We start from the raw sequence: 115,343 nt of genomic DNA, 5'->3' as shown, positions 1-115,343 counted from the left end.
TGCAATGAAACCGAAACCCGGCATCTGTTTATGCTGGCCGGGTTGCCGTTTTCCCCCTCGGCTCAGGCCAGTTGCGAGAAAATCAGCACCGACAGCCAACGCATTCTCGATCAACTCAACCCGCTTCCGGCGGTGATCGTCAATGCGCGGTCCAACATTCTGGGATTTAACCGCGCCTGGAGCCAATTGCTGGATATCGACCTGCATCAGCTGGCACCGGAAGATCGTAACTGCATCTGGCTGGCGCTGACGCACCCGAACTGGCGGGAGAGAATGGTCGATCAGCAGGATTTGCTGCCTAATCTGGTGGCGATGTTTCGCGCCCAGATGACCGAGCATGCCGGGGAACCGCTGTGGGAAGCACAGCTACAGCGCTATCTGAACGCGTCGGACGAATTTCGCCAGTTGTGGTATCAGCGTTACGAGGTGCAAGGCGTGGATGACAAAATCAAACGATTTCGCCATCCCACGTTGGGTGTTTTCACCCTGCGACAGATCAACTGGTGGAGCGCTTCGCGCAGCGGTGACCGGCTGCTGGTCTACATGCCTGCCAGCGAGCAGGATAGCGCGCAACTGGCACAGCTGGCGCAACTGCCGCCACCTGGCGATGCACCGCACTCCCCATAAACGCCTACCGGTTCACTCGCTCGCATTAAGGCTGAGCGCTGGCAGCCGGTTTCAGTCGCAATTGTCGGGTGCCGGTACCCGGTAATAACGGCGTCTGTGCGTCGCTTATCCAGCGGTGATACCCATCGAGCCACCAGCGACTGAGCGGATTACCACTCTGCCCCCCTGGCAGGCTCAGCGTCGCACCAGCGTCATCACCCGGCGATATCACCAGCCGCTCTGACGCGCCGAAGGCCGGGCGGTTGACATGCGGTACGTTGTTGTCTCCGGACAGCGGATATACCGGCGCTTGCAGCAAACGGCCCAGCAACGGCAGTGACGAGGCCAGCGGGTGAGCGATGTGGCTCTGATTCTCATCCCCCCAGCGACGGTGGCCCTCGCCGTTATCCCGCCATACTGTTTCCAGTTGCTGTAACGAGAACTGGCACCAGTTTTTCGCCGGTTTCGGTACCCACAACATGGCCTCATCACGCATCAGCTGTTGTACCGTCATATCCCAACGCGGGTTAGCCGCCCGGTAACTGGCCTTCGGCCACGCTTGCGACAGTTGTTGATCGAATGTGCCGAACAGCTGTTGGTAAAGCGCCTCACGCCAGCGATTCAGCAACAGGTACGCCACCGAATCGGCCGCTGCCTGCCCATTCCATTGTTGTAATAGCGTTTTGACCGCGGTGTAATCGGCCATCGAGTCAGGCGCAGAGGCATTCATGCACTCCATCAACCGGTCACGCCAACTGGCCGCCAGCAGTGCGCGGTTATCGAGTTGGATCCGGTGCATCGCGGCGATATCTGGCTGGCTGACCTCCCCCAACGCCTGATGAATCGCCGATGCGCGAACACCGGGGTCCGCCCCGCCATCCCCGAGCCGCTCCCCCTGATCATCAAACAGCATACGGTTGTTGGCAGCAACGATGACGCCTTGCGGCGGGTCGATGACTTCAGGATAGGATTCGGCGGGTAACCCACGCTCGCGCCAGCGCGCCTGCGCCAGATCCGCCAGAGGAAAACTGTTCTGTCTGCCGGCTACCAGTCGGTCCGGCAGTACGCCAGCCAGCGTCCAGCCGATATGGCCTCGGTTATCCGCCACCAACAGGTTTTGTACCGGCAGACCGGCGCGCTGCCCGGCAGCCAGCGCGTCTGGCACAGAGTGTGTTTCCGCCAGCGACATCAGCGACAGATCCAGCGCGCCCGGCAACTGGAGTACCCAGTGCATCGCCATGCGTCCTTGCCCGGTGTCGACCACCGGCCCCCAGTCGCTGGTTTGCACGGTCATCGTTTGCGGCTCGCCGTGGCTGACCGTCAGCGTTTCCTGCACCGCGCGTTGATGACCTGCCTGAGGGTCCAGTTTCACCCAGTCAAAAGTATCGACATAACTGTTGGTAAAACCCCAGGCAATCACCCCATTACTGCCACTGACGATGGCAGGCGCACCGGGCAGAGAAAGCCCGGTCAGGCGCAGTGTGCCCGCCTCCGTCGGGTATATAAGCTGTGCGCGATACCATGTCGTCGGCAGGCTCAAGCCAAGATGCATGTCGTTAGCCAGTATCGCCTTCCCGGCGGTGCTCACCAGCCAGCCATTACTGCCTTTGGCTTGTTCCTGGCCGCCAACTGACGCACCAGTCTTGCCACCAGACTGCCCCCACCACGATGGCGGCGTAGCCGGTTCTTCCGAAAAAGGCGGCAGTTGGCCTGCCAACGGCGCATCCCATACGCTGGCATCCGGCAACAAAAAGTCGGCCTGTTCCGGCGTACTCTGGCTGGCAATCCAGCCACGGGCGTACTCCCGGCCAAACTGGTTATCCTGCAAATCAAAATACATGGAGGCGATCACCAGCAAGGTGTCTTCCGGCAACCAGACTTGTGGCTTAACGCGTAGCAACCCATATTCAAACGGACGCGTTTTCAGGCTATTCAGCCCGGCATTAACGCCATCGGCATAACTTCGCAAGATCTGCTGCTGCTCAGCGGGCAATGCCTGCCAGTTTCGGGCCACTTGCTGGCGCAACAAGAACAAGCGATGCTGCCGGTCCAACGGTAACGCCGCCGCCCCAACCAGCGCCGCCAGTTCTCCTGCGGCATTGCGTCTTAGCAAGTCCATCTGGAAGAAGCGGTCTTGCGCATGGACAAACCCCAGCGCAAAGGCGGCAGACTGACGATCGTTAGCCCGGATGACCGGCACACCGGCATCGTCCCGGTCGATCGTCACAGCGGTGTGTAACCCAGGGACACGTAACTCGCCGTCTATCGGGGGCAGGCTCTGGCGCAGTAACCACCATACGGTGGCAGCCAGCGCTATCACCAGCACGCCCCCCAGCGACAGCACGCCAACCGTTATCCTTCGCCAGTGTTTGATACGCACAATGTATTCTCCCGCATTATTCAGGTGAGCGTTAATGACCATAGCGTGGGGCCAAAAACTGTTGCATTATCATTTGTATCATCCTGTATCCGCCAGGCTGATTTTCTGGAGGTGATATGTTCCCACTGCTAACCGAGCGTTTGAGTCTGCGCCCGTTCATGCCCTCTGACGCCGTCGCGCTATTTGACGCCATCCGTGAATCGATAGAATCCGTAGGACGCTGGCTACCGTGGTGCGTGCCCGATTACGATCTGCCAATGGCACAAAGCTGGATAACCTTCTGCGAACAACTACGTCGTGAAGGCACCGCCTTTGATCTGGTGATCACCGACCGTACTACTGGCGATCTGTTGGGTTCCATCGCTATCAACAATATCAGCAAAGCCTACCGACTCGGCAATATTGGTTATTGGGTTCGCCAGTCTGCACAGGGCCAGGGAGTCGTTCCTGAAGCGCTACGAGAAGTGGTGCCATTTGGTTTCGGCACGCTGGGGCTGACACGGCTGGAAATCATCGCCGCCGAAGAAAACCACGCCAGCCGTCAGGTCGCAAAGAAAATCGGCGCTCATTTCGAAGGGTTGCTGCGCAACCGGATTATTATCCATGACCAGCCGGTCACCGCCGCACTCTACTCGCTCATCCCCGGGGATGTGCTGGCTCATTGATGTTTGTCGGTGTTGAAACCAATGGCAGCGTTGAGGTGCTACTGACGCAGAGCCACAATGAGCATCGAAGGCCATCATAGACGTATTTAATTACCGCCATAGTACGTCAGGTTGCGGGGGCATATTAGCTGCCTTATTAAACAATAAGGCAGCTGTGTAAAGTGCAGAATTAAGCCAGTAGAGAACGATAACGTGCGACCTGTGCAACTGCTGTTTTCATTTCGTATTCCTTGCTATTTAAAAAAATGTTTCATCGATGTCGATTTGGGATAATGTTTCATTAATTTCCGCTAACTCAGACTGGTTCAACTGAACATCGACGGCTTTGAAATTTTCTTCTAATCGATGCAGTTTTGTGGTGCCGGGAAGAGGAACAAGGTAAGGCTTTTGCGCCAGTTGCCAGGCGAGAACCACCTGTGCAGAAGTGACATTTTTCCGCTCCGCCATTTTCGCAATTAAATCTAATAAGGCCTGATTACGCGCAATCACGTCGGGTTTAAATCGCCCCATCAGGCCTCTAAAATCACCGTCCTGATAGGTTGTCTCTTTGGTGATTTTTCCACTGAGAAATCCGTTACCTAAAGGGCTGTATGCCATAAATCCAATATCCAGTTCTTCGCAAACCTGAAACAACACATTCTCGGGCTTACGCCACATCATTGAATATTGGTCTTCGATGGCCGTAACAGGACAGACAGCATGAGCGCGTCGGATATATTCGACGGGTGAGTTTGATAACCCCCAATAGTTAATTTTCCCTTCGGTGATTAATTCCTCCATGACGCCAGCCACCACTTCTGGCTCTACATTCGGATCAATACGATGTTGGTAGAGCAAATCGATACAATCTACCTGCAACCGTTTTAAAGAGCCGTCTACTTGTTTTCTAATCGATTCCGGACGGCTATCGACGATTGGCGTGAGCTGACCCTGAATATTCTCCAGCCCCGTCACCCCAAATTTCGTCGCGATGATGACAGCCTCTTTATTATCCTTCAGCGCCTCACCTAATAACGCTTCATTTTCAAATCCATAAATAGGTGCTGTATCAAAAAGATTGCAGCCTAATTCGATAGCTTTATGTATTAACGTCGTCATGTCCTCGCGCGCGGCGATTTGTCCATAACCATGACTCATCCCCATACAGCCCAGCCCCATCTCTGAAACAACCAGACCTTGCGAGCCTAACCTTCTCATTTTCATGTTGGATTCTTTACCTTCTTTATGAATTAACGCACTGATTTTCTGATAAGTCGATGGAGTGTGCGTCGTCAGACACTGACGCAAACCGGCTTTCTGGCAATCCGGGAAATACGGGTGACTTGGCCTGAAATAACGCGCCGTCATATTCGGTTGGCGCAGAAAGGCCTACGCGTGCACTGGTACAATAGAGCGTGTCGAGTGCTCTCCCCCCCAGTACCGGACAGGTCATCTGGATGCCTGGAGAGGGCAAAATGCGGTCTGGTTCTCCTGCGGGACTGTAACGCACAACCCGGCTACCGCCCCACTCGGCGTTCCATAGATAGCCCTGCGCATCAATGCAGGAGCCATCCGGCGCACCGTCTGCGTCAATCTCGGCAAAAAGTCGCTGATTGCTGAGCGAAGGGTAATCACAGCAGAAAATCCGCCCTTGTAAGGAATCGCTGTAATACATGGTTCGGCCATCGGGGCTGAAGCAAATGCTGTTAGGAATGGCGACAGCGGGCAAGTCCAGCGTCTCCGTTTCCAGCGTGCTGGCGTTCAGCCGGTGAAATTTACCGATGGGCTGCACAGGACTGCCTTCGTGCATCGTGCCAAAGACAAAGTTTCCGGCACGATCGCAGCGGCCATCGTTAATACGCGTTCCCGGTGCGCCGGGTGACGCAGCAAGCTCGGTAAAGAGGTGGCTTCGCAGGTTGTAATAGCCCAGGCGGGATGCAAGCCCCATTAGCAATATGTCTGTGTTATCCGTCAGTGCAAACGAGCCGAGCCGTTCCGGTAAGGGCCAGCGACTGATTACACTGCTATTTTCCCGGATGGAGAGCAGCTCGCTACCCTCAATATCTGTCCAGTACAGGCTGCTCGTCTTTTCGCACCACACCGGGCACTCTCCCAGTTCATTTCTGACATGCGTCGCAGCAGTAAACATCATCATCTCCCTCAATCTGGCGGTATTTCCCCACCTTTTATGCGTTACGTTCTAAAACCTCGGCGAGTGGCTTCGCCCTGTCAGTTCAGAAAGAGCGATACCAACCGATCGCCGAACAACGAGATAGCAAGCCCGCTCAGCATGATCAGTAATCCACCCAGTTTGCTGACCGACACTGGCCTTCGAATGGCACCCAGCAGGCCAAAGTGGTCAATCACCTGTGATGAAAGTAATTGCCCGGCAATGGCAAGCCCGAGCAGGGCTGAAAAACCAATTTTCGGGGTGAGCACGACATAGCTGAACAGCGCGCAAGCGCCAATCAGGCCACCAGTCAGACTCCATAACGGTTGCGACGGGATGACGGCAAGCGAGGTGAAGAATCCCCCTCGCAGCAGCGAGTAAACCCCGAGGCTGAACGCCCCGGCAGCGAAGGAAAACAGCGCGGCGGTAACCGGGTCACCCCCCAGCCCTCTGGCAAGCTGGCTGTTGAGGGTCGTCTGTAGCGTAATCCCCAGGCCTGCGGCAAAAGCAATCAAGTAATAAACCGCGCTCATGCGTTTCATCCCTGTCAGTGTGCCCGCTGCAGCGCCAGGAATGTTTCAGCAAACATATCAGGCTGATAACCGGCCGCCGCAAACAGGTGTTGACGGGATTCATCAATCGCCGCTCGAAGCTGTTCGCTATCAACACCCAGCACCTTGCCGCCCTGCTTGACGATACGTCCGCCGATCATCACCGTATCGATATTGCTGCGCTCCGCCGCATGAACGACGGTACCCAGCGCATTGCTGGATGGATAAAGGTTGAGGTCATCGGTTCGGATCAGTATCAGGTCCGCCTGTTTTCCGGGGGTCAGGCTGCCGATTTTTTCCTGCAACCCTGCACAGGCGGCACCGTCAAGCGTGGCGGCTTTTAGCAGGGTATGAGCCTGAAGCGTAACCGGCGTATGCGCGGCACCACAGTGCTGGTGCTGGTGCATGCCCATAACACGCTGGAGATAAAACGCCACGCGCATCTCCATAAACATATCGCCACTGTAAGAGGTCTCGTTATCGACGCTGAGACCGGGGTTGATACCGTGGCGCAGGGCTGACTGCATGGCAAACATACCGTCTTCAATGCCGTAGTGGGCATCTGACCGTGGGCATACGTTTACCCGCACGCCCGCCTCGCGCAGGATTTCCCACCCGGCGTCTGGCAGTGAGGTGCAGTGGTTAAAGATATTATCCGGGCCGAGCAACCCCTTTTGGTGTAGTCCTTCCAGCTCCGCCGCCATCTCACCACCGAAGAATTCAGTAATAATCGGCAGGCCCAACCTGCGAGCTTCGGCCCACATTTCTGGCTCCAACTGGGCCATCACCGCAAGAGAAACCAGGCTGTCAGGGTTATTCCTGAAATATTTTTCCTGCAGGCGTTGCCAGTTACCGGGCCAGTGCGCTCGGTCCCACTCTCCGCTAACGGGTGCCCCCGACGCATGAACAGCACGAATGCCAGCATCAAGCAACGCTTCAACAGCGGCATCAGCGTGTGCACCGGAGCGGCTGTTGTGCGAGTTATCAATCACCGTGGTGATACCAGCATCGATGCAACCCAGAGCGGTAATCAGGTTGCCGATGTACATGTCAGCGGGGCGATAGTATTTGGCAAAGGAAAAGTGCGTGGCATTGCAATAATCCTCAAGCGTGGCGGCATTGGGATTGATTCGGCGCAGTTGACCTTCCCAGGAGTGGCGATGGGTATCGACCATGCCCGGCATCGCAATCATGTTGGTTGCATCAATAATGGCCGCATCGCGGCCATCCAGGTTTTCACCTACAGCCTTGATGGTGGAGCCCTCGATGAGAATATCTCCGCGCACCTTATTCCCCCTCTCGCTATCCATGCTCAGGATAGTGGCACCGCGGATCAGCGTCCGGGCGAGAGGTTCTGTCGTGTGATGTACGATATTCCTGTTGTAATCCGTCATTGATATTTCACCTTCACATAAGGAGTGGCGTAAAGGTACGGAAAGTCATTAGAGCGAAAAAGCCAGCCAAACTGTTTTTATTATTCATGAATAACGAATAATCTTGATGAACGGGAATGTCATTACAGTGAGGTCGATAGAAAATGGATCGCATCCAGGCCATGCAGATTTTTATACGCGTTGCGGAAGCCGGAAGTTTCATCCACGCCGCACAAACACTGTCTTTGCCGGCCTCAACGGTGACAAGCACGATTAAAAACCTCGAGAAACACCTACAGGTGCGGTTGCTGAACAGAACAACGCGGCGGGTCAACCTGACGCCAGAAGGTGCGCAGTATCTGGCGAGTTGCCGTGAAATACTTGCGCTAATTGCGCATACAGAGTCCAGCCTGACGGACGCCATACAACGGCCGCAAGGGCGTCTGCGGGTGGATATGCCCGCAGGGATTGCTCACGAGGTGATTACGCCAAATCTGGAAGATTTTCGCCGACGTTACCCGGATATCTATCTGATGATAGGCGTCAGCGATCGTCAGGTAGACCTCATTCAGGAGGGTGTGGATTGTGTGATACGCACCGGCGATCTGAGTGATTCAACACTGATAGCCCGTCCGCTTGGGAAGTTAACCTGGGTAACCTGTGCATCACCGGCGTATCTGCACGCAAAGGGAACGCCACTCACCCCTGATGATCTGTCCCACCATCAGGCTATTCATTACTTCTCGGGAAACGCCAGGCGCGCGAATGAAATGCGCTTTGTTCGCGGTCATGAAAGCAAAACTGTTCAGGTTAACGGCGTGGTGGCAGTGAATGAAACCGGCCTTTATATACAGATGTGCCTTGACGGACATGGGCTGGCACAGCTAGCGAAAAGCGTGGTATCCCGCTATCTGCAGGACAACAGGCTGATTGAAGTGCTGGAGGATTGGCGACCAGCTGGCGTGCCGGTGACGTTGCTTTATCCACATCACCGTTTCGTTTCGCCAGCACTACGCGCATTCACTGACTGGGTTGCTGAACTGTTCCGCAACGAGATGCCTGCACATCACTCCGAGCCCTGACAATCCGCCTTGTGCGGTGAGTTCGACGAGGCGATGCCACGCACTCCTTAGACCTGAAGACACTACGATGAAACAGAAAAATGTGTTCTCTGCCTCAGGGGATTGCTAGCTCAGCATTAATCATCATCACCATTTGGTTAATACTTTGAGCAGGGTAGTAGTTAGATAAGCGATCAAGGAGAGCGTTATCTAAACTCCAGGTATTAGCATACGCCAGATCAACAAATGCAGGTGAGCCATCTTTGAAATATCTGAATTCAATAGCGGATTCTTTAAGAATGGCTTCTCCGTTATATTTTATCCTCATAGGCTCCTGTTCGGATTTTGGTAATTTAGACCACGCTAAGAATTTAATAAAAGGTTGCATTTTCTCATTATAATTTTCTTTAGTAATCCATCCTGTCTTACCAATCCAATGCCATTCCTGCCCATTTTCTTTTACAAATCCAACACTTTTATCATATCCGACAGCAAATATCGCTCCATAGTTGGTACCAAACCCCTGAAACTTATGCTTATCTTCATTATAATCTCGATTATAGATCTGTGAAGAATATAATTTATTAGGCTTAACCAGAGTATTACACCCTGAAATGCACAATGTGAAAATCAAAATAAAACCATATCTAATCTGCATTCTTAATCTCATTTTTCATCGCATCAAAAAACCATCTTGGGTGCAGATTAATATCGACATTTTGAAAAATTTCTTTAATAAATTTAATTATCTGCTGAGCTTTCTGGATTATCACAATCTGATTTTAGTCGTCATTTTATAGTGGCCGGATTATTTCTGCATACTTTCATGGTCGATGAATTCCCTACCACTCAAAAAAAGCGGATGGCACACCACCCGCTTTTTTATTGCTTTATTCAGGATTACTCATTCAGACTTACTCGTCCTCATCCCCACCTTTACGGCTACTCAGCCCATATTCCCGCAATTTGTTGGCGATAGCGGTGTGAGAGACGCCAAGCCGTTTGGCCAGCTTACGGGTACTCGGGTAGGTCTGGTAAAGGCGGGTTAATACCGAGCGTTCAAACCGCTTGCTGATATCATCGAGCGAGCCTTCCAGTAAATCGTCATTGTGGGCAATTTCCGGCTGAAAGGCCGGTAAATCGATATCGTGCAGGCGCAGTTCGCCACCGTCCATTTGCGCCAGTGCGCGATAGATGGTGTTTTTCAACTGCCGCACGTTGCCCGGCCAGCCATACTGCGGCAGCAGGTTGCGCACTTCCTGAGCGATAGGCGGACGCGTCATGCCTTGCTCATCAGCAAAGCGGGCGACGAACAGCTCGACCAACGGCATGACATCCGCCGGGCACTCCCGCAGCGGCGGCAGTTGCAACGTCAGCACATTCAGACGGTAGTAGAGGTCTTCACGGAACAGGCCGCGCTGCACCAGGTCGAGCAGGTTTTTCTGTGTCGCGCAGATAACCCGCACATCCACATGCACTTCATGCTCTTCCCCTACCCGGCGAAACGTCCCGTCGTTGAGAAAACGCAGCAGTTTAGTCTGCATCTGCGGTGACATTTCACCCACTTCATCCAGCAGTACCGAACCGCCGTTCGCCTGCTCAAAGAAGCCTTTCTTGCCTTCCAGCGCGTTGGGGTACGCGCCCGGCGCATGGCCGTAAAGCTCGCTTTCCATCACGTCGTCTGGCAAGGCGGCGCAGTTGAGTGCCAAAAACGGTTTCTTACCGCGGCTACTGCGCAGATGGCAGGCACGGGCCAGCATATCTTTGCCGGTGCCGGTTTCGCCCACCAGTAACAACGGCGCATCCAGCATCGCCAGCTTACGTGCCTGTTCCACCACCTGCCGCATGCGTGGACTCACGGCCACGATATGGTCGAACTCGCGCTCGTCGTTAACGGGGGTATCCTGTAACTGACGACCCATACGTGCAGCAGATTTCAGCATCACCAGTGCGCCGACGACGGTCGGTTTCCCTTTATCGTCTTCCAGGTGAACCGGGGTGACTTCCTGTAGGAAATCCTGGCCGCGTAGCACCACACGGGTGGTTTCCGGCTGGCCGCCTTGCTCTTGCCAGCGGGTGATAGGGGAATCATTGAGCAACTGGTTGATGGTCAGCGTGCGGGCTTTTTCCTGCGTCAGCTCAAACAGGCTTAGGGCTGCCGCGTTGATAAGCTCCACTTTTCCTTTCAGGTCACACGATAAAACCGGCTCAGGCATCGACTCCAGCAAGGCATTCAGCGCCCGATGTTCCCGTTCGGATGGCATAAACGCCACGGTACGCACATCACTGACCCCCGCGATGCGGCGAATTTCCGTCATCAGTTCCCGAAAGGTGTCAAAACCGAGGGTGGTGAAATTGAGGTAGATACGACCCGCAGGATCAATTTCGATACCGCGCAGGTCGATATGCCGCAATACCAGCAGATCCAGCAATTCACGAGTCAGACCAATGCGGTCTTCACAAAATACTTCCAGACGCATCAATAAAACCTTCTTCTATCAGGTGCGGCAGGGACGAGAACTGCATCATACCCTTTCACCGCCACCGGATGAAGTGGGGTGTCAGCAAAAGTTGACACCCCGGCAAGTGAATTTCAGATTTACTTCGCCTTTTCCTCTTCAGGAAACGGTGTTGTCAGCATGGAAACCATAACCCGGATGCCATCGATATAGTTGCCGATGCGTATATTCTCATCAGCGCCATACGAACTGTTATCCGCATTCACCAGTGAGACCACCGCAAACGCGTTTTTCAGCGCGGCCAGTGCGCCGTTAATCGGCGGCGACACCCCCAGCATACGGTTTTTCTCCGGGTCGCCTTTTATCGGTGCCTTCACGCCGTCCATCGCCCATTTCGCCAGTGGCGATGCCATCTGGGTGCGCACCGCAAAGGAGCTGCCCGACGAGGTCATCATGCTCATGGAGATAAGCCGGGCATTATGATTACGTTCCTGCAACGAGGGCGAATCCGAACGAACGATGTAGAACCCTTTCGACATCACGTATTTTTTCAGCAGGTCATACAGGTAATCTGGCGATGTTTCAGGCACAGTGCGGATATTGATACTGGCGGTCGCGGTTGAGGGAATGGCGTACACCGCCTTACGGCCAGTATCGCCCGCCCTGAACCCAATCACATCCAGCGATGGGTATTGCACGGCTTCCACCGGGTTGGGTGCCATTTTTTCCAGTTGGGTTACCCCATAACGGCTTTCGATCGTGCCCGGCTGCGGGGCCTGTGCGGCCAGTTGCTTATGCTCCTCGTCGGTTAATTTGACCCGGTCATAGAAACCGGGCAAGGTCACCCGTCCATCAGCGTCTTTAAGCCCGGCCAGCAATGTCGCCATCTGTTGCACCGGGTTGATAATCACATTACCGAATGCACCGCTGTGCGCTGCCGGGTCAGGGCCGAAGACGGTCATATCAATCTGTATCGACCCGCGATAACCGAAGGTGATCACCGGTTTGTTATTGGTGTTCACCCCGCCATTGAAAATCACTACGCCGTCGTTTTTAATCCGGGCGGCATTCTGGTTGACCACCGCCGTCAGGTGCGGCGACCCGCGCTCCTCTTCAGAGTCGAGTAACACCTTGATGTTGACCGTCGGCGTGATACGGGCGCTTTTAATCGCGTCGACTGCTGTCAGGAACATCGAAATCACGCCTTTCCCATCCGACGCCGAGCGTCCAAAGACACGCCACTCCGGATCCAACCCCGGTTGCATCAGCCGATCATTGGGCTGCGGCATCCAGATTCCGCGAGCATCTTTCATTTTCAGCGTGGGTTTCCAGGGATCCGACGTCCAGTCAGAGGCACTGGCGGATTGGCCGTCAAAGTGCATCAGAAACAGCACTGTCGGGCGATTAGGCTGGATCGGACCCCACTCCGCATACAACATCGGGTGTGCGCCGTTAGCCAATTGCTGGGTGGTGAATCCGCGCTTTTGGAACGCCTTATCCAGCCAATTGAGGTTACGCTGAATATCAGCGGCGACATCGGTATCGTTACTGAGCGTCAGACCTTCAAGATATTCGGGGAAGCTGGCCTTAGCGAAATTCAGGCCTTCAGTGGGCGTCATGACCCACTGCTGTGCCTGAGCAGAGCCTGCCAGCGCCAACGCGCCGAGCACGCTGACCAACAGGCGTTTTTTGCCACGAAACATTATCAGTATCCTTCCAGCCAGAGGAAAAAAAAGAACATCCATCTTCTGGTTATCGGCAGCATCGAACGTCGTGTGAGCGATTTGCCTGCCGGGTTACCCGTCACCTACCTTTAAATCCGTCAGGTTGCCGCACAATGGCAACATGACGGATAACAAGTATAGATAAACATGTTCCGTGGCAACGCGGGTTACATCAAAACCCGGTTGTTTTTAGGCGGTATTTTTCATAACAGATGGGCAACGGCATCTCCCTCCCTCAGATATTTTCCAGCCGAACGCCACGGGTTCGCGGGCCAAATACCCCGACGGTGACCACCACGGTTAACATACTGATGATGATAAACGCCAGCACGCCACTGGTATCGTAGTGCTGTAAAATCAACCCGATGAGCAGACTACTGAACGCGGTAGACAGGCGGCTGAACGAGTAGCAAAAGCCGACGCCGCGAGCGCGAATCGCGGTGGGAAAGACCTCGGTCTGGTAGGCATGATAGCTGATGGTCAGCCAGGCGTTGGAGTAAGCGACCAGAAACCCGCAGACAATCAACCACAGCGGTTGGGTCTGAAAGGCAAACAGGGTACCGCATACCACCGTCATCAGTGACGACAACACAATGTGCCATTTATTTTCGAGTTTCCCGATGTACCAGCAGCACAGTAGTGACCCGAGCGGATAGGCCAGCGTAATAAAAAAGGCGTACAGCAGGCTGTGGGTGACGGTGGCTCCCTGCCCTGCCAGCAGCGTCGGCAGCCAGTTACCGAAACCGAAAAAACCGATGGCCTGAAACACATTCATCACCATCAGCATCAGGGTTCGGCGTCGGTAACGCGGCGACCAGATATCACGAAAGCGGCCGCGTGATGGGGAGATGATGACCGACTGCGGCGGCGTCAACGTTTCACCCGGCTGCACACCGCAGCGGTGTTCCATCGCCGTCATCACCTGTTCGGCTTCCCGATAACGCCCGCGTGACACCAGCCAGCGCGCCGACTCCATCAGATTGCGCCGCAACAACCACACCACCAGTGAACACAGCGCACCGATAATCACCACATAACGCCAGCCAGACAGCCCCCAGAACTGGTGCGGCACCAGCCACCACGACATCAGCGCCACCGCCGGTACCGAGAGGAACTGCATGAAGAAGGCCAGCGCGAACGCCCGGTTGCGCAGGTGGGTCGGCATCCATTCAGACAGATAGGTATCGATGGTGACCAATTCCACCCCCAGCCCAATCCCCACCAAAAAGCGACAGAGGATCACCCCTTGTGCCTGATGTTGGAACGCCATCAGCAACGAGAACGCGCCGTACCACGCCAGCGCAAACATGAATGTGCTGCGTCGCCCCAGTTTGTCGGCCTGTGGAGCCAGCACACTGGCCCCGACGAATAAGCCAAGGAAGGTGACGCAGGCGAAAGTCGCCTGATCCGATACGCCCAGCAATCCTGCCTGACCGGCATGAAAGATGTTCTCGTTCATCAGACCGGTGCTGATATACGCCGTCTGAAATAGGTCGTAGAGTTCAAAGAATCCGCCCAGCGACAGCAGGATGATGAAGCGCCATAACCCCCATGACGGGGGCAAGGCGTCAATGCGCGCCGCCAGTATATGGAACGGAAGTGGATGATTGACCGCATAAACCGTCGGCGCACTGCGTTCAGTAAAGCTGGAATCCATGGCTTGCCCCTGATTGATGATAAGTTATCGATAATCATGTTCCGGCAAACCATAGCGGTAATAATTATCAGTTATTACTGCTTATAAACGGAATTATTTTCAGAATATGAAGGACTATCCAGACGGTAACAGGCAGCGTCACCTATTTATGATAAAAAACGATAAGTTATCGCCATTATTACCCATAATGGCGATATATCTGGTTACATCATGCACAACCTGTGAAAGGGCATGGGTGTGTGGTAACAGGGGGTTATTCCCCCGATGACGACGGCGCTTTTACCCGCATCCGGCCAATCAGTTCACGCCGGAAATCGCCCAGTCGGGGCTTATCATCCAGCCACGGCAACGGGCGGCATAACTCCATGGCGCGGATCCCCAGACGTGCGGTCAGCAACCCGGCCCCCAGCCCTTGTGCAGCACGCGCCGACAGGCGAGCCGCCAGGTCCTGCGACATCCAGTCCATGCCGATTTCCCGCACCAGTTCACTGGCACCGGCAAACGCGACATTGAGCAGCACCAGTCGGAACAGGCGAATCCGGCTGAAATACCCCAGTTCGATGCCATACAACCGGGCGATGCGATTGACCAGCCGCAGGTTGCGCCAGGCAATGAACGCCATATCCACCAGCGCCAACGGGCTGACGGCAATCATCAGGGCGGATTCGGCGGCGGAACGGCTAATCTCACGACGCGCCTGCGCATCCAGCACCGGTTGTACCAGCCGCGCATATAACTCCGTCACTTCGCGGTCGTTGTGGGTATCCTGCAGCGACGCCTGCCAGCGTTGCAGCGCTGGGTGCCCGGCTTCAAGCCCGGCCTGACGGGCCAGATGTTCGCAAAACGCCCGCGCTTGCCCGGTGCCGTGACTGTTAAGCAACGCCCGCGCCCGGTCACGGGTTTCCGCCCGTTGGCGCAGCCGGTACAATCGACGCCACTCCACCGCCAGCGACCCGACACCCGCGCCCACAATCAGGATACCGGCGGCTACAGCGCCAAGCGCAATCCAGTCCTGGCCGACCCACGCCTGATACAGCGCACGTCCGCCCTGCGCCAGCGCGCTCAACCCGAACAGCGCCACACCAGCCCCCAGCATGCGTCGCCACAGACTACGACGTGGGCGCAACGCATCACTGACCACCTGCTCCGCCCCTTCGCCGTCATCGGTCTGCGTATCGTCAACGGCGACGGTCGGCGCGAAATGGCGGGCGTCGCCGTCGTCAAATGCAACCGAGGGACGCAACGATGCCGCCGCTGGCTCAATCGGCGTATCGTCAAAGGTGATGCGAGGCTTTAGCGGTTCACTCATCGCAATTTATCTCCCAGTAAAAACTCCATCACCGTATCCATACGAATATGCGGTAGCGGCAGGTCCATCTGCATCTCTTGTGGACGGAACGGCTCGAAGTGGAACCCCTGCTCACGCCAGAAGGACGGGTCCGGTAACCGTGCCGGAACGTCCCCCGGATACAGAGTGATAGGCTCACCGTCTGCCAGCCGGTTGCCGCGCAAAGCAGGCAACGATTGCCCCTGATGCGACACCACGCCGCTTTGCGTCGCCTGTATTGCGGCAATACCAGCACAGTCGATCTCGATGCCTTCAAACGCCACATTGCGCCAGGCTTCCTGCACCAGTTGCTGCAACAACGACACCAGATTGGCGTGCTGGTCGGCGGTAATATGGTCAGACTGACTGGCAGCGAACATCAGCCGGTCGATACACGGCGAAAATAACCGGCGCAACAACGTGCGCTTACCGTAATGAAAACTCTGCATCAACTGGGTCAGCGCCAGTCGCATGTCGTTAAACGACTGCACGCCCTGATTGAGCGATTGCAGGCAATCCACCAGTACAATTTGCCGGTCAAACCGGACAAAGTGCTGGCGATAGAACTCACGCACCACATGCTGGCAGTAGTATTCAAAGCGGCGGCGCAACATCCCGATCACCGTGTGTTCGCCCGCCTGCGCCAGCGCCGCGTCCAGTCGCTCATCGGGCTGGGGCCAGGGGAAAAACTGCAATACCGGTGCCCCTGCCAAATCGCCCGGTAACACAAAACGCCCCGGCTGAATGAAATGCAATCCTTCCTGCTTACAGCGCAACAGATAGTCGGTGTACGCCTGGGCGATCGCCGCCAGTTGGTTTTCATCGGCGGGGGCCAGTGGGTCAAGCCCTTCGCACAGCGCCAGAAAGGGCTGTGCCCAGCGTAATCTCTCCCCCTGCAATAGGGTGGACATCTGCCGGGACCAGTCGGCGTAGCTTTGCTCCAGCAGCGGCAAATCCAACAGCCATTCACCGGGGTAATCGACGATTTCCAGATACAGCGTGGCGGTATCACGAAAGTGACGCAACAGGCTGTCGCGGGAGCGGTAACGCAGCGCTAGCCGGATTTCACTCACCCCACGCGTCGGCGTCGGCCAGGCAGGCGGCACGCCGTATAACGACGCCATGCCTTCGTCATACGCAAACCGGGGAATAGCCAAATCCCGCTGCGGGATACGACGAGCCCCCAACAACCGGTTCTCGCGCACCACCGAAAACAGCGGCAACCGCGCACCATGCTGCGCGTTCAACAGCTGATTGACCAGTGAGGTAATAAACGCCGTTTTGCCGCTGCGGCTCAGGCCAGTAACGGCCAGCCGCAGGTGACGATCGGCGCTGCGGTTGACTAGCGCGCTGAACTCATTCTGTAACCGGCTAACATGATGGGAATAAGCCATGACACTCCTGTTGGTTGCCCTGCCGTATGATTGTCCTGCCATATCCGGCCACCGTCGCGTTGCCTGTCGATCACGACAAACCGCACAAACAGCACAAACACAAACAATAGTGCGACGGCACGAAAAACGATGAGCGGAATTCGATGCCTGCGCCGCGAATCCCACTCAGAAGATCAGGCCAGTTGATGACTGGCAGCGCGATCACAGTTGGCGAAACTTACTGCGCACGCCGTAGGTTTCCGATGTGATATAGCGCTCGATGTAGCGTAAGCGTTGTTCGCTGGCGCTCAATATCGCATCGGCTTGATCGAGCAACGTCTGCGGTGAAGCCTCATCACGTGTCGTCGTGTATGCCTCCGGCGGCGCGGGCTCCAGTACGAAACTGAGAACGATATAAGCGATGACCGTAATCAGAAACAGACCGAAAAAAATCGACAGCACGGCAATAAAACGCACCAGTTTTACCGGCACATCAAAGTAGCGCGCCAGCCCGGCGCACACGCCTTTAATCATGCCCTCTTCCGGCAGCAGGTAAAGTTTGCGCTCACGGGTGTTCATCAGGATTGCCTCCAGTTGGGATGCTCCGCATCCAGAATCTGTTCCAGCGCCTCAATGCGTTCGCGCATGCGCTGTGCGTCTTGCGTTAACCGGGTCAGCCGCTGCATTTCAGCCTGATCCCACTGAGGCGCACGGCGGCGCTGACTGTAATGCAGCCACAACCACAGCGGTGCGACAAACAGCAGAAACACCGTCAGGGGAATCATTGTCATTACCAGAGCACCCATTTTTTCTCCTTAATTATTATGGTGATGCAGCCTGGCTGCCGCCGAAACGGCAACCAGTAATCATTATTCCGCCGGTTTGACTTTCGCTTTCAGCGCAGCCAGTTGCGCATCGATCTCATCGCTGGTTTTCAGCTCGGCAAACTGTTGATCCAACGATTTTTGTTTACCCAGCCCCACGCTTTCTGCTTCCGCCTCCAGGGTATCGATACGTCGTTCAAACTGCTCAAAGCGCGCCATCGCTTCATCCAGTTTACCGCTATCCAACTGACGGCGAATATCACGGGATGAACTGGCGGCCTGATGACGTAATGTCAGCGCCTGTTGACGGGCACGGGTTTCGGTCAGTTTATTTTCCAGCTCGCCAATTTCACGTTTCAGGCGATCCAGCGTTTCTTCGACTGCGGCACCTTCTTGCTCCAGCACCGTCACCAGTTCCGTCAGCTTCTGTTTTTCTACCAGCGCCGCACGCGCCAGGTCTTCACGCTCGCGGCGCAGCGCCAGCTCAGCTTTTTCCTGCCATTCCTGCTGCTGGCTGCGCGCCTGTTCAATACGGCGAGCCAGTTGTTTCTTTTCCGCCAATGCCCGGGCGGAGGTGGAACGCACTTCAACCAGTGTATCTTCCATTTCCTGAATCATCAGCCGCACCAGCTTTTGCGGGTCTTCAGCCTTATCCAGCAAAGCATTGATATTGGCGTTCACGATGTCGGCAAAACGGGAAAAAATACCCATACTCTACTCCTCAATGATTTCCGGCGTCTGCGACGCCCGGTTCGTTATCTCCATCAGCCGTTGCCTGATGACATCCTGACATAATCAAATACCGTGCCAGCTTTTAAAATCACCGTAATTGCATGATAAATAATGTGTTAGTGATTTCGATATACAATAGACGCGTGCTTTGCTATGGTCAAATTGACCAACAAGTGGTGAAAAAAACAAGGCGACATCATGACGCATGGACAGGATTCGTTACTGGGCGAGGCCAACAGCTTTCTGGAGGTACTGGAGCAGGTATCTCAGCTGGCGCAGCTCAATAAGCCAGTGCTGGTGATTGGCGAACGCGGCACCGGTAAAGAACTGATTGCCAGCCGTCTGCATTACCTCTCCCCCCGTTGGCAGGGGCCGTTTATTTCACTTAACTGCGCCGCCCTGAACGACAACCTGCTGGATTCCGAACTCTTCGGTCATGAAGCTGGGGCATTTACCGGCGCACAAAAACGCCATCTGGGGCGTTTTGAGCGGGCCGACGGCGGCACCCTGTTTCTGGATGAACTGGCGACCGCGCCGATGCTGGTGCAGGAAAAATTATTACGGGTGATCGAATACGGTGTACTGGAGCGTGTGGGCGGCGGGCAACCGCTACAGGTGGATGTCCGACTGGTGTGCGCCACCAACGAAGACCTGCCCGCGCTGGCGGCACAGGGCAAGTTCCGCGCCGACCTGCTTGACCGGCTGGCGTTCGATGTGGTGCACCTGCCGCCACTGCGCCAACGTCAGCAAGACATCATGCTGCTGGCACAGCATTTCGCGGTACAGATGTGCCGGGAACTGGGCTTGCCACTGTTTCCCGGCTTCAGCCCGCAGGCAGAACGTACTCTGCTGGACTACAGCTGGCCGGGCAATATTCGCGAGCTAAAAAACGTAGTGGAACGCTCACTGTACCGGCATGGCGCCAACCCGGACGCGGTGGAACGCATTATCCTTAACCCGTTTACGCCGCTGACGACACCCGCACCGGCGCTCGACTCACCACACGCGGGGGCGACGGGCTTCCCCACCCTGCCGTTAAACCTGCGTGACTGGCAGCACCATCAGGAACGGCAACTGGTAGAGCGGGCGCTCGTTCAGGCGCAGTTTAATCAGCGTAAAGCCGCCGGGTTGCTGACACTCACTTACCATCAGTTTCGCGGCCTGCTGAAAAAGCACGAGATCGGTGCCAGTGACTAACTGTGGTCTGCAAAGCCCATAACCGCAATCACCGCCCCGGCGATAAAACCGGGGGCGGCACGCGTTACCACTCGTCAAAGGGGTCGACCAAATCCTGCCAGCTCTCCACGCCACCCAGCAGTTCCTGATCCGTGAGCAGGCAGGCATTCAGTTGGGCGGTAATCCACGCCTGATCCAGATGTTGACCAATAAAGACGATTTCCTGTCGCATATCGCCGAACGGCTCCTGCCATTTCTCCCGGATCGCCGCCAGGGTTTCTTCGTCCTGCGGCCAACGATCCGGCGCGACCGCTTTCCAGAACAGACCGGCCAGCCCGTAGCGCAAAATCCCCCCAGCCTGATGCCAGGACCCGGCCTCGAACGGACGGCTCGCCAGCCAGAAAAAGCCTTTGGAACGCAGCAAGCGGCCCGGCCCCCACTCCTCGCGGCTCAGAAAGTCATAGAAGCGCTGGGGGTGAAACGGCCTGCGGGCCTGATAGACAAAATTACCGATACCGTATTCTTCGGTTTCCGGTGTGTGGCTACCGCGTAACTCCTGTAGCCAGCCCGGCGTCATGGCCGCCGTTTGCATATTAAAACGCCCGGTATTTAACACCTCGTCCATCGGCACCTGCCCGTGTGCAATCGGCAGAATACGTGCAGAGGGATTGAGGGTGTGGAGAATAGCGATCACCTCATCACGCTGGCTGTCAGTCATTTCATCGGTTTTACTGACCAGCAGCACATCGCAAAACTCAATTTGTTCAATCAGCAGGTCGGTGACACTGCGAACATCGTCGTCCCCCAGACTCTGCCCTACCGATTGCAGGCTTTCTGCCGCCTGATATTGCGCCAGAAAGCTGGCACCATCCACCACGGTAACCATCGTATCCAGACGGGCGAAATCAGACAGACATTGCCCTTGTTCGTCTTCAAACGTAAACGTCTCTGCCACTGGCAACGGCTCGGAAATACCGCTGGACTCGATCAGCAGATAATCGTAGCGCCCGGTGCGAGCCAGCTCGCGTACCGCCACCAGCAAATCTTCCCGCAGGGTACAGCAGATGCAACCGTTACTCATCGACACCAGTTTTTCCTGACGGTGATCCAGCGTCACCTCCTGATTAACCAACTCGGCGTCGATATTCACTTCACTCATGTCATTGACGATCACCGCGACCCGGCGTCCCTGACGATTATTCAGAATATGGTTCAGCACCGTGGTTTTCCCGGCCCCCAAAAAGCCGGACAGTACGGTAACGGGTAAAGGTTGCATGCGCGTGCTCCTGCTTAAAAATGATTGCCCGGCGACCGACTTAGCGTGAGTCACCGCCTGGCTGCGCATACTACCACAAATAAGATATGTTATAACATAACAATTATAAGGACCGGGTTTATGTTTCCCGGGGTGTACAAATACCTGCCAGCCACTGCCGACAACCCCAGCAGTTTGTAGAAAAAACCGGCAGATAAGCGTAAGAAATTGGGTGGAATCACAGAGTGCGGTACACTCTGTGTATTGCCGATTGTCTGAAAAAAAACCGTATGTCCGGAAAACACATTCTCATACTGGCGCTGGCCTGGCTGACACAGTCCGCTCTGGCACAGACGCCGACCGTCCCCGACGCGCCGGTGCCTCCTATCCGCCAGAGCGGTTTTGTCTATTGCGTCAACGACGTTCTCAACACCTTCAACCCTCAAATGGCGCGTAGCGGGCTGATGGTGGATACGCTGGCGGCACAACTCTATGACCGTCTGCTGGGCGTTGACCCTTATACCTACCGGCTGATGCCAGAACTGGCGCAGCGCTGGGAAGTCACCGACAATGGCGCGACCTACCGTTTCACCCTGCGTCGTGATGTGCCGTTCCAGAAGACCGCCTGGTTTACCCCCAGCCGGATGATGAACGCTGACGATGTGTTGTTCAGTTTCCAGCGCATGCTGGATAAAAAGCACCCGTTCCATGATGTCAACGGCGGCGAATATCCTTACTTCGACAGTCTGCAACTGGCGGATAACATACAAAGCATCCGCAAACTGGGCGATTACACCATCGAGTTCCGTCTGCAAAGCCCCGATGCCTCGTTCCTGTGGCACCTCGCTACCCATTATGCGCCTATCCTGTCGGCGGAATACGCCCAGCAACTGACCCGCCAGGACCGCCGGGAGTTGCTTGACCGTCAACCGGTGGGGACTGGCCCTTACCGGCTGGAACAGTATCGCTACGGCCAGTACGTGCGGCTCAAACGTAACGATAACTACTGGCGCGGCGAACCCCGTATGGAGCAGGTGGTTATCGACCTGGGTGCCGGTGGGACCGGTCGCCTGTCAAAACTGTTGACGGGCGAGTGCGATGTGCTGGCCTACCCGGCCGCCAGTCAGTTAAGCATTCTGCGTAATGACCCTCGTTTGCGGCTATCGCTGCGACCGGGGATGAACGTCGCCTATCTGGCGTTTAACGTGCGCAAACCACCGCTGGACGATGCTCGCGTGCGTCACGCCATCGCGCTGGCTATCAATAACGATCGCCTGATGCAGTCGATTTACTACGGCACCGCCGAAACCGCCGCCTCAATTCTGCCGCGCGCCTCCTGGGCTTACGACAATGAAGCGCAGATTTCCGAGTACAACCCGGATAAAGCGCGCCAGTTACTCAAAGAGCTGGGCATTCACGGCTTGCAATTGCAACTGTGGGTGCCGAGCGCGTCGCAGTCCTATAACCCCAGCCCGGTGAAAACCGCCGAGCTGATTCAGGCTGACCTGGCGCAAATCGGCATTCGGGTAAACATCATGCCAGTCGAAGGCCGTTTTCAGGAAGCGCGCCTGATGGAGATGAACCACGACCTGACGCTGGCCGGTTGGGCGACCGACAGTAACGACCCGGACAGTGTGTTCCGCCCGTTATTGAGCTGTGCCGCTATCCGCTCCCAAACCAACTATGCTCACTGGTGTGATCCCGATTTCGATCAGGTCTTGCAGGACGCGCTCTCTTCCCAGCAACTATCCCGACGTATGGAGTACTACCGGGTCGCCCATCACATTCTGACCGAGCAGTTGCCGGTGCTGCCGCTGGCCTCATCGCTGCGGATGCAAGCCTATCGCTACGACATCAAAGGACTGGTGCTCAGTCCGTTTGGCAACGCCTCCTTCGCCGGTGTTTACCGTGAGGACGGCAGCGATGGCCATAAAGACAAACCGGATGAGCACGCCGTTGATCCGTCTTCCAATGCGCCGATCCAGGGGGAACAGCCGTGATTATCTTTACCCTTCGTCGCTTGTTGTTGCTGCTGGTCACGCTGTTTCTGCTGTCGCTGATCGGCTTTAGTCTGCTGTATTACACCCCGCACGCCCCGCTTAGCGGAGCGGCGCTGTTCGACGCCTATCGCTTTTATTTCGTCAGCCTGTTGCAGGGCGATTTTGGCGTTTCCAGTATTAACGGACAGCCGATTAGCGAGCAGTTGCGCGATATCTTGCCCGCCACCGTCGAACTGTGCCTGCTGGCCTTTTCGCTGTCGCTGCTGGTGGGTATCCCACTCGGTATCACCACCGGCGTGTTGCAACACAAAGCCGCCGATCGGGTGATCAGCGCGCTGGCGTTACTGGGCTTTTCGTTGCCGGTATTCTGGCTGGCGCTGCTGATGACCCTATTCTTTTCACTGCACCTCGGCTGGCTGCCGGTTTCCGGTCGTTTCGACCTGCTTTACCCGGTACCACCGGTGACTGGTTTTGCGTTGATCGATGCCTGGCTTTCCCATTCCCCCTACCGGGACGAGATGATTGCCAGCGCCATACAGCACATGATTTTGCCGGTGCTGGTGTTGTCGGTTGGCCCTACCACCGAAGTGATTCGCCTGATGCGTATCAGCACCACTGACATCGGCACCCAGAATTACATTAAAGCAGCGATTATCCGTGGGTTACCCCGCGCGACAGTCATCCGCCGCCACCTGTTGCATAACGCCCTGCCGCCGATCATTCCGCAACTGGGGCTGCAATTCTCCACCATGCTGACACTGGAGATGATTACCGAGGTGGTGTTTAACTGGCCAGGGCTTGGCCGCTGGCTGGTCAATGCCATCCGCCAGCAGGATTTCGCGGCGATTTCCGCCGGGGTGATGGTGGTCGGTGCGTTGGTGATCACCATCAACGTGCTGTCCGATATCTGGGGCGCCATGACAAACCCGCTGAAACATAAGGAATGGTATGCACTCCGATAACATCTACGGCGAAAAAGCGCTCCCTAGCCGCTGGGTCGACACCTGGACAGTCTTCCGGCAGGACCGGATGGCGATGGTGGGTTTTTACGGATTCCTGTTGCTGCTGGGGTTATGCCTGTTTGGCAACACGCTGGCGCCCTACGCGTTGGATCAACAATTTCTCGGCTACCAGTTGCTGCCGCCGTCCTGGTCACGTTATGGCGAAGTGTCGTTTTTTCTCGGCACCGATGATCTGGGCCGCGACCTGCTGAGCCGCTTGCTGAGCGGCACCGCGCCGACTTTCGGATCAGCGCTGCTGGTTACGCTGGCGGCCACGCTGGTCGGTATTGTACTCGGTATGCTGGCCGGGGTGACCCATGGCCTGCGTTCTGCGGTACTCAACCATATTCTCGACCCGCTGTTGTCGATTCCGTCGTTGCTGCTGGCGATGGTGGTGATTGCGTTTATCGGCCCGCAACTGAGCCACGCCATGCTGGCGGTGTGGATGGCACTGCTGCCGCGCATGGTGCGTACTATCTATTCCGCCGTGCATGACGAATTAGAGAAAGAGTATGTGACCGCCGCCCGGCTGGATGGTGCCTCCACACTCTACCTGCTGTGGTATGCCGTGGTGCCCAACATCCTGCCGGTAGTGGTCAGTGAAATCACCCGTGCGCTCTCCATCGCTATTCTGGATATCGCCGCACTCGGCTTTCTCAATCTCGGCGCGCAACTCCCCACCACCGAATGGGGTGTACTGCTGGGTAATTCGCTGGAGCTGGTGTACGCCGCACCGTGGACGGTGATGCTGCCCGGCGCAGCCATTACTGTCAGCGTACTGATCGTTAATCTGCTGGGGGACGGCATTCGCCGCGCCCTGCTCGCTCAAACCGAATAGTGACGGAACTGCATCATGGCATTACTGGAAATTCGTAATCTGACCATTGAATTCCTCACCCCGGATGGCCCGGTGAAAGCGGTGGATCGCGTCAGCATCAGCCTTAACGAGGGTGAAATTCGCGGGCTGGTCGGTGAATCCGGCTCTGGCAAGAGTCTTATCGCCAAAGCCATTTGCGGCATCAACAAGGAAAACTGGCGTATTACCGCTGATCGTTTCCGTTTCGATGACGTGGATTTGCTGCAACTCACCCCCCGTCAGCGCCGTAAACTGGTGCGCCACAACATGTCGATGATCTTTCAGGAACCACAATCCTGTCTGGATCCCTCCGCGCGTGTCGGTCGCCAGTTGATTCAATCCATTCCCGGCTGGACGTACAAAGGCCGCTGGTGGCAGCGCGTTAACTGGCGCAAACGCCGGGCCATCGAATTGCTGCACCGCGTCGGCATCAAAGACCATAAAGACATTATGCGCAGCTACCCCTATGAACTGACCGAAGGGGAATGCCAGAAGGTGATGATCGCCATCGCGCTGGCCAACCAGCCCAGACTGCTGATTGCCGATGAGCCGACCAACGCGATGGAAGCCACGACACAGGCGCAAATTTTCCGCCTGCTTTCCCGGCTTAACCAGAACAACAACACCACCATTTTGTTAATCAGCCACGATTTGCAGACCATGAGCAAATGGGCGGATCGTATCAACGTACTGTACTGCGGCCAGACGGTGGAAAGCGCGGTCAGCGATGAATTGATCAGCGCGCCGCACCACCCTTACACCCAGGCGTTGATCCGCGCCATGCCGGATTTCGGCTGTTCATTACCACACAAGAGCCGCCTGAATGCGCTGCCGGGGGCGATTCCGGCGCTGGCGCACCTGCCCGTCGGCTGTCGACTGGGGCCGCGTTGTCCCTATTCGCAAAAACGGTGTATGACGGCACCGCCGCTCGTTCCGGTGAAAAACCATTGGTACGCCTGCCACTTCCCGCTCAATATGGAGGAATCCTGATGGTGGAAACCCTGCTGGAAGCCCGTAATCTCACCAAAACCTTCCGCTACCGCACCGGCTGGTTCCGACGTCAGCACGTTGAGGCGGTGAAATCGGTGAGTTTCACGCTGCGCGAGCGGCAAACGCTGGCGATCATCGGCGAAAACGGGTCAGGTAAATCCACGCTGGCCAAGATGCTGAGCGGCGTGATCCCCCCCACCTCCGGTGAACTGGTCATTGACGATCATCCGCTGCAATACGGTGACTATCACTACCGTAGTCAGCGTATTCGCATGATCTTTCAGGATTCGGCCAACTCGCTCAACCCACGCCAGCGAATTGGTCAACTGCTGGAGTTGCCGCTGCGACTCAATACCGACCTGACGCCGCAAGAGCGGGAAAAAGCCATTAATCTGGCGTTGCGTCAGGTTGGCCTGCGTGCCGACCACGCCACCTACTACCCGCACGCACTGGCACCAGGCCAGAAACAGCGCATCGGGCTGGCGCGGGCGTTAATACTACAACCTAAGGTGATCGTGGCAGACGAGGTGCTGGCGTCACTGGATATGTCGGTACGCTCCCAGATAATCAACCTGATGCTGGAACTACAGGAAAAACACGGCATCTCCTATATCTACGTCACCCAGCATCTGGGCATGATGAAACACATCAGCGACCAGATTCTGGTCATGCAGGCAGGCGAAGTGGTCGAACGCGGCAGCACTGCCGATGTGCTGGCATCGCCGTTACATGACCTGACCAAGCGTTTGATCGCCAGTCACTTTGGCGAGGCACTGAGTGCCGACGCCTGGCGGCGGGATCACGGCCTCGGCTAATCGCCATATGAGTAAAGTCATACGGGTAAAGCAATAGGGGTAAAAGCAATAACCACTAACAACAGTCACGCTCGACGGTAATCACGATAAAGATAATCACTATTCTGGCTAACCGTTCGGTTAGCCATTCTCCTCGCCCGGCTCGGTTCCGTCGCTAGTGGTTGGAGTACCCCTTGGGCCGCTATACATGCTAGAATCGCCCAGTTTATTCACACCGATCATGGTAAATAATTATTTTTATTGACGATGATCGCAGCAACAATGATCACAAGGATACAGCCATGGGTTTTCTTAACGGTAAGCGCATTCTGGTAACGGGCGTTGCCAGCAACCGCTCCATCGCATACGGTATCGCACAGGCAATGCATCGCGAAGGTGCAGAACTGGCGTTCACCTATCAGAACGACAAGCTGAAGTCACGTGTGGAAGAGTTTGCCAAAGAGTTCGATTCAAGCATCGTTTTACCGTGTGATGTGGCGGAAGATGCCAGCATTGACGCACTGTTCGCCGAACTGGCGAAAGTCTGGCCGAAATTCGACGGTTTCGTACACTCCATCGCTTACGCGCCGGGCGACCAGTTGGATGGCGACTACGTGAACGCCGTCACCCGCGAAGGTTTTGCCATCGCTCATGACATCAGCGCTTACAGCTTTGTGGCGATGGCGAAAGCTTGCCGCAGCATGCTGAACCCGAACTCCGCGCTGATGACTCTGTCCTACCTGGGTGCCGAGCGCGCCATTCCGAACTACAACGTGATGGGTCTGGCGAAAGCGTCGCTGGAAGCCAACGTGCGCTACATGGCCAACGCCATGGGCCGCGACGGCGTGCGCGTCAATGCCGTCTCCGCCGGTCCGATCCGCACACTGGCCGCTTCCGGCATCAAAAACTTCAAGAAGATGCTGTCTCACTGCGAAGCGGTTACCCCGATCCGCCGTGTGGTCACCATTGAAGACGTGGGCAACGCCGCCGCGTTCATGTGTTCTGACCTGGCAGCCGGTATCTCCGGTGAAGTTCTGCACGTTGACGGCGGCTTCAATATCGCTGCCATGAACGAGCTGGAACTGGGCGAATAATCACGCCGCCTGTGCCGGACGCCAGTCTGGCACAGGGTTCCCGCCCGTTATGCCTCGTTCGCCATCCCTTTCATTATCGTCCTGATTGTGGTTCTCGTCTTACCGGTTGTGTTTTTGCGTTTGGGTTCGTATCGGCGAATCATGCCGCGATGCCACGGTTAACGCTCCCCCAACCAGTGCTGCGCGGCGTCAAAGAAATGTTGTGCCAGCATGGTGGCGCGCCCGGCTTCAGCAATCACCACCGCGCCGTGTCGCGACATCGGTGCCAATGCCAACGGCCGCCAGGCCAGCTCCGGGGTCATCTCCGGCAGCAAACTGCCATTGGGTACAATGCCGCATCCCAGCCCGACGAACACACCTTGCATCAGTTGCAGTATCGAGGTGCTTTCCACCCGCACTCGCGGCGTCACCCCGGCTTCCCGGAACTGACCGTCCAGATAGCGGCGAAAATACCGGCTGGGTTCCGCCAGACATAATGGCACTGTCGCCAGTTCCGCTAGCGTCAGTGGGCCGTTCCCCTGTAGCGTGGGAAAGTAGCGTGGATGATACAGCAGCGAAGCCCCCTGCTCCGCCAGCGAGGAGGCCTGAAAATGTAACTCGCGCAGCGTCGTCAGCTCGAAAAAACCGATCCCGACATCCACCGTGTGGGCGGTAAGTGCTTCCAGCAACTGATCGGCGCTAAACAGTGCGACCTGATAATCCATCTCCGGGTAGGCACGGCTGACTTCTGCCAGCAAGGCTGGCAACGCCATGCTGCATTGCGGTACTGCACCGATGCGCAGCAACCCGCTGGTACCGCGCGCCAGTGATGCCGCCTCCAGCTTCAACCCCTGATAGACCGACACCATTTCCCGCGCCCAGGCCAACACCCGTTCGCCTTCGGCGGTAAACCCCTCGAAATTATTACCCCGATTAATCAGCGACAACCCCAATTCCCGCTCCAGGTTCTTTAATCGCATCGATAATGTTGGCTGGCTGACGAAGCTGGCCTCAGCCGCACGGCCGAAATGGCGCTCTTTTTCCAGATTACACAAGTAGATAAGTTGCTTAATGTCCATCAGGTTCTCCAGCATGTCGGGCTGAGGCAGTATACCACTCCCCCTGATGCAGCAGAGATGACCACCACGATAAGCCTCCTCTATCCCGCTATTATCCCCTTTGATTAGACGCCTTACGGTACGCCGCCTACACTCTTGATTAGCAAGCAAAGTTTTAAAGATTTTTTTACATACTAAAAACATCATCACCTGCGTAGCGAATCATGAAATTTAAATCTGCCATTAAGCCATACCGCGCCGCTGCTGGCGGTTGGGGTTCACTGGAAGCCACCACCCGCTTTGTCCTGGACAGCAAACAGGCGCTGAAAAATATCCGTAATTTGATGCGCGTCAACAAAAGCAAAGGATTCGACTGCCCCGGCTGTGCCTGGGGAGATGACAACAGCAGCACCTTCAGCTTTTGTGAAAACGGTGCCAAGGCGGTCAGTTGGGAAGCCACCCGCAAAGCTGCCGGGCCGGACTTCTTTGCTGAGCACAGCGTCAGTACACTGCGCCGCCAGAGCGATTATTTTCTCGAATATCAAGGCAGGCTGACTCACCCGCTGCGTTACGACCCGGAGCGCGACCATTACGTGCCGATAAGCTGGGACGATGCTTTTGCGCTTATCGCCAGCCATATCCGCACGCTGGAACACCCCGACCAGATGGAGCTTTATACTTCCGGTCGGGCCAGTAACGAAGCCTCTTACCTGTATCAATTGTTCGGCCGTATGGCGGGCACAAATAATTTTCCCGACTGCTCCAACATGTGTCACGAAGCCAGCGGTACCGGACTCAAGCAAAGTATTGGCGTGGGTAAAGGCACGGTACGGTTAGCGGACTTCGAACACGCCGATGCCATTTTCGTCTTCGGTCAGAACCCCGGTACCAATCACCCCCGGATGTTGCACAGCTTGCGGCATGCCGCCGATCGCGGTGCGCACATCGTGGCGTTTAACACCTTGCGCGAACGGGGTCTGGAACGCTTCGCCAACCCGCAAAACCCGCTAGAATTGCTGACGCCACTGTCCGGCACCATCAGCGAAACCTACCTGCAACCGCATCTGGGTGGTGACATGGCGGCAGTACGCGGCATGGTAAAAGCGCTGCTGGAAGCCCATCGTCAACGTCTGGCGGCAGGCGACACCGGGCTTTTTGATCAGGACTTCATTAATAAGCATACCGACGGCGTCAACGCCTATCTGCAACAGGTGGATGCCACCTCGTGGGACAAAATCGTCCAGCAGTCCGGGCTGAGTGAAGCGCAAATCCGCTATGTCGCCGACATTTACCGGCGCTCTGAGCGGGTGATCTGCACCTGGGCGATGGGGATTACGCAACACCGTCACTCGGTCGCCACCGTGCGGGAAATCGTCAACCTGCAACTGTTGTTTGGTCAGCTCGGCAAACCGGGGGCTGGTTTGTGCCCGGTGCGAGGCCATAGCAATGTGCAGGGTAACCGCACCATGGGGATTGATGAAAAACCCTCTGACGCGATGCTCGATAGTCTGGCACGTCACTTCGGTTTTACCCCGCCGCGCGGCCACGGCCACAATACCGTACAAGCGCTGGAGGCGATGCTGCGTGATGAGGTGCGGGTCTTAATCGCGCTGGGTGGCAATCTGGCCGCCGCCGCGCCAGATACCGATCGCACGGCACAGGCGCTTAGCCGCTGCGAACTGGCGGTGTATATCAGCACCAAGCTCAACCGCAGCCACTTGATTACCGCACAACGTGATACGCTGATTCTGCCGACGCTGGGGCGCACCGAACGGGATATGCAGGCCAGTGGCCCACAATTCGTCACCGTCGAGGACTCGTTTAGCATGGTGCATGCCTCTGAAGGGATAAGCCCGCCGTTGTCGGACCAACAACGCTCGGAAACCGCCATCGTGGCGGGCATTGCCCACGCCGTCCTCGGCAACGCGCACCTCGACTGGCTGGCGCTGGCGGCCGACTATAACCTGATCCGCGATCATATCGCCGCCACCCTGCCGGGTTTTGCTGACTTCAATCAGCGCTGCGCCGAACCGGGGGGATTCTGGCTGGGTAACGCCGCCGCCGACTACCGTTTCAACACGTCCACCGGTAAGGCTGGTTTCAGTGCCGCCGCCTTGCCAGACAGCGTGGTGCCGGTATACGGCGATACCCCGGCACCATTTACCCTGCAAACACTGCGTTCCCACGACCAGTACAACACCACGATTTACGGGCTGGATGACCGTTATCGCGGCGTGTACGGCCAGCGTGACGTGCTGTTCATGCACCCGGAAGATATCGCCGCGCTGGGTCTGCAAGACGGCGACCGGGTAGATATCGAAACCCTGTGGCATGACCACATCGAGCGTAAAGTCAGCGGGTTTCGGTTGGTCAGCTATAACATCCCACGCGGTAATCTGGCGGCGTACTATCCGGAAACCAATCCGCTGGTACCGTTATCCAGCTATGGCGACGACACCTTCACGCCGACGTCCAAATCCGTGCCGGTACGCATTACCCCCAGTGCCGACACCACGCTGCAACGCATTGCCTGATCCCATTGGCCGGGTGGGTTCTTTCACGCCCGGCTTAATCCATCATGCTATCCACAACGGGTGCCATACTGATGCCCGTAAACTGCGACAACAGATTGTTTATACCCTTCATTCTTCAAGTTGCAGGTGTGTTGGCTGCGTTCGTTCACCCGAATCACTTACCTCAGTAAGCTCATCGGGGTTCACTCACTTGCCGCCTTCCTGCAACTCGAATTATTTGGGGTATAGTCGTTATTTGCAACCGTGCCATACTCAAGTAAGATTAACTAAGAAGAGTATCACCAGTGTTGGCCCTAAGGAGATAAAACATGTTGAAGGCAACCCGTAGGTATCTTCGTGCCGCCGGCAGCATTTTAGATCTGATGCCAGCGACAGACTATCTGGCAGACATCAACAAGCAAAGTGATGCGCAGAGAATGGCCAGCGATTTTCAAGCCATAGGCGACGACCTAAGAGTAGCGATGAATGCATACGGAAGAAGAAAAGGAATTACGTCAGGGATTGCAAAACGCTGACACACAGAACAGGGAAAATGAAGAGGCACAGGCGCTTGCCGAAAAGGTCGAGTCTACGCTGATTGAAAACCCGGTATTCCTTGAGCGCCTGCTTGCCAGGCCACAGATTCAAGCCATCGTTTCATCCACATTTTTTCGCGGACCGCTTCCCCCTCCAGAAATGCTGAAAGAGTACGATGATATCGTGCCCAACGGCGCTGAAAGGATCATGGCGAAAAGCGAGCGAGAGCAGGCCCATCGTCATCGTATCACTGAGAAAGGCCTCGACGGCGAGATAAGCAGAGACAAACGCGGGCAGTGGATGGCATTCGCCATTACCATGACTATTCTGGCGATCGCGACCTTTTTTGCCTGGAAAGGCGAAATGGTGTTTGCCGGTACGTTAATCACGCTTGATTTAATCGGGCTGGCGTCGGTATTTGTTATCGGACGATATCGTCCTTCCAACAACAACGAATAATCCACCAGGCTCCCCCGATACGCAGTTCGAACACGTCGGCATTGTACAGGCTGTTCATTGCAGCAACGCTTGCCGCCAGCGGCCGATTCGCGTAAAACTGTCTGCCGCTAAAGCCACTATTAACCGCAATTCTGGACGCTATGTTTCAAGATAACCCGCTGCTTGCGCAGCTTAAACAGCAACTCCACTCTCAGACGCCACGAGCGGAAGGTATCGTCAAAGCCACCGACAAAGGATTTGGTTTTCTTGAAGCCGACGCGCAGAAGAGCTACTTCATCCCGCCGCCGCACATGAAAAAAGTGATGCACGGCGACCGCATCATCGTCACGCTGCATACCGAAAAAGAGCGCGAAATCGCGGAACCGGAATCGCTGGTGGAACCGTTTCTGACCCGCTTTGTCGGCCGGGTACAGAAAAAAGATGACCGTTTGTCCATCGTGCCGGATCATCCGTTGCTGAAAGACGCCATTCCCTGCCGCCCGGTGCGTGGCGTCGAGCAGGACTTTAAAGAAGGCGATTGGGCAGTCGCGGAAATGCGCCGTCATCCGTTAAAAGGCGATCGGGGTTTCTTTGCTGACCTGACCCAGTACATTACTACCGGCGATGACCCGCTGGCCCCCTGGTGGGTGACGCTGTCGCGCCATAATCTGGAGCGCGAAGCGCCGAACGCCGACGCAGCCGATATCGATGACAATGCGCTTGAGCGTGAAGACCTGACCGGGCTGGACTTTGTCACAATCGACAGCGCCAGCACCGAAGACATGGATGACGCCTTGTACGTGCAGGACAACGGCGACGGTACGCTGGAGATGACAGTGGCCATCGCCGACCCGACCGCTTACGTGCGAGCCGATAGCGAGCTGGACGCCATTGCCCGTCAACGCGCGTTTACCAACTATCTGCCCGGCTTCAATATTCCGATGCTGCCGCGCCACTTGTCAGACGACATCTGCTCGCTGCGCCCGAACGAACGCCGTCCGGTGCTGGCCTGCCGCATGACCGTCGCCGCTGATGGCGCACTGAGCCAGATTCGCTTCTTTGCCGCCTGGATCGAATCACGCGCCAAGCTGGTATACGACGAAGTATCGGACTGGCTGGAACAACGTGGCAACTGGCAGCCGCAGAGCGATAACATCGCCAGCCAGATCCGTCTGTTGCATCGCGTTTGTCAGGCGCGCAGTGCCTGGCGTTCCACCCATGCGCTGGTGTTCCGCGATCGCCCGGATTATCGCTTCCTGTTAGGCGAGAAAGGCGAAGTGTTGGATATCGTTACCGAGCCCCGTCGTATCGCTAACCGCATCGTGGAAGAAGCAATGATCGCCGCCAACGTCTGTGCGGCACAGGTGCTGCGCGACACATTAGGTTTCGGCATTTACAACGTCCACACCGGCTTCGATCCGGTCAGCATTGATCAGGCGGTTGCCGTGCTGGAAAGCAACGGGATTCATGCCGAGGCTCAGCGACTGCTGACGCTGGAAGGTTTCTGTATCCTGCGTCGTGAACTGGACGCCCAACCGACCCAGTTCCTCGATAGCCGTATCCGTCGTTTCCAGACATTCGCGGAAATCAGCACCGCCCCCGGTCCACACTTTGGCCTGGGTCTGGAGGCTTACGCCACCTGGACGTCACCGATTCGTAAATACGGCGATATGGTTAACCATCGTCTGCTCAAGGCCGTCATCACCCATACCTCGGCAGACAAACCGCAGGATGAGGTTACACAGCAGTTGGCTGAGCGTCGTCGTCTGAACCGTATGGCAGAGCGTGACGTCAGTGACTGGTTGTACGCCCGTTTCCTGAAAGACAAAGCCGGTACCGACACGCGCTTTACCGCCGAGATTATGGATGTCAATCGTGGCGGCTTGCGTGTACGTCTGCTGGAAAACGGGGCTTCCGCGTTCATTCCCGCCTCGTTTATCCACGCGGTACGCGACGAGCTAGTCTGCAGTCAGGACACCGGCATCGTGACGGTGAAAGGCGAACCCGTCTATCGCCAAAGCGATACCCTGACGGTGGTATTAACCGAAGTGCGGCTTGAAACGCGCAGCATTATCGCCAAACCCGCCGCCTAATCCGCGTCCGTATAACGCCACCCCACTGGGTGGCGTTTTTTATCGTCGGGAGCACACCACCGCCCCCTGTAACCGAGAGCAACCTGAAGGAGAGGTGAACATGAAAAGAATCACACTGGGAACAAGCACCCTGTCAGTGCCGAATATTGCGCTGGGTTGCATGCGGCTGGCGGGCAAGACACAGCAGGACGCTGCCACGGTGTTGCAAACGGCGCTTGATGCCGGTATCGATTTTTTTGACCACGCCGATATCTACGGCGGTGGCCGTTCCGAGGAGATGTTTGCCGCCGCGGCGCGTCAGGCGGGCATCACCCGAGATCAGGTACTGCTGCAAAGCAAATGCGGTATCCGCCCCGGCTTTTTCGATTTCTCCAAAGCGCACATTATTGCGTCGGTCGAAGGGAGTCTGAAACGCCTGAACACGGATTACCTCGACACCCTGCTGCTGCACCGCCCGGATACACTGTGCGAGCCGGATGAAGTCGCCGCCGCCTTTGACGCGTTAGAAACCAGCGGTAAGGTGCGCTATTTTGGCGTCAGCAATCAGCACCCGTTGCAGGTCGAACTACTGAAAAGCGCGGTGCGCCAGCCACTGCTGACTAACCAGTTGCAGCTGAGCATTATGCACACGCCCATGATTGACGCGGGTTTCAACGTCAATATGACCCATGCGCCGTCACTGCACCACGATGGCATGGTGTTGGAATACAGTCGTTTGCAGAAGATGACCATTCAGGCCTGGTCACCCTTCCAGTATGGCTTCTTTGACGGTGTATTCGTGGATAACGATAAATTCCCGCAGCTCAATGCCACGCTGACGCATATCGCCAGCGAGCATGGCGTATCTACCACCGCGCTCGCGGCGGCCTGGATCCTGCGTCACCCGGCCAGCATGCAGGTGATTGTCGGCAGCATGGACCCACAGCGCCTGCAAGACATCGCCACCGCCTCTGAACTGCACATCAGCCGCGAAGAATGGTATGAAATTTACCGTGCGGCTGGTAACACGCTACCCTGACCTGCCTTTAACGCACCTTTACCGTACCTTGCCCGGCTCTCGCCGGGCTTGCCGTGCCAGATTATTCATCACCCTCTCTCCGCGTTTCTCTCTGCTCGAAAATACAGATAAATACTTTATTCGTAACAAAAATATATCTTTGCTCACATTTTTATCTTGTTATGACCACGCTGATTAATCGCTGCACTATGGTTATTTATTGATATCACAATATTTCCTGTTATCCCGCGGTGGATACGATTCGAGTATTGCGGGTGTCTTGCCGTATTCGTTACGCCAAGAGGTACGTTGACAGGGTGCCGGGATTATCGACGACCGGGAATCATAACCAGTCAGGAGTCAGTGAGATGAAAACGATCAAGAGCGTGTCTATCTGGATAGCTGTTGCTATAGCCGGCGCCGTGGCGTTCGCCATGCTGGCGCTGAGTCAGGGAGAGCATGTGAGCGCCGTCTGGCTGGTCATCGCCGCCGTCGCGTGCTATAGCATTGCCTACCGCTTTTATAGCTTGTTTATTGCGCGTCGGGTGTTTGAACTGGATGACCGCCGTCTGACCCCGGCGGAACGCCATAATGATGGTCTGGATTACGTTCCCACCAACAAGTGGGTGTTATTCGGCCACCATTTTGCCGCTATCGCCGGGGCTGGCCCATTGGTAGGGCCGATTCTGGCCGCACAGATGGGCTTTCTGCCGGGGACACTGTGGATCCTGATCGGCGTGATGCTGGCAGGTGCCGTGCAGGACTTTCTGGTGCTGTTCATCTCCACACGTCGTGATGGCCGCTCATTAGGTGAAATGGCGCGTCAGGAATTAGGGTCGTTCGCCGGGGTCGTTACCATGCTGGGCGCGCTGGGCGTAATGATCATCATCCTGTCGGCACTGGCGCTGGTGGTGGTTAAAGCGTTGACCAACAGCCCGTGGGGGGTATTCACCATTGCGGCCACCATCCCGATCGCGCTGTTTATGGGGGTCTACATGCGCTTTCTGCGACCGGGCAAGATTGCCGAGGTGTCGCTGATAGGCTTTGTACTGATGATGATGGCGATTGTCTACGGTGGCGATATTGCCGCCCATCCTTACTGGGGACCGTTTTTTTACCCTGAAAGGCACCACCCTGACCTGGGTGCTGGTAATTTACGGATTCATTGCCTCGGTACTGCCGGTCTGGCTGTTGCTGGCACCGCGCGATTACCTGTCCACCTTCCTGAAAATCGGCGTGATCGTCGGGCTGGCGATCGGCATCCTGTTTGCCATGCCTGAACTGAAAATGCCTGCGGTTTCACGCTTTATTGACGGCAGTGGGCCGGTGTTCTCAGGCAGCCTGTTCCCGTTCCTGTTTATTACCATCGCCTGCGGCGCTATCTCCGGCTTCCACGCCCTAGTATCCAGCGGTACCACGCCCAAGCTGGTTGAGCGCGAAAGTCATATCCGTTTCATCGGCTATGGCGCGATGCTGATGGAGTCTTTCGTCGCCATCATGGCGCTGATTTGTGCCTCGGTGATCGATCCCGGCGTGTATTTCGCCATGAATGCGCCCGCTGCGCTGATCGGCACCACGGTGGAAAGCGCCGCGCAGGTGGTCAGCGGATGGGGCTTTGTCATCACACCGACTGATCTTAGCAGCATCGCCAAAGATGTCGGTGAAGCCTCGATTCTCTCGCGTGCCGGTGGCGCACCAACGTTTGCCGTCGGCATGGCGCATATCATTACCGACATCTTCAACAGCCGGGCCATGATGGCCTTCTGGTATCACTTCGCCATTCTGTTCGAAGCGCTGTTTATCCTGACCGCCGTTGACGCTGGTACCCGCGCTTGTCGCTTCATGGTGCAGGATCTGGCAGGGTTGGTGGTGCCGGGAATGGGGAAAAGCCACTCCTGGCTGGGCAATATGGCCGGTACTACCGTGGCGGTGGCGGGCTGGGGCTTCTTCGTCTATCAAGGGGTGATCGACCCATTGGGCGGTATCAACACCTTGTGGCCGCTGTTTGGCATTGGCAACCAGATGCTGGCCTCGATGGCGCTGATCCTCGGCACAGTCGTGCTGTTCAAGATGAAAAAACAGCGTTACGCCTGGGTGACGATACTGCCTACCGCCTGGTTGTTCATTACCTCAATGACCGCAGGCTGGCAGAAGATTTTCCACGAAAAACCCAGTATCGGTTTTCTGGCGCAGGCTAAACGTTTCTCGACAGGTATCGAGTCCGGCACGCTGATAGCACCGGCAAAAAACATGCAGGACATGGCAACCATCGTGTTCAGTAACCAGATCAACGCCATCCTGTGTGGCTTCTTTATGCTGGTAGCGGTCACCATGCTGGTCGCCGCGTTCTTCGCCATCCGGCGTGCATTACACAGTCACAGCCCCACCACACACGAGACCACAGCTGCCTGGCGACAGGAGGCGCATAACAACTGATCCCTCAGATTTTATTTCGTGGGTCATGTCACACCGCTCACGCCCCTTGTCAGAGGGCGTGAGCGCCATTTAGTGAAACGTCATGTCGTTAAGCGTTATTTAGTGATGTGCGGCCTGTTGCGATTGTTCTTGCTCCGGCGTTCCTTCTTCTTGCTCGACGGTACCATCGCCACCTTTGACATGTTTTGACCACATCGCGGTGATGATCGGTACCAGAACCGACGTCACAATCACCGACGTCGCCACCAGTGTCGTGGCCGCCGGTGCCACTGGTTTAAACGCCGGAACCATTTCCGCAATCAGCACCGGTGTCGCCACCGCCGCCCCTGCCGAACTGGACGCGGCAATCCCTGCGGTACCGTCACCCCCGCCCAGCACCTTGTCCGCCACCATCAACGGGATACCGGTAATGATGATCACCGCAACACCTAACATAACGCCCAGGAACCCGGTCTGACCGATAACGCTCAAATCAATGGTATTGCCCAGCGCGAAAGCAAAAAAAGGAATGAGCGTCTGCACCGAACGGCTGAAAAATTCACGCAATTCCGGATCCAGATTCCCCAGAACAAACCCCACCAGAAACGGCAATACCGCACCGACAAAGACATGCGGCTCAAACGAGGCAATACCGGCGGTACCGAGGATCACCATCGTCATCAGAGGGCCAGACTCCAGCGACATCAACACGAATGCGCCGGATTCTTCTTTGGTGCCATATTGCTGCATGATGGACGCATACAACCCGCCATTGGTCATGTCCATCGCCGCCACCAGCGCCAGAGTGGATAACCCGGCAAAAAAGCCGGCTTCCACCCCATGCTCCGGCAGCAGACGTGACGCAACCGCGGCCACCACCCAGGCTACGGCAATTTTCGTTACCACCAACGTGCCGGATTTACGCAATACCGTTCCGGTGGCACTCAGCCGAATCGATGCCCCCATGCAGAAAAACCACACCGCCAGAATCGGCACCGTGCCGCTGATCAAACCGTTGGTAAACGACCCGAAATACTTGCCAGCACCCGGCGCAAAGGTATGACACAACGCGCCAAGAAACAGCGGCACCAGCATCATGCCACCCGGAATCTTTTCAATAGAACGTTTGATATGCATAGGATTCATTGCCTGAAAAAAGGGACAGAAACCATGAGCAAGACAAACATATCACCATGACCCGCACCTACCGCCTGGACTGCGCATGCATGAGGTGATGACGCCTGTTCAGCCCACCCGAAGCAGGGCGAGTGTCCTATCCCGGTACAACATCACCACCATTGGCAACGAAGAAAACAACCGGGAGGACACGCACACCACACTTCTCAGTGCTGAAGGTAGTCGTTTAATGATGAGAGAAAAGTGATCATTGGCAAACAAATAAAACGATGTTTCTATTTTATAGGATCGTTATTTTGTTTATTTCGCAATGGAGGGCATGCTGCCTGTCCCTCCAATGCGTGAGGTAAATAAAACCTGGCGGCAAGGCAGCCAGTGCATGACTACTGGCGCTGTTGCGAATCACTGCCCGTAGTAAGCGTTCTTGCCGTGTTTACGCAGGTAATGCTTATCCAACAATGTGGATTGCATCGGTTCCAACGTTGGGGTCAGTTGGCGCGAGAAAATCCCCATGTAAGCAATTTCTTCCAGCACCACGGCATTGTGCACCGCGTTATGCGCATCCGCTCCCCAGGCAAACGGGCCATGGGCATTGACCAGCACCGCTGGAATATCCTGTGGTGACAGGCCGCGTTCACGAAACGTCTCGACAATGACCTGCCCGGTTTCCCACTCATAACGCCCGTTGATTTCCGCCTCGGTCATCAATCGGGTGCAGGGAATAGGCCCATAGAAATAATCGGCGTGAGTGGTCCCCCACGGCGGTAAATCTTTGCCCGCCTGTGACCAGATAGTGGCATGCCGCGAGTGGGTATGGACAATTCCGCCCAACGATGAGAAAGCCAGATATAACACGCGGTGGGTATCGGTGTCAGACGAGGGTTTACGCTGCCCTTCCACCACCCGGCCGCTTTCCAGTTCGACGACGACCATGTCTTGGGCGGTCATCACGTCGTACTCGACACCTGAGGGTTTGATCACCATCAGACCGCGCTCACGATCCACCGCGCTCACGTTTCCCCAGGTGAAGGTCACCAGTTGATGCCGGGGTAAAGCCAGATTAGCTTCAAGCACCTGAATTTTAAGTTCTTCCAACATCATCCGCCCTCCTGTGTGGTTTGCCCTATTCTCACGTTGGGCTACCGGCACAGGTATGGGCTGAATGGCTGAAAAGCAGGCTGTGTTCTGCTGGGAAAACGGGAAAGGGATCACGCCGACACCGAACGCGAGCCAGAAAGCAGGTCGTATTGTCGCCATCGCCGCCAGACTACTGTGAATTAAGAGTTTTTCACCTGTTACGCCCTCTGCCGATAATTATACTGGCAGCCAGATAGACACAGCACGTCACGGCAAGTCATCGCGCACTGTCATAACGCCCCTTGCCACGACAATAACATTATTCATGGCCGTGATAACGCACTGTCGTGAAAGGTGAACAACCGGAGAAGAACCATGCAAATCAATAAAAAATTCACAACTACCGTTCTGGCTATGGTGATCGTCAGCACACTGGCAGGCTGCGCCGGTATGAATAAACGGCAACGGAATACCGCCATCGGTGCGGGGATTGGCGCAGTCGGCGGCGCGGTATTAACCAACGGCAGCGCACTCGGCACGGTAGGTGGCGCGGCGGTAGGCGGCATTATCGGTCACCAGACGACGCGATAACCACCCCGCATAGCAAACAGGCTCCCAAGGGAGCCTGTGTGTTTTTATACTGCTATGTTCATACTGCTATTTTCATGCGGTTATCGATGCCTGTCGCGGCACAGGGCAGGTTACCCTCCAGCCAGCTTGACCTTCATCCCTTTCGCTTCCAGCAACTGCTTGAGCTGATCACGTTTGTCGCCCTGAATTTCGATCACCCCGTCTTTGACCGAGCCGCCACAGCCACACTTCTTTTTCAGCTCAGCTGCCAGCACGTCCAGCGCTGTGTCATCCAGGTCAATACCGGTAATCAGGCAAACGCCCTTACCTTTGCGCCCACTGGTCTGGCGTTGAATACGCACAATGCCGTCGCCTTTCGGACGGGCCGCTTTCTGCTCGGGTTCATCAATACGCCCGGTGTCGGTGGAGTACACCAACCGGCTGTTATCGTCGCGCATTATTTCTCTCCCAGCGAAGCCAAAATCGTTTTCAGGGTCAGCGCCGGATCAGCGGACTGGGTAATAGGACGGCCAATCACCATGTAATCCACACCGGCGTGTTGTGCCTGCTGCGGCGTCATAATCCGACGCTGATCGCCAGCATCGCTGCCCGACGGGCGAATACCTGGGGTCACCAGCCGGAAATCCGCACCGCACACCTGCTTGAGCCGCACGGCTTCATGAGCAGAACACACCACCCCATCCAGACCGCACTGCTGGGTCAACCGCGCCAGTTTTTCTGCCTGCTCGGCCGGAGAGAGCGTAATCCCCAGTCCCTGCAAGTCCGCGTCATCCATGCTGGTCAGTACCGTCACCGCAATCAGTAACGGCGCGTTGCTCCCAAACGGCACCAGCGCCTCACGGGCAGCCTCCATCATACGAGCCCCGCCGCTGGCGTGGACATTCACCATCCATACTCCCAACTCTGCCGCAGCGGCTACAGCCCTGGCCGTGGTATTGGGAATATCGTGAAACTTAAGATCGAGAAACACCTCAAAACCACGCTGTTGTAAATCGTTGACCAACTGCGGCCCGAACAGCGTGAACATCTCTTTGCCGACCTTCAGCCGACAGTCACGTGGATCGATACGGTCGACAAACGCATAGGCGGCATGCTGATCGGCGTAATCCAGCGCCACAATAATCGGAGAGCCTGAAGCCGTGATATGCGAAGGCGTCGTATTCGAAGAGATGATTGGGCTGTTCACTGGTATGCTCCCGTCGTTAAGCCTGAGTGAGTGAATCATTTTATGGCGCGCATTCTACCCGCCCCTGCTCCTAAATGCCAAACCGCGCCGATGCTTAACCCAGCGTAGCGCTTACAGGCCATTAGTATGTTGTAACTAAGAGGCATGGTACAGTAGGAAGGAAATGACGGCCTAACGTGGCGGCCCGTTCTGGCAGCGCGGGGATAACGGTTGGGGAACAGAATGGCCGGACGGCTTACTCCCCGTCCAGCCCACGAATCGGTTTAACACTGGCCCAGGTACGGCAGGAAGGACAATGCCAGTAGAGTGATTGCGAGGTAAAACCGCATTTATGGCAACGATAGCGTGGTTTGGCCTGGATTTGTTCGCCAACCATATTACGCAGCACCAGCAGGCTTTCTTTGGCTCGGCCATCTTCCGCTTCACGCAAATGGTAGTCAATCAGCCGGTGGAACACCCGCATCGTGGGATGGCGCTGCAACTGGCGCGTGACGTAAGTCTGTGCCGACTCGGTGCTTTCATACTGTTCCAGCACATCGGCCATCATCAGGTCTGCCGTAGAGCCGCTTTTCTCTTCAACACAACGACGCAGAAATGCCGCCCACCCTTCAGGTTGTTGCAGGTGGCGGTAGCACTCCTGCAACATCGGCAGGGTTTCACTGACCAGTTCGGTATCCTGCTCCAGAACCTGCTGCAGTAATGTGACAGCCTGAGCGTAATTCTGCTGCGCCATATAAATGCGCCCCAGCATGATGGACACGCGCGCGCATTGACTATCCGCCGCCGATGCCTTTTTCAACATCGCCAGGGCTTTATCAAGATCATCGCTGCCCATCGCCTGTAGCGACTGTTCACAGTAGAAGTGAGCGATTTCACTGCGAAATTGCGTTTTGCCCAATTTCACCAGCTTTTCAGCGGTGTCGATAGCGTTTGGCCAGTCGCTGGTAGACTGATGGATCTGCAGCAGTTGCTGCAAGGCGCTGACGCGAAAGTCCTCTTCATCCACCAGTTGCTTAAAAATCTCTTCGGCGCGGTCGTACAACCCCGCCACCATGTAGTCACGCCCCAGTTGTTGTACCGCCAGCAAACGTTGTTCAAAACTGAGGGACGCGCTTTCAGTGAGCGCCTGATGGATACGAATAGCCCTGTCGACCTCGCCACGCGAGCGAAACAGGTTGCCTAGCGTCAGGTGAGCCTCAAAGGTATTGCTGTCATCTTTGAGCATGTCGAGAAACAACTCGACTGCTTTATCCTGCTGGTTAGACAGCAGAAAGTTCACCCCGGTGACATAATCGCGCGACAGGCGATTGGTTTCGTCCTGTTTGTCCTGCTGTGCACTCCTGCGCCCCATATACCAGCCATAGGCGGCGGCAACCGGCAGCAACAGAAACAGCAGTTCTAGCATGGAGGCGATCCTTAGTGGGTAGCGGACTCAGCGGAGGTCGCACCGCTGGCGCTCTCCGGGGCAGACAGTTGCTGCTCAAGACGTTTGATTTTACGTTGTTCCCGCCCTAGCGCAATGCGCAGGCGCAGATAAAACAGGCCACAGATCACCCAGCCGAGCGCAAAACCAGCGGCAAACAGCGTCGCCAACAACGTCGACAACCGGTATTCCCCCTGAGCCAGCAGGTAGTTAAAAGTAATCACCTGATCGTTATGCGCTCCCAGCGTGATCGATACGATAAATACCGCCAGCACCAGAAAAAAAATCAGCATATATTTCACGTTCGCTTCCTGTGATATCGCCTTAAACGGATGAATTATGCCAAATTTCGGCAGTGAACCCTATTAACTTAACATTTCCTCAGCGGAGGGGGAACGCTAACGGGGGCCGTGAAAGGAAAAACGGGAGGATGACCGGCACACTACCGACACGCCAACGGCGGCTGCGACAGGCAATCTGCGAAGCCGCCTTGCTATTACTCGTATCCATCGGCATTAGCATCACCGGCATCAGTATCTGCTGGTTGTGGGTATCCAGGTTATGGATACCCACGTCGCCATACCCGACCAACCGATCGCTTTATCAGGCACATTATCAGGCATCATCGGGTGTTCGGGCGGGCTTGCTGGTGATACCGTGCAGCTGTTTTGGATGGAGCCGCTGCCAACAGTGGCGCACACCAGCGCTGCGCCAGCAAGACGGCCACCAGCGAAACCACAGCGCTTATCAGCGTGGCGGCTGCCACATCCTGCGGCCAGTGCATCCCCAGCAACAAGCGGCTGGCGATCACACTATTGGCCCACAGTACGATGAGGGAAACCACCAGATAATGACGCCGCGTCCACAGTAATCCCACCGCCAGCAACGCCCAGGTGGCGGCAAACACGGTATGTCCCGACGGGAAGGAGTAATCTGCCTGTTCCTGCCAATGCTGGCGTTGCCACGGTGGCAATGGTGAGACTTGCTGAAGCTGTTGTTCCAGTAAGCTGGCGCGCTCGCTGGCAGGTAATGAATAAAAATAGTGCTCATCCACCTGATGCGCTTGTTCGAGCCAGACCACAAACGGCCGGGCTTCCTGCGTCAGGTGTTTCGTTACTGATTTTACCCCCTGCCCCAGCACGATGCTGGCAAACAGGATAGCCAGCAGCGTCAACATCGGGCGCAGAGGTAGTCGCAGCAGCCACAAAAACCAGGCCGACAGCACCACACTGGTCAGAATTCCCCACGGGGCTGATACTGTCTGTGTCATCCAGAATAACGGCTTGAGCCACCATCCTGACACGGTTGGCTGCCAGTGCCATCCCGTGATCCAGACCAAAATAGGCAACACCATCAACGATATTGTGCCAATTACGGTGCGTCTGGCGAGGTCGTACATTACTTCTCCCTATAATTCAGCAGGATATTAGAACAAAATTTTTACATTTTTATCAAAAAATAGGACATCGGTTTTCAGTATGACGTAAACTATCTGTCAGTTCTGTCAACGACACCACGATTATCCCGAATCATTCAGTCACTGATAACAAAGTAGGTGACTATCTGCCACCGGGGCTCAGCACGGCGGCGGCGATACGAGATTCCCTTCCTGCCTGGAGCGGGAATTTATCATTTATGCGTTGGAGAGTAACATGCAGCTAAAACGGGTGGCGGAAGCCAAACTACCCACTCCGTGGGGCGATTTCCTGATGGTAGGATTCGAGGAAACAGCAACCGGGCGCGATCACCTGGCGTTAGTATACGGTGATATTTCCGGTCCCGAACCGGTACTGGCGCGAGTCCACTCTGAATGTCTGACGGGTGATGCATTGTTTAGCCTGCGTTGTGATTGCGGCTTTCAGCTGGAAGCCGCTCTCAATCACATCGCCGAAGAAGGGCGCGGCGTTCTGCTGTATCACCGCCAGGAAGGACGTAATATCGGCCTGCTGAACAAGATCCGGGCTTATGCGCTACAGGATCAAGGTGCCGACACCGTGGAAGCAAACCACCAGTTGGGCTTCGCCGCCGACGAGCGTGATTTCACACTGTGTGCAGATATGTTCAAGCTACTGAACGTGGAAGCGGTGCGTCTTTTGACCAACAACCCGAAAAAAGTCACCATCCTGACCGAAGCGGGCATCAACATCGTTGAGCGTGTGCCGCTCATCGTTGGCCGCAATCCGAAAAACGAGCATTATCTGGCCACCAAGGCCGCCAAAATGGGCCACTTGCTGGACAGCAAATAACCCCGCCTTCATTGTCACACCAGGCGGTGACCGCCTGGTGTGCTATCGACAATCAATGATCACCAATCAATACTCGCCAATCAATGTTTGACGATATAAATATCCTTGCTGTAGAAATCCCCTTTCAGGTCAGGCTTAAACCCACCCACATACGGCTTCACCATCTGGCTACGCACGTAATAATAAATCGGGATCAACGGCATTTGCTGTTGCAGGATAGTTTCCGCCTGATGATAGAGCGCATTGCGCGCCTCCAGCGACGACGCCATCACCGCTTTATCCAACACCTCGTCGTACGCCTTGTCAGTAAACTTGCCGGTGTTATTGCTGTCGTTGGCACGCAGGGTATCAAAATAGGTGGAAGGTTCATTATAGTCAGCCCCCCAGGAGTTCCTCACTACCTCGAAGTTACCGGTGCGTGAGGTATCCAGCAGCGTTTTCCACTCCTGATTCAGCAATGTCGCCTCCGCACCGAGGTTCTGCTTCCACATTGAGGCGGCAGCAATGGCAATCTTTTGATGGGATTCTGAGGTGTTATACAACAACTGGAATTTCAGCGGATGGCTTGCATCGTAACCCGCTTCTTTCAGCAGTTTTTTCGCTTCAGCGTTACGCTGCTGCTGCGTCCAGCTCGCCCATTCCGGCTGATTACTGGTATAGCCAGCCATGCCGCGCGGCACGTAGTTATACGCCGGTACCTGGCCCTGCCCCAACACCTTGTCGGCAATCACGCTCTTATCGAGCGCCAGGTCCAGCGCACGCCTGACCCGTGGGTCATTAAACGGCGGTTTTTGGGTATTGAAGCGATAAATATAGGTCGAGAGATACGGCGTCACCTTCACTTCGTTCGGCAATTCCTGTTGCAGGGATTTAAACAACTGGTTGGGCATGGTGTACGTTGTGTCGACTTCCCCCGCTTTATAGCGGTTGACTTCGGCCGTATTGGAGACGATGACCAGATAGGTCACTTTGTTCAATACCGTGTGCGCGTTATCCCAATAGTTAACGTTACGTTTAGCGGTGATACGCTCGTTGACGACCCACTCGGTCGGCACAAACGGTCCGCTGCCAACAAAATTGCTCGTTTGGGTCCATTTGTCGCCAAATTTCTCGATGGCCGCTTTCGGCACGGTCACCATCACATAGTGGTCGACCATCGGCAGGAAATAGGACAATGGTTGATCCAGCGTGACCTGTACCGTTTGTTTATCCAGCGCCTTAATACCCAGTTCCTGTGGGCTCTTCTTACCCGCGATGATGTCGCTGGCATTCAGCACGTGCATACTGCCGAGGTAACTTTGATACGGCGACAAGGTTTTTGGGTCTATCAGACGCTGCCAGCTAAACACCACATCGTCAGCGGTGATCGGGCTGCCGTCCGACCATTTCAGCCCCGGACGCAGGTGGAACGTCCAGACCTGATTGTCTTTATTTTCCCATCGATCCGCTAAACCGGGTGCCACCGTGCCGTCATCATGTACCGACACCAACTTTTCAAAAAAATCATGGACCAGGTTCCCTTCAACGTCACTTTCCACTTTATGCGGGTCCAGCGACGCGGGCTCGGACCCATTGGCACGCACCAGTTCCTGTTTATCGGCCAGTTGTACACCCGCCGGTACCTCCGCCGCCTGTACTGAAACCGCCGCAACACTCAACACCCCAAAAATGGATGCCAGCCAACCCTTGTCTATCGTCATTCTGTGCTCCTCTGCATGTCGGTCTTATTTCCATCTACCGTGGTATAACGACCGTTACCCCACGATTTGAATTATTCAGGTGCAATAATTTTATGTTATGAATCATGGCATTAAACCATCACCCACTAATACTGTATCCGTGAGAACAGTACAAGTGCGCAACGCACAATTCCGGTCATCGCGCCATCACGGCAAACGGTTCACAACGTAGGCGTTGAGCGTAGCCATGCTGCACACAGCCATAGAGTGCAGCACGTCCGCAGCAACTATCTGAGTCAGAATAAGAATAGCGTGATGGCACACAGGGGCTCTGCGTTTCATCAGAGAATGGTTTTACATCAGTGGATACCCGATGGGAATGGCGACAGATTTGTCCGATAGCAGGAAGCGTCAGCATTACATTATCATCGAGCAGCCGTTTGGCGTATTGACCGATGACGAACGGCACGCTTAACGCGTTTTTAACACACCAAATTGTAAGATAAACCACACATCAGGGTGAACATTCCCCCATTGCAACCGATAACAGTAGGAAGAGGAGGACACTCTGTCGACTAACGAATATTGGGAAAAGGAGAACGCCCGGCAGTGCGTTGATTTCACAGCACTCTTATCTTGCGATGCCGCGCACAGCCTGACTCTGTGATTTATAGCAATATGAATTTACATGATTGTGTGAAAACGCTTACGTTGTTAACACTATGCTCTGATAGGACATGCTCTGATAGAACATGTTTTGATACAACGTGCACTGACACGATATACCTGACACTACAACTCACCGCAAAGACGTTTACTGAAGGAATGGCGAATGAAACTCTATTACAAACCGGGAAGTTGCTCACTGTTTCCTCATATCATCCTGCATGAGACCCGGGCCAAGTTCACTCTGGTGAATGTCGACCTGCGTACCAAGAGAACCGAGCAGGATGGCGACTACCTGCAGATCAACCCCAAAGGAATGGTCCCGGCGTTAGCATTGGATGACGGAACGATTCTGACGGAAAATATTGCTATCGCCCTGTATCTGGCAGACAAAGCACCGCAATATAATCTGATAGCGCCATCCAGCACTATCCACCACTACCGCGCCATTGAGTGGCTGGCCTACATTTCCACTGAATTGCACAAATCGTTCACGCCGCTGTTCCGCCCCGGTACGCCAGAACTGTACAAAGATTTGCTGAAAAGCTATCTGGAACAGCGCTTTCGTTACCTGAATCAGGTACTCAGCGAGCACGATTATCTGGTCGGTAACCGGTTCGGCGTCGCCGATGCTTACCTGTTCACCATTTCTCGCTGGGCACATGACCTGAAATTTAACCTGCTCCAATTCCCTGCGTTGGTGGCTTATCTGGAGCGTGTTTCCGGGCGACCGGCGGTAGAAAAAGCGCTGACGGCGGAAGGGCTTGAAGTGAAGTTCTGACCAATCAGAATGATGGAATGCATACTGTGCTTACCGCCGTACAGTATGCAGGAACAAGCACAGTAACAATGTGTAGTAACAACAACGGGGCTCGATGCCCCGTTATTTTATGGTGTGTCTGTCACGGCCGGTTTTACCCACGACCGATTTAGCAACTACAGACGAACAGCCTGGAAATGGTGACGAGGCTGTACGATGCCATCCTGCGCGGCCACCAGTTGCAGCTCGTACTGTTCCATTTCTTTGGTGACCAGCATCACCTCGTAGACAGCCGCGGTGGTGTGTTCCAGCGCTTTTTCCGGCGCGACGCCTTTTAGCAGATTCACCAGTAACAAACCGCTGGTCAGGTCACCCACGCCCACCGGCTGGCGCGGTCCAAAATCCACTAGCGGGCGCTGGATATGCCAGGCTTCTTTCGGGGTGACCAGCAGCATTTCAAAACTGTCTTTGCTGGCAGCCGCACGGCTTAAGTGTTTGACCAACACCAGTTGCGGCCCGCGCTGACACAGTTCACGACTGGCCTGCACAGCGTCTTCTACCGTATGGATCGTCCGCCCACTCAGCAGTTCCAGCTCCGGCAGATTGGGGGCAATCATGTCACTTGCCTGTAGCGACTGGTTGCAGTGAAAATCTGTCACCCCTGCTGGCACAATGCAGCCTTTTTCCGGCGTACCCATCACCGGGTCGCAGAAATAAATGGCGCGCGGATTCGCCGCCTTCACCCGGCGCACCACCTCCAGAATATGCCCGCCCTGCTCTGGTGAGCCAATATACCCACTCAGTACCGCGTCACAGTCCTTCAGATGATCAATATTACTGATGCCCTGCGCAATCTCGCTCAGGTGCTCGGCGGGCATTACACAGCCTGTCCACTGGCCATATTGCGTGTGGTTGGAGAATTGTACGGTATTCAGCGGCCAGACATTGACGCCCATCCGACGCATGGGGAACTCCGCCGCGCTATTACCGGCATGACCGAAAACCACGTGAGACTGAATCGACAGTATGTTTTTCATGAAAGTGACTACCCTTGCCTGCTCAAATGCGATGTGCTTGTTTTTATATACTGCTGGTTATTAAACCGTTTCTTATCAAACAGCGTCATGCTGTTACCCCGTCCGCCACGGTATTAGCTGATACGGTATTACCTGGTGAGCTTGTCAGGCTATCCCCCACTGTGGGGAGGTACCTAAAAACGAAGGGAGCATGTTGCTCCCTTCCGTATATCCATCAGTCTTTCCAGCAGACCAGGCAGTAGTTTTTCTTGCCCCGACGCAGCAAGGTATAACGGCCAAACAGCCGGTCAGCATCCGTAAAGGTGTATTCCGGATCGGACTGTTTTTCACCGTTGATCGTGATCGCGTTGGAGGCGATGGTCTTACGCGCCTGCCCACGAGAAGGCTGCAACTCGGAATCGACCAGCGCCTGTTGTAAATCCGCACCTGTCGCCAGCTCCACCATGGGGATGCCGTCCTGAGCCAGTTGCGCGAAATCCGCTTCGGTCAGGTCGCTCAGGTTACCGTTAAACAAACTCTGGGTGATACGTTTAGCGGCTGTCAGCCCTTCTTCGCCGTGCACCAAACGGGTCACTTCTTCTGCCAGAACATACTGAGCACGCGGCGCGGCGCCACTATTCTTGTCTTCTTCTTCCAGCGCGTTGATAACGTCAATGTCGAGGAACGTGAAGAACTTCAGGAAGCGATACACATCCGCGTCAGCGGTGTTGATCCAGAACTGGTAGAACTTGTAAGGACTGGTCTTCTTCGGATCCAGCCATACCGCCCCGCTTTCGGTTTTACCGAATTTGGTTCCGTCCGCTTTGGTGATCAACGGAACCGTCAAGCCGAACACCTGCTTCTGGTGCAGACGACGGGTCAGGTCGATCCCGGAAGTGATGTTACCCCACTGATCAGAACCACCAATCTGCAACTCCACGCCATGCAGCGCATTGAGCGAAGCAAAGTCGTAACCCTGCAACAGGTTGTAGGAAAACTCGGTGAAGGAAATGCCCACGTCATCGCGGTTCAGACGCTGCTTGACCGCTTCTTTGTTGATCATCTGGTTGACGGAGAAGTGCTTGCCGATATCACGCAGGAACGTCAGCACGTTCATGGAACCAAACCAATCGTAGTTGTTGGCGGCTATAGCGCTGTTGGTGCCACAGTCAAAATCCAGGAAAGGGGCGACCTGACGGCGGATTTTATCCACCCACTCTTGCACTGTTTCTTCGGTATTCAGCTTACGCTCGGCGGCTTTGAAACTCGGGTCGCCAATCAACCCCGTAGCGCCACCCACCAGCGCCACCGGTTTGTGTCCGGCCATCTGAAAGCGTTTCAGGCACAGCAGCGGTACCAGATGTCCCAAATGCAAGCTGTCGGCGGTCGGGTCAAAGCCGCAATACAGTGCAATTGGCCCCTGCGCCAGTCGCTCTGCTAACGCGCCCTCGTCCGTTACCTGGGCCACCAGGCCCCGCTCTTGCAATTGTTGAATCAGATTGCTTGCCATCAAAGTCTCCATGTATAAACGACTGCACCTTTGCCGGTACACGACTTTTCGCCATAACGACGAAAGTAATAATTCAGGGTGACATAGAATAAAGCGCCGACACCGGGAGTGCCAGCGCTTAACTCAACAAAATCCGGTGATTTAGGGTGCCAGCCGGTCAATTGCCCAGCCATTGCCCTCGCGTTGGTATAGAAAACGGTCGTGCAGGCGGTGCTCGCCCCCCTGCCAGAACTCCACCGACTCGATAGTGACGCGGAACCCACCCCAGAAGCTCGGTAGTGGAATCTCACCTTGCTGGAACTTCTGCTTTATTTCAAAGAATTTGCTTTCCAGCATACTGCGGGCAGAGATGCGGCTGGACTGCTTTGAAACCCAGGCACCAATCTGGCTGTCGCGCGGGCGACTATGGAAATACTTCATGACATCCAGCATCGGCAGTTTTTCCGCCTTGCCCAGGACAATCACCTGACGTTCAAGCATGTGCCAGGGGAACAGCAGACTGATACGGGCGTTGGCAGCCAGTTGCTGGGCCTTGCGGCTGCCCATATTGGTATAAAACACCATGCCTTTTTCATCATAGTGTTTCAGCAGTACGATGCGCTGATAAGGCTGGCCCTGCTCGTCAACCGTTGCCACGCACATCGCGGTAGGATCCGCCAGTTGCGCTTCGCAGGCTTGTTTCAGCCAACGTTCAAACAGATCGAGCGGGTTGGCGGTGAGGTCGCGACGGCGCAGGCCGCCCTGAGTGTATTCACGCCGCAAATCGGCGATATCGACGCTTGCGGCTTGTTCCGGCGCAAGGGCCACCTTGTTGCGGGCGTTGTCGTTTTCTGTGGTCATGCAATCCTGCCGTTGCTTCATCGGGCGAGAAAAGGGAATAGCCCATTTTGCGCCCGCGTCGTCGAAATCTCAACGCCCGCAACGACATACCACGGCATAGAAACAGCCTTACTGCAACACGCAATCATTCACGATGATTCTATCGCCTCTGACGATAAACGCCTGCTTACCCTTGCTCCAGAACGTATAACGATCATCGCTATAACGCGTACCGGATGCAGCAGGCACCTGTGGCAAGGTATGAGGTTCGCCATCCAGCAGGAACGTCACGCTGTCGACCTTTTGGCCGGGATTCAGCGTGACGGTAAGCGGCATGGTGCCACATTGGTAGTGTAAGGTTTGCGGCTGCGCCGTCGGCATAAAATGGGCGCAACCACTGAGCAACGCTAATGCCCCTGTCAATGCCCCTGTCATCCACAGTGGTTTCATCTTATTCTTCTCCGTCTTTTTTCTGGCATTCGACGATTCCGGCATCCCGACCGAATCATCACACAAAAGAGGAGTCTATCAACAACACGCTGACAGGCCTGTCGGCAAAATCTGATTACACCACCCTCATCCACTGACATCACATACGTTCGATTACCGCGTCTTTCAGCCGATTTACGCCACCATCGCGGGATAAATCGCCCCCAGGATAGTTTCACGGCTGGCACCCGTTACCGACGGTAAATTACCCGGCAACCCCGACAGGGTGCGAAATGCCAGCCAGGCGAACGCTAACGCCTCCATATCATCCCCCCGGATACCGAAGTTATCAGTCGGGCAAACCTCAATACCCGGCAGGCGCGCCGACAGTTGACTCATCAGCAATGGATTACGCGCGCCACCACCACACACCAGTACGCGTTCACAACCCCCGGTCAACAACACCTGTTCGGCGATACTTTCCGCCGTCAGCGCCACCAGCGTGGCCTGCACATCTTCCGGGCGCAAACGCACAAACGACGCCAGTTGCCTTTCCAGCCACGTCAGATTGAAATACTCACGCCCGGTACTCTTCGGCGCCGCCAGACCGAAATACGGGTCGGACAGCATGTGACTCAGTAATCGGTTATCCACCTGCCCCGTCAACGCCCAGGCGGCATCTTTGTCATAGGGCTGCGCCCGATTGCGCCACACCCAGGCATCCAACAGCATATTGCCAGGCCCGGTGTCGTAGCCTTTTACCGCTTTCCCCGGCGCCAGCACCGAAATATTGGCAATCCCGCCGATGTTCAGTACGATTCGTCGCTCCACCGGATGTTGCAGCAACGCGTGGTGGAAAACGGGCACCAGCGGAGCACCTTGCCCCCCCAACGCCATGTCTCGCCGCCGAAAATCGCCAACGGTGGTGATGCCAGTCACAGCGGCAATACGGTTACAATCGCCAATCTGCATCGTACAAGGGGCATCGCCGTCTGGCTCATGCCAAACCGTCTGTCCATGACAGCCAATCGCGGTAATATCCCCCGCACTCAGGCCGGTCTGGCGCAGCAACGCCTGTACCGCGTCGGCAAACAGCGCGCCAAGGCGGGTATCAAGCCGCCCCAGCGAGGAAAGCGTTACCGCCTGCCCTTGATTCATGCTCAGTATCGTCTGACGAATCTCAGGCGGAATCGGGTGACAATAACTGGCTTGCTGTGCAACGGTGTGCTCGTCAATGGCGGCCAGCACCACATCGACACCATCCAGGCTGGTGCCAGACATCACGCCAATATATCTTCCAGACCTCATCGGGTTACCTTTCGTTATGTAAATGACTGCCGGTTACGCCATAACGGCATCGATATCGGCGTCAGCGCACACGGTTCGTGGAGCGCGGTTCTCTGGCCCAATTTTGTCTTTTTTGTCAGACAGATGCCAGAACAGATCGCCCATTATCATTCAGTGCCTTTTTTCAGAAAAAGAGGGATTCTCAAGGAACTTTATAACGCGTTTATTATCAATTTAGTCGCGCTATTCTATCTTTGACGCTAGTCGACACAGTAGAATGGTGCGTTCGACCACGCCATAATGCGACAAGAGATAATTCGTCGGCTCAGGCTGCGCCCTCCGACACAGACACAGCTATAACAGGAGTCTTTCTATGATGAAACGTTTTCTCGTGATCACTTTAGCAGGTATCACACTGGCTGGTTGTGCTAACACCAGTACCCTGTCAGGAGACGTTTATAGTGCATCTGAAGCCAAACAAGTCCAGACGGTAACCTACGGTACCATTGTCTCCACCCGTCCGGTGCAGATTCAGGCCGGGGAAGACAGCAATGTCATCGGTACGATCGGTGGCGCGGTACTGGGCGGACTGGTGGGGAATACTATCGGTCGTGGTACGGGTCGTAATCTGGCAACAGCGGCAGGCGCGGTTGCAGGTGGCGTTGCGGGTAACAGCATTGAAGGCGCGGTTAACCGCGTTCAGGGGGTTGAGCTGGAAATCCGTAAAGATGATGGCAGCACCATCATGGTGGTACAAAAACAAGGCGACACCAAATTCCACGCTGGTCAACGTGTAGCGATGGCCAGTAATGGTCGTTCCATCACGGTTTCTCCTCGCTAAGCGATAATAACCAATCACCACCCATTGGGTGGTGATTGTCTTATGACCTTCATCCGACTCGCCTGCTCAGATACACCCTTATTCGTACGCTATACCCGTCATATTTTAAGTTACAGGAATGTTGGTGTTATTAGTCCAGCACTGACTTTTACCCTTCAGGTATGAGGCTTATCGAACACAACGCCGCTCCCGACAACGTTGTCCGTTATCTCAGTGACTTACTCATGCAAGCCGCTTGAAATACGCCGATTACCGCATTGCAAATGCTCATCATAAGCCTTGCCCTGAAGGGTTAACGCATTACACCACATACAATTGCACAACATATAATTGTGCAATTTATAACGGTACAACACGCATGCGTACCGCCCCGCAACTCGAATCATTGTGAGTATATATTGCCTGAAATTCGAATTACCTGCCGGGACATTTACTTCTTCTATTAATTAAGACTGAGTCTCATGTAATGCCAATATGTTTTTTTCCAGTCGGGAGATAATAGTGGCTAACTCATCTACTTCTGCAGGAGTAATACCATCTAATATTTCGCTGCGTGTTTGATCAATAACGTCATTTACCGCCTGAATGATCGGATCGGCCATATCGGTTAACAGAATTCGTTTGGCGCGTCGATCATGGGCACAAATATGTCGGGTAATTAACCCTTTGTCTTCCAATTGATCCAACGTTCGCACCAACGAAGGCTGCTCTATTCCAATCGCCTTGGCAAGTTGAATTTGGGACTGCCCCGGGGGCAGTTGGTGAATATTATGCAGTGTGACCCAGTGCGTTTGAGTGAGCTCTAGAGGCTTCAATCGATGATCAATCAAAGCACGCCATACACGAACCAACCGGGCTAAATCAGAACCTAACGGCAATTCCATCACCTCTCCTTATAGTTAGCATACTAAGCAACTTCCCTGGATTGCAATCAACTCTGATTTAAAACGAAAGTTTTATAAAAAGGTCTTATTGTTATCTATCTATTCTAGCAAATAATAATTAATTAAAAATGATCTTGAACTTAATTTATGCCATTAAATATCACCATGTCGATTAAAACAGGGTCGGCTGTTCCGGTTCTGAGGATGTTGAATTTTTCTCATTTCGCTGCGAACGCTTCATCCTTTGGCGGCATAATCGTAGCACATCCTGTTTTTGCGCATCGCTCATCGCCCCCCAATTAAAGCGCTCGTTACGGCTTCGAAAACAACCACGGCAGAAGCCCCGGTCATCCGCCTGGCAGATACCGCGGCATGGGTTGGGAACAGGAAAAAGCTCGAGCTGCTCGGCCACAGTACCTCCTCATCCGACATCTTTATTGAAACCTTGATTGCCGCCACTGGCAAGCCTTACGTGGCGTTAATGCGCAATTAACCGCCATATTTCCGTTTATCCTGGTTGTTTTGCAGCAAACGCGCATCAAAACAGGGCTCAACGGCACACCGCATCTCTCCGCCACAGATTTGGACTCACCCCGGCAACGACGCTATACTCTGGCCCTATTGTTTCAGACGATAACGGAATACTACCGATATCGCCCTGACGGCTAACCCACGGATCAAAATAGGGGTCATTATGCGTTTACTTCACACCATGCTACGCGTTGGCGACCTGCAACGCGCTATCGATTTTTATACCAAGGTACTGGGCATGCGCCTGCTGCGCACCAGCGACAATCCAGAATATAAGTATTCTCTGGCATTTGTCGGCTACACCGAGGAAAGCGAAGGCGCAGTGATCGAGCTGACCTACAACTGGGGTGTAGACAGTTATGACATGGGTACCGCATTTGGTCATATCGCACTGGGTGTGGATGATGTTGCCGGCGCGTGTGAGCGTATTCGTCAGGCCGGCGGCAAAGTGACCCGTGAAGCAGGTCCGGTCAAAGGCGGCACCACCGTGATCGCCTTCGTTGAAGACCCGGATGGCTACAAGATAGAACTGATTGAACGCTCACAAGCCGGTCAGGGCCTGGGTAACTGATTCTATCCTTGTCTGTTCAGGTGCCGACGGCACCTGCCTTTTCCGGGGGACGGCACGCTGTCTCGCTGCTGCATCCCCCGACACAATTTGCCATAATGCGCACTGCATGTTGCTGAAGAAATAAGAAACGAATGGCTGAGAAAAATAACCTGAACGCTCTGAACGCGCGTTTTCGTGGGTTTTACCCTGTGGTGATTGACGTTGAGACCGCCGGGTTCAACGCGAAAACCGATGCGCTGCTGGAAATTGCAGCCATAACGCTGAAAATGGATGAAAGCGGTTGGTTACAGCCGGACGACACCTTGCATTTTCATATCGAACCGTTCGAAGGCGCAATTCTGCGTCCCGAAGCACTGGCGTTTAACGGTATCGACCCGACCAATCCTCTGCGCGGCGCGGTGAGTGAATATGACGCTCTGCATGACATTTTTAAAGCCGTTCGCAAAGGTATCAAAGACCAGAATTGTAATCGTGCGATCATCGTGGCGCATAACGCAACCTTCGATCACAGCTTTCTGATGGCGGCGGCTGAACGTTGCGGCTTGAAACGCAACCCATTCCACCCGTTTGCCACCTTTGACACCGCCGCGCTCAGCGGGCTGGTGCTGGGGCAAACCGTGTTGGCTAAAGCCTGTATTGCCGCAGAAATCCCTTTCGATGCCAGCCAGGCACACTCGGCGCTGTACGATACCGAGCGCACAGCACAGCTGTTTTGTGAGCTGGTCAATCGATGGAAACGGATGGGGGGCTGGCCGTTGGCTGGTGCTGTCGGCGATACCGAAGACGCGCCACTGGCTGTCGACGAAGAATAACACCGAACCAATACCGCTCACACGTCGGCCGATACTGGCGTAAAACAACGATAAACAGGCTGTCAGGCAGCGTTGCGCTGCCTGACAATAAGGAAGATTACTGCTGGTCTTCCTGCTGGGAACGGTATTTGTCAGCTGTCTCTTTAATCAACTGTTGCAGTTCGCCACGCTGATACATCTCAATGACGATGTCGCAACCGCCAACCAATTCACCATCCACCCACAGCTGCGGGAATGTCGGCCAATTAGCATATTTCGGCAATTCGGCTCGGATATCCGGGTTCTGCAAAATATCCACATAGGCAAAACGTTCGCCACACGCTGACAACGCCTGTACCGCCTGAGCAGAAAAACCGCAGCTCGGCAGTTTGGGAGAGCCTTTCATGTACAGCAGAATCGGGTTTTCAGCAATCTGGCGCTGAATTTTTTCAAGTGTCGTTGTCGTCATTCTATTGCTTCCTCAAGCGCGTGATGAGCAGCCCTTAAGAGCCGCTCATATGACTCGCGGCAAACCGTGGCATACCGCTTCTTTTGTTTTGTATTCTAACGATAGCGACGGCCACAAAAAAACGCTATCTTTTATAGGGTTTTATCCGGGTGACGTGCTAACGGTACAAAGCGACGCCAAATCGCCTGATAATTAAGCAGCAAACACCGTTGTTAACGTTTTCTCACTATTTTGTAGTAGGATTATTCTATCTCCCGCTTTTTTATCAGGTCATTTTCGGGAATACTGTAAAGATTGAACGATTGAGGACAACATTCGGTCAGAACTATCATGCGGTTATTTATTACGCTCTTTTTATTATTTTTCAGTAATCTATTTTCTGGTCTGGCGCTGGCTAATCCGCATGGCGGGGCAGTGCCACCACGCAAATCTGGTGTAGAAACGGCGAATAAAGCGCTTGATGAATCCAAAAAGAATAAAGTTGCCAAAAATGCTAACAAAAAAGGCGCGGAGCCGACGCACGGCAAAAAACCGGAAAAAAACGCAAAGTCTACGCCAGCCAAAACCGTAGCCAGTCACGATAAAAACGCGAAGTCGCACAATGACAAAAAGCTCGCAGACAAAAAGTCGGTGACGACGGCAGCTCATTCCTCCCATACAAAATCGCAGCCAGAGAAAAGCACGCATACCACTAAAGCTGCATTAGCGAAAACCACGAAAAAAGACGCAGCAAAGAAAGAAACACCGGCGCAGTCTAAAACCAGCCACAAAGCGCATGAACTCGTGGTCGCTAAAAACGCGCATAAAAAAGGTAAAGCGGCGGTCGATGAAGAAGATGAGGTAGCCGCTACGGCTTCACATGGTAAAAGCAAGAAAGGCAAACACGATAAAGCGGCGCTGACTATCAGTGCTGCTCACCAAAAACGCTATCAGCACGCCAAATTGACTGCCATGAACAAGCTGATGAGCCAAATCGGTAAACCGTACCATTGGGGCGGTTCAACGCCTTATTCAGGTTTTGATTGCAGCGGGCTGGTGTATTACGCCTATAAAGATGTGGTAAAAATCTCGATTCCGCGCACCGCCAATGAGATGTTCCACCTGCGTGACGCGGCGCCCATCAAGAAAAGCGAACTGGAAAGCGGTGACCTGGTGTTCTTTCGTATCACCAACCGCGGCGCTGCCGACCATGTTGGCGTCTACCTGGGCAATGGTCGTTTCATCCAGTCACCGCGCTCGGGTTCTGACATCAAAATCAGTAAATTGAGTGAAGATTACTGGCAGGACCATTATGTCGGCGCTCGCCGCGTGGTGACACCGAAGACCATTCGCTAACAAATATTCGTCAGTAACAACCGGATAAATGGCTTAATGAATAACGAGAAAAGGGGCATCAGCCCCTTTTCTGTTTTCTTTTTACACCACTGGCGATCTGCTATCAGTTCAATACCGCAGTGAAACTAAAGACAATGATCACCACTAGTGCGACCAACGTACTACACAGTGACATTTTCAGATTTGTATCCATCGTATTCTCCTGTATGTGACTGATGATCGCCATCATCCCGTTATATCCGAATCAATACTGTATCCCGGCCGAGGGGAACACACAAAGTATAAGTCTATTATTACCCGCCCGAAGTCAAAAAACCGGCTTCTGCGTCACAGAGATAACACGAATTGCCTCTTCCCCTTTTGCTCTAAATCGGCCAAAATCCGCAGTTTACCGTGTACACTGCGTTGGTCGAAGCGTCAGCCCTCCCTTCAAGCTACACACCTCGGCATGTCTCCTACTGAAATGTTGCCTTGTTGTCCAGCAGGAGCAAAATTCACGCAGGCAAACGATTAACAACATATTTACTGCTGTAACAGACCCACGACTGTAACAGATGAGTTCAGGAGTCACTTTAGATGGCAACGATTAAAGATGTGGCAAAACGCGCAGGCGTTTCAACCACAACCGTATCACACGTGATTAATAAAACACGTTTCGTCGCCGAAGAGACCAAGGCTGCGGTACGCGCAGCGATTGATGAATTGCATTATTCACCCAGCGCGGTAGCCCGAAGCCTGAAAGTCAACCACACCAAATCCATCGGGTTGCTGGCCACCTCCAGTGAGGCCCCCTATTTCGCCGAAATTATCGAAGCGGTGGAAAACAGTTGCTACGCCAGAGGCTATACGCTGATTCTGTGTAACTCTCACAATAATCAGGATAAACAGCGAGCTTACCTGTCCATGCTGGCGCAAAAACGCGTAGATGGCCTGCTGGTGATGTGTGCCGAGTACCCGCCTGAACTGCTTTCAATGCTGGCGGATTATCGCCATATTCCGATGGTCGTCATGGATTGGGGCGAAGCTCACAGCGATTTCACCGATACCATTATTGATAATGCGTTTGCCGGTGGGTATATGGCTGGTCGCTATCTGATTGAGCGCGGGCATCGTGATATCGGTGCTATCCCCGGTTCTCAGGGTCGCAATACCGGCAGCGGGCGTTATTTAGGTTTTCTGAAAGCGTTGAAAGAAGCGGATATCCCCCTGCGTGACGAATGGGTAGTTCAGGGTGATTTTGAACCCGAATCCGGCTACAAAGCCATGCATCAGATTCTGGCGCAAAAACAACGACCAACAGCAGTATTCTGCGGCGGCGATATTATGGCGATGGGGGCGATTTGTGCGGCGGATGAACTGGGCCTGCGTGTACCGCAGGATATTTCGGTGATCGGCTACGATAACGTACGCCACTCTCGCTATTTTACGCCGGCGCTCACGACCATTCATCAGCCTAAGGAACGGCTGGGACAGGCGGCGTTTTCCATGCTGCTTGATCGCATCACCAGCAAACGCGAGGAAGCGCAAACCATCGAAGTCCACCCGACGCTGATCGAGCGTCGTTCCGTTGCTGACGGCCCGTATCTCGATTACCGCCGTTAATAGCCAGACGATTTCGTTATCGCACGCTGGCGAGTCAACCGCCGTTATACCGCGCTGTAGAGCGCTAAAGCCTGTCTCCCCGGCATCCTGATATAAAACGCAATGTGCTGCTTTAGCCCGATGAATCTTGTCGACGGGTTAAAGCAGTCATACACTTGTCACTGTCGTTGACGACAATAATCATGATCAGACGATGCTTTTAGCAGTACGCATCGCCTTACTTTTTCTGCCCCACTAATGACTGTTGCACCGTTTGTCACGGCCGGGGTAGATGCCTTTCGTGTCGGCTTGTCTCTTATTTTCCTCTGAGGCTCTCAGGGATAGACGATGGCGTGTGGAATGGGTACATCGAATGCCCTCCATCGCGACAGTTGTCTGGTTTATCCCGTGTAACGCATGTATCTGGCAAAGTAGGGAGAAGTTATGAGTTCATCTTATGTGGAGGATCTGGGTACCCCCAGTCAACCCTGGTTCCAACTGGTTAATGAAATGCTGTCGGCCGCAGATATCGCCATTAACGGTTCGCGACCGTTTGATATTCAGGTCAAAAACCCTGAGCTGTACAAGCGCATACTGCGTGAGGGTTCGCTGGGTTTGGGCGAAAGTTACATGGATGGCTGGTGGGAATGTGAACGGCTGGACATGTTTTTCCACCGCGCGATACGCGCCGGGCTGGAGAAACAACTGCCCGAGCGCTGGCAGGATACGCTACGGATACTGATGGCGCGCCTGACCAATCTGCAATCGCGCCGGCGGGCATGGATTGTGGGTAAGGAGCATTACGACCTCGGTAATGATCTTTTCAGCCTGATGCTAGACCCGTACATGCAGTACTCCTGTGGTTACTGGAAACAAGCCGAAACCCTGGAGCAGGCACAACAAGATAAGCTGCGTCTGATTTGCGAAAAATTGCAATTACGCCGGGGGATGACACTGCTGGATATCGGCTGCGGCTGGGGCGGTCTGGCCGAATTTGCCGCCCGCCATTACGGTGTCAGCGTCACCGGTGTGACCATCTCCCGCGAGCAACAGGCATTGGCACAGCAGCGTTGTCAGGATCTGGATGTCACCATCCTGCTACAGGACTACCGCGATCTGAATCGGCAGTTTGACCGTATCGTTTCCGTCGGCATGTTCGAACATGTCGGTCCGAAAAATTACGACACCTATTTCCAGGTGGTCAGAAAAAACCTCAAATCCACCGGTCTGTTCCTGTTACATACCATCGGCGCCAACGAGACCAGCCTGAAGGTCGATGCCTGGATAGACAAATACATCTTCCCTAATGGGTGTTTACCTTCTGTGCAGCACATCGCCCAGCGCAGCGAGCCTTATCTGGTGATGGAAGACTGGCACAATTTCGGCGCGGACTATGACCGTACTCTTATGGCCTGGCACGAGCGCTTCCAGCAGCACTGGCCTACCCTGTCAGCTCGCTACCCCGAGCGCTTCCGGCGGATGTTCAGTTATTACCTTAACGCCTGTGCTGGTGCGTTTCGCGCACGCAACATCCAACTCTGGCAGGTGTTATTCAGTGTCGAAGGGATTGAAGGCGGTATGCGCGTGGCTCGATGACAGGGTGGCAGCACATCGCCACTCCCCTGCCGCTCTCGCCCCACGAATGTAAGAGCCACCAATAAAAACCGGCAGCCTGGAGTCTGGCTGCCGGTTTTATTATGGCTAACAGGAATAACGCGCGTTCAGGCGTCTTTTATTCACCCAATTATTCACTCTTCGCGGCAAGCTCTGCTGCCGCCAGCGCTTGCTGCTGCTCTGCCTGACGAGCCATAACACGCTCAACGGTGTCGATAATAGCCTGAGTCTGCGGGTCAATTTCGATATTGATGCGGGCACCCAGGCGTTTTTGTCCCAGCGTCGTGCGTTGCAGGGTTTCTGGGATCAGGTGTACGCAGAAACGACTGCGGGTCACTTCACCAACCGTCAGGCTGATACCGTCAATACCAATAAATCCTTTGTGCAACACATATTTCATCTGTGATTCATCAGACAAGCGGAACCAGATCTGATGATTATTTTCTGACGTCAGAATTTTCACTATTTCAGCGGTACACATGATATGACCAGACATGACATGCCCGCCAATCTCATCGCCATATTTGGCTGCACGCTCCACATTAACCCGATCGCCGACTTTCACGTCACCCAGATTGGTCAACCGCAGTGTCTCTTTAATCAGATCAAAACTCACCCGGTCGCCGTCGATATGGGTGACAGTCAGGCAGCAACCGTTGTGTGCTACCGATGCGCCCGTTTCCAGTCCCGGCAACAGTTCGGGGGGCAGTTGAACGACATGGGTGCGGAAATTGGGTTTTTCATCGACGGACACGACGGTCGCCGTGCCCTGAACAATACCGGTAAACATGGTGTTGAGCTTGCCTCCTGATCAGTAATAGGCGTGAACACCCCACGACAGCGGGGCGGCATAGCGGCCGACGCCCGACAGTGGCGACGTTCACTTATGTCAGGCAGTTTGCACCATATCCTCAGGAAAACCAAACGGGATCATTCTCTGGCAGTCAATCATTGGTTTACTGTTGGCAAATAGTTACAATACTTCATCTTTTTTCGTAAAAATAAAGGATGATTGTCTTTCTCTCCTCATTAGAGATCTCTCTCCATCCTGCATTAGGAAGGTGTTTTCGTGCAGAAGTACTTATCAGAAGCCCGTCATTTGCTGGCGCTGGCTATCCCGGTCATCATCGCGCAAGTATCACAAACCTCAATGGGTGTGGTGGATACCATCATGGCAGGATCCTACAGCGCCACGGATATGGCCGCCGTAGCCGTGGGGACATCCATCTGGTTGCCCGTTATCCTGTTCGGTCACGGTTTGCTGATGGCGCTGACCCCCGTTGTGGCGAACCTCAACGGTTCCGGGCGCCGGGACCGCATCGCGCATCAAACCCAGCAAGCTTTTCTGCTGGCGACAGGCATTTCCATCCTGACCATGGTGGTGCTTTATCAGGGGAAATACGCAATCAACCTGATGCATGACGGTGCGCCGGAGCTGGCTGACAAAGCGGTGAACTATCTGCATGCGTTGCTGTGGGGCGCGCCCGGTTATCTGTTCTATCAGGTATTGCGCAGTCAGTGCGAAGGGCTCTCCAAAACCAAGCCAGGTATGGTGATCGGCTTTATCGGCCTGTTGATTAATATCCCCATCAACTACGTATTTATCCACGGTAAGCTCGGCATGCCGGAATTGGGTGGTGTTGGCTGTGGTGTGGCGACGGCCTCCGTATACTGGATAATGATGCTGATGATGGCGATTTATTCCCGCCGCGCTTACTGGCTGAAAGATATCCGCCGGTTCAACACCCCGTTGAAGCCGGATTGGGCGGTACTCCGGCGTTTATCCGGTCTGGGATTGCCGATAGCACTGGCACTGTTATTCGAAGTGACACTATTTGCCATCGTCGCCCTGTTAGTGTTGCCACTCGGGGTCGTGAATGTAGCAGGGCACCAGATTGCGCTTAATTTCAGTTCGCTGATGTTCGTACTGCCGTTGTCGGTGGGTGTTGCCGCAACCATTCGCGTCGGCCATCGCCTGGGCGAGGGTTCAGCACCTGCGGCCCGGGTAGCGGCGCGTACCAGTATTGCGGCAGGTATATTGCTGGCCATCTGCACCGCTATCTTTACCATCACGCTGCGTGAACCTATCGCTATGCTGTACAACAAAAATCCTGATGTCGTGGCGATGGCATCGCATCTGATGCTGCTGGCAGCGGTCTATCAGATTTCCGATGCCGTGCAGACTATCGGCAGTGGCGTCTTGCGTGGTTATAAAGATACGCGCGCTATCTTCTTCATCACGTTCATCGCCTACTGGCTGCTGGGGCTACCCAGCGGTTATATGCTGGCGCTAACTGATATCGTGGTGCCACGTATGGGGCCTGCGGGATTCTGGTGGGGATTTATCATCGGCCTGACCTCCTCCGCCACCATGATGGTACTGCGCATACGTTGGGTACAGCGCCAGTCGTCAGATCGTATTCTGGCACGAGCCGCACGCTAAGGACGCCAGAGCGCCGAAAAAAGCGGCGCTCTGTCTACAAGCTCGTCAATCAGTGAGATACAACCGGAATTTTGCGTTTTTCTCCTTGCAAGCGTCCATCCAGCCCGTTAATATTCGTCCCCGCTGTCACCCTGACAGCGACTGATAAAAAATAATGCGTTCATAGCTCAGTTGGTTAGAGCACCACCTTGACATGGTGGGGGTCGTTGGTTCGAGTCCAATTGAACGCACCATTTTTCAGCCATTAGCCTCACGCTAATGTGCACGTTGCGACCGTAGCTCAGTTGGTTAGAGCACCACCTTGACATGGTGGGGGTCGGTGGTTCGAGTCCACTCGGTCGCACCATATCTATGCTGCAATAACTATCCTGCAAAAAACACTCGCGTCATTTCCACCCACTAGTCCCCTCAGACAATATCGTTTGGATTACGCGCCAATAAATCGGTTATCCATCATTGTCACAAAAAATGCCTGGCAACAAAGCAGCTGCATGCTGACTTGCGAGCACTTATTTCCAGTACGCTAATCACTATTATAAAACGGGCAGGATACCCTGCCCGTTTCTTTACCCAAGACCGGCTTACGCTATTTAAATATCTTCTGCACAAACTCGATATAGGCCGGACGCCAGACGTCCATTTCATGCCCTAAACCAGGGTATTGCCGGTAATCGAATTTGACGCCTTTCTGCTCCAGTTGCGTTTTCAACCCAGCGATATCTTTACCCGTGACGGTATCTTTTTCACCCACGGCTACACTGAAATTATGCAGTTGCCGATTAATAGCAGCGGCATTCCCCAACTGTGCAGTGACCTGTGCATTCGGCACGGTTTCCGTCGTCACGCCGCTAAAGGTTGCCAGCCAGCCGAAATAGTCCAGATGGCTCATGCCGGACACCAACGCCTGATATCCTCCCTGAGACAACCCGGCCAGCGCACGGCCATCCGCATCCCGACGCGCATTGAAGCGTTCGCTGACCAGCGGAATAATGTCATGGATCAGCTCACGATCAGCAGCGGCGGCATTACGCGGATAGAACACCTTACGTCGATCTTTCGGCAAAAAATCTTCCGCTATCGCGTCAGTTGCGTCGGTTTCGGTATCCGGGATCACCACCAGCATCGGCGTGATTTTTTTCTCCGCCAGCAGGTTATCCATGATCTGGGGGATACGCCCTTGTCTGACGGCAGAATCCCCGGCATCCCCAAACCCATGATAGAAATACAACACGGGCAGCGGCTTACCGGTACCGGTGTATCCCGGTGGCGTCCAGACATATATCTGCCGTTCTGATTTCAGCGATGCCGAATGGTAGGTCACCGTACGCAGTTCGCCATGTGGCACCGCCCGCGTATCCAGCACGCTACCGGGCACCAGAATCATACTGGTATTGACCTGACGCTGTGGTTTGGGGAAAGCGGAACCGGTATCAATGCTGCGAAAACCATCCACATTAAAAAAATACTCATACAGATTGGGCTGCTTTGGCTCGCTACGCCACGACCAGACACCCAGCTCGTTTTTTACCATCGGGTGGGCAACCCAGGTTTCCGGCGTTGCACCGGTCACCACACTCACCGATTTCGCCGCCGGTGCAAACAACCGAAACGTAATACTGTTATCCGCGTTAACCTGTGACAAATACTGTTTCGTCGGCACATCAACACGCGGTAGTTCTGGAATCCCCCCCGAGGCAGCTAGCGCCGTCAGTGGCGTGGCAACGCTCAGTGCAGAGAGCAGCAGGTACAGACAGGTTTTCCTGGTTTTCATTATTAACCTCTTTTTGTCGGTGCAGGGAAAATAGACTAGCAGTGTCAATAAAACGGCCCCAGCTGACGTAACATGATGAGTGCCCGGCTGGTAGTTGACGATGCTACGGTAGCGGACGCAGAATTGTCCGCGATCGGCGTAGCGGTTTTCATTATGCTGCTAACATTATTTTTCACACACTTATCGGCAATAAAACACGCTCTGATTGGTGTGATAAAAATCAAAACATTATTTTCAGGTGCACACTCTCGCTCCCAATACAGAAAGGATTGAGACTGTGATGTTATCGCTAAAAATAACTGTCATGACCCACGTTGCAGGTATACCAGTACGCCAGCAACGTGGATATTCCGACTATTATCGGATCGTTGTATTGTTAGCGTGTCAGCGTTTTCCCGTTGCTGGCAATCACGGACTGATACCAATAGAAGCTCTTTTTACGCCGCCGTTCCAGCGTTCCCTTGCCAGTATCATCACGGTCGACATAAATAAAACCGTAGCGCTTTGACATTTCCGCTTTTGAGGCGCTGACCAGGTCAATTGGCCCCCAGCAGGTATACCCGACTACCTCCACGCCATCGGCAATTGCTTCGCTGACCTGCACCAGATGATCGTTTAAATAACGGATACGATAATCATCCTGTATTTCACCATTGTCTTCGATCTTATCTTTCGCCCCCAGGCCATTCTCGACAATAAATAATGGCTTTTGGTAGCGGTCATACAAGAAATTCAGTAAATACCGCAACCCCAGCGGATCAATCTGCCAGCCCCATTCAGAACTTTCTAAATAGGGGTTCGGCACCATATTCAAAATATTGCCACGCGTTTTTTCGAGTTGCGCCTCATCGGTGCTGACACAGCCGGTCATGTAATAACTAAACGAGATAAAATCGACGGTTGCGGTCAGATCCTGTTTGTCCTGTTCCGTTATCACCAGCGTAATACCCTGCTCGCGGAAATAACGCTGCATATACCCAGGATACGCACCACGCACTTGCACATCACCGAAGAAGAGCCATTCCCGATTCTGGTGCAGGCTTTCCATCACATCTTCCGGTTTACTGGTTAATGGATAGAGCATCGCCCCCAGCAGCATATTGCCGATTTTCGCGTCTGGGATGATGTCGTGGCAGGCTTTCACCGCCCTGGCGCTCGCGACCAGTTGATGGTGGATAGCCTGATAAATCGCCGCTTTGTCACTGTCTGGCGGTAGCCCGACGCCGGTAAACGGCGCGTGCAGTGACATGTTGATCTCATTGAACGTCAGCCACCGTTTCACCTTGTGCTGATAGCGTGTAAACACCGTGCGGGCATAGCGCTCAAAACAATCGATGGTCAGCCGATTACCCCAGCCGCCGTGCTTTTTCACCAGTCCATACGGCATTTCATAATGTGACAACGTCACTAATGGCTGAATACCGTGTTTTGCCAGCTCATCAAACAGCCGATCGTAAAATGCCAGCCCCGCTTCATTCGGTTCCAGCTCATCGCCCTCGGGAAAAATACGCGTCCAGGCGATGGATATACGCAGGCAGGTAAAGCCCATTTCAGCAAACAACGCGATATCTTGCGGGTAACGATGATAGAAATCGATCGCCACATCTTTAATCCCACTGTCGCCGGGCTGGCGCTCCACAATATTGCCGAAAATCCCCTGAGGCTGTAAATCCGAGGTGGAAAGCCCTTTTCCATCCGTCAGATAGGCACCTTCCACCTGGTTGGCGGCAATCGCACCGCCCCATAAAAAGTGTTCCGGGAAAGGATTACTCATCACTGATCTCCTGTATCGCTATTCACGCATTATTCAACATACCAGCTGTACCAGCGGCGCATTGGCATCGACCTTGCCACTGGCGACGGGCATTACCCCTTGATAATTCTCACTATTGGTAATCACCATCGGCGTGGTGAGGTCGTATCCTGCCGCCTCAATCGCCGGGCCATCAAACTCCAGCAACAGATCACCTCGCCGCACCACATCGCCAACACGTACATGCGGAGTAAAATAGCGCCCATCCAGCCGGACGGTATCGATACCAACGTGTATCAACACTTCTGCGCCGCCCCTTGATACCAGACCAATGGCGTGGTGGGTCTTAAACAACGATGCGACGGTGCCGTCTACTGGTGCATAAAGCCGCCCTTGTGAAGGCCGGATCGCTACCCCTTTGCCCATCACGCCGCTGGCGAAAGTGCGATCGGTGACCTGTTCTAACGGCACGACCTCCCCCGTAAACGGGCTACACAGCACTTCTTCGCAAACCCGGTTTTCATCACGGATAGAGGTTTCCTCACGAGTAGCGGGTTCATCGTGAACCATACCGGTGTGATTCGGTGTCGCGGCAGGCTGCGTTGTACTTTCCACCACCGCCTCTTGTGCGTCGTCTTTCGGTATACCGAATGCCCAACTGGTTACCGCCGCGAACATGAACGCCGCCAGCGTCCCGATGACAGCCGCCCAGACGCTGCTATCTACACCGGTCGACGGAATGATCTGGGTAAAGGTAAAAATACTCGGGAAACCAAACGAATAGATGGTGGTGTGGAAATACCCCATGACCGCGGCCCCCACCGCGCCCCCGATGCAACCAAAAATGAAAGGACGGCGCAGTGGTAATGTCACACCGTATACCGCCGGTTCAGTGATACCGAAAATCGCGGCGGAAAACGCCGACCCGGCAATCCCTTTGCGCTTCATGTCGCGAGTGCGCAGCAGTACGCCAAGCGTCGCACCAGCCTGACCGAGTACCGCTGGCGTCAACAGTGGCAGCAGCGTGTCATGCCCCATTACGCTCAGGTTATTCAGCATCAGCGGCACAAACCCCCAGTGCAGACCGAAAATCACGCAAACCTGCCAAAATGCCCCCATGACCGCACCAGCCAGCATCGAGTTCAACCCATATAACCACTGATATCCGCCCGACAGCATCTGGCTAAGCCAGGTGGCACTGGGACCAATCACTAAAAATGTCAGAGGGACGCTAATGGCAACGCACAGCAGCGGCGTGAAGAAATTGCGGATATTGGCGTGCAGCCAATGGTTTAACGGTTTTTCCAGCTTGCAAGACACCCAACTGGCGAACAGGATCGGAATGACCGATGAACTGTAGTTGATAAAGGTTATCGGGAGACCCAGGAAATGAAGTATCGGGTGATCGGGTGCCTGCGCGGCGCTAAAGGCGGCGATCATACTGGGGTGAACCAGCGTGGCGCCAATCACCAGCGTCGTAAACGGGTTACCGCCGAATTTCTTGCCCGCGGTATACCCCAGCACAATCGGGAAAAAATAGAACAATGCATCACTGGCGGCAAACAGCAATTTATAGGTGCCGCTACTCTCCACTACTATCTGGGTGGCGATGCCCAGCGCCAAAAATCCTTTCAGGATCCCCATTGCCGCCATCACACCGACGAAGGGCGTAAAAATACTGGAAATAATATCGATAAACCGGGCTAGCAGATTCTCTTTCTTCTCTTCTGTCGAAGCAGAGGGGTCACTAAAACGCGCCATGCCATCAAGCGATAGTAATGCCTGATAGACCTCAGCGACCTGATTACCCACCACGACCTGAAACTGCCCACCGCTTTCCACCACCATAATAATGCCGGGATTATTTTTCAGGGCATCCGCACGGGCAGCAGCATTATTTTTTAATTTAAACCGCAAGCGGGTGGCGCAATGGATCACGCTAATAATATTGTCCTGACCCCCTACGCCCTCTTTTATCTCACTGGCTAATGTTTCGTAACTCATGGTGATATCCTTAATACTCAGTCCATGCCCGAAGAAAACTGCTGAGCGACTGCACTCTACGTTGTCAGTACACCTTGAGGTCAGTACCTCTTGATCTCAGCGCACTTTGTACTCGAGGCAAAAAAAAACCTGAACCGTTTCATTGCGGCGTGATGCTCGCAAAAAACGGTTCAGGTTTTGCCTGTATGCTCCTTAATGGGATATACAGTCGCAATCCATATTCATTACGTTACAGATTACCAGCGTGATGTATTCTGACAAGCGTTTCGCACCGGCCATCTGCTATTTTGTGACGTCACGCAATCTTCTGTCGCCTGCTACCGACATTTATTTTTTCGCCTGTTCCTGTAATTCAGCACGCACCCGCTCAATATGAATAGTCAGAAACATCAACTCTTCTTTCGTCAGCTGATAATGATAATTCAGCATCATATGATCCTGAATTTTCTCGGCACACCGATACGCCAGACTGTATTTCTCTTTGACTACATCGTGTAGTGATTCATCTTCATTGGAAACCGGTATACGCCCCAATAAACGCTGGGCAAAAAACTTCAGGTGGGTGACAAATCGATGGTAGCTGAACGCCTGCTCGTTATAGTCGAGATGGAGGTGGTACTTAACAATATTCAGGATCTCCTGCATGATGCGGGTGATACGCATCACTTCCGGCATATGGCTATCCAGTTGTGCATTCACCAGGTGCAATGCAATAAAGCCCGCCTCATCCTCCGGCAGCCGCACCCCCAAACGCTGGTGAATGATGTCCAACGCCTCCAGCCCGACGGCGAACTCTTTTTGGTACAACCGTTTTACTTCCCACAGCAGTCCATTCGGGATATCCACACCTTGTCGATGTCGTTCAATAGCAAAATGGCAGTGGTCGGTCAGCGAGATGTAGAGGCTGTTTTGCAGGTTTCCGGTCAGTTTTTCTTTTGCCAGCGCGATGATGCGATCCGCCGTCGTCACCACCTCCAGCGGAATACGCTCCAGCACATCACTCAGGCGCGCGGTCAGTTCGCTACTGCGCAAAGAAAAAACCTTCTCGACAAGGGCGGTATCCAGCTTCTCGCCCGGCCGTTTTTTAAACGCCAGTCCTCGCCCCATCACGACCTGTTCATTACCCTGCTCATCGATGACCGTGACGACATTATTATTCAGTATTTTAGCGATCTTCATTGTTCGACCCCTGAAAACAAAAAAACCAGACGCCCGCCACCAACGCGAACATCTGGTTTTGCCTGCCAACGGCAGTAACAACCCCGGGTTGTAGACCACCACGACACCAGCATCTCGCTGACCGGGCACAACCTGCAAACCCTAACTTACCACCGGCGCACCGTGGCTCAACCACCCGGTGACGGAAACGTGACCGGATCGACACAAAGCCAGCATTATCACGACAAATTATTGGCAGACCTGTCACTGACGCCTCACGTTTAGCGCCATCGCCACACCGACAGCCAGATGTTTTTCGTGCATTTGCGCAACAAGTTTGTGTAAAAACAATAAATCGTACGTTTTTTTGCGCAAGAGCACGAAAATACGTGCTATACCGCCCTTCAACCGCTTGTATCTCTTTGCCTGATAACTATAATACGGAACGTTGTTTCATTGAATGGTTTCAGCGAATCCACGTGCCACTGATAAAAACACAACCAATAACATATTCCTCAGGGATATTGCCGCCTCGCCCACTCCTTGCTATGGGCAATATCCAGTCACGTGCTTCTTCACTCTCCCTCGTCTGTCACCATCTATACTTATCATTCTCTCGCAATCGCAAGCATATTGTCCCCGACGGTCAAGTCTCAGTCTCAGCTAACCGCCGGTCATCCTGTTTTTTTATCCATCACAACTTGTAGAAACTACCGTTATGAAAAAGACCAAAATTGTTTGTACTATCGGCCCGAAAACCGAATCAGAGGAAGTACTGGGCAAGCTGCTGAACGCCGGTATGAACGTCATGCGCCTGAACTTCTCTCACGGTGACTACGCCGAACATGGTCAGCGCATCAAAAATCTGCGTGCCATTACAGAAAAAACCGGCCAGAAAGCAGCCATCCTGCTGGATACCAAAGGCCCGGAAATTCGTACCATCAAACTGGAAAACGGTGCTGACGTTTCTCTGACCGCGGGCCAGACCTTCACCTTCACCACCGATACCAGCGTTGTCGGTAACAAAGAACGCGTGGCGGTCACTTATGCGGGCTTTGCTGATGACCTGAGCGTTGGTAACACCGTGCTGGTCGACGATGGTCTGATTGGCATGGAAGTCGTCGCAATCAACGGCGGCGAAGTGGTGTGTAAGGTACTGAACAACGGCGACCTCGGCGAAAACAAAGGGGTTAACCTGCCGGGCGTTTCCATCCAGTTGCCAGCACTGGCGGAAAAAGACAAACGTGACCTGATTTTCGGTTGCGAGCAAGGCGTCGATTTCGTTGCCGCATCCTTTATTCGTAAACGTTCTGACGTAGAAGAGATCCGCGCCCACCTGAAACAGCACGGTGGCGAGCACATCCAGATCATTTCCAAGATCGAAAACCAGGAAGGCCTGAACAACTTCGACGACATCCTGGACGCTTCTGACGGCATCATGGTTGCCCGTGGCGATCTGGGTGTTGAAATTCCGGTTGAAGAAGTGATCTTCGCCCAGAAGATGATGATCGAAAAATGCAACCTGGCTCGCAAAGTGGTGATCACCGCGACGCAGATGCTGGATTCCATGATCAAGAACCCACGCCCGACTCGCGCTGAAGCAGGTGACGTCGCCAACGCCATCATCGACGGTACCGACGCGGTCATGCTGTCTGGCGAGAGCGCCAAAGGTAAATACCCGCTGGAAGCGGTCAGCATCATGGCGACCATCTGCGAACGTACTGATAGGGTCATGACGTCACGGCTGGACAAACTGCAAAACACCAGCAAACTGCGCATTACCGAAGCGGTATGCCGCGGTGCGGTGGAAACAGCAGAGAAACTGGAAGCGCCGCTGATCGTGGTTGCCACCCATGGCGGCAAATCCGCCAAGTCTATCCGTAAATACTTCCCGACCGCGCGCATTCTGGCGCTGACCACCAACGAAATCACCGCCCGCCAGCTGCTGCTGAGCAAAGGCGTGGAAACCATGCTGGTGAAAGAAATCGCCTCTACCGATGATTTCTACCGCATTGGTAAAGAAGCCGCACTGAAGAGCGGTTTAGCGCAGGAAGGCGATGTAGTTGTGATGGTTTCCGGTGCGCTGGTACCGAGCGGCACCACCAACACCGCGTCAGTCCACCGCCTGTAATTCGATAATGAGAATTTTTTAAAGCGCCCTACGGGCGCTTTTTTTATTTTTCGCGATAGGCGTCGATGATAAATAGCACGATCGGTTAGACAAAAAAGATATATCCACGGCCATGAAAGCCACAGGACTCTGATAAAATGGCCCTGTTTTCCTTACTTTTTTAACCTGTTTGTAAAACTCGATGATTCTTTGAGCGAACGATCAAAATTAAGCATGTTCCCATCAAAAATTTATTCTCATCAGAAAACGGTTTGTGTAATACTTGTAACGCTACATGGAGATTAACTCAATTTAGAGGGTATTAATAATGAATCGTACTAAACTGGTACTGGGCGCGGTAATCCTGGGTTCCACTCTGCTGGCTGGTTGCTCCAGCAACGCTAAACTGGATCAGCTGTCTTCTGACGTTTCTTCTCTGAACGAGAAAGTATCTGCTCTGACCAGCAAAGTTGACGCTCTGGCTACCGACGTGCAGGCTGCTAAAGATGACGCAGCTCGTGCTAACCAGCGCCTGGACAACCAGGTTCGTACTTACAAAAAGTAAGAACTGGTTGAATGAAAAATGGCGCACTTCTGTGCGCCATTTTTTTTGCCCTTCGTTTTACACCTCGACCCTCACCATTCACATCACCACATACTCATGCGTGCCGCCAATCTGGCGCAGTACTGTCTCACGTTGTATATGACAAACCCGTGTATTCGGACGAGGCGACTGAGCCTGCTCCTCCCTCTGAAGGCTTATACACCTGATGAGTTATCTCTCTGAGCGGTTATCTACCTGAAGGGATGTCTGCAAGAAGGACGACTGAGGACTGTGTCAGAACGCCCGCTCACGCATGACGCTCTGACACCCGCTGCCGTTAGTGTGACGATGACGTCTTCACCGCCGATATCGGCGCAGCGTTTTGCGGTAGCAATGACGATGGCTGCTGAGAAGCAATCTGCCCGGTATTGACCAGCACCGGCATACCAGAGCGACGAGCAATCGCGTTATGAACAGCGTCAGCATCGGTATCGCCGTTGTGGATAAAGGCCTTCACTTTCTGGTTCAGCGCAATCGGCATGGTTTGCGGGTCGTCTTTATCGGTACGAGACAGCGGTTGATGCACTTCGACATACCGTTTCCCATCCGGCTCCACCGCAATCTTGATGGGTTCATTGATGATCTGTACGCGGGTACCTACCGGCACGTCATTAAACAACGCCTCAATGTCTTCCGGGCGTAAGCGGATACAACCGGAACTCACGCGCATACCGATACCAAAATCAGCGTTGGTGCCGTGGATAGAGTACACCCCGCCGCTTTTCTCCAGCCGCAATGCAAACAATCCCATCGGGTTATCCGGCCCACCGGGTACCATAGCAGGTAAATCAATACCCTGTTCTTTGTAATGACGCCGCGTATTGGCGGTCGGGATCCAGGTCGGATTCGGGCGACGCTCAATCACGTGGGTCACCATTACCGGCGTATTGCGGCCCAGCTGGCCGATGCCGATAGGATAGACGATGACGGTGTTTTTCCCTTTAGGAAAATAGTAGAGCCGCAGTTCTGCCAGATTTACCACAATTCCTTCTCGCGGCGTATCCGGCAGCAGCATTTGCAGCGGGATAGTCAGGCTGGAGCCAGGTTTCGGCAGATAGGGATCGGTACCCGGGTTAGCTTCCAACATGCCCAGCAAACCAATTTTAAATTTGGCCGCAATGGTTTCCAGTGGGTGACCATCGTTAGGCACGGTGTAGCTAATATTTTCCCCAATTAAGCGACTATCCGGGGGTGGCAGAGGATATTCCGTCGCGCTGGCAGGCTGTATGCCCGTCAGGCAGGACGCAAACAATAATCCCATCAGGGTAAGCGCACGTTTCATTATAAGTTTCCTGTTGTAATTCCGAAGATAGGGTGAGCGCCAGAGCGCGAGTCAAGCCCGCGTCTATTACAGACGCAGAAGCATCGCCACTGGCGGGCACTTTCTTTCTTATTTCTTATCAATAGGTTGAATCTCTTTCGTCATTGGAAAGTCCCAAGGATAAAAGCAGGGTAGCAGGAAATCCACCGGATGGATTCCGAAATGTGACGCATCAAAGCGCAGAAATAGCGCTCTATCAGTATGAATAGCCGTCAGGTAACGGATAAGAGTCACCGACAACATTCACTCATACCGTTAGCCCGCCCCTGTCTCTTGTCATCTTTCCTTCTCTCAAACAACGTTGCAGGTCAAAAACGTTGCATGATCAATGATTCGAAAATATGATAATGATTCTTATTTCGTAATGAGGTGCCCGATATGTTTCCGTTCCGAGCCTGGTTGCAGACACAGATTGATGACTACCGGCGGCAACTGCGTAACGCCACCATGGAGTTTTATCTGGCAGAGTTATCGCTGGAGCGGGAGGATGGCGATATCAGTGATTTGCGCCACTACTACCTGACGGGGCTGCATATGGCAGAGCTGAGTCAACAGCACGGTGACGAAAACAGTTATCTGTTCAGCCTGATCAAACTGCATCAGCATCTGATTCATGAAATCCACAACGCCGAACGTGACCGTTTGTTCCGGGTACAAAGCTACTATTTTGCACACCAAACGCTACGGTACATTTGTACTCAGTTCAATCTGATGGGTAACTGGGATAAGGCCACCGCGTTCCAGACGGATTTTATGCAACGGGTGGCGTTTATTCCCTGAAAGGAAACAGACACTGTCCTGCCAGGCCTCAAGCCCGGCAGGACACGGCTAAGACAGATATCAGGCGTCGGGGGAAATCACCGCTGTGGTCAGTCGTGAGGTACAACACAGCCGATCCTGGCTGTCGAAAATATCAATCTGCCAGACTTGCATCCGTTTACCGGTGTGTAGCGCGCGACATACGCCACGCACCTCGCCTTCAGTCACGGCCCGCAGGTGGTTGGCGTTAATCTCCACCCCCACCACCCGCTGGTCGCCTTCTGAGCACAAATAACCGGCGATAGAGCCCAACGACTCCGCCAACGCCACCGATGCCCCGCCATGCAGCAGACCAAACGGCTGCCGGGTGCGATGATCCACCGGCATCACCGCTTCCAGCGTATCGTCACTCAGGTGCGTCATGCGAATACCGATATGGCCAGCCATACCGTCCACCGCCATCTGGTTGAGTTGTTCTATATCTACACTACGTTTCCACAGCATCACACCAGCTCCAGCAACACCTGCAACGGATGTTTTAATCCACGCCCTTCCATGCGCTTGACCTGACTACGACAGGAATAGCCGGTAGTCAGACAACGCGCCTGCGGCAACCGTTGCAGGGACGGTTGCCAGGAAAGTGCATAGATTCCCTGAGAATGGGCCAGATTACGGGTTTCATGACCGTAAGTACCGGCCATACCACAGCAGCCAACGCTGACATTTTCCAGCCGGGCACCAAAATGCGCGAAAATCGCCGCCCACTGTTGTCCGCTGGCTGGCAATGCCGTGGTTTCGGTGCAGTGACCGAACAAATACCACGGATCGTCACGCAGCGCCGGAGCCCGGTCATCACGGCTGTTCACCAGAGTCGTCAACCACTCATGTACCAGCTGTACCTGAAATTCACCGCGCCTATCGCCCAGCACTTCCCGGTATTCGTCCCGATAACACAGCACCAGCGCCGGATCGACCCCCACCATCGGTAACCCCAGGCGGGCAACCCGGTTCAGAAACTCGGCGGTTTTACCGGCGGTTTTCGCAAAACGCTGCAGGAATCCTTTGATATGCTGCGGTTTACCATTCGGTGAGAACGGTAGCAACACCGGCCGTAACCCCAGCTTTTCGACCAACCGGACAAAATCCGCCACCACCTGCGCATCGTAATAGCTGGTAAACGGATCCTGCACGATCAGCACGTAATCGGCACGAGCCTGCGCTGACATCTGCTCCAGTTGCTCAAGCGTAGTCGTCATCGCCCGGTGACCGACAAACTGCTGACGTAGCGACGGCGTCGACAGTAATGGCAAATCCACCATACCGATCAGCTTACGGCTAATCGTATTGACCCACGGCTGACGCAGGAAAAAGTTAAACGTTTTCGGGCTCTGTGCCATCAACGGGGCATAGCTTTCCACGCCCGCCACCAGGTAGTCGCGAGCCGGTCGTAGGTAACGGGTGTGGTACAGTTGCAAAAAACGGGCACGAAAGCCAGGTACATCAATTTTTATCGGGCATTGTGTTGAGCAGGCTTTACAGGCCAGGCAACCGGACATTGCCTCTTTGACCTCATGCGAAAAGTCATATTCGCCCTGACGCGCCGCCAGGGTATTACGGGTTTTGGCGATCAGACCGCGAAAACTGACACGCTGGCGCGGCAGTGCCTGTTCTAGTGCCAGCGGATCGACCCCTTGCTCAGACAGCAAACGCAGCCATTCACGCACCAGTGTGGCGCGCCCTTTCGGCGAATGGATACGGTTGCCGGTGATTTTCATCGATGGGCACATCGGGCTGCGGGTATCGAAATTGAAGCACAGACCGTTACCGTTGCACTCCATGGCACCACGGTAGGCGGTACGCACCGTCAGCGGAATCTGCCGGTCATAAGTGCCGCGTTTTACCGCGTCCACTTTCATCATCGGCGCATCCACCCCCAGCGGCGCACAAATCTTGCCGGGGTTGAGACGGTTATCCGGGTCAAACGCGGCTTTGATTCGGCGCAACTCGTCATACAGCTCCGGGCCAAAAAATGCCGGGCTGTATTCAGCACGGAAACCTTTGCCGTGTTCGCCCCATAGCAAACCACCGTATTTGGCGGTAAGCGCCACTATCTGATCGGAAAGCTGCTTCATCAGCACTTCCTGCTGCGGGTCGCACATGTCCAGCGCCGGACGAACATGCAACACCCCGGCATCGACGTGGCCAAACATACCGTAACTCAGGTTGTGGCTATCCAGCAGCGCGCGGAATTCGACGATGTAGTCCGCCAGATGTTGCGGCGGCACACAGGTGTCTTCCGCAAACGGGATCGGCTTTGCCAGCCCTTTGCTGTTGCCAAGCAGACCGACCGCTTTCTTGCGCATGCCGTAAATACGCTCGATCCCCACCAGATCACGACAAACCTGATAGCCGATCACCCCGGCTTCACGGCTAACCAGCAGTCCATCAAGACGTTCGCACAACGAGGCCACCTGGCCATCAATAAGCGTTTCATCGTCACCAGCAAACTCGACAATGTTTAACCCCAGCATCTCTTCGCCGGGTACATCGGTGATCAGTTCACTGACTGAATGCCATACAATGTCTTCGCGGGCCAGATTCAGCACCTTCGAATCCACCGTCTCCACCGACAGTGCGCGTGCTTCCACCATGAATGGCGCGTTGCGTAAGGCGGAATCGAACGAGTCATATTTGACATTCACCAGCCGCCGCACCTTGGGCAGCGGCGTGATATCGAGCTTCGCTTCGGTAATAAACGCCAGCGTCCCTTCCGCACCGGTCAGGATACGGGTCAGGTCAAACGTTTGCATATCATCGCTGAACACATGGCGCAGGTCATACCCGGTCAGGAAACGGTTCAGTTTGGGGAATTTGTCGATAATCAGCTGGCGCTGCTCGCGGCAACGATGTAGCACGGTGTGGTATATACGCCCAACCGGTGACTCTTCCTGCGCCAGTTGTTCCGCCAGCGCAACCGGCATCGCCCGCGTATCCAGCAGTTCACCGCCAGGCAGTACCGCGCGCAAACCCAGCACATGGTCTGAAGTTTTGCCGTACACCAGCGACCCCTGCCCCGAGGCATCGGTATTAATCATACCGCCCAGCGTCGCACGGTTACTGGTGGAGAGCTCCGGCGAGAAGAAGTAGCCGAACGGTTTCAGGTACTGGTTCAGTTGATCCTTGATAACCCCCGCTTCTACCCGTACCCACCCTTGCTCCGGGTTGATTTCCAGAATGCGGTTCATGTGGCGCGACATATCCACCACAATACCGTGGTTGAGCGCCTGTCCGTTGGTGCCGGTGCCGCCGCCACGCGGCGTGAACACCAGCTCATGAAAACGCGCTTCACCCGCCAGCCGGGCGAGCAGCGATACGTCAGCAGTCGAGCGGGGAAACACCACCGCATCCGGCAGTAATTGATAAATACTGTTGTCCGTCGCCATCGTCAGGCGATCAGCGTACTGCGTGGCGATATCGCCGGTAAAACCGTGTTGCTTCAAGGCTTCCAAAAAGCTCAGCACCGGTTGAACGATTCCCGGTGCTTGTGTGATCTGTGGGATCATTATCTGTTGACCCTGTCCATGCGAGAGGTGTTTGCCAATAAAATACGTGTCGGCGGGCAGCAATCCGCTACCTGCAGGCCTTTCGTTTTATCATATTTCCCCCGCTAGTGCGTCAACGGATCAACAAAAACTTAAACAGGCAACGACCATAAAACTATGCCGCGATACAGAGCCGATGGCCTGTTGCATTCAGGAATCACTGTGCAAATCGCTGTAAATCACGCATGATAAATTCTGGTCCGGCTTCTCGCCTGTCAGCCAGGCAGAAATAGCCGCCAGCCCTGTTTTCATCATCTTGCATTAGGCCTGTCGCCTGAATTAACGAGGTAACCTCTCTTGATGAGACAATCTCAGTCACAGCGATTCGATCTCGCTCGAATACTGTTTAGCCTGTTATTTATTGGCATCATGATTATTGCCTGCTTCTGGGTGGTACAACCCTTTATTCTCGGGTTCGCCTGGGCCAGCATGGTGGTTATCGCCACCTGGCCGCTGCTCATCCGATTGCAGCAGATACTCTGGGGATACCGTTCGCTGGCCGTTATCGTCATGACGATACTGCTGGTCTTGTTGTTCGTTTTCCCGACATCCATTCTGGTCAGCAGCGTCATAGACAACGCCTCCAACCTGATCAACTGGGTAAGCGCGCAAGGGCGAATGACCCCGCCAGCGCTTGACTGGCTGCAATCCATCCCGCTGGTGGGAGCCAAGTTGCACAGCAGTTGGCATGCGTTGGCGCACAGCGGCGGCCCGGCGCTGATGGCAAAAATCCAGCCCTATATCGGCCAGACGGCTTCCTGGGTTGTATCTCAGGCGGCACATGTCGGCCGTTTCCTGATGCACTGCGCACTGATGGTGCTATTTAGCGTGTTGCTGTACAGCAAAGGCGACCAGGTTGCGTTGGGCGTACGCCGTTTTGCCATTCGACTGGGGGGACAAGGTGGGGATTCGGCGGTGATTCTGGCGGCTCAGGCTATTCGGGCGGTCGCGCTTGGGGTCGTCGTCACCGCTATTGTTCAGTCGGTTCTGGGCGGTATTGGCCTGGCGCTGGCTGGTATCCCCTACACCACGCTGCTCACGGTATTGATGTTTTTGTCTTGTGTGGCGCAAATCGGCCCGTTGACCGTACTGGTACCGGCCATTATCTGGTTGTACTGGAGCGGTGACACCACCTGGGGCACCGTCTTGCTGGTCTGGAGCTGTGTCGTCGGTACGTTGGATAACATTATTCGCCCGTTGCTGATTCGTATGGGCGCAGATTTGCCGATGTTGCTGATCTTGTCCGGCGTCATCGGCGGGTTGCTGGCATTCGGCATGATCGGGTTATTTATTGGCCCGGTGGTGTTGGCGGTGTCCTACCGTTTGCTGTCGGCCTGGATGAAAGCCTCGCCGGAACCACAGCCGCTCCGTACGCTCTCACACCATCACAAAAAGCCCTGACTACGACATTCATTTCCCGGTGTAATCCGCACCGGGAACATTCCTAATATGTAAGATAATTTTATCTTTTTAAGAAACTTCTCAGCCATAAAACACTATTTTTGCTATTTAACTCGATTCAAGATCAGTTTTTCTGAGAAAAACACTTTTACCGCAAATCAATAATTCAAAAATAATTAACCATTAGGATGATTCCTAATGACTCAACTCGGCCCAAAACCTAGTATTCATACCCGGAGCTATTGTTAACGTAATGTTTGTCAGTGAGGTTTCTCCTCGTCAGAGCTAGTAACGAATTGCTGTGTGTAGTCTTTGCCCATCCCCCGAGGTGGGCATTTTTTTTATCCGAACCTTGCTACCAATACCGTCTACAGACATAAAAAAAACCGCCCGGCATCTGCGCCGGGCGGTTAGGTATAGTCGAACAATCAGATCAAGCGTTAGCGTTTCTCAGCCAGGCTCAGCCAGGTCTGCACCACGGTATCCGGGTTCAGCGACAGGCTATCGATGCCTTCATCCATCAGCCAGGCCGCGAAATCCTCATGGTCAGACGGCCCCTGACCACAGATTCCAACGTATTTGCCTTGTTTTTTCGCAGCACGGATCGCCATTGCCAGCAACGCCTTCACCGCGTCATTGCGTTCGTCAAACAATTCGGAGACGACACCCGAGTCGCGGTCCAGCCCCAACGTAAGCTGGGTCATGTCGTTCGAGCCGATAGAGAAACCATCAAAGTGTTTCAGGAACTCATCCGCTAACAACGCGTTAGACGGGATTTCACACATCATGATGATTTTCAGGCCATTCTCGCCACGTTTCAGCCCTTGATTCGCCAGCTCCGCCACCACGGCCTCTGCTTGCGCCACGGTGCGTACAAACGGAATCATCACCTCGACGTTGGTCAGCCCCATGCCGTTGCGGACCCGTTTCACCGCTTCACATTCCAGCGCAAAGCAGGCACGGAAATTCGGCGAGACATAACGACCTGCGCCACGGAAGCCCAGCATCGGGTTTTCTTCTTCCGGCTCGTAGCGGGTGCCACCCAGCAGGTTGGCGTACTCGTTGGATTTGAAGTCGGACAAACGCACGATCACGCGCTTCGGCCAGAACGCTGACGCCAGCGTGGCAATGCCCTCTTTCAGACGTTCGATATAAAACTCTACCGGATCGTCATACCCCTGCATCAGGGTACGGATTTCACGCTGCAATTCCGGCGTTTGCTGCTCAAACTCCAGCAACGCGCGCGGGTGAACCCCAATCATCCGGTTGATGATGAACTCAAGACGCGCCAACCCGACCCCTTCATTGGGCAGGCAGGCGAAGTCGAATGCCCGGTCCGGGTTACCGACGTTCATCATGATTTTCAGCGGCAGCGACGGCATGGCATCCACCTGTGAGCTTTTCACGGTGAAGTCCAGCAAGTCCTGATAGACATAGCCGGTATCGCCTTCAGCACAGGACACGGTGACTTTTTGGCCGTTCTGCAAACGTTCAGTAGCATCGCCGCATCCCACCACCGCCGGAATACCCAGTTCACGGGCGATAATCGCCGCATGGCAGGTACGCCCGCCACGGTTGGTGACGATAGCCGCCGCTTTTTTCATGATCGGTTCCCAGTCAGGGTCGGTCATGTCGGTCACCAGCACATCACCCGCATTTACCCGATGCATTTCACTGATGTCATGGACGATTTTCACTTCACCGGCACCGATGCGATGGCCGATAGCACGCCCTTCCACCAACACCTTGCCGCCCGCTGGCAGATGATAACGCTCCATCACCTGACCGTTGGAACGTACTGTTTCCGGTCGTGCCTGCACAATGTACAGCTTGCCGGTATGACCGTCTTTGGCCCACTCGATGTCCATGGGGCGGCCATAGTGTTTTTCGATCAACAGCGCCTGATGCGCCAGCGCCTGCACTTCGTCATCACTCAGACAAAACCGGGTACGCTGTGCTTCTTCTACGTCTTCCACCCGCACTTGTTTGCCGTGCTCTTGCGTCGCGGCATACACCATGCGGATTTTCTTCGAGCCCATATTGCGGCGCACAATCGACGGTTTACCGCTCAGCAGCGTCGGCTTATGCACATAAAACTCATCCGGGTTCACCGCCCCCTGTACCACCATTTCACCCAGGCCCCAGGCTGCGGTAATAAATACCACCTGATCGAAACCCGATTCGGTATCCAACGTAAACATCACGCCAGAAGCCGCCAGATCCGAACGCACCATGCGCTGAACCCCGGCGGATAACGCCACGCCACGGTGATCATAGCCCTGATGCACGCGATAAGAGATGGCGCGATCATTAAACAGTGAGGCAAACACGTGCTTCACCGCCACCATCACGGCGTCGATACCCTGTACGTTAAGAAAGGTTTCCTGCTGACCTGCGAAGGACGCATCCGGCATGTCTTCCGCCGTTGCCGACGAGCGCACCGCAAAGGATGCTTCCGGTTCGCCATCCGCCAGTTGCTGATAGGCGCTACGGATAGCCTGCTCCAGTTCCGGCTGGAATGGCGTATCAATAATCCACTGACGAATCTGTGCACCGGCTTTAGCCAACTGACTGACGTCATCGGCATCGGTACGATCCAACAGCTCATAGATGCGCTGATTGATACCGCTTTGGTTCAGAAAGTCATTAAACGCCTGGGCAGTGGTCGCAAAACCATTCGGAACCGACACCCCTAGTTCCGACAGATTCGTGATCATTTCCCCCAGCGAGGCATTTTTGCCTCCCACCCGCTCAACGTCGTGCATACCAAGCTGGTTATACCACAGGACATTACGCATATCAGGGCCGTTGTTAGACATCGAAAATAATCCTTTTTGCATACAGTTAGGATGTAAAGAAATAGGGTGTGAAATATTTCGCCGTGAATGAGTTTCGGCTTTATCAGCGTAGCACAGGGTTTTAAAAAGGACGGAAAGGTGAATCGATCAACCAGGTGAAAAAAAAGGAATTCACGGATTGAGATTGCTAAAAGTCAGAAAAATCCCAATATTGTGAAATAATATCATCGTAATCATGAGGATAATGAAATGCCGTTTCAACAAAAAAGTCAGGAAACACCTGATTTTCGGCACAAAAGCCTTATACCCAAAATAATTCGAGTTGCAGGACAACACGCATGCGTGTTGAACAACGCAACGCGTTGGCCCTTCAGGGCAAGGCTCATTAGAGCCTTGTAATGCGGCTAGAGAGTGAGTCCCGATGAGCTTACTCAGGTAAGTGATTCGGGTGAACGACAAATCTGCCAGGAGCAGATTTGAACGCAGCTTGCTGCGGCCCTGAAAGGGCGAGGCCTAGGAATGGGCCGAGTAATAAAGCCAACGCACCTGCAACTTGAAGTATGACGAGTATATGATAGCCAGCGAGGGCATTTAAGGAGTCAGTATGGAAAGAAGCGTATTTTATGTATCCGACGGCACGGCCATTACCGCAGAAGTGTTAGGCCATGCGGTCATGTCCCAGTTTCCGGTCGGCACCACCAGCTACACCCTGCCGTTTGTCGATAATGAAACCCGGGCCGCCGCCGTTCGCGATCAGATTAATAGCTTATACCATCAAAGCGGCGTGCGCCCACTGGTATTCTATTCGATTGTGACGCCCGCCATCCGTGACATCATCGTCGGTAGCGAAGGATTCTGCCAGGATATCGTGCAGGCGCTGGTCGCACCGCTACAGCAGGAGCTGGGCGTTTCACCAACGCCGGTCGCCAATCGCACCCACGGGTTAACCGCCAATAACCTGATCAAATATGACGCCCGCATCGCGGCCATCGATTATACGCTGGCGCATGATGATGGCATTTCATTGCGTAATCTCGATCAGGCACAGGTGATTCTGTTGGGTGTCTCCCGTTGCGGCAAAACTCCCACCAGCCTGTATCTGGCGATGCAATTCGGCATTCGCGCCGCCAACTACCCTTTCACCGCCGACGACATGGACAACCTGTTATTACCGGACGCGCTCAAGCCTTATCAGCAAAAACTGTTCGGGTTAACCATTGACGCCGAGCGCCTCACCGCCATTCGTGAAGAACGACGCGGCAACAGCCGGTACGCCTCCCTGCGGCAATGCCGTATGGAGCTGAGCGAAGTGGAATCGCTGTTCCGTCGTCACCAGATTCGCTACATCAACACCACCAACTATTCGGTAGAAGAAATTTCAGCCAGAATTATTGACCTGATGGGCATAAATCGACGTATGTATTAATTGATCTCATCCAGCGGAGTAGAAAATCTCCTGTGATAAACTACGGTCATCGCGGTCAGGCTTTCCTGCAGGCGTATAGGTGGTTTTACAGCCACCTCCCCGCAAGTCAACCAGGCCGACAAGGATCGATACGATAAATTTCACGGACATTTAGAGATTACACATGCAACTAACTGATCAGCGGCGCAGTGAACGACTTGCCAGTCTGATGACGCCCCATGAACTGTTGACCGCGCTTCCGCTCATACCGGATATCGCCGACACCGTCATCGCCTCACGTGCACGCATAGAACGTATTATTTCCGGGCAAGATCGCCGTTTGCTGGTGATCATTGGCCCATGTTCCATTCACCATATTGATAGCGCCAGAGAGTATGCCCAACGTTTAGCCGCATTACGGACGCGATACCAGCACCGGCTGGAGATTGTCATGCGGACCTACTTCGAAAAACCACGCACCGTGGTGGGCTGGAAAGGGCTGATAGCTGATCCACAGCTTAATGGCAGCTTCCTGATCAATGAAGGATTGACGCAGGCGCGCCAGTTGCTGCTGGATATCAACGCGCTTGGGCTGCCAACCGCCACCGAGTTTCTGGATATCGTCACCGGGCAGTACATTGCCGATACCATCAGTTGGGGAGCCATCGGCGCACGCACGACCGAGAGCCAAATTCATCGGGAAATGGCCTCCGCGCTTTCTTGTCCGGTGGGGTTCAAAAACGGTACCGACGGCAACGTCCGTATCGCGATTGACGCTATCCGTGCCGCGCGCGCACGTCATATGCTTTTATCACCGGATGAACACGGCCGTATGACGGTGTACCAGACCCATGGCAACCCATTCGGGCATATTATTCTGCGTGGCGGCAAAGCCCCCAATTACGAAGCGGAACACATTGCCGCCGCCTGTAACGCGCTGCGGGAATTCTCCCTACCGGAACGGCTGGTGGTGGACTTCAGCCACGGTAACAGCCAGAAACAGTTCCAGCGGCAACTGACGGTGGCACAGACGATATGTGACCAGATCCGTGACGGTGGCAGCGCGATTGCTGGCGTGATGGCCGAGAGTTTTCTGGTAGAAGGCTCCCAACCGCTACGCCATCCAGACCAGCTCACCTATGGTCAGTCGATTACCGACGCCTGCCTCGGCTGGCAAGATAGCGAACGGCTGTTAAGTATGCTGGCAGATGCGGTAGACAGCCGTTTTGCTCGCTGACGGGACGCCATTCGGCGCACTGTATTACCCACGCCTTAAAACGAAAACCTCCGCCGCAGCGGAGGTTGTTCCCTTTTCGATTGACAAGGCGTGATCAGGCCATCACCGCCCTGTCCTCCATGGCTTCTCGCCAGCCTCCCAACCAGTTAGACCGGGCATCGATAGATTGATAAGGACAGAGCTCCTTGGACCGGCCAATGATACCAGCCTGGTAGCCCCGTGAATGCGCCCGTGCCAGACGATCTCTTTTCTGTCTCTTCATGCCTTGTTTCCCTCATTTCGACTCTGGTGGAAAGAAAACAGTGGTCGTTTTTCATGCAACCACACTCTATGAATAGCCATTTGGGAGACGAAGATCAAGGCGCAAAATTCACGCCATTGTCATATTTGTGAACCAGAATGAAGAATTTTCCGTAGAATAAAACCACATTTCGCGCTAACCGGCTGAGACACAAACAAAACCCCTGAAACCCGATCATGCTCACAAAAACGGGATTCAGAGGTATTTGCTATAACTCAATCTCTCTCGGTATAAGACATCCGAGTTTCATGTCATATAAGTCTCAATTCCCGGCTAATAGCCGCTGACTAATCTGCTCCGCTACCTGCTGCCAGCCTTTGCCAAGCGCAGTGACCAGTGCGTCATAACCGTCTTCGGTTTGCGCCACCTCAAAACTAAACGGTTGGGTCACGATACGCTTATTGCTACGCAGCACCCAATCCCCCTGGATAACCGCTTTACCGTCAAAGCGCCCTTGAAACGCCGTCACATTAATTTGCAAACTGGACGCCGCCGCGCTGGCAACACCGGCAGTCGCCACATTCCACCCCGGCAGACGAGCGCGTAACGACGATGCCAACGCCTGCTGCAGTTGCTGATCCAATGGGCTGGCCCACAGATTGTTGGCGGCGATGGTATAGCGCACCGCTGAGGTTTGGAACACGATGCCGTTTCCAGCCAGTGAATCGGTCAGGACAACGGGCGCGACCCACAACTGACGACTGTCGGCTGGCGTCGCCGACAGGCTGGTTGTCCCCTGAGTCGTAACAGGCAGTTGATAATAGACTTTCTGCGGGCTGCTACAGGCAGCCAGCAACACCACCAGCCACAACGGCCATTGCTTTATCATGGTTTCGCCTTCTTCGGTTGTGGATCACGGGCACCCGGTGCCTCGAAAATCAGCGCGTTACTCTTGTCATTCAGGGTTCGCAGCAGCGGCTGCAACTCACGCAACGTCTGATCAAGGCGTTGCATATCGACCACCATGCGGTTATAGGCCGGTGAGCCAGGCTGTACTCCTTGCAGGCTACTGTTCAGCTCGCGCAAGGTACGCTGCATATCCGCGGGTAACTGCTGCATCGCATCGCTGCTGGTCAGTTTATTGAGTGACGCCAGCGTTTTCTGCAATTCGCGCAGGGTGGACTGGCTCTCCGTCAGGGTTTTCGTCGCCTGTTCCACCATCGGATTGAGCGGCAAGCCATTGATCTTATCCAGTACTGACATCAGTTTCTGCTGAATCTGCGTCAGACCACCGTTCACCGTCGGCAGTACCGGGTAACCATCCACCTGCGCCAGCGACGTCATCCGGCCTTTCTGTTGCGGGTAAAAATCCAGATCCACATACAGCGCGCCGGTCAACAGATTGGCGGTCTTCATGGAGGCGCGCAACCCTGAGTCAGCGCCTTTACTTAACTCTTGTTCCAGGTTGATCTGGTCGCGTAAACCAGGTTTAAGCCGCCCTGGCTCGATGCGTACCAGGACCGGAATGCGATAATCGCTATCGAAACGCTGCGACATATTTCTAGGGAAGAATGGCACTTCGGTAACGGTCCCTAACCGGATACCACGGAATTCGACCGGCGCGCCAGCCTGCAAGCCGCGGACCGACTCGTCGAAAAACAGCAAATACTCTTTGTATTCGGTGTAAAGCGAATCCTGAATACTGTTTTGATTATCAAACAGTTGGTATTCATCACGCTCATGCGCTGGATTGCCGATATCCCAACCCGTGGGGACATCAAAACTGACGCCACCGCTTAATAATGTACTCAGCGATCCCATCTCCACCCGCATTCCCTGTGCCGACAGATTGAGCGCCACGCCGCTGTCTTTCCAGAAACGAACATTCGATGTCACCAGTTGGTCATAAGGTGAGGCGACAAACAGCTGATACTGCATTTTTCTGGCAGCGGGATCAAAATGGCTGGTTTCTACCGAGCCGACCCGATAGCCGCGAAACAGTACCGGATCACCTGCGCTCAACTGCCCGGACTGCGCACTGTTGAGGATAATGCGGATCCCTTTCGCATCAGGCGACGCCAGCGGTGGCGAATCCAGTAGTTTGAACGTACGGCTGTCTTCCTTGCTGGAACCCGGCTGGAGCTGGATGAATGCGCCGGACAGCAACGTTCCCAATCCGGAAACGCCTTCACGGCCTATCTGCGGCTTGACGACCCAAAACGCCGAATCCTTGCTCAGCAGTTTATCCATGCCATCGTTTAACCGTGCCTTAATCTCCACCTGGTGCAAGTCTTCGCTGAGCCTCACCCCTTCCACCACGCCCACGTTCACGCTGCGGCTTTTAATCGCCGTTTTTCCCGGCTCGATTCCGTCAGCATTGCTGGTGATCAGCGTAATTTCCGGCCCCTGATGACTCACGTGATAAAACAGAATCCAGGCGCCAATCAGTACGGTCACAATCGGCACTATCCATACCGGCGACCAGCGTTTGATAGTCTCTATCTGCGCCATACCTTGATTAGTGTTCGTCAACAGAATGCTCCTCTCCTTGCACGTGATGCCTATCCCACAGCAGGCGGGGATCAAAGGTCATTGCGGCAATCATGGTCAGAATGACCACGGTGGCAAACAACACCGCGCCGATGGCCGGATAAATGCTCATCAGTCGGCCCATACGCACCATCGCCGACAGTACGGCGATAACAAACACATCGATCATGGACCAACGCCCTACAAACTCCACGACCTCATACACCCGGTGCAGACGCTCGGTATCATGGCGACGCGAGCCATGCGCACACCAGCACAGCCACCCCATAGCCAGCATTTTCAGCGTGGGTACCATGATACTGGCGACAAAAATCACCAACGCCACCGGCCACGACCCGGAGTCCCACAGCAGGATAACCCCGGACATGATGGTCGAGGTGACGTTATGCCCCAGGGCTTCGGTCACCATAATCGGCATCAGGTTAGCAGGGACATACAACAACACCGACGTGAACAACAGCGCCAGCGTCCACTGCAAACTGTGACGCCGCCGCACGTGACCCGGCGTATGGCAGCGAGGGCAGCGCACCACCCCGGCAGGCAAAATAGCACTGCAACAGTGGCAGGAGCGCACCCCCTGCTCTTGTCCACCACGCCCGACCTCCAGCCCGGCGGGCATTAGCGGCGGCGGGGCGACGTCATCCCACAACCATCGACGATCCAGACTCTGAAACGCCAACAGTTGCAACAGACAGAACACGATATACGGGATAAAACTGGCACCGATACCAATATCACCATATGACATCAGTTTGACGAAGCTGACCAGCACGCCAGCCAGGAAGATTTCCGCCATGCCCCAACTTTTTAGCTGGAACAACAGCCGGGTAAACAGACGCCGCACCCCATCAGGTAACGGCGCACGCAGACACAGCAACAGAATCATCGCCATCGAACAGGCAGGAACCAATTGGGAAAACAGCAGAAAAAGCGTCGCCATGCTGGCGTAGTTTTCCGCCACCATCACCCGGGGAATTTCCAGTAAGGTGATTTCACTGCGAATACCGGCCACGCTCATCGAAACGAAAGGAAACAGCATGGATAACAGCAGCATAATCAGTGCGCTAAACGCAAAACTGGCCGGACGCCAGCGCGGCTCGCGCTGACGGCTGGACAACGCGGTTTTACAACGCGGGCACACCGCCCGCTGACCATCCTGTAATGTCGGCAACTCGACCAGCAGATCACAATGCGGACACAGCATATGCCGGTCATAGTGGTGGTGATGCACACCCATTCGCCGCCTCCTGTGGCCTGGCTGATACAAACAATCTCATACTGCCGGACGGGTTTTGCCGGGGTGTTAACGCGACGGAGGCGCTCGCCTTAACACGCCGGCTATTGCCGTTAAAAAACATTACCGCTAAAAAAACATTAACTGTTAAAAAACATCCGCGTTAAAAATGACGCACAGCGGCACAACGCCACGCTTTAGCCGTTCTTCTGTGCCTCAAGCGCTTCCCAGCGCTCAAAACAGGTTTCCAGTTGCTGTTCCGCTTGCGCCAACGCTGCCAGCACAGGCTGGGTTTCATCATGCGATCGGGAAAAGAATGCCGGGTCATTCATCTGCTGTTGCAGCGAGGCTATCTCACCCTCAAGCGCTTCAATACGTTGCGGCAACTGCTCCAGCTCACGCTGTTGGTTATAACTGAGCTTGCCGCCGCTACGTTTAGCTGGCTGTGCGGCCGGTGCGTTTTGTGCGCTCTCGCTATCAAGGTTTTCTTTTGTCGCTGCACTCTTTACAGGTGCAACGCTTCGCAACGGCGCAGAGGACGCACGCTGGTGTTGGGCATCATAATACCCGCCGACATAGCGGCCAATCAGGCCGTTGCCTTCAAAAATCCAGCACTCGGTGACCGAGTTATCGACGAACTGGCGATCATGGCTGACCAGCAGCACGGTTCCCTGATAACTTTCCAACAGTTCTTCCAGCAATTCCAGCGTTTCCACGTCCAGATCGTTGGTCGGTTCGTCGAGAATCAGCAGGTTGCTGGGTTTGAGGAATAACCGTGCCAGTAACAGACGGTTACGCTCCCCACCTGACAGCGCTTTTACCGGTGTCATGGCGCGTTTCGGGTGGAACAGGAAGTCCTGGAGATAACCCAGTACATGGCGCGGACGGCCATTGACCATCACATCCTGTTTCCCTTCGGCGAGGTTATCCATCACCGTTTTTTCCGGGTCTAACTCAGCACGGTGCTGATCGAAATACGCCACTTCCAGCTTGGTGCCGCAGTGAATGCGCCCGGATGTCGGTGCCAGTTGACCCAGCATCAACTTTAACAGCGTGGTTTTACCGCAGCCATTCGGCCCGACCAGCGCGATTTTATCGCCGCGTTGTACCTGAGCAGAAAAGCCCGATACCAGTGTTTTCCCGTCAACCTGATACTGTACGTCTTCCAGTTCGAAGACTATCTTGCCGGAGCGGGCTGCCTCTTCCACCTGCATTTTGGCGCTACCCATGACTTCACGGCGATCGGCACGCTCTTGTCGCATCGCCTTGAGCGCCCGCACCCGGCCTTCATTGCGGGTACGACGAGCTTTGATGCCCTGGCGAATCCACACTTCTTCCTGCGCCAGCTTGCGGTCGAATTCAGCATTCTGCAGATCTTCCACCCGCAGCGCCTCTTCTTTCCCCAGCAAATATTTGTCGTAATCACCGGGCCAGGACACCATCTTGCCGCGATCCAGGTCGACAATACGGGTCGCCATGTTGCGAATAAACGATCGGTCATGGGAAATAAACACAATGCTGCCGGAAAATGCTTTGAGGAAACCTTCCAGCCAGTCGATAGTGTCGATATCCAGGTGGTTGGTGGGTTCGTCCAGCAACAATACCCGCGGCGCGCTGACTAGCGCCCGCCCTAACGCGGCTTTACGCAGCCAACCGCCGGACAACGCCGACAACGGCGTATCCGCCGATAACCCCAGTTGGCCCAACACCTCGTTGATACGGTCTTCCAGCTTCCACAGCCCTTGGTGATCCAGCACGTCCTGAATCTTCGCCAGTTGATTCAGGTTCTTCTCGCTGGGGTCTTCCCCGACCTGACGCAACGCGACATGGTAGGCTTTCAGGTATTCCGCCTGCGCCGCGACGCCCTCGGCCACGAAATCAAACACCGTGCCGTCGATATCGCGCGGCGGATCCTGCTGCAAGCGCGCCACGATCAGGTCTTGCTCGTACACCAGCCGACCGTCATCCAACGGGATTTCTTTTGCCAGAATTTTCAGCAAGGTGGATTTGCCAGCGCCGTTGCGCCCAACCAGACACACGCGCTCGTTGTCTTCAATATGCAGTTCGGTGTTGTCCAACAACGGCGCATCGCTGAACGATAGCCAGGCGCCGGATAAACTGATCAATGACATGGTAGTTATTTTTCCTCGCCGGCGTGTTTCAACAGCCAGCAGTTGTGAATCTGACGGTTACGGGCGAAATCCTGCGACTGTGTTTGCGCAGTAATTTCTTTCGCTTCCAGTCCCAGCGTGGCAAGCCCGGCCTTGTCCATCTGGAATCCGCGTTTGTTGTTAGAAAACAGGATGGTGCCACGAGGGCGCAACAGGCGTTTGAGCTGAGTCATCAGCATCAGGTGGTCACGCTGTACATCAAACGATTCGTCCATCCGTTTAGAGTTGGAGAAGGTCGGCGGGTCGATAAAAATCAGGTCAAACTGTTCGTGGGTTTCCCGCATCCATGCCAGGCAATCGGCGTGGATCAGCCGGTGCTGACGACCGGTCAAACCGTTAAGACGCAGGTTTTTCTCCGCCCATTCCAGATATGTACGCGACATATCCACTGTAGTCGTAGAGCGTGCGCCGCCCAGCCCCGCGTGCACACTGGCGCTGCCGGTGTACGCGAACAGGTTGAGGAAATCCTTGCCGTTACTCATTTCGCCCAGCATACGGCGCGCGATGCGGTGGTCGAGAAACAGCCCAGTGTCCAGATAGTCGGTCAGGTTAACCCACAGTTTGGCGTTGAACTCCGATACCTGCAGGAACTCCCCTTTCTCCGCCAGCTTTTCGTACTGGTTTTTGCCTTTCTGACGCTCGCGGGTTTTCAATATCAGATGACTGGCGGGCAACCCCAGTACGCTCAGGGTGGCATTCATCACATCAAACAGGCGCTGGCGCGCTTTCTGGGCGTCAACGCTTTTCGGCGGTGCGTATTCCTGAATCACCACCCGCTCACCGTAACGGTCTACCGCGACGTTATATTCCGGCAGGTCGGCGTCATACAGGCGATAGCACTCAATGCCCTGCTGCTGCGCCCATTTCTCCAACTTACGCAGATTCTTGCGCAGGCGGTTGGCAAAATCCTCGGCAAAGGCGGCCGTGGTTGGCTCACCATTTTCGTTTGCCGCCAGTTGGTAATTCTTCTGCACGCACTCCAGCGGGCCGTTTTTGGCTTTGAACTGGCGATCAGCACGCAGTTGCAGGCAACTGAGCAGTTCTGGCGAAGCGCTAAACAGCGACAGTTTCCAGCCGCCGAACTCACTTTTCATTTTGCGACCGAGCAGATTGTGCAACGCAATCAGCGCCGGTTCGCTCTCCAAACGTTCGCCGTAAGGCGGGTTGCTGACCACCGTCCCCGTCGGCCCTTGCGGCAACGGGTTCTTTAACTGTGTAGCGTCATGGGCTTCAAACCGAATCAGGGAACTGACACCAGCACGGCGCGCGTTGCTATTGGCTATCTCCACCATACGGCGGTCAATATCGGAACCGAAGAAACGAGAAGTGGTGGCCTGCAAACCCGCTCGGGCACGCTCCTGTGCCTCGGTGGTAATGCTTTTCCACAGCGTTGGGTTATGTTTTTGCCAGGCCAGAAAACCCCAATGCTGGCGATGCAAGCCGGGAGCGCGATCGGCCGCCATCATCGCCGCTTCAATCAGCAGCGTACCGGAGCCACACATCGGGTCCACCATCGGCGTACCGGTTTCCCAGCCGGAACGCAGCACAATCGCCGCGGCCAGGTTTTCTTTGAGCGGTGCTTGTCCGGCCATGTCACGATAACCGCGCAAATGCAGACTCTCGCCGCTGAGATCCAGCGCGATGCTGGCCTTCTCGCGTTGCAGAAAAACATTAATACGAATATCGGGCTGCTGGCGGGCAACATCCGGGCGCTGGCCGGTTTTACGGCTAAAGCTGTCGACAATCGCGTCTTTCACCTTAAGCGCGCCGTACTGGGTGTTGCGAATCTCATCATTGGTGCCGGTAAAATGCACGGCAAAGGTATGATTGACGTCAAACACCGAACTCCAGTCTATCGCCTGCACCCCCAGATACAGGTCCAGATCGCTATAGACTTTACACTCGTTGAGCGGCAGCAGGATGCGCGATGCCAGTCGGCTCCACATCAGGCTTTGGTACAGCAGCCGATCGTCTCCCTGAAAGTGCACCCCGCCCTGCACCACCGTGCAGTGCTGCGCGCCCAGCGCTTCAAGTTCACTTTTTAACAATTCTTCCAGACCACGTGCCGTGCTGGCAAACAGAGAGTTCATATCGCGACGATTACCTTCACTAAAGGACGACCTTGAAAAGAACGTTCTCAACGAAAGAAAACGTCCTCGAAAAAACGCACCGGAAAGAAAACCGGCATCGATAAAGAAAATTGAGGCGCATTATAGCTAATCCCGGCGGCTTGTCATAAAGTTGCCGCTTTACATCAGCAAGGAATCCTCACCGTGATTGTGTTAAGTCGGCTTTTTGTTCATCCGGTTAAATCCATGCGTGGTCTGCAATTGTCACAGGCGATGGTCAGCCCCAGCGGCCTGGCGTTTGACCGCATGTTGATGATCACCGAGCCCGATGGCACCTTCATTACTGCCCGCCAGTTTCCACAACTGGTGCTATTCACACCGGTGCTGACGCACGAGGGGGTTTTCCTGTCCGCACCGGATGGACAGACTTGTCTGGTGCGCGTTGACGATTTCGCCCCTGACACCGCGCCGACAGAAGTCTGGGGTAATCATTTTCAGGCCCGGATCGCCCCCGACGCCATCAACCAGTGGCTGAGCGGTTATCTGCAACGACCGGTACAACTGCGCTGGCAAGGGCCAGCGCTGTCACGCCGAGTCAAACGCCACCCGGATATCCCGCTGGGATTTGCCGACGGTTATCCCTTCCTGCTTGTCAACGACGCATCGTTTAACGATGTACGCCACCGTTGCGGTGCCGGTATCCGCATTGAGCAATTCCGCCCTAATCTGGTGGTCAGTGGTGCAGAAGCGTTCGCTGAAGACGGTTGGCAGACCCTGCGTATCGGCGAAGTGATGTTTGATGTGGCAAAACCCTGTAGCCGCTGTGTGCTGACCACCGTGAGTCCGGAACGTGGACGCAAACATCCGGCAGGCGAGCCGCTGGCAACGCTGCAACAATACCGAACGGCGGAAAACGGCGATGTCGATTTTGGCCTCAATCTTATCGCCCGCAATAGCGGTATCATTCGTGCAGGCGACAGCGTCGAAGTACTGTCGACTAAACCTCCCCGGCCTTATGGGGCTGGTGCCGTCACAGAAAGCCTGACGCCGCCGCCCAGCGCCGCCAAACCGGTACAAATTACCTATCAAGGGACAGAGTTCACCGGCAACAACCAGCAAATTCTATTGGAACAGCTGGAACAACAAGGAATACGCGTTCCTTATTCATGTCGGGCCGGGTTGTGCGGTTGCTGCCGACTGACACTCAACGACGGCAACGTGTCGCCGCTGAAAGCCAGCGCGCGAGGAGAGGACGGAACCATACTGGCGTGCAGTTGCATTCCGGTTGGGGATATTACGTTAACCTGATCAATGGTATTAATCTGATCAGTAGCATCAATCTGACAGGTTATGCATGGCGCGGGGCAACACGCCTCGCGTCGTCAATACTCAACCGGCAAAGGCGTAACGCGCCGACGTTTGGTCGTTTTCTTCCATCGCTGGGCTGAGACGGTCGTGCATGATTTTGATGGCATCGCCCAGTTGCATCGCTTTCCCGCTGAGCGTCAATTGCCCTTGTGCCAGCACACACAGGCTGGCTTTATCACCGGCCTCTACCACCATGAAATTCGCCGTTTCCGGACGCTCATTAAGCTGAACGCTAACCTGATCGCCGGTTTGCACCACAGCCTGAGCCCGCGGTTGCGCCACGAAATGCCAGCTTTTCGGCATCATCGGTTTCAGGAAACGGTTCGCTACCAGCGCATTCAGTACCAGTTCAGCCCGCGCTTCGGCTGATAATGCCAGTGTCTGGCATTTTTCCTGATAAGTGAAAAACAGTGCGGCATCCTCAACACAGAAGACGCTGGGCGTAAACGCATCCGGCGTTAGCATTGAAGAAGAGAAACGGGAACGAAATACCATGCCGTTGGCCAGATCAAGCATCAGGCGCGCCTGCTCGGTATCGAAATACCAGCGCCAGCTATCATCAGGGGTTAATTTCATCACATTACCTTTATTTATGCCTTACTGATGCCAAAGTCCCGGAAAACAGGCCAGGATGAATAATCGGCCGCCAATCAGTAAGCAACCGGAATGAATTAACTACAATCAACTTACCTGTGACTCGAATTATTCTGAGCAATAGGCTATTCGGTGTCATCAATAGCGTTAAAAATAACCCATCAGGCACGATGATGCTGTATTTTTGCACAAACGAAGAAAATATAGACCAGCGCGGGGGATAAATAAACCCCCAACGCCAGATAACGGGAATGAAAAATCAGATGTGGGTAACAATATCTTTAATCAGGCGCGGTCCACGATAAATAAATCCGCTATAAATCTGAACCAGCGTCGCCCCGGCCGCTAATTTTTCTCTGGCTGCGACCACAGAATCAATTCCCCCAACGCCAATAATCGGCAATCGGCCCTGCAATTCCTGCGATAACCGACGAATGACTTCGGTGCTGCGCAGTTGCAACGGTCGACCACTTAATCCACCCGTTTGACCACAATGGTTCAATCCCTGAATCAATTGTCTGTCGAGCGTGGTATTGGTGGCTATCACACCATCGATATTATGGCGCACCAGACTGTCGGCAATTTGGATCAATTCTTCTTCACAAAGATCTGGCGCAATTTTTACCGCGACCGGCACATATTTTTGGTAACGGGCATGCAGCTCGGTCTGTTTATTTTTCACAGCCTGTAACAAATCATCCAGCGCATCACCATATTGGAGCGTGCGTAATCCCGGTGTATTGGGAGAGGAAATGTTGATGGCGATATAACCGGCATGGGAATAGACCTTATCCATGCAGATCAGATAATCCTCTTTTCCCTGCTCTACCGGCGTGTCTTTATTTTTGCCGATATTAATGCCCAACACGCCACCAAAACGCGACTGTTTGACATTTTCCACCAGATTATCGACCCCACGGTTATTGAACCCCATGCGGTTGATAAGCCCTTCGGCCTCCACCACCCGAAACAGGCGCGGCTTGTCATTACCCGGTTGCGGACGCGGTGTCACGGTGCCGACTTCGATAAAGCCGAACCCCATCGCGCCGAGCGCATCAATGCACTCGCCGTCTTTATCCAGCCCGGCGGCCAACCCAAGCGGGTTGCGAAACGACAGCCCCATGCAGGTTACCGGCTTGGTAGGGACTGACTGACGAACCAGCCATTCAAAGGGGGTGTGGGTGATACGGCGCAACTGATGCAGGGTAAACTCGTGCGCCTGTTCGGGGTCGAGCTGGAATAACGCTTTACGAATGAGGGGATACATGACTTCTCCTGAATTCCCGGTTATAAACCGGGGGCGTATTATCATCCATCAACGGGCGAAAGGGAATTGACCTGGGCTAAAAAACACCACAACAACGCAATCGTTTTCCTTTCTTGCTGTTGGGTTGGAGCTTTTTTATCCGTTTTTTCACTTTTCATTCCACAATAAATCATTTTCCGACCCTCTCCCTCCTCTGCCAGACTAGCCAAACGGTTATTAAATTGTAAAAAACGATACCATTTGGTTATACCCAAAATAATTCGAGTTGCAGAAAGGCGGCGACGCAGCGAATCCCCAGGAGCTTACATTAGTAAGTGACTGGGGTGAGTGACAAATCTGCCGGGAGCAGATTTGAACGCAGCTCGCTGCGGCCCTGAAAGGGCGAGGCCCAGGGATGGGCCGAGTAAGAAAGCCAACGCATCTGCAACTTGAAGTATGACGGGTATATAAGGAGTCACTATGCGCGTTATCACGCTGGCAGGAAGCCCCCGCTACCCTTCCCGGTCAACGGCTTTACTACACCACGCTGGAAAATGGCTGGAAGCCAAAGGCGTCGAGGTGTTGCCGTGGCATCTGCACAATTTCCCGCCGGAAGACCTGCTCAATGCCCGTTTCGACAGCCCGCCGTTGCAAACCCTGAACGAACAACTCGCCAGCGCCGAGGGTGTGCTGGTCGCGACCCCGATTTATAAAGCATCGTTCTCCGGCGCGCTGAAAACCTTGCTGGACCTGCTGCCAGAGCGGGCACTGGAACATAAAGTGGTATTGCCACTGTCTACCGCCGGTTCCGTCGCTCACATGCTGGCGATGGACTACAGCCTCAAGCCAGTGTTAAACGCGCTGAAAGCCCAGGAAATCCTGCAAGGCGTATTTGCCGATGACAGCCAGATAAGTCACTACGATCGCACTCCGCATTTCCACGATGTGCTGGAAACGCGGCTACAAGAAGCGTTGCACCTTTTCTTTCAGGCATTGATTCGCCGTCAGCCTGAACCACTGCGTCAGAGCGCCTGACTCCGGTTTCATCTATAAGGAAAAATGTCACATGCTATCCTCGATTAAGCACGCCGCCTTGACGCTGCTTTTTACCGCCGCTGTTAGCGTATCCGCTTTCGCCCATGCCGACGACGCTCCCGAACAATTGCGCATCGGCTTTCAGAAAGGTTCGGTCAGCCTGGTGCTGGCTAAAACCCACCAGTTGCTGGAAAAGCAATTCCCCCATACCAAAATTAGCTGGATTGAATTTCCCGCCGGGCCGCAAATGCTCGAAGCGCTAAACATCGGCAGTATTGATATTGGCAGTACCGGTGATATTCCGCCGCTGTTTGCCCAGGCAGCCGGTGCCGATCTGGTTTATATCGGCGTCGAACCGCCGAAGCCCAAAGCCGAGGTGATTCTGGTTCGGGACGACAGCCCCATCAAGACCGTTGCCGACCTGAAAGGCCGCAAAGTAGCGTTCCAGAAAGGCTCCAGCTCGCATAATCTGTTGCTGCGTAACCTGCAAAAAGCCGGTCTGGCCTTCACCGATATTACGCCCGCCTATCTGACACCGGCAGACGCCCGTGCCGCGTTCCAGCAAGGCAACGTCGATGCCTGGACTATCTGGGATCCCTACTATTCGGCAGCGCTGTTGCAAGGGGGAGTCCGCGTTCTGGCCGATGGTACGGACCTGAACCTGACCGGGTCGTTCTATCTGGCCTCACGCCATTATGCCGATCAATACGGTCCGTTCCTGCAACAGGTGCTCAACACCCTGACCCAGGCTGATGCCCTGACCATCAGCCAGCGGGCACAAAGTGTCACGCTACTGGCGAATGCCATGGGGCTGCCGGAAGCTGTCATCAGCACCTATTTCGATCACCGGCCTATTACGGTGATTAAGCCGGTGGATGAACACACCCTGCAGGCCCAGCAGCACACCGCCGATCTGTTTTACGAAAACCATCTGATCCCCACCCGACTGGATGTCGCCAGCCGCATCTGGCACGCGCCGGTCACCCCCTAATTCTCAGCACGATTGCATGGAGACGATACGAATGAGTCTGAATATTTTCTGGTTTCTGCCTACTCACGGTGACGGCCGCTATTTTGGCCGCGGCGAAAATTCCCGCCCGGTTGATTACAGTTACCTGCAACAGATAGCCCAGGCAGCGGATCGCCTGGGATTCGGCGGCGTGCTGATCCCTACCGGACGCTCCTGTGAAGACTCCTGGCTGGTGGCATCGTCACTGATCCCGGTCACCCAGCGTTTGCGTTTTCTGGTGGCGTTACGACCGGGAATTATCTCGCCAACACTGGCCGCGCGTCAGGCCGCCACGCTGGACAGGCTGTCTAACGGGCGGGCGTTGTTTAATCTGGTGACCGGTGGTGACCCGGAAGAACTGGCCGCTGAAGGCCTGTTCCTTGATCATGAACAGCGCTATGAGGCTTCGGCCGAATTTACCCGCATCTGGCGGCGGGTGCTGGAAGGGGAAACCGTCGATTACGACGGCAAGCACATTCAGGTCAAAGGCGCCAAACTGCACTACCCACCGGTACAACAGCCACGCCCGCCACTGTATTTCGGCGGTTCATCCGATGCGGCGCTGGATCTGGCCGCCGAACAGGTAGAGCTTTACCTCACCTGGGGCGAGCCTCCCGAGCAGGTGAAAGAAAAGATCGAACGTGTACGGGCCAAAGCCGCGGCACAAGGGCGTAGTGTACGGTTCGGCATCCGCCTGCACGTGATTGTACGTGAAACCAATGAAGAGGCGTGGCAAGCCGCTAATCGGCTGATCTCCCGGCTGGACGACGACACCATCGCCGAAGCGCAGGCATCGCTGAAACGTTTTGACTCCGTGGGCCAGCAACGCATGGTGGCGTTACATGGCGGTCGCCGTGACAAGCTGGAGATCAGCCCCAATTTGTGGGCCGGCATCGGTCTGGTACGTGGCGGTGCGGGGACGGCGTTGGTCGGCGACCCGCAGACGGTGGCGCAGCGCATTCAGGAATATGCCGATTTGGGTATCGATACCTTTGTGTTGTCAGGCTACCCGCATCTGGAAGAGGCCTATCGCGTAGGCGAATTGCTGTTCCCACATCTGGATGTCGCGGTACCCGAGGTGCCACAGCCACAACCGCTGCGCTCACAGGGTGAAATCGTCGGCAACGAGTTCGTCCCGCTGCTCAAAGCGGCACAAAGCTAAGGAGCAAGCCGATGCTGAGGATCCTGACACCGATCACCACACGCCTGACGCCCTGGTTGCTGCCGTTACTGCTGGTGGTGCTCTGGCAACTCGCTTCCAGCGCAGGCTGGCTTTCCACCCGCATTCTGCCGTCACCGCAGGCAATCACCCATACCTTCTGGCGGCTTATCCGCAGTGGCGAACTGTGGCAGCACCTTAGCATCAGCACCTGGCGTGCGCTGACCGGGTTTGCCATCGGCGGCACGCTGGGGCTGGTGTTGGGGTTTATTACCGGGTTATCCCGCACCGGTGAGCGCCTGCTGGATACGTCCATGCAAATGCTGCGCAATGTGCCGCATCTGGCACTGATCCCGCTGGTAATCCTGTGGTTTGGCATTGATGAGAGCGCCAAGATTTTTCTGGTGGCACTCGGCACTCTGTTCCCCATTTACCTCAACACCTACCACGGCATCCGCACCATCGACAGCGGCTTGTTGGAAATGGCACGCAGTTACGGGTTATCGGGCTTTCGGCTGTTCCGCGAAGTCGTGCTACCCGGCGCGCTACCGTCGATCATGGTCGGTGTGCGCTTTTCGCTCGGCTTGATGTGGCTGACGCTGATCGTGGCAGAAACGATATCTGCCAGTTCCGGCATCGGTTATCTGGCGATGAACGCGCGCGAGTTCCTGCAAACCGATGTGGTGGTGGTAGCGATTATTCTGTACGCCCTGCTGGGCAAACTGGCGGATATCATCGCCCTGACGCTGGAGCGCCTCTGGCTACGCTGGCACCCCAGTTGGCAACGAACGGAGGAACACGCATGACATTCACCCCTACTCCACCCGCGCGCCTGAACGTCGGTACGCCACTGTTGATTAACGGTGTGACCAAACGCTATGGCCAGCGCACCATCTTACATGACGTGCATCTGCATATTCCGTCCGGCCAGTTCGTGGCGGTAGTCGGTCGCAGTGGCTGCGGTAAAAGTACCCTGCTGCGGCTGCTGGCCGGTCTGGAACACGCCAGCCAGGGTGAACTGTTGGCCGGTCGTGCCCCGCTACATCAGGCTCGCGATGATATCCGGTTGATGTTTCAGGAAGCCCGCCTGCTGCCATGGAAACGGGTGATCGATAATGTCGGGTTAGGGTTGCGCGGTGACTGGCGTCCTGACGCGCATCAGGCACTGGAGGCTGTCGGATTATCGACACGGGCCGCTGACTGGCCAACGGCACTCTCCGGTGGCCAAAAGCAGCGAGTGGCACTGGCGCGGGCGCTGATCCACCATCCCGGCCTGTTATTGCTGGACGAACCACTGGGCGCACTCGACGCGCTGACCCGTATCGAGATGCAAGGGCTGATTGAATCATTGTGGCTACAACAAGGGTTCACCGTAGTGCTGGTGACGCATGACGTCAGCGAGGCGGTGAGCCTCGCCGACCGGGTTATCCTGATAGAAGACGGTCAGGTCGGGCTGGATATCATGGTTGACCTGCCGCGCCCACGCCGTCGCGGCTCCGCCCGGCTGGCAGAGCTGGAAGCACAAGTGCTGGAGCGGATTTTAACGCCTGCTGCTCGCGAGCCCCTCTACCCTTCACAGGCGCACGCCTGACAGGTGTACCCACTCAGGGTGTAAAAAAACCACCGTCTGCGAGCAGCGGTGGTTTTTTATTACCGTTATCCTATCAGGCAGATGCCGTCAGGATAGGGCGATATTACGCGTCCAGCGCTTTAGTTATCTTCTCAAACAGATCGCCCGACAGGTTTTCCAGCCCTTTGAGGGTTTCCAGCGCCTGACGCATCAGCGCCTGACGGGCCGCATCGTAACGTTTGAGGCGAATCAGCGGTTCAATCAGACGTGACGCCACCTGCGGGTTGCGGGTGTTCAGCTCGGTGAGCATCTCAGTGAGGAACTGATAGCCACTGCCGTCTTGAGCGTGGAACGCCGATGGGTTGCCCGCACAGAACGATCCTATCAGCGAGCGCAGCCGGTTCGGGTTGTTCAGGCTGAAGGAGCGATGGTTGAGTAAGTCACGAACCCGGTGTAGCACGTCACTGGCCGGGCTGCTGGCTTGCAGAACAAACCATTTGTCCATCACCAGACCATCCTGATGCCAGCGTTCGTCAAACGCCGCCAGCAAACCGTCCCGGCACGGCAACTGCGCCGCTACCGAGGCCGCCATCGCCGCCAGCGAATCCGTCATGTTGTCCGCCTGCGCAAATTGCACCGCCACCAGCTTGTCAGCCTGTTCTCTTTCGGCAAACGCCAGATAGTGCAAGCACAAGTTGCGCAGGGCGCGTTTACCCATGTCCTGTTGATCAACACGGTAAGAAGGCAGTTTATTGGCACGGTATACCGCCAGCAATTCGTCCGCCATTTCCTGCGCCAGCGTCTGTGTCAGTGACTGACGCACTGCAGCGATAGCTTCCGGGTCGATAACCTCAAACAGTTCCGCCATTTCGTTTTCGCTCGGCAGCGACAGAATCTGCGACGCCAGCATCGGGTCCAGACCGTCATCCAACAGCACACCGCGAAATGCGTCTACCACATGCATCGGTAACGATAGCGGTTGTTTTTGCTGATGGCGCGCTACATTCAGGCGAATATAGTTCGCCAGCAGGCTCTGAGCGGCATCCCAACGGGAAAAGGCATTGCTGGCATGACGCATCAGGAACGTCAGTTGTTCATCGCTCCACGGATAGTTCAGTTTGACCGGCGCGGAGAATTCACGCAGCAACGACGGTACCGGCTGACAAGGAACCTCATCAAACACGAACGTTTGCTCAGCTTCGGTGACGTTCAGTACCGAGCCCAGTTTCTGGCCTTTCTGACGCAGCGGGATAACCTTCCCTTCGCTATCGTACAGTTCAATATCCAGCGGGATATGCAGCGGCAGCTTGGCTTGTTTATCGGCACCGACAGGCGTCATCTGGCTAACATGCAGGTGGTACTGGTGGGTTGCTGCGTCATAGTCGTCGCGTACTGTCATCACCGGCGTACCAGACTGGCTATACCAGCGACGGAATTGCGACAGATCGACACTGGAAGCGTCCTCCATCGCCTGCACAAAGTCATCACAGGTCGCCGCGCTGCCGTCATGACGATCAAAATAGAGCCGCATCCCCGCCTGGAATTTCTCTTCGCCCAGCAGCGTGTGCATCATACGAATCACTTCCGACCCTTTTTCATACACCGTCAGGGTATAGAAGTTATTCATTTCGATAACCTGATCCGGGCGAATCGGGTGGGACATCGGGCTGGCATCTTCAGCAAACTGTGCACCGCGCATCACCCGTACGTTATCGATACGGTTAGCCGGGCGGGAACCGACATCAGAGCTGAACTCCTGATCGCGGAACACCGTCAGCCCTTCTTTCAGGCTAAGCTGGAACCAGTCGCGGCAGGTCACGCGGTTACCGGTCCAGTTGTGGAAATACTCGTGGGCTATCACCGCCTCGATACCGAGGTAGTCCTTGTCGGTGGCGGTTTCGGCTTTGGCTAGCACAAACTTGGAGTTGAAAATGTTCAACCCTTTATTTTCCATCGCCCCCATATTGAAGAAGTCCACCGCCACGATCATATAAATGTCGAGGTCATATTCCAGCCCAAAACGGGTTTCATCCCACTTCATGGCGTTTTTCAGCGAGGTCATCGCCCAGTCGGCTCGATCGAGGTTGCCGCGATCGACAAACAGTTCCAGCGCGACATCACGGCCGGAACGGGTGACAAAAGTGTCGCGCAGCACGTCAAAATCACCGGCAACCAGCGCAAACAGGTAACAAGGTTTCGGGAACGGGTCTTGCCATTCCACCCAGTGACGTCCGTTCTCCACTTCACCCTGCCCAACGCGGTTACCATTGGAAAGCAGGTACGGGTAACGGGCTTTGTCGGCAGTGATGCGAGTAGTGAAACGCGCCAGAACATCCGGCCGGTCGAGATAATAGGTAATGTGGCGGAATCCTTCGGCCTCACACTGCGTACACAGCGCGTCACCGGATTGATATAACCCTTCCAGCGCACTGTTCGCCGCCGGGTTAATCTCTGTTTCAATCCGCAGGGTGAATTTTTCCGGCACGCCGGTCAGTTCCAGGCCGTCGTCCAGTAAGCGATGTGCCTGCCAGTCTTGCCCATCGACCTGGACACTCAGCAGGGTTAGCCCTTCCCCATTCAGTTTTAGTGCCGCGCCCTTTTCTCCCTGCAACACGACCTGACTGACGGCCACCACCCGGGTCTTTTGCGGATGCAGATCAAAATCCAGTGCAATGTCGGTAATGGTGTAGTCCGGCGCACGGTAATCGTGCCGGTATTTGACTTGTGGTTGTTGACTCATGACTGATTACCTTAATGACAGCAGTAATAGTGACGGTAAGACGTGTTCCGGTGGCCCCTCTGCTTCCTTCTTATTCATGAAGCACGTTATTCACGAAGCACGTTTTTATTCATGCAGCACATTATCCGTGAATACCGGTTTTATATTACGAGCACACCAGATGTTATCGGATGTCCATCATCCGTAACATTCGCCAGGCGACGATGACGTCCTTTATATATTCACACAGTAAACAAGGTTAAACAGCGAACCCGGTACAACGCCACGCCAGAGGCGCTCAGGTCACCCTATGATCATCGGGTTACGCGGTTTATTCCGTTTACTTTATACGCAGTTCCGTTATTCAACAGGCTGTTACGTCTATTAAAGGGGAGTGACTGCCGGAATGCAAACTTTCCTGTCATACCCTACGGCGTGCGGCGACGGCCAGTTTTTTCGGGCAATTTTGTTTAGTATAAAAAACATTATAATTCAATCACTCATGGTAAACAGGGCGTAAAAACAGCTACTTTTTTGTCACAATCGCACGATTGAATCTCGCCTTCATCCTCCCAATATGATGTGATAAGCCCAGTTGAACAAACAGCGTGCTCTCGCTGCCAATGACCATACCAGTCACTTGCATTAACTTGTAAAATTAACTTGTAAATTGTATTAAACGAGGATGCGGTAACGCATTATGACTTTACACACAGCCCCGATACTGACCTCATTGCTGGATACTGACGCCTACAAATTGCATATGCAGCAGGCGGTATTCCACCACTATTATGATGTGCATGTGGCGGCGGAATTTCGCTGTCGCGGCGATGAGTTGTTAGGGCACTACGCCGATGAGATTCGGGCACAAGTGGAGGCCATGAGCCACTTGTCGTTGCACGACGATGAGTACGCCTACCTCTCCTCGCTGCCCTTTTTCAACACCGACTACCTCGCCTGGTTGAAGACGTTCCGCTTCAACCCATCGCAGATCCAGGTTCGCAACCATCAAGGTAAACTGGATATTCGGATCGCCGGACCGTGGCGTGAAGTCATTTTGTGGGAAGTCCCGTTACTGGCGGTCATCAGTGAAGTGGTCCACCGTGCCCGCACACCTGGCGGACATATCGATGCCGCACTCGACCAGTTGCACCATACGCTGGCAAGTTTCCGCCAGCATAGTGCTGATGTCGATCTGAGCCGCTTTAAGCTGATGGATTTCGGTACCCGTCGCCGTTTCTCTCGTGAAGTTCAGCACCAAATCGTACGCACCCTGAAAGCGGAATTCCCTTACCTGATCGGCACCAGCAATTATGACCTGGCACGTCGCCTGCAACTGGCACCGGTCGGTACTCAGGCGCACGAATGGTTCCAGGCGCATCAGCAAATCAGTCAGACCCTGGCGAACAGTCAGCGGGCGGCACTGGATGCCTGGCTGTTGGAATATCCTGACCAACTCGGCATCGCGCTTACCGATTGCATCACCATGGATGCGTTCCTGCGCGACTTTGATCGTTCATTCGCCCGCCGTTATCAAGGGTTACGCCATGATTCCGGCGACCCGATTGAATGGGGTGAAAAAGCTATCGCCCATTACCATGCGCTTGATATCAACCCGATGGAAAAAACACTGGTGTTTTCCGATAATCTCAATCTGGAAAAAGCACTGCATCTCTATCGCCACTTCGGGCAACGCATCAACGTCGTCTTTGGTATCGGCACCCGCCTGACCTGCGATATCCCGGGAGTGAAACCGCTGAATATCGTCATCAAACTGGTGGAATGCAACGGCAAACCGGTGGCCAAGCTGTCTGATAGCCCGGGAAAAACCATTTGTCAGGATCAGGCTTTTGTCAGTGCGCTGCGTAAAGCCTTTGACCTGCCCCGAGTGAAAAAAGCCTCCTGAGTCGTACACCACCTGTACGACTGACTACTCTTTAAGCCAGTAACACCGGAATCGCATAAAACTTGCCACGTTCCGGTGATTTCTGCTTGTGTCCTGCCCGACGACAAGTAACATAACGAAACACCCGTATTCGGGTAGTAAACTATTACATTTCACCCATTAAATTTCACCAATAGAGAGAATGTTATGAGCGTAGTGCCTGTAGTCGATGTACTGCAAGGCCGTGTCGCCGTTGACAGTGACGTCACCGTGCGCGGCTGGGTACGTACCCGGAGAGACTCTAAAGCCGGTATTTCCTTTATTGCCGTCTATGACGGTTCCTGCTTTGATTCGCTACAGGCTGTCGTCAATAATAATCTTGCTAATTATCAGAGCGACATCTTGCGCCTGACGACGGGCTGTTCGGTAGAAGTCACCGGTAAGGTGGTGGAATCTCCGGGTGAAGGCCAAAGCTTCGAACTGCAGGCCACGGAACTCAAGGTCGTCGGCTGGGTGGAAGACCCGGATACGTACCCGATGGCGGCTAAGCGCCACAGTATCGAATATCTGCGTGAAGTCGCGCACTTACGCCCGCGCACCAACCTGATCGGTGCCGTCGCCCGTGTGCGTCACACGCTGGCGCAGGCTATTCATCGCTTCTTCCATCAGAACGGTTTCTATTGGGTCTCTACCCCTATCATTACCGCTTCCGATACCGAAGGCGCAGGTGAAATGTTCCGCGTTTCCACGCTGGACCTGGAAAACCTGCCACGTGACGATCAGGGCAAAGTCGATTTCAGCGAAGACTTCTTCGGTAAAGAAGCGTTTCTGACCGTATCCGGCCAGCTTAACGGCGAAACCTACGCCTGTGCCCTGTCTAAAATCTATACCTTCGGGCCGACCTTCCGCGCGGAAAACTCCAATACCAGCCGCCACCTGGCGGAATTTTGGATGATTGAACCGGAAGTCGCCTTCGCAACACTGGATGACGTTGCTGCGCTGGCGGAAAACTTGCTGAAATTTGTGTTCAAGGCCGTACTGGAAGAACGTGCTGACGACATGAAATTCTTCGCCGAACGCGTGGATAAAGACGCGGTCAGCCGTCTGGAACGTTTTGTCACCTCTGATTTCGCTCAGGTGGATTACACCGACGCCATCACGATTCTGGAAAACTGCGGGCAGACGTTCGAGAACCCGGTATCCTGGGGTATCGATCTCTCTTCCGAGCACGAACGCTATCTGGCAGAGAAACACTTCCAGGCACCGGTTGTGGTGAAGAACTACCCGAAAGACATCAAAGCCTTTTATATGCGTATGAACAGCGACGGTAAAACCGTGGCGGCGATGGACGTACTGGCACCGGGCATCGGCGAGATTATCGGCGGTTCACAACGTGAAGAGCGTCTGGATCAACTGGATATCCGTCTGGAAGAGATGGGACTGAGCAAAGAAGACTATTGGTGGTATCGCGATTTGCGTCGCTATGGCACCATCCCGCATTCGGGTTTTGGACTCGGTTTTGAACGTTTGATAGCTTATGTAACCGGTGTACAAAATGTGCGCGATGTGATTCCGTTCCCGCGTACGCCGCGTAACGCCACGTTCTAAGCAAAAAATAACATAAGAAAAACAGATATATGTAACAAAGAAGGGCACCTGAAACGGTGCTCTTTTTTTTGTTTTAGAGATAGCTCACAAAGTTCCGCAATTTTTACAAATTGAAATACATATTTTCTAATGGTTACTCCATTTGTGAATTTGTATCATTTTAACGGTAGATTAACGCGCGGGTGAATGGAAAACTGCGTGCAGACACAGGAAGACAACTGCATTTGCAATAAAGTTCCGTTAAGTTTTTTTTACTGTGATGCAGATGTCTGAATAACACCAATGAGGGTAATAATGATGAAGCGCAATATTCTTGCAGTGGTAATCCCTGCGCTGTTGGCTGCCGGTGCAGCTAACGCGGCTGAAGTATACAACAAAGACGGCAACAAACTGGACCTGAACGGTAAAATTGACGGTCTGCATTACTTCTCCAAAGACAGCGGCAACAGCGGCGATCAGACCTATGCACGTCTGGGCTTCACCGGCGAAACCAAGATCAACAGCGATCTGACTGGTTACGGTCGTTTTGAAACTCAGTTCAACGCTCAGAACGCTGAAGACACTAACGGCAAAACAGGCAAAACTCGTTACGCTTATGCCGGCCTGAAATTTGGTGATTTCGGTTCTATCGATTACGGTCGTAACCGTGCTGTCGGCTATGACGGTATCTCTTACACTGACGTACTGCCGGAATTCGGCGGTGACCAGGGTTATACTGATAACCTGACTGGCCGTAACGCGGGTGTTGCGACTTACCGCAACAAAAACTTCTTCGGCCTGGTTGATGGCTGGGATTTCGCACTGGGTTATCAGAGTGCTCATAGCGAATCTACCAACGTAGCAAGACAAACGGGTGCTGGCTGGGCGATTTCTTCCAGCTATACCGCACCGTTTGGTGTGGGTGTAATCGGTTCCTATACCGAGGCTAACCGTACCCAGACTCAAGTGGCCGACAATCAGGGTAAAAAAGCTGAAGCCTGGGCTACTGGTCTGAAATATGACGCAAACAGCGTCTACGTTGCTGCTACTTATGGCGAATACCATAACCTGAGCTACACTGGCAAAAACACATTCACCAACCCTTCAACCAATTTATCCCAAGCAGAAGCTTTGGATACTACCAAAGTGTTTGAAGCTGTTGCTCAGTACAACTTTGACTTCGGTCTGACCCCGTCTGTAGGTTATGTTTCCGCGAAAGCGAAAGATGACAAACAAGCCACTAACGATTACATCACCAAGTACGTTAGCCTGGGCCTGACCTACGCGTTCAACAAGAACTTCTCTACCTATACTGAGTACGATATCAACCTGCTCAAAAGCGATAACGCCTATGGTTTGGGCACCAACGACACCGTTGCTGTCGGTGTGGTTTACCAGTTCTAATCTAGTCGCTATCAGTTAACGACGCTGTCGTAAACTGGCTCGCTATAAAATGCCGATCACATTTTGATCGGCATTTTTATTTTCACCAAATTGCCCATCGCGTTAGAGACACGTTTCACCGACTTTTGGGTTAAGATACGACCACAACATGCCCAATCGCAAAAACAACACCACTGCGTAGCATACGCAGTATTTATGACAAAAAAGCACGTAAATCATTAAAAAATCATGACAGTTATGCGAGTTTTCTCTTACAAAGAAAATTTATAACCTTATGATAAAAAAGTGAATAATAAAGAAGATAAGAATAAAAGCTGCTTATACCTGAAGTCTTACGCGAAATCAGAGTGTGACACACCTCTAAATTCATATTTAGAAACACAATAAAACATAGTGTTTCACAAACCAGTAATTAGTAGCGTTTGTGGAGTGGATAATCATCATTGTGAATGAAACACTGCGTTTGGACACATAAGACACCACCATAATGCAGAAGTTCAGTTCAGATTGTTCTGCAAAAATGAGTGGGCGTGAACCAACACAATGAGGGTTATTTATAATGATGAAACGTAATATTCTGGCAGTGGTAATCCCGGCACTGTTGGCAGCAGGTGCCGCCAACGCAGCAGAAGTTTATAACAAAGACGGCAACAAGCTGGACCTGAACGGTAAAATTGACGGCCTGCACTACTTCTCCAAAGATAGCGGCAACAGCGGTGACCAGACCTATGCTCGTCTGGGTTTCTTGGGTGAAACCAAAATCAACAGCGACCTGACTGGTTACGGCCGTTTGGAATATCAGTTCAACGCCGCCAACGCTGAAGATACTAACGGTGCCAGCGGTAAAACGCGTTATGCTTATGCTGGTCTGAAATTTGCCAACTTTGGCTCTCTGGATTACGGTCGTAACCGTAACGTGACTTACGATGGGATCGCTTATACTGACGTACTGCCGGAATGGGGTGGTGACTCTGGTTACACCAACAGCTTTACCGGCCGTAGCTCTGGTGTGGCTAACTATCGCAACAAAAACTTCTTCGGTCTGGTTGACGGCCTGAACTTTGGCCTGAGCTACCAGTCTGCGCATAATGACTCCATTGCTAACTCCAGAAACAACCTCGGTGCTGGCTACGCGGTGTCTACCTCCTACACCTCTCCGATTGGCGTAGGTATTGTTGGGTCTTACGGTCATGTCAACCGTGCTAACAAAAACTCCACCTTCGCCACTCAGGCAACTGATGGTCGCGGTACCGATGCAGAAGTATGGGCCACTGGCCTGAAATATGATGCCAACAGCATTTATGTGGCAGCCACCTACGGTGAATACCGTAACCTGTCTTACGTTGGCTTCAGCTCCTTCAAAACTGGAAACACCTACTCTGGCACAACTGCTTTCGACAAAACACAAGTCTTTGAAGCTGTTGCCCAGTACGCGTTTGACTTCGGTCTGAAACCGTCTATCGGTTATGTTTCTGCTAAGGCGAAAGATGAGACTGCTGCAACCCATCTGAACGATTACATCGTGAAATATGTCAGCTATGGTCTGACCTACTCCTTCAACAAGAACTTCTCAACCTATACCGAGTATGACATGAACCTGCTGAGCAGCAGCAATGCATACCATATGGCAACTGACGACCGCGTTGCTGTCGGTGTGGTTTACCAGTTCTAATCCAGCTTCACTTCTCTGAAGTGACGTTGCGTAAAGCCGGGGATAACGCCCCGGCTTTTTCTTATCCGGCAACCTTCCCTTTAAAAAGAAAAATGTATTCTGCCCCTACCCTGTGAAAATTAATTGCCCTCCACACGTGACATTCCACAGTGATACTCATGCCTGTTGATGTACACCACTGACGCCGGTCTTGAAAATCACATCTAAAATTAATAAAACCACAACAAAGAAAAAAACCATAACCCATTGTTTAATAACAATTAAAAAATAAACAAAACTGAAACATAATAATTTTATTCGGATAAAAACATAATATTGCACCCCTACCACTCTCGTATCACATTCAGTCTGGTTCCCTCCCTTCCAGGATGTGAGACTGCAGCCGAAAAAAACAAAAAAATAACAATACTCCAGCGGCTTCTCTTTGCTGTCCGGCAGAAATGCGGCAGCGCACATTAACGGGTTATGAGGGTAAGGGTGATGAAACATCTGATAGCGATGTCAGCGGTATCGGTATGCTTGTTTTCCGGCGGGCTGGCCAGCGCGGCTGACGTTTATAATAACCAGGGTAATAAAATTGATCTGTATGGCAAGGTGCGGGCAGGTTATTACTTTGGCGATAAAACCAACAGTTTCAAAGGGAATGGTGATTCGACGTATGCACGGTTGGGAATAAAAGGCGAGACGCAGATAAACCAGGATATTACCGGTTACGGCAACTACGAATACCACTTTGATGCCAGTAAGGCGGAAGACACCAACGTGGTAAACGGGAAAACCCGCTATGCGTACGCGGGTTTGAAATTTCGTCAATTCGGCAGTATCGACTACGGCAGGAATAAAGGCATCGCCTACGACGGCTTATCCTATACCGATGTGTTGCCAGAGTTTGGTGGTGACCAAGGCTATACCGACAGTATTACTGGCCGTACTGCTGGCGTTGCGACCTATCGCAACAAGAATTTCTTTGGCCTGGTCGACGGGTGGGATATCGGTTTGCAGTATCAGTCTGCACACACGGATTCCAGCAACCCCGCCCTTCAGGTCGGTATGGTGTGGGCGTATCATCCGCGTATACCTCCCCCAGTGGTCTGGGGGTTATCGCGTCTTACGAAACGGTTAATCGTACAACGGCACAACGCGCAACCAATGAAGGCGACAAAGCTGATGCCTGGGCTGCGGGGGTGAAATACGATGCCAACAGCGCCTATCTCGCAGTTATGTATGGCCTATTCCACAACCTGACCTTCATCGGTACGTCCACCACCGCCTTTGCCGATAAAACCAAGATCTTCGAGGCGGTCGCGCAGTATCACTTTGATACGGGACTGACACCATCTTTAGCCTATATCGCCGCCAGGGCATACGATGAAACCGGCCTCGGGCAAGCTACCAGCGGATACATTACCCGCTACGTCAGTCTAGGGGTGAATTACACCTTCAATAAGAACATGGTGATGAATGTCGCCTATCTGCGCAACCTGATTAGCAGTACCAATAATCCGTTTGCCAGAAAGACCGATGACACCCTGTTCACCGGCCTGGTATATCAGTTCTGACAACCCGCACTATTCCCGATACACACGATAACGACAGTGTATACGCTGCCTTTGTCATGAGTATCGGGAAAAAATCCCGACTGCCCCACCGCTCTCATTATTTCCGTTTCTTTTGATGCAAACGGTTGGCAAAGCCGAACGCTGGCGTTAACCTGCTATTTCTGTTTATTCTCTGTCATGGATTACTTCGCAATGTTTGAAAAAATCTCTGCCGCACCTGCTGACCCGATCCTGGGGTTGGCCGATTTGTTTCGCGCTGACGAACGCCCCCACAAGATTAACCTGGGGATTGGGGTCTATAAAGACGAAACCGGCAAGACACCTGTACTCACCAGCGTAAAAAAAGCAGAGCAGTTACTGCTGGAAACAGAAACCACCAAAAACTACCTGAGTATTGATGGCATACCGGAATTCGCCCGCTGCACTCAGGAGCTGTTATTTGGTAAGCAGAGTAACATCATTGCGAATAAACGTGCACGCACCGCACAGACGCCGGGCGGCACCGGTGGCTTACGCGTGGCAGCAGACTTCATTGCCAACCAGACCAGCGCCAAGCGCATTTGGGTGAGCAATCCAAGCTGGCCGAACCACAAAAACGTTTTTGCCGCTGTCGGCCTCGAAGTCTGTGATTACACCTACTACGATGCAGCTAACCACAAGCTGGATTTTGACGGCATGCTGACCAGCCTGAGCGCGGCCCAGGCGGGCGATGTCGTTCTGTTCCATGGCTGCTGCCACAACCCTACTGGTATCGATCCGACGAAAGAACAGTGGGAACAACTGGCGGTACTGGCACAGGAGAAAGGCTGGCTGCCGTTGTTCGACTTCGCTTATCAGGGCTTTGCCCGTGGCCTTGAGGAAGACGCTGAAGGCCTGCGTATTTTTGCCGCCAGACATCAGGAGCTGATCGTCGCCAGTTCCTATTCCAAGAACTTTGGTCTGTACAACGAACGTGTCGGTGCCTGCACGATTGTGGCGGCTGACGCCGCTATTGCCGATACGGCATTCAGTCAGGTCAAAGCAGGCATTCGCGCCAACTACTCTAACCCGCCGTCACACGGTGCGGCAGTGGTGGCGACCGTGTTGTCTAACGAATCCCTGCGCAATATCTGGGAACAGGAATTAACGGCAATGCGCGAACGCATCCAGCGCATGCGCCACCTGTTTGTCAGCACCTTGCAGGAAAAAGGCGCTAATCAGGACTTCTCCTTTATTATCAACCAGAATGGCATGTTCTCCTTCAGTGGTCTCAATAAAGACCAGGTATTGCGTCTGCGTAACGAGTTCGGTATTTACGCCGTGAACTCAGGCCGCATCAACGTAGCCGGTATGACACCAGAGAACATGGCACCGTTGTGCGAAGCCATCGTCGCCGTACTGTAATA

At 54.3% G+C, this 115,343-nt stretch carries 93 protein-coding genes, 2 tRNA genes, 1 other RNA gene and 2 pseudogenes (1 of these 98 running past the window's edge); 47 read left to right on the top strand and 51 right to left on the bottom strand.

Annotated features, from left to right (window positions below; genetic code table 11):
• Window positions 1–627: the 3' portion of a helix-turn-helix transcriptional regulator gene (locus DZE2538_RS07765; protein WP_038916014.1), read on the top strand. It extends 282 nt beyond the left edge of the window; the window shows 627 of its 909 coding nt (coding positions 283–909); its start codon lies off the left edge, out of view; its stop codon occupies window positions 625–627.
• A gap of 25 nt (window positions 628–652) precedes the next feature.
• Here DZE2538_RS07765 and DZE2538_RS07760 read toward each other — a convergent pair whose 3' ends face one another.
• A complete protein-coding gene (locus DZE2538_RS07760; protein ID WP_050568662.1) occupies window positions 653–3,028 on the bottom strand; it encodes a penicillin acylase family protein in 2,376 nt (791 codons plus the stop codon).
• A gap of 74 nt (window positions 3,029–3,102) precedes the next feature.
• Between DZE2538_RS07760 and DZE2538_RS07755 the strand changes: the two genes are divergently transcribed.
• Complete coding sequence (locus DZE2538_RS07755; protein ID WP_038916013.1) at window positions 3,103–3,651, top strand: GNAT family N-acetyltransferase; 549 nt, start codon at window positions 3,103–3,105, stop codon at window positions 3,649–3,651.
• 237 nt (window positions 3,652–3,888) lie between these two features.
• Here DZE2538_RS07755 and DZE2538_RS07750 read toward each other — a convergent pair whose 3' ends face one another.
• The 4 genes from DZE2538_RS07750 to DZE2538_RS07735 form a co-directional block, all read right to left on the bottom strand.
• The gene (locus tag DZE2538_RS07750) at window positions 3,889–4,854 is read right to left on the bottom strand and encodes an aldo/keto reductase (protein WP_038916012.1); all 966 of its coding nucleotides are present in this window, start codon (window positions 4,852–4,854) and stop codon (window positions 3,889–3,891) included.
• Window positions 4,855–4,873: 19 nt separating this feature from the next.
• The gene (locus tag DZE2538_RS07745; protein ID WP_038917131.1) at window positions 4,874–5,779 is read right to left on the bottom strand and encodes an SMP-30/gluconolactonase/LRE family protein; all 906 of its coding nucleotides are present in this window, start codon (window positions 5,777–5,779) and stop codon (window positions 4,874–4,876) included.
• A gap of 80 nt (window positions 5,780–5,859) precedes the next feature.
• Complete coding sequence (locus tag DZE2538_RS07740; protein ID WP_038916011.1) at window positions 5,860–6,333, bottom strand: DMT family transporter; 474 nt, start codon at window positions 6,331–6,333, stop codon at window positions 5,860–5,862.
• Window positions 6,334–6,347: 14 nt separating this feature from the next.
• Complete coding sequence (locus DZE2538_RS07735) at window positions 6,348–7,745, bottom strand: amidohydrolase family protein (protein ID WP_038916010.1); 1,398 nt, start codon at window positions 7,743–7,745, stop codon at window positions 6,348–6,350.
• Window positions 7,746–7,888: 143 nt separating this feature from the next.
• Between DZE2538_RS07735 and DZE2538_RS07730 the strand changes: the two genes are divergently transcribed.
• On the top strand, window positions 7,889–8,806 hold the full coding sequence (locus DZE2538_RS07730; RefSeq protein ID WP_038916009.1) for a LysR family transcriptional regulator: 918 nt from the start codon (window positions 7,889–7,891) through the stop codon (window positions 8,804–8,806).
• Window positions 8,807–8,900: 94 nt separating this feature from the next.
• Here DZE2538_RS07730 and DZE2538_RS07725 read toward each other — a convergent pair whose 3' ends face one another.
• The 9 genes from DZE2538_RS07725 to pspA all read right to left on the bottom strand — a co-directional run bounded on the left by DZE2538_RS07725 (window position 8,901) and on the right by pspA (window position 18,860).
• Window positions 8,901–9,443 carry a hypothetical protein gene (locus tag DZE2538_RS07725; RefSeq protein WP_038904053.1) on the bottom strand — a complete coding sequence of 181 codons (543 nt, stop codon included), beginning with the start codon at window positions 9,441–9,443 and terminating at the stop codon, window positions 8,901–8,903.
• A 256-nt stretch (window positions 9,444–9,699) separates the two neighbouring features.
• Window positions 9,700–11,265, bottom strand: coding sequence for a transcriptional regulator TyrR (gene tyrR, locus DZE2538_RS07720; protein ID WP_038916008.1), 1,566 nt, complete (start codon window positions 11,263–11,265; stop codon window positions 9,700–9,702).
• Between the two features lie 119 nt (window positions 11,266–11,384).
• On the bottom strand, window positions 11,385–12,947 hold the full coding sequence (locus DZE2538_RS07715) for a M20/M25/M40 family metallo-hydrolase (protein ID WP_038916007.1): 1,563 nt from the start codon (window positions 12,945–12,947) through the stop codon (window positions 11,385–11,387).
• 256 nt (window positions 12,948–13,203) lie between these two features.
• Window positions 13,204–14,625 carry an MFS transporter gene (locus DZE2538_RS07710; protein WP_038916006.1) on the bottom strand — a complete coding sequence of 474 codons (1,422 nt, stop codon included), beginning with the start codon at window positions 14,623–14,625 and terminating at the stop codon, window positions 13,204–13,206.
• A 253-nt stretch (window positions 14,626–14,878) separates the two neighbouring features.
• Window positions 14,879–15,934 carry a TIGR01620 family protein gene (locus DZE2538_RS07705; protein ID WP_038916005.1) on the bottom strand — a complete coding sequence of 352 codons (1,056 nt, stop codon included), beginning with the start codon at window positions 15,932–15,934 and terminating at the stop codon, window positions 14,879–14,881.
• On the bottom strand, window positions 15,931–17,346 hold the full coding sequence (locus tag DZE2538_RS07700; protein WP_038913795.1) for a YcjX family GTP-binding protein: 1,416 nt from the start codon (window positions 17,344–17,346) through the stop codon (window positions 15,931–15,933). Before DZE2538_RS07700 ends, DZE2538_RS07705 begins: the two co-directional genes overlap by 4 nt.
• Before the next feature lie 201 nt (window positions 17,347–17,547).
• The gene (gene pspC / locus DZE2538_RS07695) at window positions 17,548–17,904 is read right to left on the bottom strand and encodes an envelope stress response membrane protein PspC (RefSeq protein ID WP_023640058.1); all 357 of its coding nucleotides are present in this window, start codon (window positions 17,902–17,904) and stop codon (window positions 17,548–17,550) included.
• Window positions 17,904–18,131: an envelope stress response membrane protein PspB gene (pspB, locus tag DZE2538_RS07690; RefSeq protein ID WP_012884403.1), complete on the bottom strand. Its 228-nt coding sequence runs from the start codon at window positions 18,129–18,131 to the stop codon at window positions 17,904–17,906. The genes pspC and pspB overlap by 1 nt, the downstream gene beginning before the upstream one ends.
• A 63-nt stretch (window positions 18,132–18,194) precedes the next feature.
• Window positions 18,195–18,860 carry a phage shock protein PspA gene (pspA, locus tag DZE2538_RS07685; protein ID WP_016942465.1) on the bottom strand — a complete coding sequence of 222 codons (666 nt, stop codon included), beginning with the start codon at window positions 18,858–18,860 and terminating at the stop codon, window positions 18,195–18,197.
• 219 nt (window positions 18,861–19,079) lie between these two features.
• On the opposite strand from pspA, the gene pspF reads away from it, so the two are divergent.
• Window positions 19,080–20,078: a phage shock protein operon transcriptional activator gene (gene pspF, locus DZE2538_RS07680; RefSeq protein ID WP_038916004.1), complete on the top strand. Its 999-nt coding sequence runs from the start codon at window positions 19,080–19,082 to the stop codon at window positions 20,076–20,078.
• Window positions 20,079–20,142: 64 nt separating this feature from the next.
• On the opposite strand, the gene zigA is transcribed toward pspF, so the two are convergent.
• A complete protein-coding gene (zigA, locus tag DZE2538_RS07675; protein WP_023640060.1) occupies window positions 20,143–21,333 on the bottom strand; it encodes a zinc metallochaperone GTPase ZigA in 1,191 nt (396 codons plus the stop codon).
• Window positions 21,334–21,602: 269 nt separating this feature from the next.
• Between zigA and sapA the strand changes: the two genes are divergently transcribed.
• The 6 genes from sapA (at window position 21,603) to fabI (ending at window position 28,047) form a co-directional block, all read left to right on the top strand.
• Window positions 21,603–23,312 (top strand): ABC transporter substrate-binding protein SapA, encoded by a 1,710-nt coding sequence (gene sapA, locus DZE2538_RS07670; RefSeq protein ID WP_026358021.1) that lies wholly within the window; start codon window positions 21,603–21,605, stop codon window positions 23,310–23,312.
• Window positions 23,309–24,274, top strand: coding sequence for a putrescine export ABC transporter permease SapB (gene sapB, locus DZE2538_RS07665; protein ID WP_023640062.1), 966 nt, complete (start codon window positions 23,309–23,311; stop codon window positions 24,272–24,274). The genes sapA and sapB overlap by 4 nt, the downstream gene beginning before the upstream one ends.
• A complete protein-coding gene (gene sapC, locus DZE2538_RS07660) occupies window positions 24,261–25,151 on the top strand; it encodes a putrescine export ABC transporter permease SapC (RefSeq protein WP_019845785.1) in 891 nt (296 codons plus the stop codon). The genes sapB and sapC overlap by 14 nt, the downstream gene beginning before the upstream one ends.
• Before the next feature lie 15 nt (window positions 25,152–25,166).
• On the top strand, window positions 25,167–26,159 hold the full coding sequence (sapD, locus tag DZE2538_RS07655; RefSeq protein ID WP_019845786.1) for a putrescine export ABC transporter ATP-binding protein SapD: 993 nt from the start codon (window positions 25,167–25,169) through the stop codon (window positions 26,157–26,159).
• Window positions 26,159–26,974 carry a putrescine export ABC transporter ATP-binding protein SapF gene (gene sapF, locus DZE2538_RS07650; RefSeq protein ID WP_023640063.1) on the top strand — a complete coding sequence of 272 codons (816 nt, stop codon included), beginning with the start codon at window positions 26,159–26,161 and terminating at the stop codon, window positions 26,972–26,974. Before sapD ends, sapF begins: the two co-directional genes overlap by 1 nt.
• Before the next feature lie 281 nt (window positions 26,975–27,255).
• The gene (gene fabI / locus DZE2538_RS07645; RefSeq protein ID WP_019845788.1) at window positions 27,256–28,047 is read left to right on the top strand and encodes an enoyl-ACP reductase FabI; all 792 of its coding nucleotides are present in this window, start codon (window positions 27,256–27,258) and stop codon (window positions 28,045–28,047) included.
• A 158-nt stretch (window positions 28,048–28,205) separates the two neighbouring features.
• On the opposite strand, the gene DZE2538_RS07640 is transcribed toward fabI, so the two are convergent.
• Window positions 28,206–29,105: a LysR family transcriptional regulator gene (locus tag DZE2538_RS07640; protein ID WP_038917130.1), complete on the bottom strand. Its 900-nt coding sequence runs from the start codon at window positions 29,103–29,105 to the stop codon at window positions 28,206–28,208.
• Between the two features lie 203 nt (window positions 29,106–29,308).
• On the opposite strand from DZE2538_RS07640, the gene DZE2538_RS07635 reads away from it, so the two are divergent.
• The 6 genes and pseudogenes from DZE2538_RS07635 (at window position 29,309) to DZE2538_RS07610 (ending at window position 38,098) form a co-directional block, all read left to right on the top strand.
• The gene (locus DZE2538_RS07635) at window positions 29,309–31,618 is read left to right on the top strand and encodes an FdhF/YdeP family oxidoreductase (protein ID WP_038916003.1); all 2,310 of its coding nucleotides are present in this window, start codon (window positions 29,309–29,311) and stop codon (window positions 31,616–31,618) included.
• 308 nt (window positions 31,619–31,926) lie between these two features.
• Window positions 31,927–32,133 (top strand): hypothetical protein, encoded by a 207-nt coding sequence (locus DZE2538_RS07630; RefSeq protein ID WP_023640066.1) that lies wholly within the window; start codon window positions 31,927–31,929, stop codon window positions 32,131–32,133.
• Window positions 32,120–32,593 (top strand): DUF2335 domain-containing protein, encoded by a 474-nt coding sequence (locus tag DZE2538_RS07625; RefSeq protein WP_019845792.1) that lies wholly within the window; start codon window positions 32,120–32,122, stop codon window positions 32,591–32,593. The genes DZE2538_RS07630 and DZE2538_RS07625 overlap by 14 nt, the downstream gene beginning before the upstream one ends.
• A gap of 140 nt (window positions 32,594–32,733) precedes the next feature.
• Window positions 32,734–34,665 carry an exoribonuclease II gene (locus DZE2538_RS07620; protein WP_038916002.1) on the top strand — a complete coding sequence of 644 codons (1,932 nt, stop codon included), beginning with the start codon at window positions 32,734–32,736 and terminating at the stop codon, window positions 34,663–34,665.
• A gap of 100 nt (window positions 34,666–34,765) precedes the next feature.
• The gene (locus tag DZE2538_RS07615) at window positions 34,766–35,683 is read left to right on the top strand and encodes an aldo/keto reductase (protein ID WP_038916001.1); all 918 of its coding nucleotides are present in this window, start codon (window positions 34,766–34,768) and stop codon (window positions 35,681–35,683) included.
• A 347-nt stretch (window positions 35,684–36,030) separates the two neighbouring features.
• Window positions 36,031–38,098 (top strand): annotated as a pseudogene (locus DZE2538_RS07610) (carbon starvation CstA family protein).
• Between the two features lie 99 nt (window positions 38,099–38,197).
• On the opposite strand, the gene kdgT reads toward DZE2538_RS07610, so the two are convergent.
• Both kdgT and araD read right to left on the bottom strand, forming a co-directional pair.
• Window positions 38,198–39,214, bottom strand: coding sequence for a 2-keto-3-deoxygluconate transporter (gene kdgT / locus DZE2538_RS07605; protein ID WP_038916000.1), 1,017 nt, complete (start codon window positions 39,212–39,214; stop codon window positions 38,198–38,200).
• 402 nt (window positions 39,215–39,616) lie between these two features.
• Window positions 39,617–40,312, bottom strand: a complete 696-nt coding sequence (gene araD / locus DZE2538_RS07600; protein ID WP_038915078.1) for an L-ribulose-5-phosphate 4-epimerase — start codon at window positions 40,310–40,312, stop codon at window positions 39,617–39,619.
• Between the two features lie 354 nt (window positions 40,313–40,666).
• Here araD and osmB point away from each other — a divergent pair, with 354 nt between their 5' ends.
• Window positions 40,667–40,882 carry an osmotically-inducible lipoprotein OsmB gene (gene osmB / locus DZE2538_RS07595; RefSeq protein ID WP_019845799.1) on the top strand — a complete coding sequence of 72 codons (216 nt, stop codon included), beginning with the start codon at window positions 40,667–40,669 and terminating at the stop codon, window positions 40,880–40,882.
• Window positions 40,883–40,992: 110 nt separating this feature from the next.
• On the opposite strand, the gene yciH is transcribed toward osmB, so the two are convergent.
• The 5 genes from yciH to pgpB all read right to left on the bottom strand — a co-directional run bounded on the left by yciH (window position 40,993) and on the right by pgpB (window position 44,890).
• Complete coding sequence (gene yciH / locus DZE2538_RS07590; RefSeq protein ID WP_019845800.1) at window positions 40,993–41,319, bottom strand: stress response translation initiation inhibitor YciH; 327 nt, start codon at window positions 41,317–41,319, stop codon at window positions 40,993–40,995.
• The gene (gene pyrF, locus DZE2538_RS07585) at window positions 41,319–42,068 is read right to left on the bottom strand and encodes an orotidine-5'-phosphate decarboxylase (protein ID WP_050568661.1); all 750 of its coding nucleotides are present in this window, start codon (window positions 42,066–42,068) and stop codon (window positions 41,319–41,321) included. Before pyrF ends, yciH begins: the two co-directional genes overlap by 1 nt.
• Window positions 42,069–42,303: 235 nt before the next feature.
• Complete coding sequence (gene lapB / locus DZE2538_RS07580) at window positions 42,304–43,473, bottom strand: lipopolysaccharide assembly protein LapB (RefSeq protein ID WP_023640075.1); 1,170 nt, start codon at window positions 43,471–43,473, stop codon at window positions 42,304–42,306.
• An 11-nt stretch (window positions 43,474–43,484) separates the two neighbouring features.
• The gene (locus DZE2538_RS07575; protein ID WP_012884377.1) at window positions 43,485–43,793 is read right to left on the bottom strand and encodes a LapA family protein; all 309 of its coding nucleotides are present in this window, start codon (window positions 43,791–43,793) and stop codon (window positions 43,485–43,487) included.
• 320 nt (window positions 43,794–44,113) lie between these two features.
• On the bottom strand, window positions 44,114–44,890 hold the full coding sequence (gene pgpB, locus DZE2538_RS07570; RefSeq protein ID WP_038915999.1) for a phosphatidylglycerophosphatase B: 777 nt from the start codon (window positions 44,888–44,890) through the stop codon (window positions 44,114–44,116).
• A 253-nt stretch (window positions 44,891–45,143) separates the two neighbouring features.
• Between pgpB and ribA the strand changes: the two genes are divergently transcribed.
• Complete coding sequence (gene ribA / locus DZE2538_RS07565; protein WP_019845804.1) at window positions 45,144–45,737, top strand: GTP cyclohydrolase II; 594 nt, start codon at window positions 45,144–45,146, stop codon at window positions 45,735–45,737.
• An 80-nt stretch (window positions 45,738–45,817) separates the two neighbouring features.
• Here the strand turns inward: ribA and DZE2538_RS07560 are convergent, their stop codons facing one another.
• A complete protein-coding gene (locus DZE2538_RS07560; RefSeq protein WP_038913779.1) occupies window positions 45,818–47,437 on the bottom strand; it encodes an ABC transporter substrate-binding protein in 1,620 nt (539 codons plus the stop codon).
• An 811-nt stretch (window positions 47,438–48,248) separates the two neighbouring features.
• Here DZE2538_RS07560 and gstA point away from each other — a divergent pair.
• Entirely contained in the window at window positions 48,249–48,863 is a 615-nt protein-coding gene (gene gstA / locus DZE2538_RS07555) for a glutathione transferase GstA (protein WP_012884372.1), read from the top strand.
• Window positions 48,864–49,018: 155 nt separating this feature from the next.
• On the opposite strand, the gene pdxY is transcribed toward gstA, so the two are convergent.
• The 5 genes from pdxY to anmK form a co-directional block, all read right to left on the bottom strand.
• Window positions 49,019–49,879: a pyridoxal kinase PdxY gene (gene pdxY, locus DZE2538_RS07550; protein ID WP_019845806.1), complete on the bottom strand. Its 861-nt coding sequence runs from the start codon at window positions 49,877–49,879 to the stop codon at window positions 49,019–49,021.
• Window positions 49,880–50,093: 214 nt separating this feature from the next.
• A complete protein-coding gene (gene tyrS / locus DZE2538_RS07545) occupies window positions 50,094–51,371 on the bottom strand; it encodes a tyrosine--tRNA ligase (RefSeq protein WP_026358025.1) in 1,278 nt (425 codons plus the stop codon).
• Between the two features lie 138 nt (window positions 51,372–51,509).
• Complete coding sequence (gene pdxH, locus DZE2538_RS07540; RefSeq protein ID WP_019845808.1) at window positions 51,510–52,208, bottom strand: pyridoxamine 5'-phosphate oxidase; 699 nt, start codon at window positions 52,206–52,208, stop codon at window positions 51,510–51,512.
• 108 nt (window positions 52,209–52,316) lie between these two features.
• Entirely contained in the window at window positions 52,317–52,637 is a 321-nt protein-coding gene (locus tag DZE2538_RS07535; RefSeq protein ID WP_080638965.1) for an MliC family protein, read from the bottom strand.
• 174 nt (window positions 52,638–52,811) lie between these two features.
• Complete coding sequence (gene anmK / locus DZE2538_RS07530) at window positions 52,812–53,924, bottom strand: anhydro-N-acetylmuramic acid kinase (protein WP_038915998.1); 1,113 nt, start codon at window positions 53,922–53,924, stop codon at window positions 52,812–52,814.
• 352 nt (window positions 53,925–54,276) lie between these two features.
• Here anmK and DZE2538_RS07525 point away from each other — a divergent pair, with 352 nt between their 5' ends.
• The gene (locus DZE2538_RS07525) at window positions 54,277–54,744 is read left to right on the top strand and encodes an outer membrane lipoprotein (RefSeq protein WP_019845812.1); all 468 of its coding nucleotides are present in this window, start codon (window positions 54,277–54,279) and stop codon (window positions 54,742–54,744) included.
• 446 nt (window positions 54,745–55,190) lie between these two features.
• Here DZE2538_RS07525 and slyA read toward each other — a convergent pair whose 3' ends face one another.
• Both slyA and DZE2538_RS20270 read right to left on the bottom strand, forming a co-directional pair.
• Complete coding sequence (gene slyA, locus DZE2538_RS07520; RefSeq protein ID WP_012884365.1) at window positions 55,191–55,628, bottom strand: transcriptional regulator SlyA; 438 nt, start codon at window positions 55,626–55,628, stop codon at window positions 55,191–55,193.
• A gap of 172 nt (window positions 55,629–55,800) precedes the next feature.
• Window positions 55,801–56,040, bottom strand: a complete 240-nt coding sequence (locus DZE2538_RS20270) for a DUF1289 domain-containing protein (RefSeq protein WP_023640081.1) — start codon at window positions 56,038–56,040, stop codon at window positions 55,801–55,803.
• A 282-nt stretch (window positions 56,041–56,322) separates the two neighbouring features.
• On the opposite strand from DZE2538_RS20270, the gene gloA reads away from it, so the two are divergent.
• On the top strand, window positions 56,323–56,730 hold the full coding sequence (gene gloA, locus DZE2538_RS07515; RefSeq protein WP_019845813.1) for a lactoylglutathione lyase: 408 nt from the start codon (window positions 56,323–56,325) through the stop codon (window positions 56,728–56,730).
• 131 nt (window positions 56,731–56,861) lie between these two features.
• Entirely contained in the window at window positions 56,862–57,542 is a 681-nt protein-coding gene (gene rnt, locus DZE2538_RS07510; protein ID WP_019845814.1) for a ribonuclease T, read from the top strand.
• Between the two features lie 97 nt (window positions 57,543–57,639).
• Here the strand turns inward: rnt and DZE2538_RS07505 are convergent, their stop codons facing one another.
• Entirely contained in the window at window positions 57,640–57,990 is a 351-nt protein-coding gene (locus DZE2538_RS07505) for a Grx4 family monothiol glutaredoxin (protein WP_012884361.1), read from the bottom strand.
• A 330-nt stretch (window positions 57,991–58,320) separates the two neighbouring features.
• Between DZE2538_RS07505 and DZE2538_RS07500 the strand changes: the two genes are divergently transcribed.
• Window positions 58,321–59,325 carry a C40 family peptidase gene (locus DZE2538_RS07500; RefSeq protein ID WP_023640083.1) on the top strand — a complete coding sequence of 335 codons (1,005 nt, stop codon included), beginning with the start codon at window positions 58,321–58,323 and terminating at the stop codon, window positions 59,323–59,325.
• A gap of 103 nt (window positions 59,326–59,428) precedes the next feature.
• Here DZE2538_RS07500 and cydH read toward each other — a convergent pair whose 3' ends face one another.
• Entirely contained in the window at window positions 59,429–59,518 is a 90-nt protein-coding gene (gene cydH / locus DZE2538_RS20825) for a cytochrome bd-I oxidase subunit CydH (RefSeq protein WP_023640084.1), read from the bottom strand.
• A 383-nt stretch (window positions 59,519–59,901) separates the two neighbouring features.
• Here cydH and purR point away from each other — a divergent pair, with 383 nt between their 5' ends.
• Window positions 59,902–60,927: an HTH-type transcriptional repressor PurR gene (purR, locus tag DZE2538_RS07495; RefSeq protein ID WP_012884359.1), complete on the top strand. Its 1,026-nt coding sequence runs from the start codon at window positions 59,902–59,904 to the stop codon at window positions 60,925–60,927.
• Window positions 60,928–61,350: 423 nt separating this feature from the next.
• On the top strand, window positions 61,351–62,502 hold the full coding sequence (cfa, locus tag DZE2538_RS07490) for a cyclopropane fatty acyl phospholipid synthase (protein ID WP_023640085.1): 1,152 nt from the start codon (window positions 61,351–61,353) through the stop codon (window positions 62,500–62,502).
• Window positions 62,503–62,650: 148 nt separating this feature from the next.
• On the opposite strand, the gene DZE2538_RS07485 is transcribed toward cfa, so the two are convergent.
• A complete protein-coding gene (locus DZE2538_RS07485) occupies window positions 62,651–63,310 on the bottom strand; it encodes a riboflavin synthase (protein WP_023640086.1) in 660 nt (219 codons plus the stop codon).
• A gap of 279 nt (window positions 63,311–63,589) precedes the next feature.
• Here DZE2538_RS07485 and DZE2538_RS07480 point away from each other — a divergent pair, with 279 nt between their 5' ends.
• From DZE2538_RS07480 to DZE2538_RS07470, 3 genes are all read left to right on the top strand, one after another.
• On the top strand, window positions 63,590–64,963 hold the full coding sequence (locus tag DZE2538_RS07480) for an MATE family efflux transporter (RefSeq protein ID WP_038915997.1): 1,374 nt from the start codon (window positions 63,590–63,592) through the stop codon (window positions 64,961–64,963).
• Between the two features lie 156 nt (window positions 64,964–65,119).
• Window positions 65,120–65,196 (top strand) — tRNA-Val (locus DZE2538_RS07475).
• Window positions 65,197–65,232: 36 nt separating this feature from the next.
• Window positions 65,233–65,309, top strand: a tRNA-Val gene (locus DZE2538_RS07470).
• A gap of 240 nt (window positions 65,310–65,549) precedes the next feature.
• Here DZE2538_RS07470 and DZE2538_RS07465 read toward each other — a convergent pair.
• From DZE2538_RS07465 to licT, 4 genes are all read right to left on the bottom strand, one after another.
• A complete protein-coding gene (locus tag DZE2538_RS07465) occupies window positions 65,550–66,734 on the bottom strand; it encodes an alpha/beta hydrolase-fold protein (RefSeq protein WP_038915996.1) in 1,185 nt (394 codons plus the stop codon).
• A gap of 376 nt (window positions 66,735–67,110) precedes the next feature.
• Window positions 67,111–68,508, bottom strand: a complete 1,398-nt coding sequence (locus tag DZE2538_RS07460) for a glycoside hydrolase family 1 protein (protein WP_038915995.1) — start codon at window positions 68,506–68,508, stop codon at window positions 67,111–67,113.
• A 33-nt stretch (window positions 68,509–68,541) separates the two neighbouring features.
• Window positions 68,542–70,491, bottom strand: a complete 1,950-nt coding sequence (gene bglF / locus DZE2538_RS07455) for a PTS beta-glucoside transporter subunit IIABC (protein WP_038915994.1) — start codon at window positions 70,489–70,491, stop codon at window positions 68,542–68,544.
• A gap of 327 nt (window positions 70,492–70,818) precedes the next feature.
• Window positions 70,819–71,670 carry a BglG family transcription antiterminator LicT gene (gene licT / locus DZE2538_RS07450; protein WP_023640091.1) on the bottom strand — a complete coding sequence of 284 codons (852 nt, stop codon included), beginning with the start codon at window positions 71,668–71,670 and terminating at the stop codon, window positions 70,819–70,821.
• Window positions 71,671–72,367: 697 nt separating this feature from the next.
• On the opposite strand from licT, the gene pykF reads away from it, so the two are divergent.
• Both pykF and DZE2538_RS07440 read left to right on the top strand, forming a co-directional pair.
• Window positions 72,368–73,780, top strand: coding sequence for a pyruvate kinase PykF (pykF, locus tag DZE2538_RS07445; protein ID WP_016942511.1), 1,413 nt, complete (start codon window positions 72,368–72,370; stop codon window positions 73,778–73,780).
• 307 nt (window positions 73,781–74,087) lie between these two features.
• A complete protein-coding gene (locus DZE2538_RS07440; RefSeq protein WP_012769424.1) occupies window positions 74,088–74,324 on the top strand; it encodes a major outer membrane lipoprotein in 237 nt (78 codons plus the stop codon).
• Between the two features lie 316 nt (window positions 74,325–74,640).
• Here DZE2538_RS07440 and DZE2538_RS07435 read toward each other — a convergent pair whose 3' ends face one another.
• The gene (locus DZE2538_RS07435; protein WP_019846483.1) at window positions 74,641–75,645 is read right to left on the bottom strand and encodes a L,D-transpeptidase family protein; all 1,005 of its coding nucleotides are present in this window, start codon (window positions 75,643–75,645) and stop codon (window positions 74,641–74,643) included.
• Window positions 75,646–76,062: 417 nt separating this feature from the next.
• Here DZE2538_RS07435 and DZE2538_RS07430 point away from each other — a divergent pair, with 417 nt between their 5' ends.
• Window positions 76,063–76,464 carry a hypothetical protein gene (locus DZE2538_RS07430; RefSeq protein ID WP_038915993.1) on the top strand — a complete coding sequence of 134 codons (402 nt, stop codon included), beginning with the start codon at window positions 76,063–76,065 and terminating at the stop codon, window positions 76,462–76,464.
• A gap of 60 nt (window positions 76,465–76,524) precedes the next feature.
• On the opposite strand, the gene DZE2538_RS07425 is transcribed toward DZE2538_RS07430, so the two are convergent.
• Together DZE2538_RS07425 and ydiJ are read right to left on the bottom strand one after the other, a co-directional pair.
• Window positions 76,525–76,947, bottom strand: a complete 423-nt coding sequence (locus tag DZE2538_RS07425; RefSeq protein WP_023640093.1) for a hotdog fold thioesterase — start codon at window positions 76,945–76,947, stop codon at window positions 76,525–76,527.
• Window positions 76,947–80,006 (bottom strand): D-2-hydroxyglutarate dehydrogenase YdiJ, encoded by a 3,060-nt coding sequence (ydiJ, locus tag DZE2538_RS07420; protein ID WP_038915992.1) that lies wholly within the window; start codon window positions 80,004–80,006, stop codon window positions 76,947–76,949. Before ydiJ ends, DZE2538_RS07425 begins: the two co-directional genes overlap by 1 nt.
• A 339-nt stretch (window positions 80,007–80,345) precedes the next feature.
• On the opposite strand from ydiJ, the gene ydiK reads away from it, so the two are divergent.
• Window positions 80,346–81,446 (top strand): AI-2E family transporter YdiK, encoded by a 1,101-nt coding sequence (gene ydiK, locus DZE2538_RS07415; protein ID WP_413783131.1) that lies wholly within the window; start codon window positions 80,346–80,348, stop codon window positions 81,444–81,446.
• A gap of 233 nt (window positions 81,447–81,679) precedes the next feature.
• Window positions 81,680–81,790: antisense sRNA RprA (rprA, locus tag DZE2538_RS20265), an RNA gene on the top strand.
• Window positions 81,791–81,886: 96 nt separating this feature from the next.
• Here rprA and ppsA read toward each other — a convergent pair.
• A complete protein-coding gene (gene ppsA, locus DZE2538_RS07410) occupies window positions 81,887–84,265 on the bottom strand; it encodes a phosphoenolpyruvate synthase (RefSeq protein ID WP_023640097.1) in 2,379 nt (792 codons plus the stop codon).
• A 583-nt stretch (window positions 84,266–84,848) separates the two neighbouring features.
• On the opposite strand from ppsA, the gene ppsR reads away from it, so the two are divergent.
• Window positions 84,849–85,670, top strand: a complete 822-nt coding sequence (gene ppsR / locus DZE2538_RS07405) for a posphoenolpyruvate synthetase regulatory kinase/phosphorylase PpsR (protein ID WP_026358119.1) — start codon at window positions 84,849–84,851, stop codon at window positions 85,668–85,670.
• Window positions 85,671–85,833: 163 nt separating this feature from the next.
• Window positions 85,834–86,886, top strand: coding sequence for a 3-deoxy-7-phosphoheptulonate synthase (locus DZE2538_RS07400; RefSeq protein WP_038915990.1), 1,053 nt, complete (start codon window positions 85,834–85,836; stop codon window positions 86,884–86,886).
• A gap of 94 nt (window positions 86,887–86,980) precedes the next feature.
• Here DZE2538_RS07400 and rmf read toward each other — a convergent pair whose 3' ends face one another.
• The 6 genes from rmf to rlmKL form a co-directional block, all read right to left on the bottom strand.
• Window positions 86,981–87,148: a ribosome modulation factor gene (gene rmf, locus DZE2538_RS07395; RefSeq protein WP_012884340.1), complete on the bottom strand. Its 168-nt coding sequence runs from the start codon at window positions 87,146–87,148 to the stop codon at window positions 86,981–86,983.
• A 301-nt stretch (window positions 87,149–87,449) separates the two neighbouring features.
• On the bottom strand, window positions 87,450–88,016 hold the full coding sequence (gene pqiC / locus DZE2538_RS07390; RefSeq protein WP_038915989.1) for a membrane integrity-associated transporter subunit PqiC: 567 nt from the start codon (window positions 88,014–88,016) through the stop codon (window positions 87,450–87,452).
• The gene (gene pqiB / locus DZE2538_RS07385) at window positions 88,013–89,638 is read right to left on the bottom strand and encodes an intermembrane transport protein PqiB (RefSeq protein ID WP_033581204.1); all 1,626 of its coding nucleotides are present in this window, start codon (window positions 89,636–89,638) and stop codon (window positions 88,013–88,015) included. The genes pqiC and pqiB overlap by 4 nt, the downstream gene beginning before the upstream one ends.
• A gap of 7 nt (window positions 89,639–89,645) precedes the next feature.
• On the bottom strand, window positions 89,646–90,914 hold the full coding sequence (gene pqiA / locus DZE2538_RS07380) for a membrane integrity-associated transporter subunit PqiA (protein WP_019846471.1): 1,269 nt from the start codon (window positions 90,912–90,914) through the stop codon (window positions 89,646–89,648).
• Between the two features lie 194 nt (window positions 90,915–91,108).
• A complete protein-coding gene (locus DZE2538_RS07375; RefSeq protein ID WP_038915988.1) occupies window positions 91,109–93,043 on the bottom strand; it encodes an ABC transporter ATP-binding protein in 1,935 nt (644 codons plus the stop codon).
• 5 nt (window positions 93,044–93,048) lie between these two features.
• Window positions 93,049–95,172 carry a bifunctional 23S rRNA (guanine(2069)-N(7))-methyltransferase RlmK/23S rRNA (guanine(2445)-N(2))-methyltransferase RlmL gene (gene rlmKL / locus DZE2538_RS07370; protein WP_038915987.1) on the bottom strand — a complete coding sequence of 708 codons (2,124 nt, stop codon included), beginning with the start codon at window positions 95,170–95,172 and terminating at the stop codon, window positions 93,049–93,051.
• A gap of 183 nt (window positions 95,173–95,355) precedes the next feature.
• Here rlmKL and DZE2538_RS07365 point away from each other — a divergent pair, with 183 nt between their 5' ends.
• Complete coding sequence (locus DZE2538_RS07365) at window positions 95,356–96,459, top strand: YcbX family protein (protein ID WP_038915986.1); 1,104 nt, start codon at window positions 95,356–95,358, stop codon at window positions 96,457–96,459.
• Between the two features lie 81 nt (window positions 96,460–96,540).
• On the opposite strand, the gene DZE2538_RS07360 is transcribed toward DZE2538_RS07365, so the two are convergent.
• Both DZE2538_RS07360 and pyrD read right to left on the bottom strand, forming a co-directional pair.
• Complete coding sequence (locus tag DZE2538_RS07360) at window positions 96,541–97,095, bottom strand: cell division protein ZapC (RefSeq protein ID WP_038915984.1); 555 nt, start codon at window positions 97,093–97,095, stop codon at window positions 96,541–96,543.
• Window positions 97,096–97,372: 277 nt separating this feature from the next.
• Window positions 97,373–98,380, bottom strand: coding sequence for a quinone-dependent dihydroorotate dehydrogenase (gene pyrD, locus DZE2538_RS07355; protein WP_023640106.1), 1,008 nt, complete (start codon window positions 98,378–98,380; stop codon window positions 97,373–97,375).
• 459 nt (window positions 98,381–98,839) lie between these two features.
• Between pyrD and ssuE the strand changes: the two genes are divergently transcribed.
• From ssuE to ssuB, 5 genes are read left to right on the top strand one after another with little or no spacing between them, the layout of a single operon-like run.
• Window positions 98,840–99,394, top strand: a complete 555-nt coding sequence (ssuE, locus tag DZE2538_RS07350) for an NADPH-dependent FMN reductase (protein WP_038915983.1) — start codon at window positions 98,840–98,842, stop codon at window positions 99,392–99,394.
• A 31-nt stretch (window positions 99,395–99,425) separates the two neighbouring features.
• Window positions 99,426–100,385, top strand: a complete 960-nt coding sequence (locus tag DZE2538_RS07345) for a sulfonate ABC transporter substrate-binding protein (RefSeq protein WP_038915982.1) — start codon at window positions 99,426–99,428, stop codon at window positions 100,383–100,385.
• 31 nt (window positions 100,386–100,416) lie between these two features.
• Window positions 100,417–101,565 (top strand): FMNH2-dependent alkanesulfonate monooxygenase, encoded by a 1,149-nt coding sequence (gene ssuD / locus DZE2538_RS07340; protein ID WP_016940795.1) that lies wholly within the window; start codon window positions 100,417–100,419, stop codon window positions 101,563–101,565.
• Window positions 101,566–101,576: 11 nt separating this feature from the next.
• Window positions 101,577–102,368, top strand: a complete 792-nt coding sequence (gene ssuC / locus DZE2538_RS07335) for an aliphatic sulfonate ABC transporter permease SsuC (protein ID WP_038907634.1) — start codon at window positions 101,577–101,579, stop codon at window positions 102,366–102,368.
• A complete protein-coding gene (gene ssuB, locus DZE2538_RS07330) occupies window positions 102,365–103,153 on the top strand; it encodes an aliphatic sulfonates ABC transporter ATP-binding protein (RefSeq protein WP_038915981.1) in 789 nt (262 codons plus the stop codon). Before ssuC ends, ssuB begins: the two co-directional genes overlap by 4 nt.
• Before the next feature lie 103 nt (window positions 103,154–103,256).
• Here the strand turns inward: ssuB and pepN are convergent, their stop codons facing one another.
• Complete coding sequence (pepN, locus tag DZE2538_RS07325) at window positions 103,257–105,872, bottom strand: aminopeptidase N (protein ID WP_038915980.1); 2,616 nt, start codon at window positions 105,870–105,872, stop codon at window positions 103,257–103,259.
• Between the two features lie 679 nt (window positions 105,873–106,551).
• Here pepN and pncB point away from each other — a divergent pair.
• From pncB to DZE2538_RS07295, 6 genes and pseudogenes are all read left to right on the top strand, one after another.
• Window positions 106,552–107,757, top strand: a complete 1,206-nt coding sequence (pncB, locus tag DZE2538_RS07320) for a nicotinate phosphoribosyltransferase (protein ID WP_038915979.1) — start codon at window positions 106,552–106,554, stop codon at window positions 107,755–107,757.
• A gap of 186 nt (window positions 107,758–107,943) precedes the next feature.
• Complete coding sequence (gene asnS / locus DZE2538_RS07315; protein WP_038913756.1) at window positions 107,944–109,344, top strand: asparagine--tRNA ligase; 1,401 nt, start codon at window positions 107,944–107,946, stop codon at window positions 109,342–109,344.
• Between the two features lie 294 nt (window positions 109,345–109,638).
• Window positions 109,639–110,727 carry a porin gene (locus DZE2538_RS07310; protein WP_038915978.1) on the top strand — a complete coding sequence of 363 codons (1,089 nt, stop codon included), beginning with the start codon at window positions 109,639–109,641 and terminating at the stop codon, window positions 110,725–110,727.
• Between the two features lie 559 nt (window positions 110,728–111,286).
• A complete protein-coding gene (locus DZE2538_RS07305; RefSeq protein ID WP_038915977.1) occupies window positions 111,287–112,399 on the top strand; it encodes a porin in 1,113 nt (370 codons plus the stop codon).
• Window positions 112,400–112,879: 480 nt separating this feature from the next.
• Window positions 112,880–113,958 (top strand): annotated as a pseudogene (locus DZE2538_RS07300) (porin).
• Window positions 113,959–114,150: 192 nt separating this feature from the next.
• Complete coding sequence (locus DZE2538_RS07295) at window positions 114,151–115,341, top strand: amino acid aminotransferase (RefSeq protein ID WP_038915976.1); 1,191 nt, start codon at window positions 114,151–114,153, stop codon at window positions 115,339–115,341.
• Window positions 115,342–115,343 lie beyond the last annotated feature (2 nt).

Origin of the sequence: Dickeya zeae NCPPB 2538, assembly GCF_000406165.1 — a bacterium.
GTDB lineage: Bacteria > Pseudomonadota > Gammaproteobacteria > Enterobacterales > Enterobacteriaceae > Dickeya > Dickeya zeae.
This window is presented reverse-complemented; position numbering and strand designations above follow the sequence as displayed.

What these genes read in the sequence shown, in the direction of transcription:
- DZE2538_RS07760 (WP_050568662.1), bottom strand. Translation starts at nt 3,028, where the DNA reads ATGGTCATTAACGCTCACCTGAATAATGCGGGAGAATACATTGTGCGT.
- DZE2538_RS07755 (WP_038916013.1), top strand. Translation starts at nt 3,103, where the DNA reads ATGTTCCCACTGCTAACCGAGCGTTTGAGTCTGCGCCCGTTCATGCCC.
- DZE2538_RS07750 (WP_038916012.1), bottom strand. Translation starts at nt 4,854, where the DNA reads ATGAAAATGAGAAGGTTAGGCTCGCAAGGTCTGGTTGTTTCAGAGATG.
- DZE2538_RS07745 (WP_038917131.1), bottom strand. Translation starts at nt 5,779, where the DNA reads ATGTTTACTGCTGCGACGCATGTCAGAAATGAACTGGGAGAGTGCCCG.
- DZE2538_RS07740 (WP_038916011.1), bottom strand. Translation starts at nt 6,333, where the DNA reads ATGAGCGCGGTTTATTACTTGATTGCTTTTGCCGCAGGCCTGGGGATT.
- DZE2538_RS07735 (WP_038916010.1), bottom strand. Translation starts at nt 7,745, where the DNA reads ATGACGGATTACAACAGGAATATCGTACATCACACGACAGAACCTCTC.
- DZE2538_RS07730 (WP_038916009.1), top strand. Translation starts at nt 7,889, where the DNA reads ATGGATCGCATCCAGGCCATGCAGATTTTTATACGCGTTGCGGAAGCC.
- DZE2538_RS07725 (WP_038904053.1), bottom strand. Translation starts at nt 9,443, where the DNA reads ATGCAGATTAGATATGGTTTTATTTTGATTTTCACATTGTGCATTTCA.
- tyrR (WP_038916008.1), bottom strand. Translation starts at nt 11,265, where the DNA reads ATGCGTCTGGAAGTATTTTGTGAAGACCGCATTGGTCTGACTCGTGAA.
- DZE2538_RS07715 (WP_038916007.1), bottom strand. Translation starts at nt 12,947, where the DNA reads ATGTTTCGTGGCAAAAAACGCCTGTTGGTCAGCGTGCTCGGCGCGTTG.
- DZE2538_RS07710 (WP_038916006.1), bottom strand. Translation starts at nt 14,625, where the DNA reads ATGGATTCCAGCTTTACTGAACGCAGTGCGCCGACGGTTTATGCGGTC.
- DZE2538_RS07705 (WP_038916005.1), bottom strand. Translation starts at nt 15,934, where the DNA reads ATGAGTGAACCGCTAAAGCCTCGCATCACCTTTGACGATACGCCGATT.
- DZE2538_RS07700 (WP_038913795.1), bottom strand. Translation starts at nt 17,346, where the DNA reads ATGGCTTATTCCCATCATGTTAGCCGGTTACAGAATGAGTTCAGCGCG.
- pspC (WP_023640058.1), bottom strand. Translation starts at nt 17,904, where the DNA reads ATGAACACCCGTGAGCGCAAACTTTACCTGCTGCCGGAAGAGGGCATG.
- pspB (WP_012884403.1), bottom strand. Translation starts at nt 18,131, where the DNA reads ATGGGTGCTCTGGTAATGACAATGATTCCCCTGACGGTGTTTCTGCTG.
- pspA (WP_016942465.1), bottom strand. Translation starts at nt 18,860, where the DNA reads ATGGGTATTTTTTCCCGTTTTGCCGACATCGTGAACGCCAATATCAAT.
- pspF (WP_038916004.1), top strand. Translation starts at nt 19,080, where the DNA reads ATGACGCATGGACAGGATTCGTTACTGGGCGAGGCCAACAGCTTTCTG.
- zigA (WP_023640060.1), bottom strand. Translation starts at nt 21,333, where the DNA reads ATGCAACCTTTACCCGTTACCGTACTGTCCGGCTTTTTGGGGGCCGGG.
- sapA (WP_026358021.1), top strand. Translation starts at nt 21,603, where the DNA reads ATGTCCGGAAAACACATTCTCATACTGGCGCTGGCCTGGCTGACACAG.
- sapC (WP_019845785.1), top strand. Translation starts at nt 24,261, where the DNA reads ATGCACTCCGATAACATCTACGGCGAAAAAGCGCTCCCTAGCCGCTGG.
- sapD (WP_019845786.1), top strand. Translation starts at nt 25,167, where the DNA reads ATGGCATTACTGGAAATTCGTAATCTGACCATTGAATTCCTCACCCCG.
- sapF (WP_023640063.1), top strand. Translation starts at nt 26,159, where the DNA reads ATGGTGGAAACCCTGCTGGAAGCCCGTAATCTCACCAAAACCTTCCGC.
- fabI (WP_019845788.1), top strand. Translation starts at nt 27,256, where the DNA reads ATGGGTTTTCTTAACGGTAAGCGCATTCTGGTAACGGGCGTTGCCAGC.
- DZE2538_RS07640 (WP_038917130.1), bottom strand. Translation starts at nt 29,105, where the DNA reads ATGGACATTAAGCAACTTATCTACTTGTGTAATCTGGAAAAAGAGCGC.
- DZE2538_RS07635 (WP_038916003.1), top strand. Translation starts at nt 29,309, where the DNA reads ATGAAATTTAAATCTGCCATTAAGCCATACCGCGCCGCTGCTGGCGGT.
- DZE2538_RS07630 (WP_023640066.1), top strand. Translation starts at nt 31,927, where the DNA reads ATGTTGAAGGCAACCCGTAGGTATCTTCGTGCCGCCGGCAGCATTTTA.
- DZE2538_RS07620 (WP_038916002.1), top strand. Translation starts at nt 32,734, where the DNA reads ATGTTTCAAGATAACCCGCTGCTTGCGCAGCTTAAACAGCAACTCCAC.
- DZE2538_RS07615 (WP_038916001.1), top strand. Translation starts at nt 34,766, where the DNA reads ATGAAAAGAATCACACTGGGAACAAGCACCCTGTCAGTGCCGAATATT.
- kdgT (WP_038916000.1), bottom strand. Translation starts at nt 39,214, where the DNA reads ATGCATATCAAACGTTCTATTGAAAAGATTCCGGGTGGCATGATGCTG.
- araD (WP_038915078.1), bottom strand. Translation starts at nt 40,312, where the DNA reads ATGTTGGAAGAACTTAAAATTCAGGTGCTTGAAGCTAATCTGGCTTTA.
- osmB (WP_019845799.1), top strand. Translation starts at nt 40,667, where the DNA reads ATGCAAATCAATAAAAAATTCACAACTACCGTTCTGGCTATGGTGATC.
- yciH (WP_019845800.1), bottom strand. Translation starts at nt 41,319, where the DNA reads ATGCGCGACGATAACAGCCGGTTGGTGTACTCCACCGACACCGGGCGT.
- lapB (WP_023640075.1), bottom strand. Translation starts at nt 43,473, where the DNA reads ATGCTAGAACTGCTGTTTCTGTTGCTGCCGGTTGCCGCCGCCTATGGC.
- pgpB (WP_038915999.1), bottom strand. Translation starts at nt 44,890, where the DNA reads ATGTACGACCTCGCCAGACGCACCGTAATTGGCACAATATCGTTGATG.
- ribA (WP_019845804.1), top strand. Translation starts at nt 45,144, where the DNA reads ATGCAGCTAAAACGGGTGGCGGAAGCCAAACTACCCACTCCGTGGGGC.
- DZE2538_RS07560 (WP_038913779.1), bottom strand. Translation starts at nt 47,437, where the DNA reads ATGACGATAGACAAGGGTTGGCTGGCATCCATTTTTGGGGTGTTGAGT.
- gstA (WP_012884372.1), top strand. Translation starts at nt 48,249, where the DNA reads ATGAAACTCTATTACAAACCGGGAAGTTGCTCACTGTTTCCTCATATC.
- pdxY (WP_019845806.1), bottom strand. Translation starts at nt 49,879, where the DNA reads ATGAAAAACATACTGTCGATTCAGTCTCACGTGGTTTTCGGTCATGCC.
- pdxH (WP_019845808.1), bottom strand. Translation starts at nt 52,208, where the DNA reads ATGACCACAGAAAACGACAACGCCCGCAACAAGGTGGCCCTTGCGCCG.
- DZE2538_RS07535 (WP_080638965.1), bottom strand. Translation starts at nt 52,637, where the DNA reads ATGAAACCACTGTGGATGACAGGGGCATTGACAGGGGCATTAGCGTTG.
- anmK (WP_038915998.1), bottom strand. Translation starts at nt 53,924, where the DNA reads ATGAGGTCTGGAAGATATATTGGCGTGATGTCTGGCACCAGCCTGGAT.
- DZE2538_RS07525 (WP_019845812.1), top strand. Translation starts at nt 54,277, where the DNA reads ATGATGAAACGTTTTCTCGTGATCACTTTAGCAGGTATCACACTGGCT.
- slyA (WP_012884365.1), bottom strand. Translation starts at nt 55,628, where the DNA reads ATGGAATTGCCGTTAGGTTCTGATTTAGCCCGGTTGGTTCGTGTATGG.
- gloA (WP_019845813.1), top strand. Translation starts at nt 56,323, where the DNA reads ATGCGTTTACTTCACACCATGCTACGCGTTGGCGACCTGCAACGCGCT.
- rnt (WP_019845814.1), top strand. Translation starts at nt 56,862, where the DNA reads ATGGCTGAGAAAAATAACCTGAACGCTCTGAACGCGCGTTTTCGTGGG.
- DZE2538_RS07505 (WP_012884361.1), bottom strand. Translation starts at nt 57,990, where the DNA reads ATGACGACAACGACACTTGAAAAAATTCAGCGCCAGATTGCTGAAAAC.
- DZE2538_RS07500 (WP_023640083.1), top strand. Translation starts at nt 58,321, where the DNA reads ATGCGGTTATTTATTACGCTCTTTTTATTATTTTTCAGTAATCTATTT.
- cydH (WP_023640084.1), bottom strand. Translation starts at nt 59,518, where the DNA reads ATGGATACAAATCTGAAAATGTCACTGTGTAGTACGTTGGTCGCACTA.
- purR (WP_012884359.1), top strand. Translation starts at nt 59,902, where the DNA reads ATGGCAACGATTAAAGATGTGGCAAAACGCGCAGGCGTTTCAACCACA.
- cfa (WP_023640085.1), top strand. Translation starts at nt 61,351, where the DNA reads ATGAGTTCATCTTATGTGGAGGATCTGGGTACCCCCAGTCAACCCTGG.
- DZE2538_RS07485 (WP_023640086.1), bottom strand. Translation starts at nt 63,310, where the DNA reads ATGTTTACCGGTATTGTTCAGGGCACGGCGACCGTCGTGTCCGTCGAT.
- DZE2538_RS07465 (WP_038915996.1), bottom strand. Translation starts at nt 66,734, where the DNA reads ATGAAAACCAGGAAAACCTGTCTGTACCTGCTGCTCTCTGCACTGAGC.
- DZE2538_RS07460 (WP_038915995.1), bottom strand. Translation starts at nt 68,508, where the DNA reads ATGAGTAATCCTTTCCCGGAACACTTTTTATGGGGCGGTGCGATTGCC.
- bglF (WP_038915994.1), bottom strand. Translation starts at nt 70,491, where the DNA reads ATGAGTTACGAAACATTAGCCAGTGAGATAAAAGAGGGCGTAGGGGGT.
- licT (WP_023640091.1), bottom strand. Translation starts at nt 71,670, where the DNA reads ATGAAGATCGCTAAAATACTGAATAATAATGTCGTCACGGTCATCGAT.
- pykF (WP_016942511.1), top strand. Translation starts at nt 72,368, where the DNA reads ATGAAAAAGACCAAAATTGTTTGTACTATCGGCCCGAAAACCGAATCA.
- DZE2538_RS07440 (WP_012769424.1), top strand. Translation starts at nt 74,088, where the DNA reads ATGAATCGTACTAAACTGGTACTGGGCGCGGTAATCCTGGGTTCCACT.
- DZE2538_RS07435 (WP_019846483.1), bottom strand. Translation starts at nt 75,645, where the DNA reads ATGAAACGTGCGCTTACCCTGATGGGATTATTGTTTGCGTCCTGCCTG.
- DZE2538_RS07430 (WP_038915993.1), top strand. Translation starts at nt 76,063, where the DNA reads ATGTTTCCGTTCCGAGCCTGGTTGCAGACACAGATTGATGACTACCGG.
- DZE2538_RS07425 (WP_023640093.1), bottom strand. Translation starts at nt 76,947, where the DNA reads ATGCTGTGGAAACGTAGTGTAGATATAGAACAACTCAACCAGATGGCG.
- ydiJ (WP_038915992.1), bottom strand. Translation starts at nt 80,006, where the DNA reads ATGATCCCACAGATCACACAAGCACCGGGAATCGTTCAACCGGTGCTG.
- ydiK (WP_413783131.1), top strand. Translation starts at nt 80,346, where the DNA reads ATGAGACAATCTCAGTCACAGCGATTCGATCTCGCTCGAATACTGTTT.
- ppsA (WP_023640097.1), bottom strand. Translation starts at nt 84,265, where the DNA reads ATGTCTAACAACGGCCCTGATATGCGTAATGTCCTGTGGTATAACCAG.
- ppsR (WP_026358119.1), top strand. Translation starts at nt 84,849, where the DNA reads ATGGAAAGAAGCGTATTTTATGTATCCGACGGCACGGCCATTACCGCA.
- DZE2538_RS07400 (WP_038915990.1), top strand. Translation starts at nt 85,834, where the DNA reads ATGCAACTAACTGATCAGCGGCGCAGTGAACGACTTGCCAGTCTGATG.
- rmf (WP_012884340.1), bottom strand. Translation starts at nt 87,148, where the DNA reads ATGAAGAGACAGAAAAGAGATCGTCTGGCACGGGCGCATTCACGGGGC.
- pqiC (WP_038915989.1), bottom strand. Translation starts at nt 88,016, where the DNA reads ATGATAAAGCAATGGCCGTTGTGGCTGGTGGTGTTGCTGGCTGCCTGT.
- pqiB (WP_033581204.1), bottom strand. Translation starts at nt 89,638, where the DNA reads ATGGCGCAGATAGAGACTATCAAACGCTGGTCGCCGGTATGGATAGTG.
- pqiA (WP_019846471.1), bottom strand. Translation starts at nt 90,914, where the DNA reads ATGGGTGTGCATCACCACCACTATGACCGGCATATGCTGTGTCCGCAT.
- DZE2538_RS07375 (WP_038915988.1), bottom strand. Translation starts at nt 93,043, where the DNA reads ATGTCATTGATCAGTTTATCCGGCGCCTGGCTATCGTTCAGCGATGCG.
- rlmKL (WP_038915987.1), bottom strand. Translation starts at nt 95,172, where the DNA reads ATGAACTCTCTGTTTGCCAGCACGGCACGTGGTCTGGAAGAATTGTTA.
- DZE2538_RS07360 (WP_038915984.1), bottom strand. Translation starts at nt 97,095, where the DNA reads ATGAAATTAACCCCTGATGATAGCTGGCGCTGGTATTTCGATACCGAG.
- pyrD (WP_023640106.1), bottom strand. Translation starts at nt 98,380, where the DNA reads ATGTATCCCCTCATTCGTAAAGCGTTATTCCAGCTCGACCCCGAACAG.
- ssuE (WP_038915983.1), top strand. Translation starts at nt 98,840, where the DNA reads ATGCGCGTTATCACGCTGGCAGGAAGCCCCCGCTACCCTTCCCGGTCA.
- DZE2538_RS07345 (WP_038915982.1), top strand. Translation starts at nt 99,426, where the DNA reads ATGCTATCCTCGATTAAGCACGCCGCCTTGACGCTGCTTTTTACCGCC.
- ssuD (WP_016940795.1), top strand. Translation starts at nt 100,417, where the DNA reads ATGAGTCTGAATATTTTCTGGTTTCTGCCTACTCACGGTGACGGCCGC.
- ssuC (WP_038907634.1), top strand. Translation starts at nt 101,577, where the DNA reads ATGCTGAGGATCCTGACACCGATCACCACACGCCTGACGCCCTGGTTG.
- ssuB (WP_038915981.1), top strand. Translation starts at nt 102,365, where the DNA reads ATGACATTCACCCCTACTCCACCCGCGCGCCTGAACGTCGGTACGCCA.
- pepN (WP_038915980.1), bottom strand. Translation starts at nt 105,872, where the DNA reads ATGAGTCAACAACCACAAGTCAAATACCGGCACGATTACCGTGCGCCG.
- pncB (WP_038915979.1), top strand. Translation starts at nt 106,552, where the DNA reads ATGACTTTACACACAGCCCCGATACTGACCTCATTGCTGGATACTGAC.
- asnS (WP_038913756.1), top strand. Translation starts at nt 107,944, where the DNA reads ATGAGCGTAGTGCCTGTAGTCGATGTACTGCAAGGCCGTGTCGCCGTT.
- DZE2538_RS07310 (WP_038915978.1), top strand. Translation starts at nt 109,639, where the DNA reads ATGATGAAGCGCAATATTCTTGCAGTGGTAATCCCTGCGCTGTTGGCT.
- DZE2538_RS07305 (WP_038915977.1), top strand. Translation starts at nt 111,287, where the DNA reads ATGATGAAACGTAATATTCTGGCAGTGGTAATCCCGGCACTGTTGGCA.
- DZE2538_RS07295 (WP_038915976.1), top strand. Translation starts at nt 114,151, where the DNA reads ATGTTTGAAAAAATCTCTGCCGCACCTGCTGACCCGATCCTGGGGTTG.